86 protein-coding genes are annotated in these 104572 nt (G+C 61.3%); 39 read left to right on the top strand and 47 right to left on the bottom strand.

What is annotated here, in order from left to right; all coding sequences use genetic code 11:
- Positions 1-482 precede the first annotated feature (482 nt).
- The 6 genes from HX855_RS07895 to HX855_RS07920 all read left to right on the top strand — a co-directional run bounded on the left by HX855_RS07895 (position 483) and on the right by HX855_RS07920 (position 11057).
- Complete coding sequence (locus HX855_RS07895) at positions 483-1934, top strand: sodium:alanine symporter family protein (protein ID WP_177090080.1); 1452 nt, start codon at positions 483-485, stop codon at positions 1932-1934.
- A gap of 86 nt (positions 1935-2020) precedes the next feature.
- Positions 2021-2998 (top strand): asparaginase, encoded by a 978-nt coding sequence (locus tag HX855_RS07900; RefSeq protein ID WP_177090081.1) that lies wholly within the window; start codon positions 2021-2023, stop codon positions 2996-2998.
- A gap of 50 nt (positions 2999-3048) precedes the next feature.
- The gene (locus HX855_RS07905) at positions 3049-4041 is read left to right on the top strand and encodes an AraC family transcriptional regulator (RefSeq protein ID WP_177090082.1); all 993 of its coding nucleotides are present in this window, start codon (positions 3049-3051) and stop codon (positions 4039-4041) included.
- A 133-nt stretch (positions 4042-4174) separates the two neighbouring features.
- On the top strand, positions 4175-5209 hold the full coding sequence (locus tag HX855_RS07910; protein WP_177090083.1) for a histone deacetylase family protein: 1035 nt from the start codon (positions 4175-4177) through the stop codon (positions 5207-5209).
- Complete coding sequence (locus HX855_RS07915; RefSeq protein WP_177090084.1) at positions 5206-6297, top strand: polyamine ABC transporter substrate-binding protein; 1092 nt, start codon at positions 5206-5208, stop codon at positions 6295-6297. The genes HX855_RS07910 and HX855_RS07915 overlap by 4 nt, the downstream gene beginning before the upstream one ends.
- A gap of 125 nt (positions 6298-6422) precedes the next feature.
- On the top strand, positions 6423-11057 hold the full coding sequence (locus tag HX855_RS07920; RefSeq protein WP_177090085.1) for a dermonecrotic toxin domain-containing protein: 4635 nt from the start codon (positions 6423-6425) through the stop codon (positions 11055-11057).
- 6 nt (positions 11058-11063) lie between these two features.
- On the opposite strand, the gene HX855_RS07925 is transcribed toward HX855_RS07920, so the two are convergent.
- On the bottom strand, positions 11064-12611 hold the full coding sequence (locus tag HX855_RS07925) for a PLP-dependent aminotransferase family protein (protein WP_177090086.1): 1548 nt from the start codon (positions 12609-12611) through the stop codon (positions 11064-11066).
- 103 nt (positions 12612-12714) lie between these two features.
- Here HX855_RS07925 and HX855_RS07930 point away from each other — a divergent pair, with 103 nt between their 5' ends.
- The 5 genes from HX855_RS07930 (at position 12715) to HX855_RS07950 (ending at position 19261) form a co-directional block, all read left to right on the top strand.
- Positions 12715-13350: an FMN-binding negative transcriptional regulator gene (locus HX855_RS07930; RefSeq protein WP_177090087.1), complete on the top strand. Its 636-nt coding sequence runs from the start codon at positions 12715-12717 to the stop codon at positions 13348-13350.
- Positions 13347-13793 carry a GNAT family N-acetyltransferase gene (locus HX855_RS07935; protein ID WP_177090088.1) on the top strand — a complete coding sequence of 149 codons (447 nt, stop codon included), beginning with the start codon at positions 13347-13349 and terminating at the stop codon, positions 13791-13793. The genes HX855_RS07930 and HX855_RS07935 overlap by 4 nt, the downstream gene beginning before the upstream one ends.
- A 10-nt stretch (positions 13794-13803) precedes the next feature.
- The gene (locus tag HX855_RS07940; protein ID WP_177090089.1) at positions 13804-14475 is read left to right on the top strand and encodes a GNAT family N-acetyltransferase; all 672 of its coding nucleotides are present in this window, start codon (positions 13804-13806) and stop codon (positions 14473-14475) included.
- Between the two features lie 398 nt (positions 14476-14873).
- Positions 14874-17846, top strand: coding sequence for an autotransporter domain-containing protein (locus HX855_RS07945; protein ID WP_177090090.1), 2973 nt, complete (start codon positions 14874-14876; stop codon positions 17844-17846).
- 110 nt (positions 17847-17956) lie between these two features.
- Positions 17957-19261 (top strand): autotransporter domain-containing protein, encoded by a 1305-nt coding sequence (locus HX855_RS07950; RefSeq protein ID WP_177090091.1) that lies wholly within the window; start codon positions 17957-17959, stop codon positions 19259-19261.
- Positions 19262-19331: 70 nt separating this feature from the next.
- On the opposite strand, the gene oadA is transcribed toward HX855_RS07950, so the two are convergent.
- Positions 19332-21140: a sodium-extruding oxaloacetate decarboxylase subunit alpha gene (gene oadA, locus HX855_RS07955; RefSeq protein WP_177090092.1), complete on the bottom strand. Its 1809-nt coding sequence runs from the start codon at positions 21138-21140 to the stop codon at positions 19332-19334.
- 11 nt (positions 21141-21151) lie between these two features.
- Positions 21152-22567: an acetyl-CoA carboxylase biotin carboxylase subunit gene (locus tag HX855_RS07960; protein ID WP_003213442.1), complete on the bottom strand. Its 1416-nt coding sequence runs from the start codon at positions 22565-22567 to the stop codon at positions 21152-21154.
- Positions 22568-22763: 196 nt separating this feature from the next.
- Between HX855_RS07960 and HX855_RS07965 the strand changes: the two genes are divergently transcribed.
- Positions 22764-23738 carry a LysR family transcriptional regulator gene (locus HX855_RS07965; RefSeq protein WP_177090093.1) on the top strand — a complete coding sequence of 325 codons (975 nt, stop codon included), beginning with the start codon at positions 22764-22766 and terminating at the stop codon, positions 23736-23738.
- Here HX855_RS07965 and HX855_RS33210 read toward each other — a convergent pair.
- The 3 genes from HX855_RS33210 to HX855_RS07975 all read right to left on the bottom strand — a co-directional run bounded on the left by HX855_RS33210 (position 23668) and on the right by HX855_RS07975 (position 27994).
- Positions 23668-23865, bottom strand: coding sequence for a PA3496 family putative envelope integrity protein (locus HX855_RS33210; protein WP_076013218.1), 198 nt, complete (start codon positions 23863-23865; stop codon positions 23668-23670). The two genes, HX855_RS07965 and HX855_RS33210, sit on opposite strands and share 71 nt — an antisense overlap.
- A gap of 226 nt (positions 23866-24091) precedes the next feature.
- Complete coding sequence (gene hexR / locus HX855_RS07970; protein ID WP_010168370.1) at positions 24092-24958, bottom strand: transcriptional regulator HexR; 867 nt, start codon at positions 24956-24958, stop codon at positions 24092-24094.
- A gap of 162 nt (positions 24959-25120) precedes the next feature.
- Positions 25121-27994, bottom strand: coding sequence for a GGDEF domain-containing phosphodiesterase (locus HX855_RS07975; protein ID WP_177090094.1), 2874 nt, complete (start codon positions 27992-27994; stop codon positions 25121-25123).
- A 269-nt stretch (positions 27995-28263) separates the two neighbouring features.
- Between HX855_RS07975 and uvrD the strand changes: the two genes are divergently transcribed.
- The 3 genes from uvrD (at position 28264) to HX855_RS07990 (ending at position 32055) form a co-directional block, all read left to right on the top strand.
- Positions 28264-30447 (top strand): DNA helicase II, encoded by a 2184-nt coding sequence (gene uvrD / locus HX855_RS07980; protein WP_177090095.1) that lies wholly within the window; start codon positions 28264-28266, stop codon positions 30445-30447.
- Positions 30448-30638: 191 nt separating this feature from the next.
- Positions 30639-31511, top strand: coding sequence for a Tim44 domain-containing protein (locus HX855_RS07985; protein WP_177090096.1), 873 nt, complete (start codon positions 30639-30641; stop codon positions 31509-31511).
- 136 nt (positions 31512-31647) lie between these two features.
- Complete coding sequence (locus HX855_RS07990) at positions 31648-32055, top strand: SMI1/KNR4 family protein (RefSeq protein ID WP_177090097.1); 408 nt, start codon at positions 31648-31650, stop codon at positions 32053-32055.
- 110 nt (positions 32056-32165) lie between these two features.
- On the opposite strand, the gene HX855_RS07995 is transcribed toward HX855_RS07990, so the two are convergent.
- On the bottom strand, positions 32166-33923 hold the full coding sequence (locus HX855_RS07995; protein ID WP_177090098.1) for a cation:proton antiporter: 1758 nt from the start codon (positions 33921-33923) through the stop codon (positions 32166-32168).
- 295 nt (positions 33924-34218) lie between these two features.
- Between HX855_RS07995 and HX855_RS08000 the strand changes: the two genes are divergently transcribed.
- The gene (locus HX855_RS08000; RefSeq protein ID WP_003213461.1) at positions 34219-34704 is read left to right on the top strand and encodes an acyl-CoA thioesterase; all 486 of its coding nucleotides are present in this window, start codon (positions 34219-34221) and stop codon (positions 34702-34704) included.
- Positions 34705-34965: 261 nt separating this feature from the next.
- Here the strand turns inward: HX855_RS08000 and pdxY are convergent, their stop codons facing one another.
- On the bottom strand, positions 34966-35838 hold the full coding sequence (pdxY, locus tag HX855_RS08005; RefSeq protein ID WP_063033787.1) for a pyridoxal kinase PdxY: 873 nt from the start codon (positions 35836-35838) through the stop codon (positions 34966-34968).
- A gap of 117 nt (positions 35839-35955) precedes the next feature.
- On the opposite strand from pdxY, the gene HX855_RS08010 reads away from it, so the two are divergent.
- A complete protein-coding gene (locus HX855_RS08010; protein ID WP_177090099.1) occupies positions 35956-36354 on the top strand; it encodes a DUF3301 domain-containing protein in 399 nt (132 codons plus the stop codon).
- On the opposite strand, the gene HX855_RS08015 is transcribed toward HX855_RS08010, so the two are convergent.
- The 4 genes from HX855_RS08015 to dksA are packed head-to-tail and all read right to left on the bottom strand — an operon-like array spanning position 36348 to position 39637.
- The gene (locus tag HX855_RS08015) at positions 36348-37310 is read right to left on the bottom strand and encodes a GTP-binding protein (RefSeq protein WP_177090100.1); all 963 of its coding nucleotides are present in this window, start codon (positions 37308-37310) and stop codon (positions 36348-36350) included. The two genes, HX855_RS08010 and HX855_RS08015, sit on opposite strands and share 7 nt — an antisense overlap.
- Before the next feature lie 45 nt (positions 37311-37355).
- Positions 37356-38000 (bottom strand): DUF1826 domain-containing protein, encoded by a 645-nt coding sequence (locus tag HX855_RS08020; RefSeq protein WP_177090101.1) that lies wholly within the window; start codon positions 37998-38000, stop codon positions 37356-37358.
- Positions 38000-39205: a zinc metallochaperone GTPase ZigA gene (zigA, locus tag HX855_RS08025; protein ID WP_177090102.1), complete on the bottom strand. Its 1206-nt coding sequence runs from the start codon at positions 39203-39205 to the stop codon at positions 38000-38002. Before zigA ends, HX855_RS08020 begins: the two co-directional genes overlap by 1 nt.
- 27 nt (positions 39206-39232) lie before the next feature.
- The gene (gene dksA, locus HX855_RS08030; RefSeq protein ID WP_063033783.1) at positions 39233-39637 is read right to left on the bottom strand and encodes an RNA polymerase-binding protein DksA; all 405 of its coding nucleotides are present in this window, start codon (positions 39635-39637) and stop codon (positions 39233-39235) included.
- Positions 39638-39764: 127 nt separating this feature from the next.
- On the opposite strand from dksA, the gene HX855_RS08035 reads away from it, so the two are divergent.
- Positions 39765-40133, top strand: coding sequence for a glutamine synthetase (locus HX855_RS08035; protein ID WP_177090103.1), 369 nt, complete (start codon positions 39765-39767; stop codon positions 40131-40133).
- Here HX855_RS08035 and HX855_RS08040 read toward each other — a convergent pair.
- Complete coding sequence (locus tag HX855_RS08040; RefSeq protein ID WP_177090104.1) at positions 40130-41356, bottom strand: N-acetylmuramoyl-L-alanine amidase; 1227 nt, start codon at positions 41354-41356, stop codon at positions 40130-40132. The two genes, HX855_RS08035 and HX855_RS08040, sit on opposite strands and share 4 nt — an antisense overlap.
- Positions 41357-41484: 128 nt before the next feature.
- On the opposite strand from HX855_RS08040, the gene folE2 reads away from it, so the two are divergent.
- Genes folE2 through HX855_RS08075 form a run of 7 tightly spaced genes read left to right on the top strand, consistent with a single transcriptional unit; the run spans position 41485 to position 47127 of the window.
- Positions 41485-42381, top strand: a complete 897-nt coding sequence (gene folE2 / locus HX855_RS08045; RefSeq protein ID WP_177090105.1) for a GTP cyclohydrolase FolE2 — start codon at positions 41485-41487, stop codon at positions 42379-42381.
- Positions 42378-43046 carry a metal ABC transporter ATP-binding protein gene (locus tag HX855_RS08050; RefSeq protein ID WP_177090106.1) on the top strand — a complete coding sequence of 223 codons (669 nt, stop codon included), beginning with the start codon at positions 42378-42380 and terminating at the stop codon, positions 43044-43046. The genes folE2 and HX855_RS08050 overlap by 4 nt, the downstream gene beginning before the upstream one ends.
- Positions 43046-43912, top strand: coding sequence for a metal ABC transporter permease (locus tag HX855_RS08055; RefSeq protein ID WP_177090107.1), 867 nt, complete (start codon positions 43046-43048; stop codon positions 43910-43912). The genes HX855_RS08050 and HX855_RS08055 overlap by 1 nt, the downstream gene beginning before the upstream one ends.
- A gap of 11 nt (positions 43913-43923) precedes the next feature.
- On the top strand, positions 43924-44808 hold the full coding sequence (locus HX855_RS08060) for a metal ABC transporter substrate-binding protein (protein WP_177090108.1): 885 nt from the start codon (positions 43924-43926) through the stop codon (positions 44806-44808).
- Positions 44805-45230 (top strand): phosphoribosyl-AMP cyclohydrolase, encoded by a 426-nt coding sequence (hisI, locus tag HX855_RS08065; protein ID WP_177090109.1) that lies wholly within the window; start codon positions 44805-44807, stop codon positions 45228-45230. Before HX855_RS08060 ends, hisI begins: the two co-directional genes overlap by 4 nt.
- A complete protein-coding gene (locus HX855_RS08070) occupies positions 45227-45787 on the top strand; it encodes a carbonate dehydratase (RefSeq protein ID WP_010168409.1) in 561 nt (186 codons plus the stop codon). Before hisI ends, HX855_RS08070 begins: the two co-directional genes overlap by 4 nt.
- Before the next feature lie 2 nt (positions 45788-45789).
- Positions 45790-47127 carry a dihydroorotase gene (locus HX855_RS08075; protein ID WP_177090110.1) on the top strand — a complete coding sequence of 446 codons (1338 nt, stop codon included), beginning with the start codon at positions 45790-45792 and terminating at the stop codon, positions 47125-47127.
- 133 nt (positions 47128-47260) lie between these two features.
- On the opposite strand, the gene HX855_RS08080 is transcribed toward HX855_RS08075, so the two are convergent.
- Positions 47261-47782: a DUF3617 domain-containing protein gene (locus tag HX855_RS08080; protein ID WP_010168411.1), complete on the bottom strand. Its 522-nt coding sequence runs from the start codon at positions 47780-47782 to the stop codon at positions 47261-47263.
- 130 nt (positions 47783-47912) lie between these two features.
- Between HX855_RS08080 and cls the strand changes: the two genes are divergently transcribed.
- Positions 47913-49352 (top strand): cardiolipin synthase, encoded by a 1440-nt coding sequence (cls, locus tag HX855_RS08085; protein WP_177090111.1) that lies wholly within the window; start codon positions 47913-47915, stop codon positions 49350-49352.
- A gap of 129 nt (positions 49353-49481) precedes the next feature.
- On the opposite strand, the gene cfaB is transcribed toward cls, so the two are convergent.
- From cfaB to hflK (HX855_RS08125), 8 genes are all read right to left on the bottom strand, one after another.
- Positions 49482-50666 carry a C17 cyclopropane fatty acid synthase CfaB gene (gene cfaB / locus HX855_RS08090; protein ID WP_177090112.1) on the bottom strand — a complete coding sequence of 395 codons (1185 nt, stop codon included), beginning with the start codon at positions 50664-50666 and terminating at the stop codon, positions 49482-49484.
- An 87-nt stretch (positions 50667-50753) separates the two neighbouring features.
- Positions 50754-51542: a DNA-binding domain-containing protein gene (locus HX855_RS08095; RefSeq protein WP_177090113.1), complete on the bottom strand. Its 789-nt coding sequence runs from the start codon at positions 51540-51542 to the stop codon at positions 50754-50756.
- Positions 51533-52378, bottom strand: a complete 846-nt coding sequence (locus HX855_RS08100) for a DUF692 domain-containing protein (protein WP_177090114.1) — start codon at positions 52376-52378, stop codon at positions 51533-51535. Before HX855_RS08100 ends, HX855_RS08095 begins: the two co-directional genes overlap by 10 nt.
- Before the next feature lie 65 nt (positions 52379-52443).
- Positions 52444-52698: a hypothetical protein gene (locus HX855_RS08105; RefSeq protein WP_177090115.1), complete on the bottom strand. Its 255-nt coding sequence runs from the start codon at positions 52696-52698 to the stop codon at positions 52444-52446.
- A gap of 117 nt (positions 52699-52815) precedes the next feature.
- On the bottom strand, positions 52816-54711 hold the full coding sequence (locus HX855_RS08110; protein WP_177090116.1) for a cation-translocating P-type ATPase: 1896 nt from the start codon (positions 54709-54711) through the stop codon (positions 52816-52818).
- Positions 54708-55742 carry a protease modulator HflK gene (hflK, locus tag HX855_RS08115; RefSeq protein WP_177090117.1) on the bottom strand — a complete coding sequence of 345 codons (1035 nt, stop codon included), beginning with the start codon at positions 55740-55742 and terminating at the stop codon, positions 54708-54710. Before hflK (HX855_RS08115) ends, HX855_RS08110 begins: the two co-directional genes overlap by 4 nt.
- Positions 55739-56737: a protease modulator HflC gene (hflC, locus tag HX855_RS08120; RefSeq protein ID WP_177090142.1), complete on the bottom strand. Its 999-nt coding sequence runs from the start codon at positions 56735-56737 to the stop codon at positions 55739-55741. Before hflC ends, hflK (HX855_RS08115) begins: the two co-directional genes overlap by 4 nt.
- Positions 56738-56746: 9 nt before the next feature.
- Complete coding sequence (gene hflK, locus HX855_RS08125) at positions 56747-58678, bottom strand: protease modulator HflK (protein WP_177090118.1); 1932 nt, start codon at positions 58676-58678, stop codon at positions 56747-56749.
- A gap of 184 nt (positions 58679-58862) precedes the next feature.
- Here hflK (HX855_RS08125) and HX855_RS08130 point away from each other — a divergent pair, with 184 nt between their 5' ends.
- Genes HX855_RS08130 through HX855_RS08155 form a run of 6 tightly spaced genes read left to right on the top strand, consistent with a single transcriptional unit; the run spans position 58863 to position 64550 of the window.
- On the top strand, positions 58863-59486 hold the full coding sequence (locus HX855_RS08130) for a CDP-alcohol phosphatidyltransferase family protein (RefSeq protein WP_177090119.1): 624 nt from the start codon (positions 58863-58865) through the stop codon (positions 59484-59486).
- Positions 59487-59496: 10 nt separating this feature from the next.
- Positions 59497-61251 carry a bifunctional alpha/beta hydrolase/class I SAM-dependent methyltransferase gene (locus HX855_RS08135; RefSeq protein ID WP_177090120.1) on the top strand — a complete coding sequence of 585 codons (1755 nt, stop codon included), beginning with the start codon at positions 59497-59499 and terminating at the stop codon, positions 61249-61251.
- A 3-nt stretch (positions 61252-61254) separates the two neighbouring features.
- Entirely contained in the window at positions 61255-62553 is a 1299-nt protein-coding gene (locus tag HX855_RS08140) for a phosphatase PAP2/dual specificity phosphatase family protein (protein WP_177090121.1), read from the top strand.
- On the top strand, positions 62543-62986 hold the full coding sequence (locus HX855_RS08145; protein WP_177090122.1) for a hypothetical protein: 444 nt from the start codon (positions 62543-62545) through the stop codon (positions 62984-62986). Before HX855_RS08140 ends, HX855_RS08145 begins: the two co-directional genes overlap by 11 nt.
- 9 nt (positions 62987-62995) lie before the next feature.
- Positions 62996-63616, top strand: a complete 621-nt coding sequence (locus HX855_RS08150; protein ID WP_177090123.1) for a 1-acyl-sn-glycerol-3-phosphate acyltransferase — start codon at positions 62996-62998, stop codon at positions 63614-63616.
- A gap of 1 nt (position 63617) precedes the next feature.
- Positions 63618-64550 carry a phosphatidate cytidylyltransferase gene (locus HX855_RS08155; RefSeq protein ID WP_063033761.1) on the top strand — a complete coding sequence of 311 codons (933 nt, stop codon included), beginning with the start codon at positions 63618-63620 and terminating at the stop codon, positions 64548-64550.
- Positions 64551-64746: 196 nt separating this feature from the next.
- Here HX855_RS08155 and HX855_RS08160 read toward each other — a convergent pair whose 3' ends face one another.
- A complete protein-coding gene (locus HX855_RS08160) occupies positions 64747-65220 on the bottom strand; it encodes an Lrp/AsnC family transcriptional regulator (protein ID WP_177090143.1) in 474 nt (157 codons plus the stop codon).
- Positions 65221-65365: 145 nt separating this feature from the next.
- Here HX855_RS08160 and HX855_RS08165 point away from each other — a divergent pair, with 145 nt between their 5' ends.
- From HX855_RS08165 to pbpC, 3 genes are all read left to right on the top strand, one after another.
- Entirely contained in the window at positions 65366-65995 is a 630-nt protein-coding gene (locus HX855_RS08165) for a LysE family translocator (protein ID WP_177090124.1), read from the top strand.
- A 79-nt stretch (positions 65996-66074) separates the two neighbouring features.
- On the top strand, positions 66075-71918 hold the full coding sequence (locus HX855_RS08170) for an alpha-2-macroglobulin (protein ID WP_177090125.1): 5844 nt from the start codon (positions 66075-66077) through the stop codon (positions 71916-71918).
- The gene (gene pbpC / locus HX855_RS08175) at positions 71899-74196 is read left to right on the top strand and encodes a penicillin-binding protein 1C (protein WP_177090126.1); all 2298 of its coding nucleotides are present in this window, start codon (positions 71899-71901) and stop codon (positions 74194-74196) included. Before HX855_RS08170 ends, pbpC begins: the two co-directional genes overlap by 20 nt.
- Here pbpC and HX855_RS08180 read toward each other — a convergent pair whose 3' ends face one another.
- From HX855_RS08180 to rpmH, 24 genes are all read right to left on the bottom strand, one after another.
- A complete protein-coding gene (locus HX855_RS08180; RefSeq protein WP_177090127.1) occupies positions 74197-75363 on the bottom strand; it encodes a hypothetical protein in 1167 nt (388 codons plus the stop codon).
- Positions 75360-75941: a LemA family protein gene (locus tag HX855_RS08185; protein ID WP_010168443.1), complete on the bottom strand. Its 582-nt coding sequence runs from the start codon at positions 75939-75941 to the stop codon at positions 75360-75362. The genes HX855_RS08180 and HX855_RS08185 overlap by 4 nt, the downstream gene beginning before the upstream one ends.
- Before the next feature lie 40 nt (positions 75942-75981).
- A complete protein-coding gene (locus HX855_RS08190; RefSeq protein ID WP_177090128.1) occupies positions 75982-77253 on the bottom strand; it encodes a class I adenylate-forming enzyme family protein in 1272 nt (423 codons plus the stop codon).
- A gap of 153 nt (positions 77254-77406) precedes the next feature.
- Positions 77407-79239 carry a glutamine--fructose-6-phosphate transaminase (isomerizing) gene (glmS, locus tag HX855_RS08195; RefSeq protein WP_177090129.1) on the bottom strand — a complete coding sequence of 611 codons (1833 nt, stop codon included), beginning with the start codon at positions 79237-79239 and terminating at the stop codon, positions 77407-77409.
- 10 nt (positions 79240-79249) lie between these two features.
- Positions 79250-80017, bottom strand: coding sequence for a DeoR/GlpR family DNA-binding transcription regulator (locus tag HX855_RS08200; RefSeq protein WP_003213539.1), 768 nt, complete (start codon positions 80015-80017; stop codon positions 79250-79252).
- Positions 80018-80245: 228 nt separating this feature from the next.
- Positions 80246-81613 carry a bifunctional UDP-N-acetylglucosamine diphosphorylase/glucosamine-1-phosphate N-acetyltransferase GlmU gene (glmU, locus tag HX855_RS08205; RefSeq protein ID WP_177090130.1) on the bottom strand — a complete coding sequence of 456 codons (1368 nt, stop codon included), beginning with the start codon at positions 81611-81613 and terminating at the stop codon, positions 80246-80248.
- A 115-nt stretch (positions 81614-81728) separates the two neighbouring features.
- Positions 81729-82154, bottom strand: coding sequence for a F0F1 ATP synthase subunit epsilon (locus HX855_RS08210; protein WP_133100649.1), 426 nt, complete (start codon positions 82152-82154; stop codon positions 81729-81731).
- A 44-nt stretch (positions 82155-82198) separates the two neighbouring features.
- Complete coding sequence (atpD, locus tag HX855_RS08215; RefSeq protein WP_003213545.1) at positions 82199-83578, bottom strand: F0F1 ATP synthase subunit beta; 1380 nt, start codon at positions 83576-83578, stop codon at positions 82199-82201.
- A 27-nt stretch (positions 83579-83605) separates the two neighbouring features.
- Positions 83606-84466, bottom strand: a complete 861-nt coding sequence (atpG, locus tag HX855_RS08220) for a F0F1 ATP synthase subunit gamma (RefSeq protein ID WP_177090131.1) — start codon at positions 84464-84466, stop codon at positions 83606-83608.
- 50 nt (positions 84467-84516) lie between these two features.
- A complete protein-coding gene (atpA, locus tag HX855_RS08225) occupies positions 84517-86061 on the bottom strand; it encodes a F0F1 ATP synthase subunit alpha (RefSeq protein ID WP_003213549.1) in 1545 nt (514 codons plus the stop codon).
- A 21-nt stretch (positions 86062-86082) separates the two neighbouring features.
- Positions 86083-86619, bottom strand: coding sequence for a F0F1 ATP synthase subunit delta (locus tag HX855_RS08230; RefSeq protein ID WP_003213551.1), 537 nt, complete (start codon positions 86617-86619; stop codon positions 86083-86085).
- A 12-nt stretch (positions 86620-86631) separates the two neighbouring features.
- Positions 86632-87102, bottom strand: a complete 471-nt coding sequence (locus tag HX855_RS08235) for a F0F1 ATP synthase subunit B (RefSeq protein ID WP_008439543.1) — start codon at positions 87100-87102, stop codon at positions 86632-86634.
- A 56-nt stretch (positions 87103-87158) separates the two neighbouring features.
- Positions 87159-87416, bottom strand: coding sequence for a F0F1 ATP synthase subunit C (gene atpE, locus HX855_RS08240; RefSeq protein ID WP_002555987.1), 258 nt, complete (start codon positions 87414-87416; stop codon positions 87159-87161).
- A 133-nt stretch (positions 87417-87549) separates the two neighbouring features.
- Positions 87550-88419, bottom strand: a complete 870-nt coding sequence (atpB, locus tag HX855_RS08245) for a F0F1 ATP synthase subunit A (protein WP_088421951.1) — start codon at positions 88417-88419, stop codon at positions 87550-87552.
- 16 nt (positions 88420-88435) lie between these two features.
- The gene (locus tag HX855_RS08250) at positions 88436-88843 is read right to left on the bottom strand and encodes a F0F1 ATP synthase subunit I (RefSeq protein ID WP_088421950.1); all 408 of its coding nucleotides are present in this window, start codon (positions 88841-88843) and stop codon (positions 88436-88438) included.
- A 148-nt stretch (positions 88844-88991) separates the two neighbouring features.
- Entirely contained in the window at positions 88992-89864 is an 873-nt protein-coding gene (locus HX855_RS08255; RefSeq protein WP_177090132.1) for a ParB/RepB/Spo0J family partition protein, read from the bottom strand.
- A 9-nt stretch (positions 89865-89873) separates the two neighbouring features.
- A complete protein-coding gene (locus HX855_RS08260; protein ID WP_003213559.1) occupies positions 89874-90671 on the bottom strand; it encodes a ParA family protein in 798 nt (265 codons plus the stop codon).
- Positions 90672-90689: 18 nt separating this feature from the next.
- Positions 90690-91334 carry a 16S rRNA (guanine(527)-N(7))-methyltransferase RsmG gene (gene rsmG / locus HX855_RS08265; RefSeq protein ID WP_177090133.1) on the bottom strand — a complete coding sequence of 215 codons (645 nt, stop codon included), beginning with the start codon at positions 91332-91334 and terminating at the stop codon, positions 90690-90692.
- A complete protein-coding gene (gene mnmG / locus HX855_RS08270; RefSeq protein WP_177090134.1) occupies positions 91331-93223 on the bottom strand; it encodes a tRNA uridine-5-carboxymethylaminomethyl(34) synthesis enzyme MnmG in 1893 nt (630 codons plus the stop codon). Before mnmG ends, rsmG begins: the two co-directional genes overlap by 4 nt.
- Positions 93224-93776: 553 nt before the next feature.
- Positions 93777-95147: a tRNA uridine-5-carboxymethylaminomethyl(34) synthesis GTPase MnmE gene (mnmE, locus tag HX855_RS08275; RefSeq protein WP_177090135.1), complete on the bottom strand. Its 1371-nt coding sequence runs from the start codon at positions 95145-95147 to the stop codon at positions 93777-93779.
- An 80-nt stretch (positions 95148-95227) separates the two neighbouring features.
- Positions 95228-96910: a membrane protein insertase YidC gene (gene yidC / locus HX855_RS08280; RefSeq protein ID WP_177090136.1), complete on the bottom strand. Its 1683-nt coding sequence runs from the start codon at positions 96908-96910 to the stop codon at positions 95228-95230.
- Between the two features lie 2 nt (positions 96911-96912).
- Complete coding sequence (yidD, locus tag HX855_RS08285; RefSeq protein ID WP_003213574.1) at positions 96913-97158, bottom strand: membrane protein insertion efficiency factor YidD; 246 nt, start codon at positions 97156-97158, stop codon at positions 96913-96915.
- Positions 97151-97555, bottom strand: coding sequence for a ribonuclease P protein component (rnpA, locus tag HX855_RS08290; RefSeq protein ID WP_309139823.1), 405 nt, complete (start codon positions 97553-97555; stop codon positions 97151-97153). Before rnpA ends, yidD begins: the two co-directional genes overlap by 8 nt.
- Positions 97556-97571: 16 nt before the next feature.
- Entirely contained in the window at positions 97572-97706 is a 135-nt protein-coding gene (rpmH, locus tag HX855_RS08295; protein WP_003213577.1) for a 50S ribosomal protein L34, read from the bottom strand.
- A 585-nt stretch (positions 97707-98291) separates the two neighbouring features.
- On the opposite strand from rpmH, the gene dnaA reads away from it, so the two are divergent.
- From dnaA to gyrB, 4 genes are read left to right on the top strand one after another with little or no spacing between them, the layout of a single operon-like run.
- Complete coding sequence (gene dnaA / locus HX855_RS08300) at positions 98292-99812, top strand: chromosomal replication initiator protein DnaA (RefSeq protein ID WP_177090138.1); 1521 nt, start codon at positions 98292-98294, stop codon at positions 99810-99812.
- A 39-nt stretch (positions 99813-99851) separates the two neighbouring features.
- Positions 99852-100955 (top strand): DNA polymerase III subunit beta, encoded by a 1104-nt coding sequence (gene dnaN / locus HX855_RS08305; protein WP_177090139.1) that lies wholly within the window; start codon positions 99852-99854, stop codon positions 100953-100955.
- A 20-nt stretch (positions 100956-100975) separates the two neighbouring features.
- Complete coding sequence (gene recF, locus HX855_RS08310) at positions 100976-102079, top strand: DNA replication/repair protein RecF (RefSeq protein ID WP_177090140.1); 1104 nt, start codon at positions 100976-100978, stop codon at positions 102077-102079.
- 4 nt (positions 102080-102083) lie between these two features.
- A complete protein-coding gene (gene gyrB, locus HX855_RS08315) occupies positions 102084-104507 on the top strand; it encodes a DNA topoisomerase (ATP-hydrolyzing) subunit B (RefSeq protein WP_177090141.1) in 2424 nt (807 codons plus the stop codon).
- The last annotated feature ends 65 nt before the right edge of the window (positions 104508-104572 follow it).

The following is a 104572-nucleotide window of genomic DNA, read 5'->3' on the forward strand; positions in this document are numbered from 1 at the left end:
AACGCCGGTTTGTTAGATGTGTTTGCTCGCACGAACATCATCAATCAAATCGGCGTTCTTGTTTCTGAGTTTCCCGGGATTCCGTGAAGAACCTTTTTTTTGCCTGAAACACGCTCGACCGAACACCGCAAAACCCTGTGGGAGCCGGGCTTGCCCGCGATGAGGCCGGGTCAGTTGGCAGCACTGTCGCCTGACACACCGCCATCGCGGGCAAGCCCGGCTCCCACAGTAAACGGGTGCAACCAGAAAGATTTTGGTGAAACCTTTAATCAGCCCAAGCAGACGGATCACGTTCGCCTAGGTATAGTGCCGCCCCTCTTCGCGTCAGCGGTCGTCGGTAACGAGACCCTGGGAAGCGCGAAACCGCATGAATAACAACACCCGCAAAAGGATTGGGGCGAAGCGTCGTGCACTGCCTGGTGCTGAGCGATGCGTCGGACCGTCCTGCGTTTGCCATTAGAAAAATCAGCGAGGAACACTCCATGCTAGAAGTCATCAACGACTTCCTCTCAGGGAAAGTATTGATCGTGCTCATTGTCGGGCTCGGTGGTTACTTCACGATCCGCTCGCGTTTCGTTCAGTTGCGTCACTTTTTCCACATGTTTTCGGTGTTTCGCGACAGCCTGAAAAGCAGCACCGGCCAACTCAGCTCGTTCCAGGCGCTGATGCTCAGCCTCGCCGGGCGCGTGGGCGCCGGCAACATCGCAGGCGTCGGCATTGCCGTGACCCTGGGTGGCCCGGGCGCCGTGTTCTGGATGTGGGTCACCGCACTGGTGGGCATGTCGTCGAGCTTTATCGAGTGCTCCCTCGGCCAGCTGTACAAGCGCACCGACGCGGAAGGCACCTACCGTGGCGGCCCGGCCTATTACATCCAGCACGGCCTGCAAAAACGCTGGCTGGGCATGGTGGTAGCGTTCCTGCTGCTGGTGACCTTCGGTTTTGCCTTCAACGGCCTGCAAGCCCACGCCGTGACGCACTCGCTGAACAACGCCTTTGGCCTGGACACCACCTACACCGGCCTGGCCCTGGCCGTGCTGCTGGGCCTGGTGTTCATCGGCGGGATCAAGCGGATCGCCTCGATCGCCGACCTGCTGGTGCCGGTCAAGACCCTGGTCTACATCGCCGTGACCCTGTACGTGATCGTGCTGCAATTCGACCACGTGCCAGCCATGCTCGCGACCATCGTCAAGAGCGCTTTCGGCCTCGACCAGGCCTTTGGTGGCCTGGTGGGCAGCGCGATCATCATGGGCGTGAAACGCGGCGTATTCGCCAACGAAGCCGGTCTGGGCAGCGCGCCTAACGTGGCGGCCGTGGCATCGGTGGAACACCCGATCGCCCAAGGCGTGGTTCAGGCGTTCAGCGTGTTCCTCGACACCTTCGTGATCTGCACCTGCACCGCGTTGCTGATCCTGCTCTCCGGTTTCTACACCCCAGGCTTCGAAGGCGACGGCATTGCCCTGACCCAGAACTCCCTGGCCGCCGTAGTCGGTGACTGGGGCCGGATGTTCATCTCGGTAGCCCTGGCGTTGTTCGTGTTCACCTCGATCATGTACAACTACTACCTCGGCGAGAGCAACCTGCGCTTCCTGGTGGGTGACAACCGCAAGGTGTTGATGGGCTACCGCGCCGTGGTGCTGGTGCTGATTTTCTGGGGTTCCATCGAGAACCTGAGCACTGTGTTTGCCTTCGCCGACATCACCATGACCCTGCTGGCGTTCGTCAACCTGTTCGCCCTGGCGTTCCTGTTCAAGATCGCCATGCGCATCCTGAACGACTACGACAACCAGCGCGCTGCGGGCATCAAGACCCCGGTGTTCGATTCCAGCCAGTTCCCGGACCTGGACCTGGACCGCAAGGCCTGGCCGGCCATTCCGGTAAAGCCGGAACCTGCCGCTCAAGCCTCGGCTGATCTGAACGCTCAAGCGCAACGCTAAGCGTCGCAAGCCTAGATAGATGACACGCCGCCCGGCCTTGGGCATGCTCTGGGCCCGGCGGCGTTTTTCGTTCAGGAGATTCTTCGATGTCCCAAGCAAATAACATCATGGTGCTCTACACCGGTGGCACCATCGGCATGCAGGCCAGCGCCAACGGCCTGGCGCCCGCTTCGGGTTTTGAAACCCGCATGAGCGAAGCCCTCGCCCAACTGGACGTGCCAGCCTGGCGCTTCCAGGAGATGTCCCCGCTGATCGACAGCGCCAACATGACGCCCGCCTACTGGCAGCGCTTGCGTGTGGCGGTGGTCGAAGCGGTGGATGCGGGCTGCGACGCCGTGCTGATCCTGCACGGCACCGATACCTTGGCCTACAGCACGGCCGCCATGAGTTTCCAACTGCTGGGCCTGCCCGCCCCGGTGCTGTTTACCGGCTCGATGCTGCCCGCCGGCGTGCCCGACAGCGATGCCTGGGAAAACGTCAGCGGCGCGCTGCTGGCCCTGGGCGAAGGCTTGGCGCCTGGTGTGCAGTTGTACTTCCACGGCGTGCTGATGGCCCCGACCCGTTGCGCGAAAATCCGCAGTTTTGGTCGCCATCCGTTTGCCGCGTTGCAGCGTAACGGCGGCGTTGCCCAGGCCGAGTTGGTTCCGGCGGCACTGCATTACCGCCAAGCCAAGGCGCTGGCCAATGTGGGCGTGCTGCCACTGGTGCCGGGCATCGCCGCCGCGCAAGTGGACGCATTGATCGACAGCGGCATCCAGGCACTGGTGCTGGAATGCTTCGGCAGCGGCACCGGCCCCAGCGACAATCCCGCGTTCCTCGCCAGCCTCAAGCGCGCGCAGGACAACGGCGTGGTCGTCGTCGCCATTACCCAATGCCATGAAGGCGGTGTAGAGCTGGATGTCTACGAGGCCGGCAGCCGCCTGCGCGCTGTGGGCGTGTTGTCGGGCGGCGGGATGACCCGTGAAGCCGTGTTCGGCAAGCTCAACGCCTTGATCGGCGCCGGGCTGGACACCGCCGAAATCCGCCGTCTGGTGGAACTCGACCTGTGTGGCGAACTGAGCTGACCGGCATATAACTTGCTCCTCTTCCAGCCATCCCCTGGCTGGAAGCCCCCATGCTGCACTCCCACCTCACCACCCTCAACGCGGTCTCCCTGGTACTTGGCACCTTCAAGGACCAGGGTCTGCCCAGCGACACCCTGCTCGCCGGCAGCGGCATCTGCGCGGCGGACTTGAGCCGTGCCGACACGCGCATCACCACCAACCAAGAGATGCGCGTGTGCGCGAATGCCGTGGCATTGCAGCGTGATATCGGCCTGGAACTGGGCCGGCGCATGCACGTTTCGTCCTACGGCATGCTCGGCTATGCCCTGCTCACCTGTGCCACCTTCGGTGACGCTTTACGCCTGGCACTGCGTTATCCGGCGCTGTTGGGAACACTTTTCGAACTGAGTCTGGTGGAGGACGGCGAGCGCGTCTGGTTCAGCGCCGGCGATTACCGGGAGAACCCGGCACTGGAAACCTTCAACGTCGAGTTCTGCCTGGTCTCATTGAAAGTCATCTGTGACGACCTGCTCGGTCATCCGCTGCCACTGCTCGGTGCGCGCTTTGAATACGATGCGCCGGATTATCAGGCGCGCTATCGCGAGCGCTTCGACTGCCCGTTGCAGTTCCAGGCCACCGCCCATGCCTTTGCGTTCGACAGGCATTGGCTGGATCGGCCGTTACCCCTGGCCGACGCCGTCACCCACCAGGCCATGGCCGAACGGTGCCGCAAGCAGAACCTGGAATTCACCGGGCGCCAGGCCTGGCTGGGGCGGATTCGCCAGTTGCTCGCCAGCCAGTTGCAGGCGGCGCCGGGCCTTGAGGGGTTGGCGCAACAAATGAACTGCTCGGCCCGCACGTTGCGCCGGCATTTGCACGACCAGGGGTGCAGCTATCAGGAGTTGCTCGACGAGCTACGCTTCGAGCGGGCCAAGCAGTTGCTGGGCGAGGACGAACTGCCGATCTACCGGATCGCCGAAGCACTGGGGTTCAGCGAAACCGCGAGTTTCCGCCATGCGTTTGTACGCTGGAGCGGCGTGGCGCCGAGCCAATTTCGCGCATGACGCCCCATTGAGGGGCGAATTTCGGTCATACACATTGGCCGTATTTATCCCCTTTTGGCCGCTCCTGCCGTTCTCATAAACCCCGCCCGCCGCAAGACTGCATGCACCGATACAGCCTGCGGAGAACAACAATATGCTGACGATCTACTCGGACGATCACCATCTGCACCACGGCCGCTGCGAGCTGATGGACGGGCAACTGATGCCCTGCTTTGAAATGCCCTCCCGCGCCGACCATGTGCTGCAACGGGTCAAGGACCGCGCGCTGGGCCCGGTGCACGCGCCCGAGGATTTCGGCCTGGCGCCGCTGCAACGCATCCACAGCGCGGCCTACCTGGACTTCTTCAAGGGCGCCTGGCAACGCTGGACAGCATTCAACCAGGACGGCGACTTGCTGCCCTACACCTGGCCCGCCCGCACCTTGCGCAAGGTGATCCCCACCAGCCTGCACGGCCAACTCGGCTATTACAGCTTTGACGGCGGCGCGCCGATCACCGCAGGCACCTGGCAAGCCGCCTACAGCGCCGCCCAGGTGGCACTGACCGCCCAACAAGCGATCCAGCACGGCGCCCGCAGTGCGTTCGCCCTGTGCCGCCCACCCGGCCATCACGCCGCCAGCGACTTGATGGGGGGCTATTGCTACCTCAACAACGCCGCCATCGCCGCCCAGGCGTTTCTCGACCAGGGCCACAAAAAGGTCGCCATTCTTGACGTGGACTATCACCACGGCAACGGCACCCAATCGATTTTCTATGAACGCAGCGACGTGCTGTTCACCTCGATCCACGGCCACCCGGAAGCGGAGTTTCCGTTCTTCCTCGGCTATGCCGATGAGCTGGGCGAAGGCGCGGGCGAGGGGTTCAACTTCAACTACCCGCTGCCCGCAGGCTCGGGCTGGGACACCTGGAGCGCGGCGCTGGACCAGGCTTGCGCGCAAGTCCAGCAATACGGCGCCGACGTCATTGTCGTCTCGCTGGGCGTGGACACGTTCAAACACGACCCGATTTCCCAGTTCAAGCTCGACAGCCCGGACTACCTGGCCATGGGCGCACGCATTGCGCAGCTGGGAAAACCGACGCTGTTTGTGATGGAAGGCGGCTACGCGGTGGAAGAAATCGGCATTAACGCCGTCAATGTTCTTGAAGGTTTTGAGGGGTCAGCACCATGAAAATGCTCAAGCATCTTGTCCTCTGCGCGGCGGCCTTGAGCGGCGCCGTACAGGCCGAAGAAACCACCCTGCGGGTCTACAACTGGTTCGACTACATCACCCCCAAGGCCCTGGAAGACTTCAAGGCCCAGAACCCCAAGGTCAAACTGATCTACGACATCTTCGACACCAACGAGGCCCTCGAAGCCAAGCTGCTTACCGGCAACTCCGGCTATGACGTGGTGGTGCCGTCCAACGTATTCCTGGCCAAGCAGATCGAGGCGTCGGTGTTCCAGCCCCTGGACCGCAGCAAGCTGCCGAACTGGAACCACCTTGATCCCAAGCTGATGAAGCTGATCGAAGCCAACGACCCCGGCAACAAATTCGCCGTGCCCTACATGTACGGCACCATCCTCATCGGCTTCAACCCGGACAAGGTCAAGGCCGCCCTCGGTGCGAACGCGCCGGTGGACAGCTGGGACCTGATCTTCAAGGAAGAGAACATCAGCAAGCTCAAGCAATGCGGCGTGGCCCTGCTGGATTCGCCGTCGGAGATTCTGCCGCTGGCCCTGCAACACCTGGGGCTGGACCCCAACAGCAGCAACCCGGCGGACTATGTGAAAGCCGAAGCGTTGCTGATGAAGATCCGCCCCTACATCACCTACTTCCACTCGTCCAAGTACATGGCAGACATCGCCAACGGTGACATCTGCGTGGCCGTCGGTTACTCCGGCAGCTTCTCCCAGGCCGCCAACCGCGCCAAAGAAGCGAAGAACGGTGTGACCGTGGACATGCGCCTGCCCAAGGAAGGCGCCCCCATCTGGTTCGACATGCTCGCGATTCCCAAGGGCGCCAAAGACCCTGAAGACGCCTACACCTTCATCAATTACCTGCTGCAACCGGGTGTGATCGCGCCGATCAGCGACTTTGTCGGTTACCCCAACCCCAACAAGGACGCCACCAACCTGGTGGACCCGGCGATCCGCAACAACCCCAACCTGTACCCCACCGAAGCGGCCATGGCCACGCTCTACACCTTGAAACCCCTGGGCCGCGATGCCGAACGCGCCCGCACCCGGGCCTGGACCAAGATCAAGTCCGGAACCTGATGCACGGGTGGCGAGGGCGCCCGTTCCCTCGCCACCCGTTGAACAGTTAACTACCACCACGCCCCCGGCGGGGCTCGTTACTTTCTGGCAAACCGATCGTTTTAGTGCCAGCAAGGAACGCCCCCATGCCCCAACCCTCCACCGAGCAAGAATCCGTCAATGGCAATGAGCTGCTCACCCAACTGACCACCGGCCCGTCCATTCGCGAGGTGGCCGCGAAGATCTTGCGGCCGGCGCTAAAGGAGCTGTACCCGGAACTGGAGATCGACCCGGACCTGGCCATTGTGGTCTCGCCGTTCTGGCTGATCCTCAACGACCACGTAGTACCCGGCCTGCCTCGTCACGAATCCCTCACCGGCGCGCTCGCGCGGCGGGCCTTTTCCGACCAGCCCCTGGTCTACCTCGATGGCGAGCATTACCTGACCGACCGTGCCACCGTCGGCCCGGACCTCCATATGCCGGTGCGTATCGATGCCATCGCCCGGCTGATCAATGAATGTGCGCCACTGATGTTCGTGGCGTATCAGGAACAGCAACTGGCGTTCTGGAACCAGACCGACAGCCCCCGCGGAACCCGTTGGCAAGCCTTCGCCAATGCCTTGCGCAGCGCCTGGGATATCCACGAATCCGTGGGCTGGGACGCAGACGAACGCGCCATGGCGAAGAACGTGTTTCTGTACCCGGATGCTGCGGTGCGCCTGCCCAATGACAAATACCGCACCCGTGCCTGCCTGATGGACATCGATGTCGACAAAGGCACCCATACCCAGCACCTCAGCCTTGCCTCACTCGCCATCCTGATCGGGACCCACGACCAGCACACGATGATCCTCACGTACTCCATCGCCAACGGGTACCAAAAGTTCGACAGCCAGGACGACCTCAGCCAGGCGCTGATTCTGGCGACCACCCACCTCGAAGATAAAGCGCTGAAGTGGCGGCTCTATGAACCGCAGGGCGATTTTTTCGAGTACCAGGCCTGCGCGCTGATCGGCCTGCAACTCGATGCTATTGGCAGAATCACCTCGGGCACCCCGCCCCGGCAGGCCGATGACGACCTCTCCCGGCGCGGGGAACTGGAGTTCGGGCAATTGTCGTCGGACGATCGGGACAAGCTGGAAAAGATCAGCGACGCCATACCCGAGTGGCTGAAAAGCGCCAGCTCCTCCGACCTGTCCCGCTACAGCCGCGGCATGTTCGACATCGCCACCCTCAACAGCCGCACCCACAATAAAACCTATCAGGATGATATTCCGCTGATTGGCGATTACGCCCTGAAGGCCATCGCCGACGCCATGGCCAAGACCCTGACGCCTGCCCAGAAAACCGACCTGGGCCTGGTGGCAAATGGCAGTCAACTCAGCCAGCAATTGATGCTCAAACTCAAGCACGTGCAAATCACCGTGACCAGCCAGGTGGTCTGGGGGTTGTTCACCGTCCCCGGCCTGACCAGCACCGTCACCTTCAGCCTCGAAGAACTGGCGCTGCAAAACCTGATTGCCCTGCCGCTGGGCAACAAGGTCGCGCAGTACCAGGATGGCCGCAGCCTGCCGAGCTGGATGAACGTGACGTACCTGCAAGACCTGATCACCCAAGTGAACATCGGCGATCAATACCCCAGGCTGGTGAAGGCCACCCTGCTCGATAACCCCGTGCAGTCGCTGCTGCGGCAAACCCTCTACACCGATCAGTTGCGCCTGCAGTTGCCATTGCTGGCCCTGCAATACAAGATTCGCAACCAGCACGGCGTGGATGAGCAAGGCTACCGTTATGTCTGCGCGGCCATGGCACGCGACCCCAACCAGCGCCGCGTGAACGGCTACACCGTGGTCATCCGGCCCCTGGCGTTTATCCCCACCCGCCGCACAAGCCAGGCCGCCGACCCGGTCAGCAATATGTTCGTCATCGGCCCGCAGCATCCGGCCAACGGGCCCTGCCTCCTGTATCGCCCCCAATCCCCGACCCAACTGATGCAGTTTGCTTCACCGAACAACCTGATTTACGCCATCAAACAATCCAGCGAACTGCGCAGCTCGGTGTTGGCCTGGCTGCCCGACAGCGTGCGGTCTGACTACGCCCAGTTTGTCTTTCCCGGCCCCTTCCTCGCCTCGCCCGGCACCCTGTCCACCCTGTTGGTACAACCGTGGCTGGCGCTGACCATGACGGGACCGGTCATCCTCGGCAGCCAGACGGTGCAGGACGACGAGTTGGCGACACTGTTCACCGCCAACGCGAAGGCGCTGGTGGAGCTTGCCGACAAACAATCGGTGTCCAACGCTGAGGCCCGCTGGGAAAGCTTCAAGCGGGCCGGCTGGATGATCTTCAATGCAGCCTTGCCCTTTCTGGGCAAAACCGTCGGCACGGCGGCCTGGGTCGGCCAACTGATCAACGACGTGCAGGAAGCCATCGACGCCAGCGAAAGTGGCGACAGCACCGCCAAATGGTCCGCCCTGACCGACATTTTCCTCAACTTGGGCATGGCCCTGGCGCTGCACCTGGCCAGCCGGCAGACCCCGCTCGTACGGGCGGAAAAACCCACCCCGGAAATACCCACCCCGACCCAGGCGCCGGCCCCACTGCCCGTCATCCAGCAGCCCGACATCCAGACACCCGAGCTGCCCGGTGGCCACGAACCGCCGCTGCACACCCTGGGCGCCTTGACCCGCCAGCCCCCAAGCCTGAAAAAGACCCTCGACAGCTTCAGCGTCACGCGCCCCGAAACCCTGGGCGCGCAGCAAACCCTGCCGGGCCCGCACCAGCACCTCTACCCCCTCAATGATCAATGGTATGCCCCGGTGGGCGAACGCTGGTTCAAGGTGCAGGTGGACGAAAACGATACCGTGCTGATCGTCGACGCCACCCAGCCCGAGCGCTTGGGCCCGGTGCTGGTCAACAACCGCGCCGGCCAATGGTTTGTCGATACACGCCTGCGCCTGCGCGGTGCCGGGTTCAGGAGCCGGATGAAGAAAGGCCAGCGGCTCAAGCCCGTCACGATTGCCGGCCTGCGGGAACAACTGGAGGCCTTCGACCGTCAGGAAGCGCAGCAAAGCGCCGCCCTTGAGACGGCCCGCAGCGTCAGCCGGGCCGCATCGCCCGGCACGTCCGACAGCGCACTGACGACCTTTATCGCCACCCTGGATAAACGGCGGGCGGAGTACGAAGCGCCCATCGCCCAACTGAAGTCATTGAACCTGCTCGACGTCGTGCCGGACTATGCGCCCCGCATGCTCGCCTACCTGGAGAAGCAGTTACTCATTGCACAGGCCGGCATCAACGAACAAGTGACGGACTTTCAAAAAGACCTCGCTGCCAGCGGCCAGCACATGGGCAGTGACCCCCAGGAGGTCTTCACCCGTCGGCGCATCGCCGATAAAACCCTGAACATGATCACCCAGCTGGAGTACGTTCATTCACGTTTCAAATACCTCAGGGAACTGGGCTTTGAGGGCGCCAAACTGGAACTCAGCACCCGGCAGAACCTGCCGCCGTTTGACCTGGATGACTTGAAAGGCTTTCGTATTTCGCTGGCTCGCTCCCTGTGCCTGGAGGAGAACAGCACGGCGGACATGACCGAAGCGCAAAACAGCATCAATGGGATTGTTCAGGCCGCCCAACTCACCGTCCAGAGTGCCCGTGAGCTGGTGGAAAGGCGGACTGAGCCCGACCTGGACGCGCACATCGAGGCGCTGGACAACGTCGTCGACCAATTTACCGTGATCAACCAGAACCTGCTGGACCTGCCGGACGAGTACCCCGGGCTGATCGTGAGCGCAGCGGTAGAAGACCTGCGCAAGCAGATTGACGAATACGCCCAACGGGCCATGCGCGCCCTGAACACTGCACTGCGGGAACGTAAAACCCTGGAGGCCAGGGCCGAGGCCGAAGCGTCCTCGAGCGTATCCGCCGGGCCCCCGAAGAAGATCATCAAGACCCGCTTCCAGGGTGTGGTGGTGGGCACGCCTCGCGCGGAGGATCCCACCCTGGTGGACGTCAAGGCCCCCCTCACCCACGAGATCATTGCCACCTTTCACAAAAAACCCTCAGGCAACTGGGTCGAGCACACAGGCTCCACCCCGCCCGTCAGCCGCCCGGCCACCGTGAGCCTGGCCAACAGCCTGACAAAAGCCCAGGCATTGCTCGACGAAGTGGATGGCTTTATCAAGCGCACCACGGCAAAGGCCGACCAGCCCCAACGGCTGCCGGTGGAGATCGAGGAGAAATTCGAGCGCCGGGCGCAATTGCTCGAACAGGCCGGACGTGTGGTCGAACACGCCGCCAACGCCACCAACGAAACCGACAATACCGCTTCCCAGGCGGTCATCCGGCAACTCGATGAAGCGGTAAAGAGGCTCTACCGCGAAGGTCGGCGCGTCAGGCTGGACATGCTCAAGAAACGCCCGCCCAAGGCCGCCTATGTGGAACTGCTGTGTGCCGAGGGCGAAGTGACGATTCACCCGGTAGGCGCTCGCCGCCGGCTCAAAGGCCCCAAGAAAGATTTCATGCAGGAATACGAAGTGCGCGACCAGAAAGCCACGCGGGCGCTGTGGTACGCGCACTTTCACTACGAAACCCTGAACGCGCCCGACGAAGCGTACGTCACCGCCCACCTGAAGACCCCGGAGCAACGTCGGCTGGGAGGCGCCTTTGAAGAGTTTGACGGCATGTCCGAACCGTTACGCAGGGCCATCTATCGCGCCAAGATCGGTCCGCAGCTGGCCCGCACGCTGTTCTTGAGCAAGACGCTCGCGCCCGCCACCTGAGCCGGGTTATTGCCAGGCCTGGCGCAACCGCGCCAGCGCCTGGCTGATCTGCACCTCGGGCACACCAGCAAAACCCAACACCAGGCCGGCACGTTGATCCACCGGGGTGGTGGAATCGGGCAGCCAATAGTTGCTCAACCCATTGATTTCCACCCCCACCGCAGCGGCCTTGGCAATCAATGCCTGCTCCCGTTCCAGCCCTTGCACCGGCACCGTCAAATGCAGCCCGGCCGTCACCGCCGGCACACTGCCCACACCGTCGACACCCGGCGGCCATTCAGCCAGTAACGCATTGCGCCGACTCAAGGCCGCACGTCGCATACGCCGCACATGGCGCTGGAAATGCCCGGCAGCCATGAACTCGGCCATCACCGCCTGTGTGCTGACTTCAGAATGGCGCACATCCACCGCCCGGCGCCGGGCGAACGCCTGCACCAGCGTCGTCGGCAGCACCAGGTAGCCCAGGCGCAACGCCGGAAACGCCACCTTGCCGAACGTGCCGACGTAGAGCACTCGCCCGCTGCGGTCCAGGGCCGCCAGGGGCGCCAAGGGGGCGCCGCTGTAGCGGTATTCGCCGTCGTAGTCGTCCTCGATGATCCAGCCGCCGGTGCGCTCGGCCCAGGCCAGCAATTCCAGGCGCCGGGCCAGGCTCATCACCACGCCCATCGGGTACTGGTGCGAGGGCGTGACATAGGCCAGGCGACAACCGTTGATGGCGTTCAGCGCCGAGCAATCAATGCCTTCGCTGTCCACCGCCACCCCGTGGAGTGTTGCGCCGGCAATCGCGAACGCGTGGCCTGCCGCGCGGTAGCCCGGATTTTCCACCGCCACCCCATCCCCTGGCGTCACCAGCAGCTGTGCACAAAGGCTGATTGCCTGTTGCGCGCCACTGGTGATCACTATTTGTTCAGCCGTGCACTGCATGCCCCGGGAACTGCGCAAATAGGCGGCGATCAGCCCCCGCAAGCGCTCATCCCCTGCCGGGTCGCCATAACACAGTTGCTGCAGGTCCGGTTTGCGCCAGAAAGCCGCGTTCAGCTTGGCCCAGACATCAAAGGGAAACAGGTCGAACGCCGGAATACCCACGCGAAAAGCCCGTGGAGGGCCGGTCGGCGGCAGCGACAAATGGTTGTTTTCTATCCGCCCAAGGGCCGTGCTGTGGATAACTCGGCTGACCGCGTCCACCGGCAAATCCGTCCAATTTGTGGATAACCCTGGGGATAAGCCTGTTGATAACCCTGTGGACACTTTTGTGGATAGTTTTTTGCTGCTGATCCGGGCCTGTGGCAACTGCGCCACATAAGTCCCATCGCCCACCCGTCCTTCGATAAAGCCCTCGGCGTACAGTTGGTCATAGGCGCGAACCACGCTGTTACGGGAAATCGCCAGCGCCGCCGCCAGGTCGCGGCTGGCCGGTAGCCGCGTACCACTGACCAACCGCCCGTCCAGCACCCGTTGGCGCAAGGCCTGGTACAGCTGGCGCGTCAGGCCCTGGCGGCGGTCCAACTCGATGCCGGCAGGGTTGAACGACAACGGCGGCTCTAACGGGGGCATGGCATACGCTCCGAAAATTGGACCCATGAAATAGACCATTGATGGCTCTTACAACGAACCAATAGCCTGCCTAGGATGCAAGCATTCGCCAAGGAAAATATTCATGTACACACCTCGCGCCTTTGCCCTCGACGATTTGCCCGAAATCCAGCAACTGATCCAGCACACCCGCCTGGCGCAGCTGATCACCTTTGGCGAGCAAGGCCTGCAAGCCAGCCACTTGCCGCTGCTGCTCAACCCCGATGAAGGGCCCAACGGCACGCTGTACGGGCACATGGCCAAAGCCAACCGCCAGTGGCAAGACCTGCAAAACGGCAGCGAGGCCCTGGTGATTTTCGCCGGCGCCGAGGCCTACATCAGCCCGGCGTTTTACCCGGCCAAGGCCGAGCACGGCAAAGTCGTGCCCACCTGGAACTACATCGCGGTACATGCCTACGGCACCGCCGAGGTATTCACCGATGCCGAGCGCCTGCTCAGCCTGGTCAGCGCCCTGACGGACCGCCACGAATCCCCGCGCGCCCAGCCATGGAAAGTCAGCGACGCACCGGCCGACTACATTGACGGCATGCTCAAGGCCATTGTCGGCTTTGCCCTGCCGATCCAGCGCCTGGAAGGCAAACGCAAGCTCAGCCAGAACCGCAGCGCGGCCGACATCGCCGGGGTTCGTGACGGGCTGGCGGCCAGCACCGACGTACGCGACCAGACCCTCGCCCGCTTTATTCCCAAGGAGCAATCATGAGCCCGATCGAAATCCGCCAGGTCAGCGCCGCCGACCACGCCGCGTGGCTACCCCTGTGGCAGGCCTACCTGCGTTTCTACAACACCGAGTTGCCGGACGCCGTCAGCCAGAACACCTGGCAGCGCTTGATCGACGCCCGCGAGCCCACCCATTCGGCCCTCGCCTGGCAAGACGGCAAGGCCGTGGGCATGGTCAACTTCATCTACCATCGTTCCAACTGGAGCATTGAGAACTCCTGCTACTTGCAGGACCTGCTGGTCGACCCGTCCCAACGTGGCACAGGCGTGGGCCGCAAACTGATCGAATTCGTCTACACCACAGCCAAGGCTGACGGCTGCTGCAAGGTTCACTGGCTGACCCACGAGACCAACGCCACCGCCATCCAGCTGTACGAACGCATCGCCGAACGCCCCGGCTTTATCCAGTTTCGCAAAGGTCTTTAAGGAGAGCAGCATGTCGACATCATTGGCCGATTGGAAAGGCGTTCCGGCGCCCACCGTCACCGTTATCGAAGGGCGCTTTATCCGCCTGGAAAAACTCGACCCGGCCCGCCATGGCGACGGCCTGTTCCAGGCCCTGCAAGGCCCCGGTGCCGATCCGAAGCTGTGGGACTACTTGCCCTACGGCCCGTTCCCCGAGCGCGCCGCCTTCGATATCTGGCTGAACAACCACGCGACCCACCGCGACCCGTACTTCTTCAGCGTGATCGACAAGGCCAGCGGCGACGTGCAGGGCATCCTCAGCCTGATGTCCATCGTGCCCGAGCAAGGTCGCATCGAAATCGGCCACGTGACCTTCGGCGCACCGATGCAACGCACCCCGAAAAGCACCGAGGCGGTGTACCTGCTGGCCAAGCATTCGTTTGAGCTGGGTAATCGCCGGCTGGAGTGGAAGTGCAACAACGCCAACGCCCGCTCGAAAAACGCGGCAGAACGGCTGGGCTTCAGTTTTGAAGGCGTGTTTCGCCAGCACACCGTGGTGAAAGGAAAGAACCGCGATACGGCGTGGTATTCGATCCTGGATGGAGAGTGGCCAGCGATTGGAGCGGGGTTTGAACGGTGGTTGTCGGATGAAAACCAGGCGGGTTCGGGCCAACTGAAAACGCTCGCTGAGTGCCGTATCTGAATTACCCTGCCACCACACCACTCAATGTGGGAGCGGGCTTGCTCGCGAAGGCGTCGTGTCAGTCGGCACAGGTGCTAACAGATATACCGCCTTCGCGAGCAAGCCCGCTCCCACATTGGATCTTCAGCGTACTCAGATCTTGTGTTCAGCCCACCCTGCCCACCTTCCATCCCAACGCCGGCAAGGCGTCACAACCCTCCTGCAACAACAGGTGCACCGCCGACGCAAAAAGTGTTGCAGGTCCGCGCCCTCCCACCGCTCGGTACTCTTCAAACATGAAGTCTTGACCCTGAAGCTGCAACAAGCTGCCAATTTCCCACTGTCACCTCCCCGCCATCATTCTGTAAAAAACCTCCGCTATACAGGTCGACTCTTTTCTAAAAACAAGGACGTCAGCCATGCCTCCGTCGCCCCAGCGCATCGCACTCACCCTCGGCCTGCTGATGGGCAGTGGCCTTGCTGAAGCCGTGCCTGCTCCACCCAAAACCCTGCAGATCGACACCCCGACCACCACCGGGCAAACCCTGGGCGGCAGCGACTCGCTGACGATCTCGGCGCCGGGCAGCATCACGACGTCCAAAGTCGCCGTGACGCTGAAAGACGGCACCAGCGGCAATGGCGTGGTGATCGACAACGCCGGCAACATCACCTCCACCGGCGGGCGGGCCATCGACAGCAGCGGTGACCTCACGGGCACACGCAACTACAGCCTCTACAACCGCGCCGGCGGGGTGATCCAGGGCGCCAACGACGCGGTGCGCATCGACAGCAACTTCGCCAGCGGCAGCCTGTTGATCGACAACAGCGGCACCATTCGCTCCACCACCGGCCAAGGCCTGGACCTGGATGCGATCCGCAGCCCCAACGTCACGACGACTATCATCAACCGCCTGGACGGGTTGATTCGTGGCGATGCCAGCGACGGCATGAAGACCGGCGCCAACGCCAGCATCACCAACTACGGTGAGATTTCCACCGGTGATACCCACTCGCGCGATGACAAGTTCGACGGTGTGGACATCGACTCCGCCACCGGCGTGACAGTGACCAACTACGGCTTGATTTCCGGTGGGCGCCACGGCATCACCACCGACCTGGGCGCCACGCTGACCAACTACGGCACGGTGATCGGTCGCAACGGCTCGGGCTTTGGTTCCGACGGCGACGGCACGGTGATCAACTACGGCACGATCACCGGTGCCTTCTCCGGGCTGCAACCCGATGGCGACGGTGACGGCGTGGACATCGACAAGATCGCCCACGTCGAAAACTACGGGATCATCCAGGGCGTGGGCGCCGGCGGCGTCGACAAGAACGGCTTTGCCAACGGCAGCGAAGGCATCGCCCTCGGCGGTGGCTACGTATTCAACGGGGTGGGCGCGCGGGTGAGCGGCGCCAATAACGCGATCCTGGTGGATGACGGCAGCGACGGCCCGGGACTGGCGGCAACCACACTGATCAACCACGGCACCATCGAGGGCCTGAATGGCTTTGGTGTGAAGTTCGTCGGTGAGTTTGCCGACACGGTGGTCAACGCTGGCTTGATCAGCGGCAGCAACGGCCTGGCCCTGGACTTGGGCGGCGGCGATGACTCACTGACCTTGCTGGCCGGCAGCCGTTTTATCGGTGTGGTAGACGGCGGCACCGGCTACGACCGCCTGACCATGGACGACGCTGCCGGCGGCAGTTTTGGCGACAGCCGCAACTTCGAATGGCTGGACGTCAAGCAAGGCACCTGGACCCTGACCGGCAGCGGCGACTTCAGCGATGGCGGCGAGATTTTCAGCGGCGCCAAGCTGATCAACCAGGGCGGGATCGCCGGCAACCTGACCGTCGATGAAGGCGGTATTTATGCCGGGGGCGGCAGCGTCGGCAGCCTGTTGGTCAAAGGCACGCTGCAAACCAACACCGCGCTCGGTACCGCCAGCATCAGCCGCGACCTGACCATGACCAGCGGCTCGACCCTGGCCTATGGCGTCAATGCGGACGGCAGCAGCGCACCGGTGCAGATCGGCGGCACCGCCTACCTGAACGGCGCCACCCCGGCGGTCAACCCCGGCACCGGCACTTACCCGTGGCAGAGCCACTACACCGTGCTGCAAGCCGGCAGTATCAATGGCACGTTCGGCAAGGTCACCAGCGACTATGCCTTCCTCACCCCGACCCTGGATTACAGCCCCACTCAGGTCGGCCTGACCTATACCCGCAACGACGTGGCCTTCAATCAGTTCGCCAACACCGGCAACGGCACCAGCGCCGCCAACGCCCTGGCAAGCCTGGGCAAGAACAACACGCTGTATAACGCCCTGCTCAACACCACCAACAGCAGCGCCGGTGCCGCCATCGAGCAACTGGCGGGCAGCAGCACCGCCAACCTCACCAGCGCCACCCTCGGCGCCAGCGCCCAGGTCGGCAACAGCATGCTCAGCGCGATGCATCAACTGGGCGGCGGTGCCGGGTTGCTGGTGGGCCTTGATCAAAAAGACACACCGGTATTGGCCGCCACGGGCGTGCCGGCTGACGCGCGCAACCTCAACGACCCCAATGCCCGCGGCCGCCTGTGGCTGCAAGGCATCGGCAGCTACGGCAAGCTTGACGGCGACCACGGCAGCAACGGCCTGACCCAACGCACCAAAGGCAGCGTGCTGGGTGCCGACTGGGCACTGGATTCGGACTGGCGCGTAGGCGTGCTGGGCGGCTACTCGAAGACCGACCTGGACACCACGGGCGTCGACGGCAACGTCGACAGCTGGCACGCCGGCGTCTACGCCATGCGCCAGAGCGGCCCGCTGGCCTTGCGCCTGGGCGCCGCCTACAGCGGGCACCAAGGCGAGAGCAAACGCACCGTGAGCTTCGACGGTTTCAACGATCGCCCCAAAGGTGACTACGACGCCAACAGCCAGCAAGCCTTCGCCGAACTGGGTTACGCCATGGGCAGCGGGCGCCTGAGTGCCGAACCCTTCGCCAACCTCGGTTACCAGCGCTACCACCGCGACAGCTACACCGAAAAAGGGGGCGCCGCCGCCCTGCATGTCGACGGGCAAACCCAGGATAACTTCAGCAGCACCTTCGGCCTGCGCCTGGCCCACCTGAGCCAGCTGGACAATGGCATCAGCCTCACGCCACGGGTCAGCGCCGGCTGGAAACACACCTACGGCGATGTCGACAGCAACACCCGCCAGGCCTTCCTGATGGGCGGCACCGCGTTCAATGTCGAGGGCAGCGCCCTGGACCGCGACAGCCTGTTGCTGGAAGCCGGGCTGGATGTAGGCCTGTCGGCCCGCCACACCCTGGGTGTGGGGTACACCGGCGAAATAGGCAGTAACAGCCGCAATCACGGGCTGATCGGGCAATGGCAGATGAGTTTTTAATCGTCGCCCACTAGAGACTTCTCCCGCATGCGAAGGGTCGGTAGCCCGACATTTATCCGCCCTTCACCTCGCTAAATTCCCGGCCTCATTTATCAAGAAGCCGGGTTTATATGCCGTTCATCAAGAAACAACTCGCCCTCGCCATCACCCTCACGATGGGCGTCGCCAACCTTCAATACGCCCAGGCACGGGGAGACATCGAGCCAGACAGTGAGTGGATTACCCAGGCACCCAGCCACAAGCCCCCCGCTCCGGCCAAGCCAAGCGAGGACTTTTACTTCGCCGACCACGCCACCACCCGCAATGGCCTGCGCGTTGCCCACGTGCTGGATAACGCCGTGGATACGCTGCTGGCATCGGGCGAACTGAACGAGTGGCAAGCGTACCAACTTGAAAACTATGGCCGTGAGTTGGGCAACCTGCCGCCAGGTCGCGTGGGTGCCGTCCTTGAGCAACTGGCGGGCAGCCAGAACGCCAACCTGGCCGCCGCCACCCAAAACAGCATGAACGCCCTGAACGCCAGCCTGCTTTCCGCCATGCGCCAACCGGGTGAAGACCGCGATGCCGCAGACAATGGCCGCATCTGGTTCCAGGGCCTGGGTAACGCAGGCACGCTGGATGGGCAGTACACCGGCGCCGGTTTGCAGCAACGCACCCAAGGCCTGGTACTGGGCAGCGACTGGGCGGTGGATCACGCCTGGCGGGTTGGCGTGATGGGCGCCAAGTCCACCAGCGCGCTGCACGCCAACCGCTTCAAGGGCGAACTGGACAGCTGGCACCTCGGCGGGTACGCCGTGCGCCTGGACGGGCCCGTGGCGCTGCGCCTGGGTGCGACCTACAGCAACCATGCCGGGAAAAACAAGCGCACCGTGGACTTTGACGTAGCGGATTACCGCGAGCAGTCCACCGGCAAATACAACGCCCAGAGCCAAAACGCCTTCGCCGAGGCGGGCTATCAGATGAACGCGGGCAACGTCAGTGTCGAACCGTTTGGCGGCGTGGGTTATCAGCGTTACCACCGCGACCGCTACAAGGAAAAAGGCGGCCTCACCGCACTGAACGTCGGCGCCCAGACCCAGGAAAACCTCAGCAGCACCTTCGGTTTGCGCCTGGCCAGCGCCTACACCCTGGACAACCGGATGGCCCTCAAACCGCACCTGAGCACAGGCTGGAAGCATCTCTACGGTGATGTGGGCAGCACCGTGCGCCAATCATCCGCCTGGGTAAAACGGCCGGGGTTCAACAGTGACTTCACGATTGAAGGCACGTCCCTGGACCGTGACAGCCTGGCCTTGCGCACCGGGCTGGACCTTGAGCTGTCGCCCCAGCACACCGTGGGCCTGGCCTATGCCCTGGAGGCGGGCAGCCACAGCCGCAGCCAGGGGCTGACCGGCCAATGGACCCTGGCGTTCTGATGATTGCAGGCGAAAAAAAAGGGGGCACATGCCCCCCCGAGGTTTAAGCGGTAGTGTCGAAGGCTGTTGATCAGCCTTCGATTTCAATCAGGATTTCACCCGGGTTGACCCGGTCGCCCTTGGCCACGTGAACGACGGTGACCTTACCGGCGATAGCCGCCTGCACTTCGGTCTCCATCTTCATCGCTTCAGTGATCAACACGGCCTGGCCGGCTTTCACCACGTCGCCTTCCTTGACCAGCACGTCGACGATGTTGCCCGGCATCGCCGTGCTCACATGGCCAGGCTCGGTGGCGTGCTTGCGCTTGCTGCCACCGCTGCTGACGAACTCGTTGAGCGGTTCGAACACCACTTCTTCGGGCATGCCGTCGATGGACAGGTAGAAGTGGCGCTTGCCTTCGGCCTTGACGCCCACACCGGTGATATCCACGCGGTAGCTCTCGCCGTGCACGTCGATCACGAACTCGGTCGGCACGCCTTCACCACCGGCACGGGCCACGCCGCCGGCTTCAGGAATCGGCAACAGCACTTCAGGGCTCAGGGTGCCGGCGTCACGCTCCTCAAGGAACTTGCGCCCGATGTCCGGGAACATCGCGTAAGTCAGCACGTCTTCTTCAGACTTGGCCAACGCGCCGATTTCCCCGCGCAGCTTGGTCATTTCCGGCTTCAGCAAGTCGGCTGGGCGAACGTCGATCACCTCTTCGCTGCCGATGGCCTGGCGGCGAAGTTTTTCATTCACGGTGCCCGGCGCCTTGCCGTAGCCGCCTTGCAGGTACAGCTTCACTTCGTTGGTGATGGTCTTGTAGCGCTCGCCGGCCAGCACGTTGAAGAACGCCTGGGTGCCGACGATCTGCGAAGTCGGAGTCACCAGCGGCGGGAAGCCGAGGTCTTCACGCACCCGCGGGATCTCCGCCAGCACTTCGCTCATGCGGTTCAGCGCGCCCTGCTCTTTCAGCTGGTTGGCCAGGTTGGAAATCATCCCGCCCGGTACCTGGTTGACTTGCACGCGGGTATCGACGGCGGTGAATTCGCTTTCGAACTGGTGGTACTTCTTGCGCACGGCGTAGAAGTACAGGCCGATTTCCTGCAGCAGTTCCAGGCTGAGGCCGGTGTCGAATTCGCTGCCTTTAAGGGCGGCGACCATCGACTCGGTGCCCGGGTGGCTGGTGCCCCAGGCGAAACTGGAGATGGCGGTGTCGATATGGTCGGCACCGTTTTCGATGGCCTTGAGTTGGCACATCGACGCCAGGCCGGCCGTGTCGTGAGAGTGAATGAAGATCGGCAGGCTCTGCTCGGCCTTCAGGGCCTTGACCAGTTCGCCGGTGGCGTACGGGGTCAGCAGGCCGGCCATGTCCTTGATCGCCACCGAGTCGCAACCCATGGCTTCCATTTGCTTGGCCTGGGCCACGAACGCCTCGATGGTGTGCACCGGGCTGGTGGTGTAGGCGATGGTGCCCTGGGCGTGTTTGCCGGCAGCTTTCACCGCTTCGATGGCCACCCGCAGGTTACGCACGTCGTTCATGGCGTCGAAGATGCGGAACACGTCGATGCCGTTGACGGCGGCCTTGGCGACGAAGGCTTTGACCACGTCGTCGCTGTAGTGGCGGTAGCCCAGTAGGTTCTGGCCGCGCAGGAGCATTTGCAGGCGTGTGTTAGGCAGTGCCGCACGCAATTTGCGCAGGCGCTCCCACGGGTCTTCTTTCAGGAAGCGTACGCAGGCGTCGAAGGTCGCGCCGCCCCAGACTTCCAGGGACCAGTAGCCGACTTTGTCGAGCTTGTCGCAGATCGGCAGCATGTCGTCGGTGCGCATGCGGGTCGCCAGCAACGATTGGTGGGCGTCGCGCAGGATGGTGTCGGTTACGAAGATCTTCTTGCTCATTCTTATATTCCTCACAGGCCTGCGTGGGCGGCGATGGCGGCGGCGATGGCCAGGGCCAGCTCTTCGGGTTTGCGCTTGATCGAGTAGTTGGTCAGCTCAGGGTGGCTTTCCACGAAACTGGTGTTGAACTGGCCGCTGCGGAATTCCGGGTTGCGCAGGATTTCCTGGTAATAGGCGGCGGTGGTCTTCACGCCTTGCAGGCGCATGTCGTCCAGGGCCCGCAGGCCGCGGTCCATGGCTTCTTCCCAGGTCAACGCCCACACCACCAGCTTCAGGCACATCGAGTCGTAGAACGGCGGGATGGTGTAGCCGGTGTAGATCGCCGTGTCGGTCCGCACGCCGGGACCGCCGGGTGCGTAGTAACGGGTGATCTTGCCGAAGCTTGGGAGGAAGTTGTTCTTCGGGTCTTCGGCGTTGATGCGGAACTGCAACGCGAAACCCCGGTGCTGAATGTCTTCCTGCTTGACCGACAGCGGCAGGCCCGACGCGATGCGGATCTGCTCACGCACAATGTCGATGCCGGTGATTTCTTCGGTGATGGTGTGTTCCACCTGCACCCGGGTGTTCATCTCCATGAAGTACACCTCGCCTTCGGCGAGCAGGAACTCCACGGTGCCGGCGTTCTCGTAGCCCACCGCCTTGGCCGCGCGCACCGACAGGTCGCCGATGTAGGCGCGCTGTTCCGGGGTCAGTTGGGGGCTGGGGGCGATTTCGATCAGCTTCTGGTTACGACGCTGGATCGAGCAATCGCGCTCAAACAGATGCACCACATTGCCGAAGCTGTCACCGAGGATCTGCGCCTCGATGTGCTTGGGATTGACGATGCATTTTTCCAGGAACACTTCCGCCGAACCGAAGGCCTTGGTGGCCTCGGAAATCACACGGGGGAAGGCTTGTTCGAGTTCTTCACGGCTGTTGCAGCGACGAATGCCACGACCGCCACCGCCGGAGGTGGCCTTGAGCATCACCGGGTAACCGATACGGTCGCCTTCGGTCAGGGCTTCGGCGATATCAGCCACGTTGCCTTCGGTGCCCGGGGTCACCGGCACGCCGGCCTTGATCATGCTGCGGCGGGCTTCGGTCTTGTCGCCCATGCGGCGAATCACTTCTGCCGACGGGCCGATGAATTTGATCCCGCGTTCGGCGCAGATGTCTGCCAGCTCGGCGTTTTCCGAGAGGAAGCCGTAGCCGGGGTGCAGCGCGTCGCAACCGGTTTCCACCGCCAGGTTCACCAGCTTGCGCGGGTTCAGGTAACCGGCCAGGGGCTCGGCACCGATGCTGTGGGCTTCATCTGCGCGCTTTACATGCAAGGCATGGCGATCGGCATCGGAATAGACCGCGACCGAACGAATGCCCATCTCGGCGCAGGCACGCACGATACGTACGGCAATCTCACCACGGTTGGCGATCAGGATCTTTTTTATCACTTGGAAATTCCCTTGAGCCGATTGCTACCTACTTCGACCCGCTGGATCCGGGTCGGCGCGTGACCAAATGTTTCAAGCCAGTCGCGAGACACACACTATGCCCCTGCAGGGATTAACAAAAATCAATAATAATTGGGTTGTGTATAAGCAAAGACTTATAGTCCTCGCATCAGCGATCGGCGGGAGTACTTGAATAATGCGTAAGTCATTGATGCGTATGACATTGCGTCAATTGCAAATTTTCAATGAAGTCTGTGATTTGCGTTCCTACAGCCGTGCAGCCGAGGAAATGTCTCTCACGCAACCGGCCGTCAGCCTACAAATCAAGCAGCTGGAAGAGCTGCTCGGCCAGCCGCTGTTCGATTACGTCGGCAAAAAGCTCTATATGACTGAAGCGGCTGAAGCCTTGCAACGGGCGAGCCGGGACATTTTCGGGCGCCTGGAAAACCTCGATATGCAGCTCTCCGACATGCAAGGCTCGCTGCAAGGCCAGTTGAAGCTGGCGGTGGAATCCAGCGCCAAGTACTTCGTGCCGCACCTGTTTGCGGCGTTCAAGCGCCAGCACCCAGAGGTCAACTTGCACTTGACGGTGGTCAACCGCGCCCAGGTGATTCGCCGGCTGTCGGACAACCGCGACGACCTGGTGATCATGTCCATGGTGCCCCAGGACATGGGCCTGGAATTCCTGCCGTTTTTGAACAACCCGATCGTCGCCGTGGCGCCTCACGATCATCCGCTGAACCACCAGGGGCCGCTGCGCCTGCAGGACCTGGAGCCTTACACGCTGCTGTTGCGCGAACCGGGGTCCGGGACGCGGATGGCGTGCGAGGAGTACTTCAAGGAGAAGCGCGTGCACTTCACCCAGACGGTGGAAGTGGCCTCGGCGGAGGCACAGCGAGAGTGCGTGTGCGCCGGGTTGGGCGTGGCGCTGCTGACGCGCCACGCGGTCAACCTGGAACTGGCCACCGGCGGGCTCAAGGAGCTGCCGGTGGAAGAACTGCCGCTGTACCGCAGCTGGTGCCTGGTGCAGGCCAAGGCCAAGCGCCTGTCACCGGTGGCCCATGCGTTCCTGGGCTTTATCCGCAGCGAGCGGCTACAGATCAGCGCGCTGGCTGAGCGCTTCGCTGGGCAGCCGCGGGTGCCTGCCAGTGGAGTTCCGGGTAATCACTGATGCTCTGTTGCAATTGACGCTGGTCGCAGCGGTCTTCAATTGCGCGACGGAAGGCCATGCGGCGCTGGTCTTCCTGTTGGCGGCGGGTCTTGACGGTGCTGTTGCTTTCTTCGTATTGCCGAGCCATTTCGAGTCTCCCAATGCGAGTACGGGGAGTTCAGGATGGGCGTGGGCGATGACGGTTTGGCGGCGCGGGGATGACAGGACGATGAATCTTTCTGAGGCTCAAACACGATCAACTGTGGGAGCTGGCTTGCCTGCGATAACGGTGCATCAGCCAATGAAGATGGCAACTGACAGATCGCTATCGCAGGCAAGCCAGCTCCCACATTTTGACCGAGTATGCCCTTGAGTCAGTCGTCGAGGGCTTTGACGGACTTGGGTGACAACCGCAGGCTGCGCAAGCTGCGCTTCACGCTCTTGAGATGGTTGACCAGGCTCGGCCCGCGCGCCATGGCCACGCCCATGGCCAGCACGTCGATCACCACCAGGTGGGCGATACGCGAGGTCAGCGGCGTGTAGATTTCGGTGTCTTCGTGCACGTCGATCGCCAGGTTGACGGTCGACAGCTCCGCCAAGGGCGTCTGGCTCGGGCACAGGGTAATCAGGGTGGCGCCGCTTTCACGCACCAGGTTGGCGGTGATCAGCAGGTCCTTGGAGCGGCCGGACTGGGAAATACAGATCGCCACGTCGGTAGGCTTTAACGTCACCGCCGACATCGCCTGCATGTGCGGGTCGCTGTAGGCCGCCGCGGTGAGCAGCAAACGGAAGAACTTGTGCTGGGCATCCGCCGCCACTGCGCCGGACGCGCCGAAGCCGTAGAACTCCACTCGCTGGGCCTGGGACATGGCAGTCACGGCTTTTTGCAGTTCCACCGGGTCGAGCTTTTCCCGCACTTCCATCAGGGTGTGCAGGGTGGTGTCGAAGATTTTCAGGCTGTAGTCGGCGACGGAATCGTCTTCATGAATCGCAAACTGGCCAAAGCTCGCACCGGCAGCCAGGCTCTGAGCCAGCTTGAGCTTCAAGTCCTGGAACCCGGAGCAACCGATGGCGCGGCAGAAGCGCACGATGGTCGGCTCGCTGATGCCCACGCTGTGGGCCAGGTCGGCCATGGAACTGTGCATCACAGCCGCAGGGTCAAGCAGCACGTGATCGGCAACCTTGAGTTCCGATTTGCGTAACAGGTGGCGCGACTGGGCGATATGTTGCAACAGGTTCAAAGGGCTGGACTCTTGTTATTGGCAGACGCCAGGGATGTAGCAAGCTTGTAGTTATACTACAAGAATTACCGATTTGCCCGCTCGATGCATTACTTAATCACGCTGCTGCCCGCTGATTCAGCGGGCAGGCTCGATGTAGCCCCGCGTGCGGCTTGGGCTCAACTACAGAAAATTGGCATTTTTTCGTAACAAATCCGCCAGACCGTCCGCTTCCATCGGCCGGCTGATCAAATAGCCCTGCACCTCGTCACATTGCTCGGCCCGCAGGAAATCCAGCTGCTGCTGATCTTCCACGCCCTCGGCCACCACCTTGAGCGACAGCCCGTGGGCCATGGCGATGATTGCGCGGGTGATCGACGCGTCCTCGCGACCCTGGCCAAGGCCCCGGATGAAGGTCTGGTCGATCTTCACGTAGTCCACGGGAATCCGCTTGAGGTAGCTGAGGGACGAATAACCGGTACCAAAGTCATCAATCGCCAGCTTCACCCCCAGGTCGCGCAGTTGCTGGAACGTCGAGATGATGTGCTCCACGCTGTCGAGCAGCTGGCTTTCGGTCAGTTCCAGCTCCAGGTATTGCGGATCCAGCCCGGTTTCTTCCAGCACCTGGCGCACCAGGCTGACCAGCTTGCCCTGGCGCAACTGGTGCACCGACAGGTTGACCGACACACGAATCGGCTCCAGCCCCTGACGCTGCCACTCACAGGCCTGCCAGCAGGCCTGGCGCAACACAAACTCGCCCAGCGGCACGATCAAGCCGGTTTCTTCGGCCAGCCCGATAAAGTCCCCGGGCGGCACCATGCCCCACTGCGGATGCTCCCAGCGAATCAACGCCTCGGCCGCATTCAGCTTGCCGCTGGCCAGGCACAGCTTGGGTTGGTAGAACACCGTGAGCTGACGCTCATCAATCGCCTTGCGCAGCTGGTTCTCCAGCTGCAAACGCTCCAGGGTGCTGGCTTGCAGGCTGTCGGTGTAGAACTGGAAGTTGTTGCCACCCAAATGCTTGGCGTGCTGCATGGCCATGTTCGACTGGCTGACCAGCGCGGATATTTCCCGCGCATTGTCGGGCAACAGGCTGACGCCCATGGAGGCGCTGACCACCAACTCGTGCCCCTCCACCGTCACCGGCACCCGCAACTTGGCCAGCAGCCGCGTGGCCACCCGCGCCAGGCTCGACAGGTTGCCGTAGGCGTCGAACAACACGGCGAATTCATCGCCGGAAAGGCGCGCAATGGTGTCGGCTTCGGGCAAGGCGTTGATCAAGCGGCGGGCCATTTTCTGCAACAGCTGGTCGGCGACTTCATGGCCGAGGCTGTCATTGAGCAACTTGAAACGGTCCAGGTTGATATGCAGCAAGGCCAGGCTGCGGCCGCCCTGGCGTACGCGCTGATGGGCTTCGCGCAGGCGCTCGCGGAACAGCGAGCGGTTGGCCAGCCCGGTCAACTCGTCGTAGTGCGTGAGGTAGCGCATGCGCTCCTCGGATTCGCGCCGCGCCGACAGATCGGCGAAGAAGCCCACGATATGACTGACGTTTCCCCGAATATCGCGCACCACATTCAGTTGCAGCCATTGCGGGTAGAGTTCGCCGTTCTTGCGGGTTTCCACCAGCTCACCTTGCCAGGTGCCGTGGCTGAGCAAAGCCTGGCGGATGACGGGGAAGTGGCGGCGTGCATCGCGGCTGCTGGGCAGCTCGACGACGTTGCGGCCGATCATGTCGTCAATCTCGAAGCCGGTGACGCGGCTGAACGCCTGGTTGACGGCGATCAGCACGTAGTCCGGGTCCAGAATCACAATGCCTTCGCTGGCGGCCTCAAACACCGTCGACGCCAGGCGCTGCTGTTCCTCCAGGACCTTGCCGGCGCTGATATCGCGGCGAGTGCCGAGCATCCGCGTGACGCGCCCGCCGGGCGATCGCTCCACGGCACGGCCACGGTCCTGGATCCATACCCAATGGCCGTCGCCATGGCGCACCCGGTATTCCACCAGGTAATCCTCGCTGCGGCCCTTAAGGTGCTCCACCAGCGCACGCTTGAGCAGGGGCAAATCGTCCGGGTGCAGCCGTGGCTTGAGGTGGCTGAGCATCGCGGTGACGTATTCCGGCTCCAGGCCGAACAGCTCCTTGAGCTGGGTGTGGTGGACTTCGTCGGTTTGCAGGTTCCAGTCCCACAGGCCCAGTTCGCTGGCCTGCAACGCCATGGCCAGGCGCGCTTCGCTTTTGCTCAGGGCCAGGCTGGCGGCATCGAGCTCCTGGCTGCGCTGCTCAACGCGATGCTGCAGGCCGATCTGTGCCTCGCGCAGCTCTTGTTCGACCTGGCGCCGCTGCTCCACTTCACGTACCAGCTCCTGGTTCAGTTGCTCGCTGCGCTGCTGCGCTTGCTGCAAATGCTCGATCAACGCCTGGTTCTGGAAGCGTCGCAGCAACCCGCGCTGAATCAGGCGATTGACCTGCCACGCCACCAGGCTCAGGGATGCCAGCAGGATCAGGCCCAAAAAGCCCCAACCCTGCTGCTGCGGGTCGCCGCTCCAGAACAAATAGAGAATGGCCGGCACCAGGCAGGGCACGGCAAATGACAGGAACGCCGGCAGGCTGACCGCATAGGCAACGCTGGCGGACAAGGTTGCCGCCCCCAGCAGGCCGAACACCCAGGCCTGCTGCGCAAAACTGTCCACCGGCACCAGGGCGATGGCGGCGCTGGCCAATGTCAGGCCACTGACCGCCGAACCCAGCATGAACATGCGACGCCAGACCGGCTGCGCCTGGCGGCTCGGCATCGCCGAATCAAACGCCGCCACCTGAATCACCCGCAGGGCCACCAGCGCCAACAGCCACACCAGCCAAATGCTGTCCACCACATAGCGCTGCGGGCTCCAGAGCAACCAGGCGCAGACCAGTCCGTTCACCAGCATTAATAAGGTAGGCAGCAGGGAGCCCTGGTAAAGCAGGCGCGTGCGCTCGACCGCCATCTCCATGGCGTAGTGTTTGCGGATAACCTGCGCCGGTGCCACGGAGGGTCCGGCCAGGTCAATGCTAAGGGTCATAGGCAGTGTTCTTATAATGGTGAGCCCGAAACGTGCACGGAGCATACACAAGCAAACGTCCGGGCCAAACTGCTCCACGTCATTAAAATATCGCAATAATTCGCCGCAAACCTTGGTGCCAGACGGCTTGAGTGAGACAGGGCGCGGGCTGTGGCCGGTGACCGACCGGTCATCACCAGGCACTTATCAAAAACAGACCGGCGAAGTTTTCCACCGACCATCGGGCATTGGGATTTGCCCGACTCCCCCGGGCACCCTAGAATGCGCCGATGCGCGATGATCTCTCCCTTCTGCTGAACTCCCTCAACGATGCCCAACGCCAGGCCGTAGCAGCCCCCGTTGGCCGTCAGTTGGTCCTGGCCGGTGCTGGCTCCGGTAAAACCCGAGTGCTGGTGCACCGTATCGCCTGGTTGATCCAGGTCGAGAACGCCTCACCTCACTCCATCCTGTCGGTGACCTTCACCAACAAGGCCGCTGCCGAGATGCGTCATCGCATCGAGCAGTTGATGGGCATCAGCCCCGCCGGCATGTGGGTGGGCACCTTCCACGGCCTAGCACACCGCCTGCTGCGGGCCCATTGGCAGGAAGCGGGCCTCGCCCAGACCTTCCAGATTCTTGACAGCGACGACCAGCAACGCCTGGTCAAACGGGTGATCCGCGAGCTGGGCCTGGATGAACAACGCTGGCCGGTCCGTCAGGCCCAGTGGTTTATCAATGGCCAGAAAGACGAGGGCCTGCGGCCGCAACATATCCAGGCCAGCGGTGACCTGTTCCTGGCCACCATGCGCAGCATTTATGAAGCCTATGAAGCGGCCTGCCAGCGCGCCGGCGTCATCGACTTCTCCGAACTGCTGCTGCGCGCCCTCGACCTGTGGCGCGACAACCCGGGCTTGCTGGCGCACTACCAGAAGCGCTTCCGCCACATCCTGGTGGACGAGTTCCAGGACACCAACGCCGTGCAGTACGCCTGGTTGCGCCTGCTGGCCAAGGGCGGTGACAGCCTGATGGTGGTGGGCGACGACGACCAGTCGATCTACGGCTGGCGTGGCGCGAAAATCGAGAACATCTACCAGTACAGCGACGACTTCCCGGACGCCGAAACCATCCGCCTGGAGCAGAACTACCGCTCCACGGCCGGCATCCTCAAGGCCGCCAACGCCTTGATCGCCAACAACACCGGGCGCTTGGGCAAAGAGCTGTGGACCGACGGCGGCGAAGGCGAAGCGATCAACCTGTACGCCGCCTTCAACGAGCACGATGAAGCGCGCTACGTGGTGGAAACCATCGAAAGCGCCCTGAAAACCGGCCTGGCCCGCAGCGACATCGCGATTCTTTACCGCTCCAACGCCCAATCGCGGGTGCTGGAAGAAGCCTTGCTGCGCGAACGCATCCCGTACCGTATCTATGGCGGCCAGCGCTTCTTCGAACGTGCCGAAATCAAGAACGCCATGGCCTACCTGCGCTTGCTGGAAGGTCGCGGTAACGATGCCGCGCTGGAACGGGTGATCAACATCCCGGCCCGCGGCATCGGCGAGAAGACCGTCGAGGCCATTCGCGACCACGCACGTCACAGTGATGTGTCGATGTGGGAAGCCATGCGCCTGCTGATCGCCAACAAGGGCCTGACCGGCCGCGCGGCCGGTGCTCTGGGCGTGTTTGTCGAGCTGATCGAGAACCTGGCCGCCAAGTGCATGGAAATGCCCCTGCACCTGATGACTCAGACCGTGATCGAGCAGTCCGGGCTGATTGCTTACCACGAAGCGGAAAAAGGCGAGAAAGGCCAGGCCCGGGTAGAAAACCTTGAGGAACTGGTCAGCGCCGCGCGCGCGTTCGAAAACAACGAAGAAGACGAAGACCTGACGCCACTGGCGGCCTTCCTCGGCCACGCTTCGCTGGAAGCCGGCGACACCCAGGCTGACGAGCATGAAGACAGCATCCAACTGATGACCTTGCACAGTGCCAAGGGCCTGGAATTCCCGTACGTGTTCCTGGTGGGCATGGAAGAAGGCCTGTTCCCCCACAAGATGAGCCTGGAAGAACCCGGCCGCCTGGAAGAGGAACGCCGCCTGGCCTATGTGGGCATCACCCGGGCCATGCAGAACCTGGTGATGACCTACGCCGAAACCCGACGCCTGTACGGCAGCGAGACCTACAACAAGGTGTCGCGCTTCGTACGTGAGGTGCCGAAAGGGCTGATCCAGGAAGTGCGCCTCTCCAACAGCGTCAGCCGACCGTTCGGTGGCGGCCAGCAGCAGAACTCCAGCAGCATGTTTGCCGGCTCGGAAATCCCCGAGACACCGTTCAGCCTTGGCCAGCAGGTCAAGCATGCGATCTTCGGCGAGGGCGTGATCCTCAACTTCGAAGGCGCCGGTGCCCAGGCCCGGGTGCAGGTGAACTTCGCCGAAGGCAGCAAGTGGCTGATGATGGGCTACGCCAAGCTCGAAGCAATCTGAAACAACTGTAGAACATGAAGGATGTTGGCCACCCCTTGTATTTGGCAGGGGTGGGGCCAATATCTGTAACAAGTCCTACAGACGATTCGGTATTGGCCCTACGCAAAAGCCCGAAACACTATGCCGCTAGCCACTGACATCACACCTGTGCAACATGGCGCGCGTGCAATCCACAAATGGGAATTCCCTTTATGAAACGTTTTCTTAGCATCGCCATGGCGTTGTGCATCGGCCTGACGATGAGCCTCGACGCCAACGCCAAGCGCTTCGGTGGCGGCAAATCCATGGGTTCGGCGCCGAGCCACCAGACCAGCCAAATGGCCCCATCCGGCGGCGGCATGGGCGGCGCAGCTGCGACCGCCGGTGCTGCCGGTGCCGCAGGCGCTGCTGCCAAGGCGGGCGGTGCTTCGCGCTGGTTGGGCCCTCTGGCCGGTATCGCGGCCGGTGGCCTGCTCGCTTCCATGTTCATGGGCGGCGGCTTCCAGGGCATGCAGTTCTTCGACATCCTGATCATGGCGGTCATCGCCTTCCTGATCTTCCGCTTTATCGCCGCCCGTCGCCGCAAGCAACAGGAGCACATGGCTCCAGCCGGCGCGCCGATGCAGCGTGAAGTGTTCGAGCAAAAGCCAGCCCTGAACTCGATGTTTGGTGGTTCGGCCGCGCCTGCCGCCGCTCGTCCGGTGATCAATGCGCCAGCCTGGTTCAACGAAGAGCGTTTCGTCGAAGCGGCCCGCAGCCACTTCCAGTCCCTGCAGCAACACTGGGACGCCAACGAAATGGACAAGATCGCCGAGTTCGTGACTCCGCAATTGCTGGAGTTCCTCAAGCGCGAACGTGCTGACCTGGGCGACGGCTTCCAGTCGACCTACATCGAAGACCTGAAAGTGCAGCTTGAAGGCGTGGACGACCGCGCCGACAAGACCATCGCCACCCTGACCTTCAGCGGCGTGTCGAAAACCTCGCGTTTCGACCAGGGCGAAGTGTTCAGCGAAAGCTGGAACATGGAACGCCCACAGGGCGACAACCAGCCTTGGCTGGTCGCCGGTATCCGCCAGAACGGCTGATCCCTGCCCGCTTTGAGTGCGCTGTAACAAAAACCCCGGACTTGTCCGGGGTTTTCTATTTCACGGTTGCACTTATAGCGAGCTACTGTATAAAACGCCCCTATAAACCGCGCCATCTAGCAAGAGGATCCCGGCCGTGGAAGAAGTTATCGAACAATTGCGTGAAGCCAACGAACCGGTACCGGTTCCTCTGGAGCTGCCTGACGAAGACCAATTGGTGGAGATTGAAGAGGAACTCTTCATCAATATTCCATTCGTCTTCAAAGAGTTTCTGCTGACTGTCAGCGATGTGGTTTACGGCAGCCTCGAGCCGGTGACCGTGACCGATCCTGGTTCACACACCTACCTGCCGGACGTGGCCTCAACCGCTTGGGATATAGGCGTACCGCGCGAATTGATCCCGATCTGCCAGGACGGCGACGACTACTACTGCGTCGAAGAAGACGGCACTGTGGTGCTGTGGTCCGGTGAAGAAGAACTCGTCACCGAAGAAACCTGGGAATCGGTGTGGCACTGGGCGCGGGACGTCTGGCTGGAAAGCTGAGACCCCGCCCCACCTTGTAGGAGCGAGCTTACTCGCGAAAAACGTCAACGATAACGCTGTTCTCATGAGAGAACGCGGCGCTCTCAGGTTTTTCGCGAGCAAGCTCGCTCCTACAAAGTATCCTTGTGGTTATCCAGCGTCTCCAGCAAGGCGACCTGCATGCGCGTATGCACGCGGATGAACCAGCGCCAGAGCACGGCGGCCACCGCTGCCGTCACGACGGCGATCAGCACCAGCAACTTGTTGGTCGGCAGGATACTGGCCGACAAGGCTGCCAATAGCAGGAAAATCACCAGCAGCGACAGAATCGGGATCACCTCGGCGATCACCCGTCGTACCCGCTGCGTGTGGCGCCCGGCCATTTCCGGCTTCACGCTCATCTCTGCCAGCAACATCGACAGCGCCTTGAGCTTGCGATACGCCGCAATCAAAAACGGCAGCGACAGCAGCAACGCCCCGCCCCAGATCAACGCCTTCTGCCAGCTCGGATCGCTGACCCAGCCTTCCAGGTAGCTACCAATGCGTGCCGCGAAAAAACTGCCGGCAAAGAAAATCGCCACCACCAGCGCCAGGTTCACGCCCACCTGCAAAATGATCTTGCGGATCATCGACGCCAGCATCGCGCCCTCGCCCTGGGGCTGAATGCTGCGCAGCCACTCGCCATACATCCCGAATACCCGGCTCATGCGCTTGGGCATCACCGCGGCGATCTTCAGCGACAGCGGGTCTGCGCCACGAATCAGATACGGTGTGAGCAACGTGGTGATCGCTGAAACAGCCACCGCCACCGGATACAGGAAGTCGCTGGTGACCTGCAACGTCATCCCCAGCGCTGCGATGATGAATGAAAACTCGCCAATCTGTGACAGGCCCATCCCCACCCGCAGCGACGTGCGGCCATCGTTACCCGCGATAAACGCCCCCAGGCCACAGGACAACATCTTGCCCAGCACCACGGCCACGGTGATCACCGCAATCGGCCAGGCGTATTGCAGAAGGATTTGCGGGTCGATCATCAAACCAATCGCAACAAAAAAGATCGCACTGAACATGTCGCGAACTGGCTCAATCAGGCGCTCAATTTTCAGCAACTGCCGAGACTCAGCCATGATCGCCCCAATCAGGAACGCCCCCAGCACCATGCTGTATTCCAGCTTGACCACCAGCAGGCAGAAGCCGAAACACAGGCCCAGCACGGTGATCAGCAGCATCTCGTTGCTTTCGAATTTGGCCACATACTCCAGCAGGCGTGGCACCAGCAGAATCCCGATCACCAGCGCGACAATCATGAACAACGAGAGCTTGCCGACCGTGGAGAACACCTCGCCGGAGCTCACCGTGCCGCTGACGGCGATGCTCGACAGCAAGGCGATGATGCCGATACCGAGGATGTCTTCGACGATCAGCACCCCGAAAATCAGCTGGGCAAAACGCTGGTTTTTCATCTTCAGGTCGTTGAGCGCCTTGACGATGATGGTGGTCGAGGAAATCGCCAGGATCGCGCCAAGGAACAGTGAGTCCATGGTGTTCCAGTCGAACCAGCGGCCAATTTCATAGCCGATCCAGATCATCAGGATGATTTCGAGGAACGCTGCGATAAATGCGGTGGCGCCGACCTTGAACAGCTTGCGCAGGCTGAACTCCAGGCCCAGGCAGAACATCAGGAAGATCACCCCAAGCTCCGCCAGCGTCTTGATGGTGTCTTCGTCGTGGATCAGGCCAAACGGCGGGGTGTGCGGGCCGATGATGAAGCCGGCGACGATATACCCCAACACCACCGGCTGCTTGAGCCGATGAAACAGGATCGTCACCACCCCGGCCACCAGCATGATCACGGCCAGGTCCTGGATAAAACTGATGGCGTGCATGGCGAGGGGCTCCTTGAGGGGTACTGGCGCTTTTCCCATTTCCACGCATTCGCCCCGAAAGGACGTAATGAACGGAAAGAAAAGTCTGCCTTGATCGTAAGAATTGCCCTTGAGACGGGCTTTTGAAGGGTAACACCGCGACTTGCGACAGAAAGCCGGTGCAATATATGGAAACAGATCGCCCCTGGCGTGACGGCAAGCCAAGCCCCAGCGTCCCGTAATGAATGGCTCTGCAAAGATTCCAGCACCCGCAGAGGTGCCTCCCCACCCAATGCCTACAACCCGTGAGTGTGCTATGGAACCCGGAAACGCCCAGCTGTCGATGACAGTATTGATGACCCCTGACATGGCCAACTTCTCAGGCAACGTGCACGGCGGCACGCTGCTCAAGTACCTCGACGAAGTGGCCTACGCCTGCGCCAGCCGTTATGCCGGCCGCTACGTGGTGACGTTGTCGGTGGACCAGGTGATTTTTCGCGAGCCGATCCACGTCGGCGAGCTGGTGACCTTTTTGGCTTCGGTCAACTACACCGGCAACACCTCGATGGAAGTGGGGATCAAGGTAGTTACCGAGAACATCCGCGAGCGCTCGGTGCGCCATACCAACAGCTGCTTCTTCACCATGGTCGCGGTGGATGACCAGCGCAAACCGGCCGCCGTGCCGCCGCTGCAACCGCAGAACAGCGAAGACAAGCGCCGGTTTGTGCAGGCTCAACAGCGCCGGCAGATTCGCCAGGAGCTGGAGAAGCGCTATCAGGAAATCAAGGCTGACGGCCCATAGGTCCCGAGCTGGAAACCCAATCAAAATGTGGGAGCGGGCTTGCTCGCGAAGGCGGTGTATCAGACACACATTCAGTGACTGACACTGCGCTTTCGCGAGCAAGCCCGCTCCCACATGAGTCCTACGGTGTTCTTAGTAGCGTGCGCACTGGTCAACATGCGCGCGCACATCAAAGCGCTGGTCCAACTGGGCCATGCGCTCCATGTGGTGATTGACCCCCTCCATCGTGACGCCCTTTGCCTCGCTCAATCAGGCGTTTGCCTACAGCCCGATTGGCGTCGCCTCAAAGCGAACTCGCGGATGGGCAATCCGGTCCTGGGCACGCACCAACTCCAACTCATAACTGGCGCACGCCTGGGTTTCCAGCAGCACTTCGTGCACTGCTGCCGCGGTGAACTCAAAGGCCGCCACCAGGCTGTCGCCCAACAGCACCCGCGCCAGGAACAGGCCCGACGTCAGGTCGCCCACGCCCACCGGCTGGCGCGGGAACGCCAGCAGTGGCCGGCGCAGGTGCCAGCTGCCTTCGGCCGTCACCAGCAACATCTCGAAGCCGTCCGGCAGCTTGCCGGGGTAATCCAGGTGTTTGACCAACACCGCTTTCGGCCCACGGGCCAGTAACGCACGGGCCATGCCCAGGCAATCGAACAGCGACTGCGGCTTGCGCCCGGCAAAGCTGTCCAGCTCAAGTTGGTTGGGGCACAGGAAGTCGGCCATGGCGGCGGCCTCGTCCAGCAGGAAGTCGCTGACCTCCTGGGGCACGATGCAGCCTTTTTCCGGATGGCCCATCACCGGGTCGCACAAGTACAGGGCCTTGGGGTTGATTGCCTTGATCCGCGCCACGCCGGTCAGGATCGCCCGGCCCTGGGCCGCGCTGCCCAGGTAGCCCGACAGCACCGCATCACAGTTGCCCAGCTCGCCAATCGCCGCGATGCCTTCCACCAGTGCAGGAATTTGCTGCGGCGCCAGCACTTCTCCCGCCCACTGACCATACTGAGTGTGGTTGGAGAACTGCACCGTGTTGAGCGGCCACACGTTCACCCCGACCCGTTGCATGGGGAACACGGCAGCGCTGTTGCCGGCGTGGCCAAAGACCACATGAGACTGGATCGCAAGCAGATGGGGCGTACGTTTCATGCAGGGGATTTCCGTAAAGCCGTTGAAATTCTGGCTGCGCAGTATGCGACTAAACGCGGCCTGTACGACAGACCGAAGACGCAGTTAAGCTGGCCCTACTTTGTTGGAGTTCATCGAATGCTGACCCTCGGAAATATCTTCGTGCTGATGCTGCTGGCGACCGGTGCCGCCTGGCTGTGGCACAACCACGGCCTGCGCGAGCGGGCGCTGGAGCGGGTCAAGCAGCATTGCGCCAAGCTCGACATCGAGCTGCTCGATGGCGCCGTGGCGTTGAAGCGCATCGGGTTTGTGAAGGACGCCAACGGTCGGCGGCGCCTGGCGCGGATCTACAATTTCGAATTCACCGTGACCGGCGAAACGCGCCACCCGGGCACCATCACCCAATTCGGCGCCCACAGCGCGCAAATCGAGCTGGCGCCCTACCCGTTTGAGATCAAGACGCCGCTGCCCAGCGCCGAGATCATCGAGCTAAGCCAGTGGCGCCAGGAGCACGGCAGCAGCAAAACCCGTCACTGACGACAAGCGGCTAACGCATCCTGCAATTGCGCAACATCTTGCGCTTCACTGAAGATCAATTCGATACGCGAGTCCCGGCGCCATTCGCTGGGCTGCCAGGCCAGCCCAGCGTTATCCACAGCGTTGGCCGATACCCAGCCATCCAGGCTGTGGATAACCAGTTTCGCCCGCCGCCAGTCCAACGACGCCAGCCATTGTTGCAGGCGCTGACGGTCGAAATGCTGCCCAGGATGCCAGCGCCAACCGATGCTCCAGCCATCCTCCTGGCCTTGGCTCAGGCAGATCGGCGATGTCGGATCCGTCCAGATGGCCGGCATATTCGCCACGCCTTTGGGCACTTCGAAGTTATCCACAGCCGATGCGGCTTGAGCGCTCAAACCCGGTAGCTGCGCCAAGGGCAACTGCGCCTGCTGCGTCCAGTAAATCGGCCGGTCGGGCAGTTGCCCTTGAATCACCAGGCGCTGAGCGTCACTCAACGTTTCATTTTTGTTCAATACCAGCAGCCCCGCGCTGGCCAACGCTTCACGCTGGGCCGCAGGTAAAGGCTTGCCCGCCGCCAAGGCCTGGGCGTCCAGCACCAGCACACAGGGCTGAACCGCCAGCACCTGCTGCCAGGGCGCCTCCCCCAACTGCTTGAGCAATTGAGCCGGATGCCCCAGCCCGGACGGCTCGATAAACAGCCGGTCGGGTTTGGCTTTACGCAGTAAACGTCCCAGTCCCACCTGGAACGGCGCCCCATTCACGCAACACAGGCAGCCACCCGCCACTTCACCAAGGGCAATACCGTCGTCATCACGGGTCAGCAACGCGGCATCCAGGCCAATCTGCCCGAACTCATTGATCAACACCGCCCAACGCTCGTTGGCCGGGCGCTGGGCCAGCAGGTGCTTGATCAGGCTGGTCTTGCCGGCACCCAGGGGCCCGGCAATCACGTGGGTGGGAATGTTCTGCAGCATGGTGGACATCATTCAGACCGTGTAGAGAGGTTCGATCCTACCCGGTTACGCCAACCAATCCAGCGTCAGAATCAACCGTCGTTGGTCCGCCTGCAGCGGCGGCGAGCGGTGGATCAGGCCAAAGCCTTCGTTGCCGTGCCATTTTTCGCCCTTGAGCAAGGCCACCTCGCCACGGTGGATTTGCTCAATCCGCTCTTCCGGCTCCGCACTCGCCTGGCTCAGGTGCCGTCGCTCCATCACGCCTTCGCGCAACCACTGGCTGCCGATGCCGGCGTAGGTGGTGATCAGCCGCACCGGCACATGGTCCACGTGAAAACGCGGGCACATGGCCTTGTCCAGCAGCCGCAGCCGCACGCCGATGCGCTTGGCACCCAGCAAGCAGGCAAAGGCGCTGACCAGCCAGGACACGTCGGCGATAAAGCCTTCGTAACCCTCAAGGTCGCGGCAACCTGCTGCGAAGTCCTGCAGGTTTGGCTCGGCGTCTTCGCTGTTCAGTTCAACCACCAGCGACTCGGCCAATGGCTCATTGAGCGCCACCAGTAACGCGCCGAACTCGGCGATGTGCAGCGGCAATTGACGCTGCCACACCGCAAGGTTCACGCCGTCCTCAAGGATATCGGTGAGCACGGCCGGGGTTTCGCCCTGGATCTGGCGAATCACCGGGCGCAGTTTCAGGGTCGGTGCGAGCATCAGGCAGCCTCTTCGAACCAAGGGCCAAAGGGATCCGCCAACAGGCGCCAGCCTTCGACGCCCGTGGCCATTTCATCGTCGTTCAGCAAGCAGGCGTCCAGCTCGGCGGTCATCTGTGCGAAGTCGATGTTCTGCCCGATAAACACCAATTCCTGGCGGCAATCGCCGGTGCTCACTTGCCAGTTGTTCATGATCGCAGCGACGCTTTCCTCGTCCTGCGGCCACTGGGTTTTTGGCACGAAACGCCACCAGCGCCCGGCAAAACCATGGCGCATCAAGCCACCGGCTTGCGACCAGCTACCGGCGTCCTGGTGTTTACTGGCCAGCCAGAAAAAACCCTTGGAGCGCAGCAGTTTTCCATTCACCCAAGGCCGGTCGATAAAGTCGAAAAACCGCTGGGGATGGAACGGACGACGGGCGCGATAAGCAGTGGAGGCAATGCCATATTCCTCGGTTTCCGGCACATGCTCGCCACGCAATTCCTGCAACCAACCGGGCGCCTGGGAAGCGCGTTCGAAGTCGAAACGGCCGGTGTTGAGGATCTTCGCCAGCGGCACTTCGCCCATGATCATCGGGATGATTTCTGCCTGGGCATTCAGGCGTTCCAGGATCGCCATCAACTCCTGGCGCTCGCTGCTGCTGATCAGGTCGATCTTGCTGATGAGGATCACGTCGGCGAATTCGATCTGTTCGATCAGCAGATCGGTGATCGAGCGCTCGTCTTCTTCCCCCAGGGTTTCGCCCCGGGACGCCAGGCTTTCGGCCGCCTGGTAGTCGAGCAGGAAGTTCATGCCGTCGACCACGGTGACCATGGTGTCGAGCCGGGCAATGTCCGCCAGGCTCTGGCCATCTTCGTCACGGAAGGTGAAGGTTTCGGCCACCGGCAGCGGTTCGGAAATGCCGGTGGACTCGATCAACAGGTAATCAAACCGACCTTCCTTGGCGAGCTTTGCGACTTCTTCCAGCAAGTCTTCGCGCAAGGTGCAGCAGATACAGCCGTTGCTCATCTCCACTAGTTTTTCTTCGGAGCGATTGAGGGTGACGTCGCGCTGGACCTCACTGCCATCGATGTTGATTTCGCTCATGTCGTTGACGATCACCGCCACCCGCAGGTTTTCGCGGTTGCGCAGGACGTAGTTGAGCAGCGTGCTTTTACCGGCGCCGAGGAATCCGGACAGCACAGTAACGGGGAGACGATTGGGCATCAGGTGTTCCTCATCAGGGTTGGCCGGTCAAATCGCCCGTTGGTGGCGTTCGCGCAGCTCTTCACGTTCTTTGGCTTCGATACACAGGGTGGCCGTGGGGCGCAGCAACAGGCGCTTGAGGCCAATGGGCTCGCCGGTTTCACGGCACCAGCCGTATTCGCCGCGGGCCAGGTGCTCCAGAGCTTCGTCGATCTTGTCCAACAGCTTCTTTTCCCGCTCCAGCAGGCGCAGTTGCCATTGGCGCTGTTCTTCGGCGCTGCCCACATCAGCGGGATCACTGTTGGGTTCCTGTTCGCGCAGCACCATGAATTCGGCATCGATGCGCGCTTGCAGCTCATTGCGCTGGGCCAGCAACAGCTCGCGGAAGAACCCTTGCTGGGCTTCATTCATGTAGTCGGCGGACGGTTGGGCGAGGAGGTCTTGTTCGGTCATCGGAGGTGGTTCACGGGTCAGGCTGTTTTTTAATGTTATAGTATAACAATACAAATAAGCCAATCCCCCTTGCTCACAACGACGAAGGGCGCAATGCTGGCCGCCGAATAACGCCCCGAGAGCTTCTATGAAATACCTGTTGTGCGGTGTGTTGCTGATAGTGGCGAGCCAGGCCAACGCGCAAGTGCCCAGCCTGCTGGCCAACTGCACCCGCAGCGCCAACCTGTTGGCGTGCGTCGACGCGCAGGGCAATGCCTACAGTGTCGCGACGGCAGGCAACACCACGTATTTGCGGGGGCTCGAGGTGATCGGCAAGCGCTATTGGGCACAGACCAGCAGCCGCTACGGGCAGCTGACGTTCTTTACCGGCTTGGCATCCGATGGTGAGGCGTGGGTCGGCTACACGCGGCGAGTGGGCTGGACCACCCTCAACCGGTTTTCCAGTTCGGGTGGCGCCAGCGCCAAGTTCACCTGTAGCCGGATAACCGGCTGTTAGACCTGGCCGGTTTTCTGCTCCTGAACCCAGGCCATGTAGCTGTTCATTGGCGGGTTCTTCTGGAAGTAGCTTTTCAACCCTTCAAATAGACCATCTGCCACCGCCTGTTGATGGCGCGCGGTGACCAGGCGCTGCGCGTCCTGGGTGTTGGAGATAAACCCGGTTTCCACCAGGATCGACGGCACGTCCGGCGACTTGAGCACCGCAAACCCGGCCTGTTCCACGCGTTTTTGATGCAGGGTGGTGATGCTTTGCAGGCTGCCCAGCACCGAACTGCCCAGTTGCAGGCTGGAGGCGATGGTGGCGTTCATCGACATGTCGAGAATCACCCCGGCCAGCATCGGGTCCTTGTCCTTGAGGTTGAGCAAGGTGGTGGCGCCCAACAGGTCGGCGCCGTTTTCCCGCTGCGCCATGAACCGCGCAGTGGCGGACGTCGCGCCGCCTTCAGACAACGCATAGACAGAAGCGCCGGACGCCGTCAGCCGTGGCGCTGCATCGGCATGCACCGAGATAAACATGTCGGCCTTGTGCTGACGGGCAATGTCCACGCGCTTACGCAGCGGCACGAAGAAGTCATCGTTGCGCACCAGCTTCACATCGAAGCCCTTTTCACGCTTCAAACGCTTGGCCAGTAATTGAGCGATGGACAGCACCACGTCTTTTTCGCGCTGGCCCTTGGAGCCGATGGCGCCCGGGTCCTTGCCGCCATGACCAGGGTCGACCACCACGATGATGTCGCGTTTCGGATGGGCCCGATCGACCGGTGCCGCCGCCAAGGGCGCAGCCAACGCCGCCGGCGCTGCAGCCATTTGTTGAGGCGCGCGAGTGGCGCTGGTCAGGTCCAGTACCAGGCGATGACCTTGGCCATCCTGCGGCGGCAATAGAAAGCTGTTGAGCTGCATCGGCGCCTTCAAATCCAGGACGATCCGCGTATCACCCTGGCCAAAGTGCCCCGAACGAATCGAGGTGATGCCGCTGTTGGTCAGGGCCAGTTGGCTGAAATCCCCGGTCAGCTTCGCGCCGCTCAGGTCAATGATCAACCGCTCCGGCGACGTCAGGGTGAAGGTCTTGTATTGCACCGGGCCGCTGAGGTCCAGCACCAGCCGCAGCTTGTTATCCGAACGCCACAGCCGTGCATTGCGGATCTGCGCGGCAGACACGCCCAAGGGCAAGGTAAACACCGCACTGGCCAGCAGCAGGTTGAGGAGTTGACGTCTGTGCATGACTTACACCGCAAATAAAGGAGCTTCCGTACTCGACATGACTGAATAAAAGACAGAGCAGAAAAACTTTCGTCGACTCAATAGTAATAATATAACATGTCTTTTTATTTCCAACGATGGACCTGCTCATGAACGCGCTGACTCTGCCCGATATCGCCGCGCAGGCTTCACGCCAAGCCTTGCCGCTCGATTGGGTGGGCATGTGCGGCATTGCCCTGCCCATTCAAATCGACGGCCAGCGCCTTAGCGCCACGGCGGATGCCGGCGTCAGCCTGGACGACGGCGAGGCACGGGGCATTCATATGTCGCGGCTTTACCTGGCGTTGGAGATGCTTGAACAGCAGCCGCTTACGCCAGCACTGCTGCGCAGTGTATTGCAACGTTTTCTCGAGAGTCATGAAGGTTTATCCACAAATGCCTACTTGCGAATTCATGCAGACCTGCTGCTGAAACGCCCCGCGCTGGTCAGCCCATTGTCGGGTTGGAAAAGTTACCCGGTGAGCATCGAAGCCCGCCTGGAAAACCAGATGTTCCACGTGGAACTAAAAATTGACGTTACTTACTCTTCAACTTGCCCTTGCTCGGCTGCCCTCGCCAGGCAATTGATTCAGCAACAATTTCTCGAAGACTTCGGCAACACGTCGCTGCAACACGAAGACGTATTGACCTGGCTGGGCAGTGCAAACGGCATCGTCGCCACCCCCCACAGCCAACGCAGCAGCGCACTGTTGCTGGTCCGCCTTCAAGGCGATCAGCCAACGCTACCGCTGACGCAACTGATCGACGAGACCGAAGCCGCCCTCGGCACCGCCGTACAAACCGCTGTAAAGCGTGCAGACGAACAAGCCTTCGCCCTGGCCAATGGGCAGAACCTGATGTTCTGCGAAGACGCCGCCCGCCGCCTTAACCTCGCCTTGAAACGCTCGGATGCGGTCATTGCCTTCCACTTGAAAGTGATCCACGCCGAAAGCCTGCACGCGCACGATGCCGTAGCCGAAAGCCGCTGGACGAGACCTGCCGAATGATCACCTGCACCGCTTTGCGCTGGGGCGCCCCCGGCCAACCCCTGACACCCGCCATCAATTTCACCCTGGAAAAAGGCAGCCTCACCGGCATCATCGGCGCCAACGGCACGGGCAAAAGCAGCCTGCTGAAAGTCATCGCCGGCTTACAGAAGCCGCTGGCCGGGAAGGTGACCCTCGATATTCCCCGCCGTGGCGGCCTGTCGTTCCTGCCCCAGCAACAGAACCTCGACCGCCAGTTCCCCATCAACCTCGAAGAGTTGGTGGCCGCCGGCTTCTGGGGCAGTAAACACACGCCGCAACAGCGCACCGAGCGCCTGCACGCGGTACTTGAAGACTGGTGCCTCAGTGGCCTGGAACATCGGCCGTTGATGGCCTTGTCGGGCGGCGAGCTGCAACGCGCCCTGCTCGCCCGCATGAGCCTGGCCGAGTCGCCAATATTGCTGCTGGACGAACCCCACGCCGCCCTCGACGAAGACGGCCAGGCGCTGTGCTGGAAACACATCCACGCCTGGCACGACGCAGGTCGCACGGTGGTCGTGGTGTGCCATGACCTCGGCTCCGTACGCCACCACACCCAGCAAGTGGTGCAGATCAAAAGCAGCGGCTGCGTGTTCGGTTCAAGCAAAGAACTGATCCGCCCGCAGCCGCAGATGCAGGTGGCTTGATGCACTTCGCCGCCCACCTGTGGATGCCGTTTCTCGACTTCGTGTTTATGCGCCGCGCGCTTCTCGGCGGCCTGGTATTGGCATGCAGCACAGCGCCGCTGGGGGTGTTCCTGATCCTGCGCCGCATGAGCCTGATCGGTGACGCCGTGTCCCACGGCATCCTGCCTGGCGCCGCCCTGGGCTTCTGGTTCGCCGGCCTGAGTTTGCCCGCGCTGACCATCGGTGGCCTGGGCGCTGGCCTGAGCATGGCCGGCCTCGCCGCCTGGATCACCCGCCGCACCGGGCTGAAGGAAGACGCGAGCCTGGCCGCCATCTACCCAATCTCCCTGGCCAGCGGCGTGCTGATCCTCGGCCTCGCCGGCAAGCGCCTGGACCTGCTGCACCTGCTGTTTGGCTCGGCCCTGGCAGTCGACGGCCCGACCCTCACCGGCATGCTCTGGGTCTCGGGCTTCAGCCTGATCGCCATGGCCGTGATCTACAAACCGCTGCTGCTGGACACCCTCGACCCGCTGTTCCTGCAAACCGTCAGCCGTCTCGGCCCGTTGGCCCACGGCCTGTTCCTGACGCTGGTGGTGCTGAACCTGGTGATCGGCTTCCAGGCCATCGGCGCCTTGATGGTGGTCGGCCTGATGATGTTGCCGGCCATTGCTTCACGTTTCTGGAGCCGGCGCCTGCCGGTGTTGATCGCCATATCCGCGGTGCTGGGATGCCTGTCGGTGTGGCTGGGTTTGTTGCTGTCGTTCTACTACTCGCTGCCCAGCGGCCCGGCGATTGTGCTGGTGGCTGGCGGCGGGTACCTGCTGTCTGTGGTCTTCGGTCCGGTGCACGGCTTGCTGCGCCGCCCGCCTTTGCTTACATCCCAATGAGGTGTTTCCCGATGCGCGCTCTACTCGTGCTGTTCAGTGTGTTGCTGCCGCTGTCGTTCGCGACGGCCCAGGCTGCCGACAAGCTTCAGGTGGTTACCAGCTTCAGTATTCTTGACGACATGACCCACCAGGTCGGTGGCGATCATATCCACATCAGCAACATGGTCGGCCCCGACGCCGACGCTCACACCTACGAACCGACGCCAGACGACGCCAAGGCCCTGCTCAAGGCCAAGGTCATCATCAAGAACGGCCTGGGCTTCGAGCCGTGGCTGGACCGCCTGATCACCAGCACCGAGACCAAGGCAACTGTGGTCACCGCCAGTAAAGGCGTGTTGTCCCACACCATGGAAGAAGATGGCGAAACCATCCCCGACCCGCACGCCTGGCACAACCTGGCCAACACCGTTATCTACGTGAACAACATCACCAAGGCGCTGATCGCCGCCGACCCGGCCAACAAGGCGGACTACGAGCACAACAGCCAGGTGTACCTGAAAAAAATCTACCGCCTGCTGGCTGAAGCCAAAGCCAAGTTCGGCGCACTGCCGCCGGGCAACCGCCGCATCGTGACCTCCCATGACGCCTTCGGTTACCTGGGCCAGGCCTACGGTATCGAGTTCCTGTCGCCTCAAGGCCTGTCCACCGAACGTGAGCCGTCTGCCGCCGAAGTCGCCACGCTGATCACCCAGATCCGCAAGGACAAGGTCAAGGCCGTGTTCATGGAAAACATCAAGGACTCGCGCCTGCTCCAGCAGATCGCTGACGAAAGTGGCGCGCAAATCGGCGGCACCCTGTATTCCGATGCCCTGGCAGCCGAAGGCCCGGCCAGCACCTTTACCGGCCTGTTCGAATACAACCTCAACACCCTGTGCGCGGCCCTGAGCAAGCCATGACCCTGAGCATGCTCGACCTGGAAGCGGCGGCCATCGGCAGCCGCTTTCCGCTCGACCGCGTGCTCGACGCCCTGCCGTGGAACAGCGATGGCCTGATTGCCGCCATCGCCCAGCAACACGGCAGTGGCGAGGTGTTGATGCTGGCCTGGATGAACCGCCGGGCCCTCGACGAAACCCTGGCCACCGGCCAGGTCTGCTACTGGTCCCGCTCCCGCCAGCAACTGTGGCGCAAGGGCGAAACCTCCGGCCACTGGCAACAGCTGGTGGAGGCGCGCCTGGACTGCGACGGCGACGCCGTGCTGCTGATCGTCGACCAGCAAGGCCCGGCCTGCCACACGGGCCGGCCCACCTGCTTCTACAACGCCATTGAAGGCAGCCACGTACACATCATTACCGCGCCCCTCAAGGAACCTGACCCATGATCCGCAAGAACCCTTCCGGCGATCTGCCCGTGATTGCCGAATCGGCCTATGTCGACAAAACCGCGATCATCTGCGGCAAGGTCATCATCGGCGAGAACGTATTTGTCGGCCCTTACGCGGTGATCCGTGCCGACGAAGTTAACGCCAATGGCGACATGGACCCGATCACCATCGGCGCCAATTCAAATATCCAGGACGGCGTGGTCATCCACTCCAAATCCGGCGCCGCCGTGACCATCGGCGAGTTCACCTCCATCGCTCACCGTTCAATCGTCCACGGCCCGTGCACCGTCGGTAACCGGGTGTTTATCGGCTTCAACAGCGTGCTGTTCAACTGCGTGGTCGGCGACGGCTGCGTGGTGCGGCACAACTCGGTGGTCGACGGCCGCGATCTGCCCGCCGCGTTCTACGTGCCCTCCACCACCCGCATCGGCCCCAACACCGACCTGTCCCAGTTCCCGCCGGTGAGCGTCAGCGCTTCGGAGTTTTCCGAAGACGTGGCGCGCACCAACGTCGACCTGGTGCTGGGTTACAAAGCCCTGCAAAACGAGTTCTGACCATGAGCCGCCTGCTGATCCGCAACGCCCGCCTGGTGAACGAAGGCCAGGTATTCGAGGCTGACCTGCTGGTCGCCAATGGCCGCATCGAGAAGATCGCCAGCAGCATCGACAACGCCAACGCCCCGGTGGAAATCGACGCCCAAGGCCAGTGGTTGCTGCCGGGAATGATCGACGACCAGGTGCACTTCCGTGAACCTGGCGCGCCGGACAAGGGCAGCTTCTACAGCGAGTCCCGCGCGGCGGTGGCCGGCGGCATCACCAGCTTCATGGATATGCCCAACACCAGCCCGGCGACCCTGAACCTGGAAGCCCTGGCCGACAAGAAGCGCCGCGCCGCGCTGCACTCGGTGGCCAACTATGGCTTTCACTTTGGGGTGAGCAACGACAACCTCGACACCGTGGCCGCCCTGGACCCGCGAGAAGTCGCCGGCGTCAAAGTGTTCATGGGTGCCTCCACCGGCAATATGCTGGTGGATGACCCGAAGATCCTTGAGCGCCTGTTCGCCGAAGTGCCGACCATTCTCCTGGCCCACTGCGAGCACACGCCCAGCATTCACGCCAACGAGCAACGCATGCGCGAGCGCTTCGGCGAGCACATCCCGGCGGTAGCTCACCCGCTGATTCGCGATGCGCAGGCCTGTTATCGCTCGTCGTCTTTGGCGGTGGAACTGGCCAAGCGGCATGGCACGCGCCTGCATGTGTTGCACATCACCAGCGCGCAGGAGTTGGTGCTGTTCGAAGACAAACCCCTGGCGGAAAAACGCATCACGGCGGAAGTCTGCCTGCATCATCTATTGTTCGATGACCGCGACTACGCGCGCCTCGGCCACCAGATCAAATGCAACCCGGCGATCAAGACACGCGCCGACCGCAACGCCCTGCGCCTGGCATTGTTAAGTGACCGTCTGGATGTCATTGGCAGTGATCATGCGCCGCACACCTGGGCGCAAAAACAACTGGCGTATCGCGAAGCACCGTCGGGCTTGCCGCTGGTGCAACACGCCTTGCCGGCGCTGCTGGAATTGGTGGCCGACGGCGTGTTGCCGCTGACTACCCTGGTGGCGAAAACCAGCCATCGCGTCGCGGACCTGTTTGCGATCCCCGACCGAGGTTATCTACGGGAAGGTTATTGGGCCGACCTGGTGCTGATCCAGCCCGAACCCCAGGGCAAGCCTGTCAGCAGCCAACCGATCCTGGCCCGCTGCGGCTGGACGCCCTTTGCCGAGCACAGCTTCAGGCACAGCGTCAGCACCACCCTGGTTTCCGGCCATCTGGCTTGGCATGACGGGCGTGTGCACGACAGTTGCCAGGGGTTGCCGCTGCATTTTCAGCGCTGACAAGGATTGGGGCCGGCAACCCAACCCACTGTGGGAGCTGGCTTGCCTGCGATGCGGGCGACTCGGTTTCTCAGTAAACCCGGGGTGATGCAATCGCAGGCAAGCCAGCTCCCACACTTTGGTGCGGTTGTTCTTAAGCGCGGGGTTTGACCGTACCGCAATTGCTGCCCAGCCATTGCGCGTGGGTGTCCAGGCTGCCCTTCTGCTGAACGCCGGTGGCGTTGAAGGTGCCGTTAACCGTGGTGGTGAATTCCTGCTGGCTCTGGAATGTCGCCACGCCGGTACCCTGGGCTTTCGGGCAACTGAAGCGGAACTTCCACTGGTTGCCGGTCTTGTCCGTCACCTCCTGTTTGCAGCCCGACTGCGGGTCGGTCAGCGGGATGGAGTCGGACGCCACCTGGGCTTGTGTCAGGCACACCTGCACGCCTTTGCCGGCCATGGTGATGCCTTGTTTCTCAAGCATCGCCCGTTGTTCCGGGGTCATCTGTTGCTTGAGCTGACCGAGGATCAGCGACAAGTCCGGCAGGTCCTGGTTATCGACCTTCATGTTGCTGGTGGTCAATTCCCACAAACCCGGCGCCAGCATCTGCGCTTGCGCCGCCACGGGCAGCGTTAAACCAACAACCATGGCCAAACCAAGCAGACGAGCATTCATCGGGTAACTCCTGGGCAATTGTCGGCGTTAGACGCCGCAAAAGCGCCAGTGTTGCACAGCAAATAAAATAGCGACATTCGTGGCCGAACATGGTCTGTTAGGCACTTGTTTGTCAGGAGTACCGTTGTCCATGGATTTCTTTGGCCCGCACCTGCTCGCCTATTTCATTGCCACCCTGCATTTTCTGGGCACCCTCGCCGCCATCCATGCGGTATTGACCGTCAGGACCGCCCAAGGCTCGATTGCCTGGGCCTTGTCGCTGATGTTCATCCCGTACCTGACGCTGATTCCCTACCTGATCTTTGGCCGCAGCACCTTCGACGCCTACATTCAGGCGCGGCGCCAGGCCAACCAGGAAATGCACAAGGCGATCACCGAGCTGAACTGGCGCCCCTGGGTCGAAGAGGCACTGGCCGCGCGCAACTCCCAGGCCTACGCCTCCCTGCGGGCGATGCCCAAGCTGGGGCGCATGCCGTGCCTGGCGAACAATCAGGTGCGCTTGCTGATCAATGGCGAGGCTACCTTCAGCGCGATTTTTGAAGCGATCCGCTCGGCGAAGACCGCCGTGCTGTTCCAGTTTTTCATCATTCATGACGACGAACTCGGCCGCCAACTGCACGCCCTGCTGAAGGAAAAGGCCGCCGAAGGCGTGTCGATTTTCGTGCTGTATGACCGTATCGGCAGCCATGCCCTGCCCCATCGTTACGTGCAGTCGCTGCGGGACGCCGGGGTGCAGGTCAAGGCCTTCGCCACCCGCAGTGGCTGGCTCAACCGCTTCCAGGTCAACTTCCGCAACCACCGCAAGATCGTGGTGGTGGATGGCATTACCGGGTTTGTCGGCGGGCATAACGTCGGCGATGAATACCTGGGCAAGAAACCGCCCCTGGCGCCGTGGCGTGATACCCATGTGCAGGTCAGCGGCCCGGTGGTGGCGTGCTTGCAGGAATCGTTTGCCGAGGACTGGTTCTGGGCCGCGCGTGAGCTGCCGCCGCTGCTGCTGCCGGATACTTACCCGGATGACGGCGTGCTCTGCCAATTGCTCGCCAGCGGGCCGGCGGATCCGTATGAAACCTGCTCGCTATTCTTTGTCGAGGCGATTCACGCGGCGACCGAGCGGGTGTGGATCACCAGCCCGTATTTCATTCCCGATGAGGCGGTATTTTCTGCGCTGAGGCTGGCGGTGCTGCGGGGGGTGGACGTGCGCCTGCTGCTGCCGTCGCGGCCCGACCACCGCATCGTCTATGCGGCCTCCAGCCTGTATGCGATCGAAGCGGTGCGCGCCGGGGTGCGGGTCTTCCGCTATACGCCGGGGTTCCTGCATCAGAAAGTGGTGTTGGTGGACAGTGAAATCAGCGCCATCGGCAGTGCGAACCTGGATAACCGATCATTCCGGCTGAATTTCGAAGTGATGTTGCTGACGGTGGATGACACCTTCGCCAGCCAGGTGGAGCAGATGTTGCTGGATGACTTCGCCCTGGCCCATGAAATCAGCCAGGAAGAAAACCGCCAGACCCACCGCCTGCAACAGCTGGGCATGCGGGTCGCGCGGCTTATTTCCCCCATCCTGTAAGGCTTGCACCGAACCATATGTGGGAGCGGGCTTGCTCGCGAAAGCGTTGTATCAGTCACTGAATGTGTTTCTGATACAACGCCTTCGCGAGCAAGCCCGCTCCCACATTTAGATCACCGGTGCCATTGCTTACTGGTACAGGTCATCCCGCGTCCACGGCAGCTCATGACTCCCATCGGCATGGGGCTTCACCGCCAGAATCTGATGCAGGTTGATCCAGCCCCGGGCAAACGCGTAGGCGCAGCCGGCCAGGTACAGCCGCCAGATGCGCAAGGCTTGCTCCGGCACCATCTTGCCTGCCGCTTCCAGGTTGTCTTCCAGGCGCTCGCTCCAGTGATCCAGGGTGCGTGCGTAATGCAGGCGCAGGCTTTCGACGTCGACCACCTCCAGCCCGACTTCGCTGACCTCGGCGGTCATCATCGCCAGGTGCGGCAGCTCGCCATTGGGAAACACATAGCGCTCGATAAAGTCCCCGGCGCCACGGCCCACGGGCCGGCCATCGGTGTGCTTGGCGGTAATCCCATGGTTCATCACCAGGCCACCCTCACGCACCGCGCCGTACAAAATCTTGCAGTACTCCGCCAGGTTGGCGTGGCCGACGTGTTCAAACATGCCCACGCTCACCACCTTGTCGAACCGCCCGTCCTGAGGCAGGTCGCGGTAGTCCAGCAGCCTCAGCTCAACCTGGTCTTCCAGGCCTTCGGCTTTTACCCGCTCCTGGGCCAGTTCCAGCTGTTCCTTGCTCAGGGTGATGCCGAACACCTTGACCCCGAATTCCCGCGCCGCATACCGCGCCAGCCCGCCCCAACCACAGCCCACATCCAGCAGATACTCTCCCGGCTGCAGCCGCAATTTGCGGCACAGGTGGCGGAATTTGTCTTGCTGGGCTTGGTCGAGGGATTCGCTGCCGGTCTCGAAATACCCGCAGGAATAGGCCATGTCACGGTCCAGCCAGAGCTGGTAGAACGCGTTGGACAGGTCGTAATGGTAGGAAATAGCGGCGGCGTCGGTGGCCTTGTCGTGGATCGAGCGCACCGGACGGCTGTCCCCTTCGTCATCAACCAAGGCATGACTCAACTCGTCAACGACCCTGATCACTTCGGAAATGGAGCCTTCCAGCTCGAGTTTGCCCTCGACAAAGGCTTCGCCCAATGAATCGAGGGTCGGATGGCTGAGCGTTGAAACCATCATGGGGTCCTTGACCACAATGGTGACGCTGGGATCCGGGCCCAGGTTAAATTCATGGCCGTCCCAGAGTCGAAGACGCAGCGGTAGCTTGAGATTCTGTAAGGCCGGTGGAAGTTGCGCGAGCATGAGTAGTCCCCCCTTGTTTCAGACGTCTGAAATGAGGGTAGACCATCCACAGAAAAATTAGCAGGCTATCGAATCAATAGCCCTTTTCTATGGTGCCCGCCGCTGGAGCAAACCGTCCTGGATCCACTGTTTCAGCCAGGTAACCGCTTGCAATGGCGCGCCCTCTTGGTAAGTGACTGCCAACTCGGCGCACAGTTCGGAAAAGCTCCAGCCGGTGCTGACCATCCCCGACAGGGCCCACGCTTCTGCGGCCTCCAGGCTGCGGTACTGGCACAGGTTCTGATGACGCCAGGTCAGGCAGATATGCGCCTGGGCCAACGGCTCGCTGCCGGGAAAATCCCCTTCGTTTTTACTGGAACGCCAAATGGCCACGGTGTTGAACCGGCAAAGGATCTGCTGAACGCAAGGCACCAGTTCCACCCGCAAATCCGGCCAGTCTTCAGGCGGCAACTGCGCCATGTCCTGCAAGGTCAAGGGTTCACCCGGGGCCGCATCAAAGGCCAACGTGAATGCCCACTCCAGGCGTGCCAATTCCTCCAGGGGCGCACTCTGTTCGGCAATCAGGTGTTCAAGGATAAACCCGGGGAAACGTTCCCCCAGCCAACGCAAACTGTAATGGGCCGAGGGATAACGGCGCACGTAGGCCTCGCTCAACAGGGCAAACTCATCATCCCCCAACCAATACCGGACGGCACCGAAGTCACCGCGCAACACTTCCTGTAACCGCGCGACATAGGCGTTGTGGTAAATCGCCAGGCCCGTCTCGACGTCGAGCGTCGGCCCGCCCAGCAACGTCGCCGCAAAGCCACTGTTGGCCGCAGCGCTCTCGGATAACAAATGCTCTTCAAAGGCCAGCTGCCAATCGGTCAGGCGCATAAAGGTCTCCTGCCCAACGCCGTCGCGCCCAGTTCACGGGCCTTGCTCAATTCGGCCAGCAGTTCTTCGAACGGCGGGAAATGGTCATCGCGCTCCAGCAACGTCGACACCGGCCCCAATAGCTCCAGGGTCTGCTGATACAGCGCCCACACCGGATCGCACACCGGGTGGTCATGGGTGTCGACCACGTAGTCGCCGTAATCCATATGCCCGGCCAGGTGCAATTGGCGGATGCTCTGGGGCGGGAGGTTACGGATAAAGGTCCAGGCATCGAACCCATGGTTACGCGAGCTGACGTACACATTGTTGACGTCCAGCAACAGCTGGCAGCCGGTGAGGTGAGCCAAGGCGTTGAGGAATTCCCACTCGGTGAATTCATCGCCCTTGGAGCGCACATAACTGGAGACGTTTTCCAGCACCAGCGGGCGCTGCAACACGTCCTGCACTTGGCGCACGCGGCCGGCTACGTGATAAAGGCTTTCTTCGGTGTAAGGCAGGGGAAGCAGATCATGCAGCTGGTGTGCGCTGCCGCGGCTCCAGCACAGATGATCGGAAATCCACGCCGGCTCGATACGCTCGGCCAATTGTTTGATTTGCTTCAGGTAATCACTATCGAGGGCATGGGGCCCGCCGATGGACAGGGACACACCATGCATCACCAGGGGATAGCGCTCGGCTATCGCATCCAGGTAGTACAAGGCCTTGCCACCCTGGACCAGATAATTCTCGGAGATCACTTCGAACCAATCCACGGCCGGCGATTGTTCAAGGATCTGCTGGTAGTACTCGCTGCGTAAACCCAGGCCGTAACCCAGACTCGGAAGGGAAGCGGACATAAAACACTCCAGGGGAAAGTGTCCGCAGCGGCGGGGGGCCCGCTGCGGTTGCACTCTTTTGCCGGTTACTCGCCGACTTTGCCACCAAGCTTGGCGCAAGCAGCTGCACTTGGCTCAGCCTTGAAGCCCATACCTTTGCAGGAGCCCTGGCCTTTGCAAGCGTTGTTCGCGGTCTTGCAATCATTCTGGCCTTTGCAAGCGTTGATGCCGTAGCAGTGCACAGCGGTATCAGCGGCTTGAGCCTGGGTGACAACACCGGCAAACATGGTAGCAGCGGCGAGAGCGAGGGCGGCACCAGCAGCAGCGGATTTAATGTTCATTGTTATCTTCCTCATGATCGGTAGGGGAGCCGGTCTGAACGGATTGTTCAGTCTCGACATAGCAGTAGAGTGAGGTCCCCCCGTGCCGTTACAGCCCCACCGAAAATATTTTCAAATTTATTCATCCAGCTTTAAAAGCGGTTCCTGAAAGCGCAGCAAACGCCCGGCATTGCCCAGTACCAGCAGGGTGCTCAGGTTGTGCAACACCGCCGCAATCATCGCCCCGGCCGCGCCCAACCAGCCGAATGCCGCGAACACCACGATGGCCAGCGTCCAGCCCAGACCGATGATCACGTTGACCTGCAACGTGTGCCGGCACTGGCGACTCAAGCGCACGCACGTGCCCAGGCGCCGCAGGTCGCTGCCAATCAGCACCACGTCCGCCGAGGCCAGGGCGATGTCTGCCCCGCCCGCACCCATCGCCACACCGACCACGCCGGCCTTGAGCGCCAGGGAATCGTTGATCCCGTCGCCCACCACCATCGGCCGGAAGCCGCTGCCGATTTCCCCCAGTACGCGGTTGAGTTTGTCTTCCGGCAAGGCCTGGGCCTCGACGTCGCTGATGCCCACTTCCAGCGCCAGGCTGTCGGCCACGCTTTGGCGGTCGCCGGTCAGCAGCAATTGGCGACCCAGGCCCAGTTCACGCAGCTCCTTCATCGCCTGGCGCGCTTCAGGCTTGACGCTGTCCGCCAGCAACATCCACGCAAGAAACTGCCCGTTCAGTGCCAGCCCGGCTATCGGGCCGTCGTGAGAGGGGACCGCCGTGGTGGCGATGCCCAGTTGCTCAAACAATTCCGGACGGCCCAGCGCCGCTTCGCCCTGCCCCGTCTGCGCCACCACGCCGAGGCCTTGGCGCTCGCGAATATCCGACAGCACCAGCATTTGCTCTTGCGTGGCCAACCCCGCCAACGCCCGGCTGACCGGATGGCTGCTGGCCGAGCCGAGACTGGCCGCCAGGTTGAGCAGCACTTGCCGATCAGGCTCCGTGGTGTCGATGGACTGCAAACGCAGGGTGCCAAACGTCAGGGTGCCGGTCTTGTCGACCACCAGGGACGTCAAGTCCGCCAGCTCTTCGAGAAACGCCGAGCTGCGAATCAGAATGCCATGACGCGCCGCCACCGCAATCCCCGCAATCGCCGTGGCCGGTGCCGACAACACCAACGCACACGGGCACGCCGCCACCAGCACCGCAAGCATCGCCTGGGCGTCATTGGTGACGAACCAGGTCACGGCCGCCAACAACAACACCAGCACCATGTAACTGCCGGCATAACGCTCCAGCAACCGGGTGATTGGCGGCTTGGAGCGTTCGGCGCTCTGCATCAGGGCGATGACTTTGCCCAGGGTCGACTCGTTGCCGGTGCGGGTCACTTCAAGGCGCAGCAAGCCGTCGAGGTTGATGGCGCCACCAAACACCTGCACGCCCACACTCGCTTCCAACGGCACCGACTCGCCGGTGATCGGCGCGGTGTCGAGGCTGGCCTGGCCCGACAGCACCACACCGTCGGCGGGCACCCGGTCACCGGCGCGCACTTCGACGATATCGCCGGTCTTCAGGATGCCGTTGTCCACTTCCAAAATGGTCCCGTCAGCCTGCACCAGCCGCGCGTGGCTGCGGGTCAGTTTGCCCAGGGCATGAATCGCTTCCTGGGAACCGATGACGCTGCGTTCTTCCAACACGTGGCCGAAGATCATGATGATCGGCAGCAGCGCGGCGGTCAGCAGGTCACCGGTGGCCCAGGCGCCCAGCATGGCCAGGGCGATCAGTTGGTCGGTGATGCCATGCAGGCTCGGATAACGCAGGCTGTACCAGGCCGAGCGCATCACGGGCACGGCCACCAGCAACGAGGCGACGCCCAGCAGCAGTTGGCTGACGCCCGTCTGGTCCGGCGCCAGCCAGCGCCATACCAGGCCGAGGCTGAGCAGGCCCAGGGCGAGCATCGCCAGGGTCAGTTGCCGGGCGGCGCTGCGTTGTTCGGCCGATGAAAGCATCGGGGCGGCGTGGGCAGTCATTGTTCGGCTCCCTGAATGATCAGGCGGGAATCGTCTTTAGGGTCCACCGTGGTGACGGAACCGGCTTGGCCGAGAATCTTCGGCAGGCGTTCGCGGTACAGGCGCAGCAACAGGCCAGGGTCTTTGACCTGGGCCAGGCTGGCGACGGTAGCGGTTTGCGCCTGGGCGCTGGCCAGGCGTTCGCTGGCCTGGGCGTGGGCCACCTGCACCGCGCGGTCGGCTTCCTGATTCGCCGTTTGGGTAAGTTTTTCGGCGTCGGTGCGGGCGTTGGCCACCGCCTTGTCGGCTTGCTGGCTGGCGGTCAGCACTGCGTTGAAGGCGTTGACCGCCGGGCCCGGCAGGCTCGATTGCACATCGACCCGGGTGACTTCGATGCCCAGGCCAAGGCCGGTGGACGCCAGGTCAGCCAGGCGTTGATTGATGCCGCGCACCAAGTCACCGCGCAGCCGTTCGCGGCGTTCGGCGGCCTGGTTGTCGGCGCCGATCAGCTCGGGGCGCGCCACCAGAATGGTGTCCAGATCCCGCGCGGCAGTCAGCACCACGGCGCTGCGGGTGACCAGCCGATCCAGCGCCGGCAACACGTGGTCGCCCTGCAATACAAACGCGTAGGGTTCAGTGACCTTATAGAAGACCCGCACATCCAGCTGCACCACGCCGGCATCACCGGTCAGCAGGTAGCCGGAGCCGGCCAGGGCATCGCTCAGGGGCGTGGCAAAACTGGCCACGCGATCGGCTTGGGTGGCGGCATCGGAACGCAGCAGGTTTTCCACCCGGCGCTCGATCACGCGGTCTGCCGCGGGCAACAGCACCACTTGTTCAAACGGACGTGGCCAGGCCAGCAGCAGCCCGGCATTCTGAATCCGGTCCAGGGCGCCAAAGTGCAACACCACGGCGCGGTTCTGCGGGTCGATCTGCCGCACGTTGGAAAACGCCCACGCCAACGCGGCCAATACCGTCACCGCATACAGCGCGAGGAACGTCAGCCGTCCAGCCTGGATCCATGGGCTGTCGAGGCTTTCCCGCTCACTCATGGCTGAATATCCTTCGGCCCATCCACCAGTGCACGGAATGGCGCGGCGTCGGTACGCAGGATGATCTTCGTGCCCGGCGTGACCACCGTGCCGAGGGTGTCGAGGGAGCGCAGCAGGTTATACAGCTGCGGATTGCCGGCGTAGGCACGCCCGTAAATCTGCGCAGCTTCCACCCGGGATTGGGCTTCGATATCGGCGGCTTTCACCGTGGCGTCGGCCTGGACGATTCGCGCATCACGCTCGGCGGCAGAACGAATCTGCGCCGCTTCACGCTTGCCTACGGCGGTGCGTTCGGTGGCGATGGTCTCGCGCTCGGCGCGCATGCGGTCGACGGTGGCGGCCAGGGTCACCGAGGGCAAGGTCAGCCGTTCAACGCCCACCTGCACCACGCGCACGCCATAGGTGGTGAGCAATTGTTGATCAATCTGCTGGCGCAGTTGCGCTTCAAAATCGGCAATGCGCACCTGGCTGGCGTCGGTGTTCACCAGGTTGGCCAGGTCGAAGCTGGCGGCGGTGGTTTCCAGCGCCGAGCCCACAAAGGTGCGAATCTGCCGCGCCGCTTCATCCGGCTGGTTCTGCACCGCACGCATAAAGCGCTGCACGTTGTCGGGGTCGCCCTGCACCTGCCAGGCCACATACGCCTGCACAATGATCCGCAGGCCATCGCGGGTGCCCACATCCTGCAAACCGCTGGACGTGGTGCGCAGACGCAGGTCCACCGGAATCGCCGCCTCGAACGGCGCCGGCCAGCGCCAGCCCAGGCCCGGTTCCAGCAACACCCGCGACGGGTTGCCGAAGCGGGTAATCACCGTGGCTTCACCGGAGCGAACTTGCACCAGGCTGGCAGCGGCGACGGCGAACAGCACCAGCAACACCGCCCAGCCCATGCGCCGCCACGGGAACGGGCCGGCTTCGTGTTCATCACCGTGGTGGTGATGATGGTGGCCGTGGTGGTGACCATGGCCTGCGTGATCGTGAGAATGAGCGCTCAACAGATGAACTCCTTATTGAACGGCTTTACGCGGCACCGCAGGGTCGGCCGGTAAGGTAAAGGAACGCAGATCGATGGTCGGTGCGCCACTGGCGCCCAGGCGATGATCAAGAATGAGTAATTTGGCGTGGGCCAGGCCCTGGCTCAGTTGGCTCAGGTACTGCTCCAGCACGAAGGCCTGGCCCGCTTGCTGGTAGGCCTTCTGTTCGGCGCTGAAGCGCAGGTCTGCCGCCTGGGCGCCAGCGTGGACCTCATGGGCCGTGGCCTGGGCCTGGTCGCGGGCGGTGCTGGCGAGCAGCAACGCCTGGTTGGTCTGTTCACTGGCGGCGCCACGTTCCCGGGAGATCAGCGCCTGGGCGCCAATCTGCGCGGCTTGCACCGCGTGGTAGGCATTGGCCGCACCGGCTGGCGGGTGAATCGCTTCCACCACCGTGGCGAGGATTTCCACGCCGCTGTCGAGTGTCTTCAGGTCCGCTTGCACCGCGCGGCCAATTTCATCGGCGAGGCTGTTGCGTTCCTCACCCAGCAATTCGTCGAGGGTGCGCGAGGCAAATTCATGCACCAGGATGCGGCTGGCGGTGCTGCGGATCAGCGTGGGCACGTCGGCGCTGTTATAGGTGGCGGCGAGCGCGGCCTGATCGGTCAGGCCGATGCGGTACACAAAGCGCACATCCATATTGACGATCTGGAAGCTCTGCTTGTCGCCGCTGCTGCTGGCGATCACCTGGGCTTTGTCATTCACATGGGTGGCGTCCCACAGGCGGTTGGCAATCAACGGCGCCGGGCCTTCAGCGGGCGCGACGTCGGTGTTTGCCGTTTCGCCGACACTGGTGGCCAGCTCATGAACCACGCCGTTTTCCACGTTCAGCACGCGGCCCAACGGCCAGGGCAAACCGGCATGCAGGCCGGGCCCGAAGACCTCCACCGGCTTGCCAAAGCGTTCATAAATCCCACGGCTTTGCAGGGCAACTTCATGCACACCCGTCAGCAACCAGCCGACGGCCAGCACCACCACCAGCACCGGCAGGAATGCCCGGCGCATGTAGGTAAAGGCCCAGATCTGCCGCAGGTCGATGCCGAAGCGGTTGTGCAGTTCGTGTTGCAAGGCGAGCAACGGTTGCGGCGGCCAGCGCAGCATCCCGGCGATAAAACTTTGCGCCATCAGGCGCGGTTCAAGGCGCGCCTGGCGCGGACTGAACAGCGACAGCAGGCCGCGTAACAGAAACTCCAGCGCCACCAAGGCCGGCAACAGGCCGATCAACACCGCCAGGCGCAACGGCCACACGGATTCTTCACCGGCAAACAGCAGGCAAATCGCACTGATCACCAGGCAGATAATCGCCACCCGGCTCAGTTGCGCCAGTTGCGCGGCTTCCGGCCACTGCGCGGTGCTTTCCTGAGCCATGCGCCGTTCAAACACCAGCAAGCCGAAGGCCAGCGCCAGGGCAATGGCCGCGCCCACACTGGCGGCTTGGCCTACCGCAGCGGCGGGCAAGGTCAGGCTCCAGAACTCCAGGACGCTGAAGAATGCCAGCAACGACCAGCCGCACAGCCAGAACACCGGCGCGCCGATTTGCGCCAGCAAGCCGCTACCGACGCGGCCGAACAGGCGGTTGAGCCAGCCGGGGTCTTCTTCCGGCAGAGGCGGCTCAATCAACGTCGCCGTCGGCTCCTCCAGCGCCATGGCCCGCCAATCCGCGACCCACCATGCCGATTGCACACCGGCCACCAGCACCAGCAACGCCGAGGCACAGTTGATCAGCACCACCGGCCAGATCGACAGCGGAGCGAACAGCGCCACGAACAACGCCAGCATCCAGCCGCCGACCGCCAGCACCGTCAGGCCAATGCCGGCCTGCCTCAACCGGCGGGCATGAAACAACCCTTGCTGAAAACGCGGCAACCCTTCGATGGCCACGTCATCAGCGTCTAGATCCACTCGCATCCCCAAACGCCCACCCAGAAACAATTGGTTACCCTATAACGCGGGGCGTGAAATTTTTGTTTGGATTCACGGGGATAGTGACGAAACCCCCATAAACCGGAGCCATCACTGGTTTCAGCCGTGATAAATCGGCACACTCCCCACAGTTTTTCGCGGGCTTACGGACAAGGAAGCGTCACTCCCCATGATTTCGATCTATCAGCTTAAACCGCGTTTTCAGAACCTGCTGCGCCCGCTGGTGCAGCGCCTCTATGACAACGGCACCACCGCCAACCAGATCACCGTGTTGGCCGGGGTGGTTTCCCTGCTGGTGGGGTTGCTGATCGCCGGCTTCGCCCAACACCTGTGGCTGTTTGCGCTGATCCCGCTGTGGATGATCCTGCGCATGGCCCTCAACGCCATCGACGGCATGCTCGCCCGTGAATTCGGCCAGCAGTCGCGACTCGGTGCCTACCTCAATGAACTGTGTGACGTGATCGCCGACAGCGCGCTGATCCTGCCGTTTGCGCTGATCCCCGAGGTCAGCCTGGCGCCGGTGCTGCTGGTGACACTGCTGGCGGTGTTCAGCGAATACGCGGGCGTGCTGGGGCCGATGGTCGGCGCTTCCCGGCGCTACGACGGGCCCATGGGCAAGAGCGACCGTGCGTTTGTGCTCGGCGTGCTGGCCACCGGTGTGGCGCTGGGCTGGCTCGGTGCCGGTTGGGTCGAGGCGGTGATGTGGCTGGTCGCGGCCTTGCTGGCCTACACGATGGTCAACCGCGTGCGCCAAGGCTTGAAAGAAGAAACGAACACCTCCCCTTCTGCATAAGGATTTTGCGATGCGTGAACAGCAAGAGCACACCTTCAGCACCCATGACGGGGTGGAGCTTTTCTACCGTCACTGGCCCGCCACCACCCCCGCAGGCTTTGCGCCACGCAAGGCGATCGTGCTGTTCCATCGCGGCCACGAGCATTCCGGGCGCATCGCCCACCTGGTGGACGAGCTGAACCTGCAGGAATTCGACTTCTTCGCCTGGGACGCCCGTGGCCACGGCCAGTCTCCCGGCGAGCGCGGCGACAGCCCCAGCTTCGCCACCAGTGCGCGGGACGTGCAGACCTTCGTTGACCATATCGGCGCCACCTACAGCATCGAGGAAGAGAACCTTGCGGTGATCGCCCAGAGCGTCGGCGCGGTGATCGCGGCGACCTGGGTTCACGACTACGCGCCGAAGATTCGCTCGCTGGTGCTCGCCTCCCCCGCCTTCAAGGTCAAGCTCTACGTGCCGTTCGCCCGGCCGGGCCTGGGGTTGATGCGCAAGTTTCGTGGCAACTTTTTCGTCAACAGCTACGTCAAGGCCAAGTTCCTGAGCCATGACCCGGAGCGCGTGGCGTCCTACGACACTGATCCGCTGATCACCAAAGCCATCTCGGTGAATGTGCTGCTGGGCCTGTACGAAGCCGCCGACCGGGTGGTAGCCGATGCCCAGGCGATCCAGGTGCCCACCCAACTGTTGATCTCCGGCTCGGACTTTGTGGTGCACCGCAAACCCCAGCAGCAGTTTTTCGACCGCCTCGGCAGCCTGAAGAAAGAGCTGCACATCCTGCCCGGTTTCTTCCACGACACCCTCGGTGAACGTGACCGCGCCGTGGCCTTGAGCAGCGCCCGGCGCTTTATCCTGCAGAACTTCGAGCACCCGCTGGACCGCGCCTCGCTATTGGATGCCGATAAGATCGGCCTGACCTGCGCCGAATCCGAATCCCTGGCCGCGCCGTTGCCGCGCAACTCCCTGCGCGATCTGTACTGGCGCATGACCCGCGCCAGCATGGGCCTGGGCAGCAAACTGTCGGATGGAGTGAAGCTCGGTTTCGACACCGGCTTCGACTCCGGCAGCACCCTGGACTACGTGTACCGCAACACACCCACCGGCAAAGGCGGGCTGGGGCGGATGATCGACACCAACTATCTCAACTCCATCGGCTGGCGTGGCATTCGTCAACGCAAATTGAACGTGGAAGAGCTGCTGCGCCTGGCAATGGCCAAGTTGCGGGAGGAGGCTCGCGAGGTGCGTATCGTCGACATCGCCGCCGGGCATGGTCGGTACATTCTGGAAGCCTTGCAGGGCGTTTCGCCGCTGCCGGAGTCGATCCTGTTGCGGGACTACAGCGACATCAATGTGCGCGACGGTGGCGCGCTGATTCGTGAGAAAGGCCTGGGGGATATCGCCCAGTTCGTCAAAGGCGATGCGTTCGACCGGGCGGACCTGGCGGCGCTGGAACCCAAGCCGACGTTGGCGGTGGTGTCCGGGCTGTATGAACTGTTCGCGGACAACGGGATGGTCGGCGGCTCGCTCGCCGGCTTGGCTGAAGCGGTGGAGCCCGGTGGCTACCTGGTGTACACCGGCCAGCCGTGGCACCCGCAACTGGAGCTGATCGCCCGCGCCCTCACCAGCCACCGCCAAGGCCAGGCCTGGGTGATGCGCCGGCGCAGCCAGGCAGAAATGGACCAACTGGTGGAAGCTGCCGGTTTCCGCAAGATCACCCAACGCGTGGATGAATGGGGGATTTTCAGCGTGTCCCTGGCGCAGCGGGTCTGACCGATGCGTGAACCGGGCCTGTTAAAACCGGCAGTGCTGTGGCTGCTGCTGTTGGCGCCGCTGTTTTTCAGCACCTACGGCTTTGCCACGTGGGTCACCAGCCAGCGCAGTGACGTGGGTACGATGGTGTTCGGCTGGGAAACCCATATCCCGTTCTGGGCCTGGACCATCGTGCCCTACTGGTCGATCGACCTGCTCTACGGTTTCTCCCTGCTGCTGCCCAGTACGCGCCATGAGCTGAAACAGCATGCCCTGCGCCTGCTGACGGCCCAGGTGATTGCCGTCACGTGCTTCCTGATCTGGCCATTGCGCTTCACCTTCGAACGCCCGGAGCTGGATGGCGTATTCGGCTGGCTGTTTGCGGTACTCGCCGGGTTCGACAAACCGTTCAATCAGGCGCCGTCACTGCACATCGCCCTGCTGGTGGTGCTGTGGATAATGTACCAGCGGCATAGCCGGGGCCTGTGGCGCTGGCTGGTGCATGGCTGGTTCGCGTTGATCGGCCTTTCGGTGCTGACCACTTATCAACATCACTTTATCGACTTACCCACAGGGGCCCTCGCCGGCTGGCTGTGCGTGTGGCTGTGGCCGCTGGAACATCCAAGCCCGTTGCTGAATGCCCAACTGACCCGGGACCGGCAGCGTTGGCGCGTGGGGTTGCGCTATGGCTTCGGGTCGTTGGTGTGTTTGATCCTGGCGTTCAGCCTCGGTGGCGGCTGGTTGTGGCTGCTTTGGCCGGCGGTTTCCCTTGGATTGATGAAGGCGAACTATCTGGTGCTGGGCGTTTCGGGCTTTCAGAAGCGTGCTGACGGGCGCCTCACTCCGGCGGCGCGCTGGTTGTTTGCGCCTTATCTGGCAGCAGCCTGGATCAATTCCCGCCTGTGGACGCGTCAACATCCGCAGCCCGATCAGGTTGTGGATAACGTTTGGCTGGGGCGGATTCCCACCGGCAGCGAGCTTGATGCATTCAAGGCCGTGGTCGATCTGTGCGCCGAATTGCCGATTAATCCACAGGGCCGCGCCTATTACAGCCTGCCCGTGCTCGACCTCACGGCGCCCACTGCCGCGCAATGCCTGGAAGCCGCCCAGGCCATTGAACGGCTACGCTCAGCCGGGCCGCTGCTGGTGTGCTGCGCCCTCGGTTACTCCCGCAGCGCCACCGCCGTGGCCGCCTGGCTGCTCCACACCGAGCGCGCGGCCAATGTCGACGAGGCGGTGGCTATTATTCGTACAGCACGCCCGCGTGTGGTCCTGCATCCCGCTCACCGTGAAGCCCTGGAGGGTTTAACCCATGCCCGCTGACATGGAATTACAGGTCGTCGCCAGCCTGCTGCGCCGGGGTCGTTCCCTGGATCAGTTATCCACAGGCCTGACCTTGCTCGGCGTGCTGTTCGGCCTCGCACAACTGCTGATGGCCAGCATCACGCCAATCTGCCTGATCCTCAGCCTGTGGATGATTGTTCTCGGGCTGCTGCAAAAATATTGGGCGTTGCGGGTGGCCTTCGACGCCGACCTGTTCGCCCTGCTGGCTCGGGACACCGACCGTACACCCGACTTAGACCAGGCCATGCAAACCCTCGGCCTGCAATCCGCCAAACGCGCGGGCCGGCCCTGGACCGAACGCCGTCGCGGCGCCCTGAAACTGTTGCGCAAGCAAGCCTACCTGCTGGCGGCGCAAGTGCTGCTGACCGTGGCCGTCATCCTGGCCAGCCCCTGGCTGCCCTTCGCCGGATAAGGAATCCTCATGTTCGAACCCGTGGTCGCCACCCTGATTACCTCCATGGCCCGCACCGTCACCGGCGCCCGCAGCCTGTGGCTTGGCTGTGCGCCCGTGCCGGTGCAACGCATCTATTACGCCAACCACAGCAGCCACGGTGATTTCGTGCTGCTGTGGGCCTCGTTGCCACAGAACCTGCGCAAATTCACCCGACCGGTGGCCGGCAGCGACTACTGGAACACAAGCGCCCTGCGCCGCTACATCATCAACCGGGTATTTAACGGCGTGTTGATCGACCGGGAGCGCAAGGACCCTGTGGATAACCCCTTGGCACCAATGCTCCAGGCCCTGGAAAACGGCGACTCGCTGATCATCTTCCCCGAGGGCACCCGCAACCTGGAAGACGGCCTGCTGCCCTTCAAAAGCGGGCTGTATCACCTGGCCAAGAGTTATCCACAAGCGGAATTGATCCCGGTGTGGATCGCCAACCTCAACCGGGTCATGCCCAAGGGCCGCGTGCTGCCGCTGCCATTGCTGTGCACCACCAGCTTCGGCGCACCGCTGCAACTGGAGGACGGCGAAGACAAGGCACTGTTCCTCGCCCGCAGCCGCGACGCCTTGCTCGCCCTCGCCCCGGAGCATTCCTGACATGGATAGCCAAACCCTGATGTTGTTCGGCGGGATCGGCGCGATCCTGGTGCTCGCCTCGCTGATTGGCCTGATCCTCAAGCTGCGCACCCGTGGCACGCCCAACGCGGTGATCGACAACCTCAACGCCCGCATCAACGCCTGGTGGGTGATGGTGGTGGTGATTGGCGTGGCCTTCTGGCTCGGCACCGGCGCGGTGATCCTGCTGTTCTATGCCGTGTCGTTCTATGCCCTGCGGGAATTCCTCACCCTCACGCCCACCCGGCGCAGCGATTACCCGGCACTGGTGGCGGCGTTCTACCTGGCGTTGCCGCTGCAATACCTGCTGATCTACTTCGACTGGTACGGGCTGTTCTCGATCTTTATCCCGGTGTACGTGTTCCTGCTGCTGCCGATCCTTGCGTCCTTGGGCGGCGACAGCACGCACTTTCTGGAACGGGCGTCGAAAGTGCAATGGGGGCTGATGATTGCCGTGTTCTGCGTGTCCTTCGTGCCAGCACTGCTGACCCTGGACATCGTCGGTTACGAAGGCCGCAACCTGCTGCTGATCGCCTACCTGGTGATCGTGGTGCAGCTGTCGGACGTGCTGCAGTACGTGTGCGGCAAGCTGTTTGGCAAACACAAAATCGCGCCCAACCTGTCGCCGTCGAAGACCGTGGAAGGGTTTGTGGGCGGGATTCTGTTGTCATCACTGATCGGCGCGGCGCTATGGTGGACCACGCCGTTCAACCCCTGGCAGTCGTTCCTGATTGCGCTGTTGATCAACCTGCTGGGGTTTGCCGGCGGGATCGTGATGTCAGCGATCAAGCGCGACCGGGGCGTGAAGGATTGGGGGCACATGATCGAAGGGCACGGCGGGATGCTGGACCGGCTGGATTCGGTGTGTTTTGCGGCGCCGATTTTCTTCCATCTCGTGCGCTACTGGTGGACCTGAGCCCCACCCCTCACCCCAAGTACACACAACCCCTGTGGCGAGGGGGCTTGTCCCCCGTTGGGCTGCGCAGCAGCCCCAAAGCTGGTGATGCCGTTCCGTCAGAAAAACACGCGGTGGCCTTATTGGGGCCGCTTCGCAGCCCAACGGGGGACAAGCCCCCTCGCCACAAAGGCCTCCTCACCACAGCAATTCATCACTAATCGGGAAGGTGCCCCAACGGCAACGCCCCCGGCGTCTTCACCGTCTGAATCGCAAAGTTGCTGCGGATATCACTCACCCCCGGCAACTTCAACAGACTCCCGGTCAGGAACCGCTCGTACCCACGCAAGTCCGGCACCACCACTTGCAGCAGGAAATCCGATTCCCCTGACACCAGAAACGCCGAAATCACCTGGGGCAGCGCCGTCACCGCCAACCGAAACGCCTCCGCCTGTTCGTCGTTATGCCTCTCGACCTTTACCCCGACAAACACCGTCAGCCCCAAACCGACTTCATCCCGATCCAGGCTGGCCTGGTAACCACGAATTACACCGGCCTCTTCCAACAGGCGCACCCGACGCAAGCAGGGTGAAGCCGACAGGCCTATCTCATCCGCCAGTTGCACATTGCTCAGGCGGCCATCCCGTTGCAGGGCTTCCAGAATCTTGCGGTCAAACGCATCCAGTTTCAGATTTGGCATAAGTGAAGTGTTTCGCCCGGGAGAAGTGGCAGATTGTGCCAAGACTAAACGCTTTTCCAGCGGACTACGCAAGCACCTGCCCCGGCCTTCCGCCCTAAAATTGCCCTACGAATCACGTACCTCAAGGGGCAGGCACATGGCAGAACTCTGGTTGTTTTTAGTCGCGCTGGCGGTGGTGTACCTGTTGCCCGGCCCGGACATGATCCTGCTGCTGCAAACCGGCGCACGCCAGGGCAAGGCCATGGCCCTGGCGACGGCAGCCGGTTTGGGGCTCGCGCGGGCCTGCCATGTGGCGCTGGCGGGGATGGGGCTGGCGACGTTGTTCAAGGTCGCGCCCTGGACCTTCGATGTGGTGCGCCTGGGCGGCGCGGCGTATCTGCTGTGGATCGGCGTGCAGTGCCTGCGCGCCAACCTGCTGCCCAACCTGAACGCCGAGGACGGTTCCGCACCGGCCCACGCCTGGCGGGGAGCCTTCCAACGCGGCCTGCTGACCAACTTGCTCAACCCCAAGGCGCTGCTGTTCTGCTCCGTGCTGCTGCCGCAATTCATTGATCCCCACGGCGCATCGGTGACCGCGCAGTTCGCAATGCTGGGGGCGATTCTGGTGGCGGTCGGCCTGGCGTTCGACAGTTGCTATGGCTTGGCCGGCGCCAGAATCGGCCGCTGGCTGGAGCGAAGCCCGTCGGCCCAACGCCTTCAGCAATGGCTGTTTGGCAGCCTTTTGATCGGTTTTGCGATACGCCTCACCTTCGTACAACACGCCTGAGCCTAACGACGTATCTGCCGTCATCTTTTGTATCAAAGACACGTGTAAGATACGCCGCACATAGCCAGGGATGCTCACCATGTTTGATTCGTTAAAAGCGACCAGCCGCCGTTTTTTCGGGGCCTTGATCTCAGTGGTGAGTGTTCTGTTCAGCGCCGTCCGATGGCTGGCCCGCAGCCTGTTCGGCCAGTGGCAACCGCCGCGCTGGCTGCAGGCCACAGGCAACGGCCTGGTGAATGTCGGCCACAAGGCCCGGGCGTATCCGCGCCAGGCGGCAGGTGGTGTCCTGGCCCTGGTGTTGCTGGTGGCCGCCGGCGTTTACGGCTGGCACTGGTATTCCCACCTGCCCCAGCCCCATACCGTGGGCTATTCGCTGCACAAACCCAACCTGACGGATTACACCCAGCCACAGCCGGTTGTGGATAACTTGCAGGTGCGTTTCGCCGAATCCGTGGCACCGCTGGCCGCCATCGGCAAGCCGGTCACCGAAGGCATCACCGTCAAGCCCGCCATCGCCGGCACCTGGCGCTGGTCGGATGACCGCAGCCTGGTGTTCACCCCGGAAAAAGACTGGCCCGTCGACGCCCACTACACCCTCGACCTGGCCAAGAAGAACCTGTTGGCCGACGGCGTACTGCTCAGCCAATACAGCAGCCAATTCTCCACCCAGCCGTTCCGCGCCACCTTGGCGCAAAACGAGCTGTATCAAGATCCGAGCAACCCGACGCAGAAACAGCTGGTCGCGACCTTCCACTTTTCCCACCCGGTCGACGAAGACAGCGTACGCAAGCGCGCCTCGGTTACCCTGGGTAAAGGTTTGGCCTACCGTGATGCGCAACTGCCCAACCGCCCGGAAATCACCTTCGACGAGCACAAGCTCAACGCCTTTGTGCGCTCCGCCGCCCTGGCCACGCCGCTGGAAAGCACCCCGGTCAGCGCCAAGCTCGATGAAGGCCTCAAGGCCCGCGACGGCGGCAATGCCAGCCCTGCGCCATTGGTGGCCGAAGTCACCGTGCCCGGTCGCTATCGCCTGACCTTTACCGGCGCCGAAGTCAGTTTTGTCGACAACGAGCGCGGCGAGCCCGGGCCGGTGCTGATGTTCAGCAGTTCCAGCGCCGTGGCCGACGAGACCATCGCCACCAAGGTGCAGGCCTGGATGCTGCCGGAAAAAGCCCAGGACGACACCCGCCCCTGGAACCTGCAAGACATCGACGACAAGCTGCTGGCCAGCAGCACCAAGGTCAAACTGACCCACGTGCCGAGCGTCGAACCGCTGAATACCCTGCACGCCTTCAAATTCAAGGCCCCGCCTGGCCGCGCCCTGTATGTGCGGGTACCGGCCAACCTGGAAGCCATCGGCGGCTACCTGGCGAAAAATCCGACAGCTTCCCTGGTGAGCATGCCGGCCTATCCGCGCACGTTGCAGTTCCTGTCCGACGGCGCCCTGCTCAGCCTCACCGGCGAAAAACGCCTGGGCTTCATGGCCCGTGGCGTACCCGGTGCCCATGTGGAAATCGCCCGCCTGCTGCCCAACCAGTTGCAACATCTGGTGGACCAGAGCAGCGGCAGCTTTGCCCGACCGAATTTTGCCAATGACTACTTTGACCGGATGGTGGAGCGTCAGAGCCTGGACATTCCGTTGTCGGCTGGCGACCCGTCCAAAACTGTCTACGACAACGTCGACCTGAGCAGCTACCTCACCGCCAACGGCGGTCGCCGGGGTATTTTCGTGCTCAAGCTGAGCCCGCAGGACGACCCGGCTGATCGCACCTTCGAGTACGAACGCAACACCACCAGCGACCTGCGTTTCATCGTGGTCACCGACCTGGGCATCATCGCCAAGCGCTCCAGCGATGGCAGCCACGACGTGTACGTACAGTCCATCGGCAACGGCTCGCCGGTGTCCGACGCCCAGGTCGACATCATCGGCCGCAACGGTCTGCCGGTGGCCAGCGGCCGTACCGACAGCGAAGGCCACGCGCACTTTGCCAAGCTGGATGAACTGCGCCGTGAGAAAACCCCGCTGATGTATGTGGTCAGTCGCGGCAACGACCAATCCTTCCTGCCGATTGCCCGTCAGTCCCAGCAGCTGGATTTGTCGCGCTTTGATGTCGGCGGCCTGGAAGAGGACGGTGCGATCAATCGTCTCAGCGCCTACCTGTTTACCGACCGTGGCCTGTACCGGCCCGGCGAGACCGCGCACCTGGGCATGATCGTGCGCAGCGGCGACTGGAAAGGCGCGCTGCAAGGCCTGCCGGTTGAGCTGCAAATCACCGATCCACGTGGCCTGGAAGTGATTCGTCAGCCGTTGAAGCTGTCAGCCAGCGGCTTTGAAACCTTTGATTTCCCGAGCAGCGAAGTGGCGCCTTCCGGCGATTACACCGCGACCCTGCAACTGATCGGCGAGAAGCAGCGACGTACTGACCTGGGCAGCGTCAGCTTCAAGGTCCGCGACTTTGAACCAGACCGCATGAAGGTCAGCCTGAGCCTGCACGACACGCCAGTGCTGGGCTGGATCCCGCCGGACCAGGTGGTGGCCAAGGTCACCGCCATGCACCTGTTCGGCGCTCCGGCGGCGGGCCGTCGTGTCACGGCCAAAATGTCCCTGAGCCCGACGCTCGCGGCCTTTGATCGCTACCCCGACTACCGCTTCCGCCTGAATGACTCGCTGGAGGAAGCCAGCTCCGAAGACCTCGCCGAAACCACCGTCGACGACAATGGCCAGGCCGTGCTGGACCTGAACCTGCAACGTTTCGCCAACAGCACCTACCGCCTGCAAGTGATGACCCAGGTGTACGAAGCCGAAGGCGGTCGCAACGTCGCCGCACAAAGCGCGTTACTGGTGTCGGCGGCGCCGTACCTGGTGGGTGTGAAGAGCCAGGACTCGCTGTCGTTTGTCGCCAAGGACGCGCCGCGCCAGGTGCAATGGCTGGCCGTGGCGCCAGACCTCACGCCAGTCGCCGTGGACGGCCTGACCAGTGAAGTAGTGGAACACCGCTACGTCTCGGTGCTGGTGAAGCAATCCAACGGCACCTACAAATACGAGTCGCGGATCAAGAACATCAGCCAGCCGGCCTCGCCGCTGGCGATGACCAAGGACGGCGCCAAGCAAACCCTGAACACCGGCACCCCGGGTGATTTCACCCTGCAACTCAAGGATGCCAACGGCAACCTGCTGAACCAGATCGACTACAGCGTCGCTGGCAAGGGCAACACCTCACGCTCCCTGGAACGCAACGCCGAACTGCAACTGCGCCTGGATAAACGCAGCTACGCCACCGGTGATGAGATCGCTATCAGCATTCGCGCGCCGTACACCGGCGCCGGGTTGATCACCATCGAGCGGGACAAGGTCTACACCCAGCAGTGGTTCAAGGCCGACAGCACCAACAGCGTGCAACATATCCGCGTTCCTGCGGGGCTTGAGGGCAATGCCTACGTCAACGTGCAGTTCGTGCGGGACATCGGCTCGTCCGAGGTCTACATGAGCCCGCTGTCCTACGGCGTGGTGCCGTTCAGCATCAACCTTGATGCGCGGCGCATGGCGCTGAAAGTCGAAGGCCCGGCGAAGGTCGAGCCGGGGCAGACCGTCGACATCAAGGTCAACGCCGACCGCCCGGGCCGAGCAGTGGTCTACGCGGTGGACGAAGGCATCCTGCAAGTGGCGCGCTACCAGACGCCGGACCCGTTGGGCTTCTTCTTCCAGAAGCGCGCACTGGAGGTCGGCACCAGTCAGATCCTTGACCTGATCCTGCCGGAATTCAGCCGCCTGCTCAGTGGGGCAGCGCCCGGTGGCGATACCGAAGGCGCCCTGGCCAACCACCTCAACCCGTTCAAGCGTAAACATCAGCCGCCTGTGGCCTGGTGGTCTGGCCTTGTCGATCTGCCGGCCGGTGAAACCGTGCTGCATTACCAGGTGCCGGACAGCTTCAACGGCAAGCTGCACCTGTTTGCGGTGGCCGTGGACAGCGACAGCGTAGGCGTCAGCGAGGCCAACACCGAGGTGCGTGGGCCGCTGGTGATCACCCCGAACGTGCCGGCTTTTGTCGCACCGGGGGATGTGTTCAGCGTTAGCGCGGGGGTGTTCAGCAACCTGGAAGCCGCAGCCGACGTAAAGTTTGAAGTACAGACCAGCGATGGCCTGCAGGTGCAAGGCGACAAGGCCAGCACCCTGGCCCTGCAACCGCGCAAGGAAGGCGTCGCCGAGTTCAAGATCAAGGTTGGGGAAACCCTCGGCTCGGCCGACTTGCGCTTCGTCGCGGTGTTGCCGGATGGCAAGCGGATCCAGGTGGCGGAAACCACGTCGATCCGGCCATTGAGCGAGCACCGGGTGGCCCTGAGCCTGGGCCGTTTCGACAGCGCCAGCAAAGAGCTGAAGCCGACCCGCGAGCTCTTCGGCCAGTTGCGCGACGTGCAACTGGGCGTCGCCGCTTCGCCGCTGGTCTGGGCCAACGGCCTCAAGCATTACCTGGATGACTACGGCTACGCCTGCACCGAGCAATTGGTGTCCAAGGCCATGCCGGCGTTGATCTGGGGCGGCAATGCGCCGGAAGCCGAGCAAGCCTTCAGCGGCGCGGTGCGCATGCTGCGTCAGCGACAGAACCAGGCCGGTGGCTTCGGTTTGTGGGCGGCCAACCCGGACGTGGCGCCGTACGCCAGCCTGTACGCCACCGACTTCCTGATCGAAGCCAAAGAGCGCGGGCTGCCGGTACCGGAAGACCTGCTGCAACGCTCCAACGCGTACCTCACCGACCTGGCCAACGGCCCGAGCGAAGGCCTGTCGGAATTGCGCAACCGCGCCTACGCCAGTTACCTGTTGAGCCGTCAGGGGATTCTGGTGAGCGGCGCCTTGAGCGATATCCGCGAGCGCTACGAAAGCTACTTCAAAGACACCTGGCAGAACGACATTGGCGCCGCGTACCTGGCCGCCAGCTACAAGTTGCTCAAGCAGGATCGTCAGGCCGATGCGGTGTTCCGCAAAGTCCCATGGCTTTCGCTTGTGGATAAGTGGACCAGCGACGGCCTGTATTACGACCCGCTGGTGCACGACGCCGAGCACCTGCATTTGCTCGCGCGGCACTTCCCGGAAATGCTCGACGACGTGCCGGCCAGCCTGCTGGATAAACTCGGCAAGCGCCTCAACGAGCAGCGCTACAACTCGCTGTCGGCGGCACTGTTGCTGCGGGCCCTGGACAACTATGGCCAGCGCGCCCAAAGCGACATGACCCTCAAGGCCACCGCGTGGCTCAGCGACAAGCAGCAACAGTTGTTGCAGATGGCCGGCCAGCCGCCACGTGCCGCGGTGCCTGCCGGTACGCGAAAACTGCAGATGGAAAAATCCGACGGCCCGGCGGCGTTCTACATGCTGAGCGAAGCCGGCTATGACAAGGGCGCCAACCTCAAGCCGATCAACAACGGCCTGGAAATCATCCACGAATACCTCGACCTCAAGGGCAACCCGGTCAGCAAGGTCGCGGTAGGCGATGAATTCCTGGTGCGCCTGCGCCTGCGGGCCACTGACCGTGATCAGGTGCAACAGGTGGCCGTGGTCGACCTGCTGCCGGGCGGCGTCGAGCCTGTGTATAACTTGCCGCCGGAGCCGGAAGCGGCCAGCAGCGAGGAAAGCGAAGGTGACGATCCGGAGTACGTTGAAACCAGCGAAGACACCGAGGAAGCCGACGCCTGGCAAGCGCCGATCGGCGAGACCGACCTGAGCAACTGGCAGCCGGACTATGTCGATGTGCGTGATGACCGAGTGGTGTTGTACGGCACCGCGCTGCGGGATGTAGGCACCTTCGTGTACCGCGTGCGCGCCACCAACGCCGGTACCTTCAATACGCCACCGGCCTACGCCGAGGGCATGTACGAAACCACCCTGCAAGGACGCGGCAAAGTAGGCCAGCTTGAAATTACCAAGCCTTAAACGCCTGACGCCGCTGCTGGCAGCGGCGCTTATCCTGGCGGGGCTGCGGTTGTGGCCCCATGCACCGCTGGAACAGGCCGCCACCTCCTCAAGGGTGGTGCTGGCCGATGACGGTTCGCTGCTGCGCATGACCCTCGCGGCTGACGGGCAATATCGCCTGTGGCTGCCGCTGGAGCGGATTTCTCCGTCACTGGTGGAGGCACTGCTGCTCAAGGAAGACCGCAATTTCTACTGGCACCCGGGGATCAATCCCCCGGCCTTGCTGCGGGCGGCCATGGCCACCTACAGCGGCGGCCAGCGCCAGGGCGGCTCGACGTTGAGCATGCAACTGGCCAGGCGCCTGTGGGATCTCAACACCCGCCAGGTGCCCGGCAAGCTGGAGCAGATGGCCCTGGCGTTGTGGCTGGAGGCGCGTTACAGCAAGCACGACATCCTGGAGGCCTACCTCAACCTGGCGCCCATGGGCGGCAATATCGAAGGGGCCGAGGCGGCCAGCCGGATTTACTTTGGCAAGTCGGCGGCGCAATTGTCGTTGTCTGAAGCGCTGGCGCTGGCCGTGATTCCCCAGCAACCCGGTCGCCGCGCGCGCTTTGGGCCGTCACTGCAAACCGCCCGGCAACGGCTGATGGATGACTGGCGGGAAACTTATCCACAGGACCCGCGCAACGACAGTTTGCTCGACCTGCCCCTGGAAGCCCGCAACCGCCAGCAGATCCCGTTTCTGGCGCCGCACCTGAGCGAACAACTGCTGGCCTCGCAAACCGGCAACGAGCTGAACAGCACCCTCAACCCGCCGCTGCAACAATTGCTGGAACGCCTGATCACCGGCTTTATCGCCGAGCGCCGCAGCAGTGGCGTGGAAAACGCCACGGCGATCCTCGTCGACAGCCGCGACCAGAGCGTAAAGGCCCTGGTGGGCTCGGCGGATTACTTATACACAGCCATCCACGGCCAGGTCAACGGCGTGCTGTCGCGGCGCTCGCCGGGCTCCACCCTCAAGCCATTCCTGTATGGGCTGGCGCTGGACCAAGGGGTGATCCACCCCATGAGCATCCTCAAGGACATGCCGAGTAACTTCGGCTACTTCCAGCCGGAAAATTTCGACGGCAGTTTTGTCGGCCCGGTGACGGCCCGCGATGCGTTGATCCGTAGCCGCAATATCCCGGCGGTGTGGCTGGCCAGCCAGGTTCGCTCGCCGTCACTGTATGGACTGCTGCAACGCGCCGGTATCAAGGGCCTGCGCGGCGAGAGCCATTACGGCTTGGCCCTGGCCTTGGGCGGCGGCGAGATGACGCCCGAAGAGCTGGCGCGGTTGTATGTGATGTTGGCCGGTGACGGGCATTTGCGTCCCCTGCGCTACTTGCAGGAGCAACCGCAAACCACCGGCGCCCAGCTGCTCACACCGCAGGCGGCGTTTATGGTGCGCGACATGCTGCGGCGTAACCCGCGCCCGGACGGGCTGCCGGGCCGTCACTGGCGCACGGCCTGGAAGACCGGCACGTCATGGGGGTTTCACGATGCCTGGAGCGCCGGCCTGGTGGGCCCCTACGTGCTGGTGGTGTGGGTAGGTAACTTCGACGGTCGTCCGAATCCTGAGTTTATCGGCGCGAAAACCGCCGCACCGCTATTTTTCCGCATCGCCGACGCCCTGCCCCTGGCGTTGCCCAACGTGGTGATCAAACCCGACAAGCCGCCCGCCGGGTTGATCCGCATCGACGTCTGCGCCGCGTCCGGCGAGTTACCCAACCGCTGGTGCCCGCGCACCCGCAAGACCTGGTACATCCCCGGCGTGTCTCCGATTCGCGTGTCCAGCCTGCACCGCCCGGTGCTGATCGACACGCGCACCGGCAAAGCGGCGTGCCCGCCGTTCGACCCGCAGTACACCCGTGAAGAAGTCTTCGAATTCTGGCCCAGCGATGTGCAGCGGCTGTTCCGCGCCGCCGGGCTGCCACGCCGTACGCCACCGAATGTGCTGAAAAGCTGCCAACCCAATCGAATGGGCGACCAAAGTGAAGCGCCGCAGATCCGTTCGCCGCTGACCCAGGTCAGCTACCACCTGCGCCTGTCCCAGCCACAGGAAAGCATTCCGCTGAACGCCAACGCGGCCAGTGATGCACTGACGCTGTACTGGTTCGCCGACCAGACCCTGATCGGCCAAGGCCCGCCGCAAACCACGTTGAACTGGCGGCCGGGTAAATCGGGGGAGTACCGGCTGCGGGTCACGGATGATCAGGGCCGCAGCGCCAGCCGGGGCTTAAAGGTGGAGTTCGTGCCCTGATCAGGCGTCTTCGTCGCCGAAACTGGCGGTACCCGAGTCTTTTGCAAAATGCTTGTACGCCGCCCCGAGCTTGCGTTGCTCAAAGATCGAGAACACCAGGGTGCCCAGCAGGATCATCATCCACACCAGAAACACCTTCATGGTATCCACCTGGGCCACCACCAGCAGCAAGGTCACCACGCCGCCAATCACCATGCCCAAGCCCATCCAGGCGCCGAGCACGCGGCCTACGGCCAGGCGCATGCCCTTGGGCAGCAACAGCCGCAGTGCGAGCAACACCACAAACATCGACAGCAAGAACCCGAACGCGGCCATGAAGGGAATCACGAAGCCGTTGTCACGGTACAGCCAGGCCAGGAATCGATAGAACGGATTCAGGGTCGCCATTTGCTGGTAGGTGGCGGGGCCTGGCAAATGCAGCTGGGCAAAATGCTCCGGGGTCATGGCCATGATGCCGACACCGATCAACCCCACCACCACCGCGTAGAAACCACCGGCGCGCCACAGCGGCGCCAGCACCCGGCGGGTTTCCACCTCCTTGGTCTCGGCCAGGCCGAACACCGCGTCACGCTGCCTGCCTTGGGCAATCACCGTCTTGCCCTCACGCTCGCAGGCGTCGCCAATCAGCATCACCTGCATATCCTGGGTGAGAAGAAGCTCGCCCTGGCGCCGGGAGCTGTTGATCAACTCATGTTCGTCAGGAGACTTCTTGCCGAACAGGTCGATGCCTTCGGCAATCACTGTCACTTCACCGGTGGCGTCCTGCAGGCGGAAGTCATTGCAGCGGGCCTCGGCAGACACCTGGCTCCAGCTCCAATCGCCGTCCTTGTCTTTGGTGCCTTCCTCAATGATCCACACGTAGCCGGCGCAGGGTTTGCCGTTGACCGGAGAGATCAGCGGCGTGTCGACGATCACCTTGCCGTTCACTTCCACCAGGCCCATGGCCAAAGAGCGTATCTGGCTGGTGGCCAGGCGCTGTTCGGTGCGATAGAAGTTGGGGCCAAAGCTGGCCAGCAGGCCGATCAGGATGCAGACGGGAAAAAACAGCGCCACCAGGATCGTCGGCGCGTAAACCATCAGGCCGATGAAGCCGGCGAGAAAGACCAGTGCCACCAGGGTTTTCCACGCCGGCTTTTTCGCGACAACGCCCGCCTGAGTGGTTTTCATGCCCCCGGCACCTCAAGCTTCACGCCCTCGTAGCGGGTTTCTTCAGCGCTGATGGCCAGCAACGGGATGCGCTGGTAGCCGAGCATTTTTGCGAAGAACAGGTCGGGAAAAATCGCGATGGCGATGTTGTAGAGGTTGACCGACTCGTTGAAGAACTCGCGGCGGTCGGCGATGCGTTCTTCCACCGCCGAGATCGCCTGCTGCAGCTCGACCATGTTGGGGCCGGAGATCAGCGTCGGATAATTCTCGGCCACCGCAATCACCGACTTGAGCGCCGTATTGAGCTGGTTGGAGGCATCGACCTTGTCGGTCAGGCTGCTGGCGTTGAGGTAGGCGGTGCGGGCGTCGCTGAGGCGGGTGAACAATGCGTTCTCATGGTTCATGGCGGTTTGCACCACGCGCATCAGGTCGGGAATCTGGTCAGCCCGTTGCTTGAGCAGCACGTCGATGTTGGCGAAGGCTTTATCCACATCGTTGCGCCGCATCACCAGGCCGTTGTAGACCCCCACCAGCCAACCGACCAGGCCGACAACAATGATCAGCACGACGATACCGGCGATCAGCAGTTCTATGTTCATGGTGAAGGCGTTCCCTGGCTAGTTATCCACAGGGCGCATTCTAGGGGTAAAGCGGAGGAATACTCCCGGAATTAGTCCACAGAAACGGCAAGAACCCGATGTCCGGTAAACAGCGCCCGACAAACCAGTAGTCACCCTTGACGTCCTGTTGCATCAGGTCGCCGGTGGCGAACCAACCGTCGCGGGTGTGGCTGATGATGTCGCCGGGGCCGGTCCAGTAGCCGAGGCTCAGGTTCGGGCCACGCAACTGCAGCTCGCCAACCGTGCCTTGAGCCACCGCCACCCCTGCCGCATCCACCAGTCGCGTGCGGCCCGGCACCCCGCGCAGGGCCCGGCGATCCTCACCGAAGACAGTGCTGCCAATGCACTCGGTCAACCCGTAGGTGTTGCCCAGCTTGAGGTTGAAGGTGCTTTCGAAAACCTCGGCAATCTGGACCGGGCACGTATCGCCACCCACCCCGCAGAGGCGCAGCGAGCTGACGTCCCGTGGCCGCGTGCGCTGCGCCTCCACCATCGGCATGCAGATGCCCGGCGGCACAAACAGGCGGGTAGCGCCGCATTGCTCGACGGCATCGAGCACGGCATCGGCGTCCAAATGGCTGATCAATACGGCCTGGCCACCGTGGACCACCGACGCCAACATCAGCAGCGTCCCCGACACCTGAGCCACCGGCGTGCTGCCGATGACACGCGCATCAGGCCCAAGCGACCAGCCCACCAAGGAGCCGATCACGTGGGACATCACACGCTGGTTGTAGGCCACCAGCTTGGGCATGCCGGTGGTGCCGGAGGTGGCGAGCAGCAGGAAGGTGGAGTCGATATCCACAGGCAGCACGGCCTCCGCACGGGAGGCATAGGCCAACAAATGGCGCCAGGAGCTGGGGCCACGGTCGCCAGCGTCGAAGGTACGGGTGTGCGTCGTCTCAAGTTGGGCGACAACGTCCTGCAATTCCGTTTCATGGACAAACAACGCGGGGCGCAGCCAACCCAGGAACTCGTTGAGCTCACGGGGCTTGAACTCGACCTTCAGCGGCACCACGATCGCGCCCGTCAGCATCGCGGCAAACATAAACACCGCGTACACCGGTGACGTTCTGACAGACAGGACAATGCGGTCCCCCGGACGAATCCCCGCACGGCGTAATCCGGTGCTCAGGCACACGACTTCGCTGGCAAGGCGGTGATAGGACCAGACGTCACCGCCGGCAATCAGGGCGATGGCGTTGGGCCGCTCGGCGGCATGGCGGAACAGCGCGTGCAGCGGTGTTTCAGAAGGCGACAGGGTTTGCGCATCAGCGAAGCAAGTCAGCATGGACGTTTTCCAGGGGCCAGGTCGGGGACTGCGCAACGGTGCGCAGGCTCCACAAGGAAACACGCGGTGCTGGCGGTTTATTCCGTGAAGATTCCTGGCCCCTGAAAAAGCAAAACCCCCGAAGAACGGGGGTTTTGATGCTACGGGTGAGGCTTACTCCACTGTCACCGATTTCGCCAGGTTGCGCGGCTGGTCAACGTCGGTGCCTTTGAGCACGGCCACGTAGTACGACAGCAGTTGCAGCGGGATGGTGTAGAGGATCGGCGACAGGGTGTCGTGGATGTGCGGCATGTTGATGACGTGGGTGCCTTCGCCATTGGTCATGCCGGCCTTCTCATCCGCGAACACGATCAGTTGGCCGCCACGGGCGCGCACTTCCTGCAGGTTGGACTTGAGCTTCTCCAGCAGTTCGTTGTTCGGCGCGACGGTCACGACGGGCATGTCGTCATCCACCAGCGCCAACGGGCCGTGCTTGAGCTCACCGGCCGGGTAGGCTTCGGCGTGGATGTAGGAGATTTCCTTGAGCTTGAGCGAACCTTCCATGGCCACCGGGTATTGCGCGCCACGGCCGAGGAACAGGGTGTGGTGTTTGTCAGCGAACAGCTCGGCGACTTTTTCCACGGTGCTGTCCATGGCCAGGGCTTCGCCCAGGCGGGCCGGCAGGCGGCGCAGTTCTTCCACCAGTTTGGCTTCGACGCCATCTTCCAGGGTGCCGCGCACCTGGCCCAGGGACAGGGTCAGCAGCAGCAGGCCGACCAACTGGGTGGTGAAGGCTTTGGTGGACGCCACGCCGATTTCGCGACCGGCCTGGGTCAGCAGGGTAAGGTCGGACTCGCGCACCAGGGAGCTGATGCCGACGTTGCAGATCGCCAGGCTACCGAGGAAACCCAGTTCCTTGGCGTTGCGCAGGGCGGCCAGGGTGTCGGCGGTTTCGCCGGACTGGGAGATGGTCACGAACAGGGTGTCGGGCTGCACCACCACCTTGCGGTAGCGGAATTCGCTGGCGACTTCGACCTGGCACGGGATGCCGGCCAGTTCTTCGAGCCAGTAACGGGCGACCATGCCGGCGTGGTAGCTGGTGCCGCAGGCGACGATTTGCACGTTGCGCACTTTGGCGAACAGCTCGGCGGCTTGCGGGCCGAAGGCTTGTACCAATACCTGGTTCTGGCTCAGGCGGCCTTCCAAGGTGCGTTGCACCACAGCCGGTTGCTCGTGGATTTCCTTGAGCATGAAGTGGCGGAACTCGCCCTTGTCGGCGGCTTCGGCACCGTCGCGGTACTGCACCGCTTCACGTTCAACAGACTGACCGTTAACGTCCCAGATCGACACGCTTTCGCGGCGGATTTCGGCAATATCGCCTTCTTCCAGGTACATGAAACGGTCGGTGACCTGGCGCAGGGCCAGTTGGTCGGAGGCGAGGAAGTTCTCGCCCAGGCCCAGGCCGATCACCAACGGGCTGCCACTGCGGGCGGCGACCAGGCGGTCGGGCTGGCTGGCGCTGATCACGGCCAGGCCGTAGGCGCCGTGCAATTCCTTGACGGTGGCCTTGAGGGCGTTGGTCAGGTCGCCAAGGTCCTTGAGCTTGTGGTTCAGCAGGTGGGCGATGACTTCGGTGTCAGTGTCCGAAGTGAAGACGTAGCCCAGGCCTTTCAGCTGTTCACGCAGCACTTCGTGGTTTTCGATAATGCCGTTGTGCACGACCGCCAGGTCACCGGAGAAGTGTGGATGAGCGTTTCGTTCGCACGGTGCACCGTGGGTGGCCCAACGGGTGTGGGCGATACCCAGGCGGCCGATCAGCGGCTCACCGGCCAGGGCTTGTTCCAGTTCGCTGACCTTGCCCGGGCGACGCATGCGCTCCAGCTTGCCGGCGTTGGTAAAGAGCGCCACACCGGCGCTGTCGTAGCCACGGTATTCCAGGCGTTTGAGGCCTTCGAGCAAAATGGCGGTGACGTTTCGTTCAGCGACTGCGCCAACAATTCCACACATGGTTTCTCTCCTAGATGACTGCCGCGCAAATCAGCGTGATGCCGCGGGCTTGAATCTGGTCGCGGGCCTCAAGCGGCAGGCGATCATCGGTAATAAGGGTATGGACGCTGCTCCAGGGCAGTTCCAGGTTGGGGATCTTGCGGCCAATCTTGTCGGACTCGACCATCACCACCACTTCGCGGGCCACCTCGGCCATGACGCGGCTCAGGCCCAGCAATTCGTTGAAGGTGGTGGTGCCGCGCTCCAGATCGATGCCATCGGCGCCGATGAAGAGCTGGTCGAAATCGTAGGAACGCAGTACTTGTTCGGCGACCTGGCCCTGGAACGAATCCGAGTGCGGGTCCCAGGTGCCGCCGGTCATCAGCAGTACCGGCTCGTGTTCCAGGTCGCTCAGGGCGCTGGCCACGTGCAGGGAGTTGGTCATCACCACCAGGCCGGGCTGGTGGCCCAACTCGGGGATCATGGCGGCGGTGGTGCTGCCGCTGTCGATGATGATGCGTGCGTGTTCACGCAAACGCCGGACGGCCGCACGGGCGATGGCGCGCTTGTAGGCCGAAATGGGCTGGGCCGGGTCGCCGACCAGCTCCTGGGGCATGGTGATCGCGCCACCGTAGCGACGCAGCAACAGGCCGTTACTTTCGAGGGCCGCCAAGTCCTTGCGGATGGTCACTTCCGAGGTTTCGAAACGTTTGGCCAGTTCATCCACACTGACTTCACCCTGCTCGGTGAGCATGGCAAGGATGTTGTGGCGACGTTGGGGTGTATTTCGTTTCGACATGGTGATGATAAGTTTCGTTTCGAAAGATAACGAAGGCAATCAAAACCTATTCGATCAAAATGGTCAAGCACGCGACTGAATTTTTTGAATCAACACAGATAAACATGTGGGAGCGGGCTTGCTCGCGAACGCGGTGTGTCAGTCAGCGCATGTATCAACTGAAAGACAGCTTTCGCGAGCAAGCCCGCTCCCACAGGGGTACTACAGTGTGTCCGAGTTGTGGATAACTCAGGTCTTCTTGATTTTGACCGGGCGCTTCCAACCGTCGATGTTGCGCTGGCGGGCACGGGCCACCGCCAGTTGGGACTTATCCACATCCTGGTTGATGGTGGAGCCTGCCGCTGTGTTTGAACCATCACCAATGGTGACGGGCGCAATCAACGAGTTGTTGGAGCCGATAAACACGTCTTCGCCAATGGTCGTCTGGTACTTGTTGGCACCGTCGTAGTTACAGGTAATAGCGCCAGCGCCGATGTTGGTGCGCGCACCAATCACGGCATCACCGAGGTAAGCCAGGTGCCCGGCTTTGGCGTCATCGCCCATTTGTGCGTTTTTCAGTTCTACAAAGTTACCCACATGGGCCCGGGCCCCCAGCACGCTGCCCGGACGCAGACGCGCAAACGGACCCGCATCACTGCCCTCACCCATCACTGCGCCGTCGATATGGCTGTTGGCCTTGATCACCACGCCTTTGCGCAGGGTGCTGTCCTTGATCACGCAGTTCGGGCCGATGACCACGTTGTCTTCAATGACCACACGGCCTTCGAGGATCACGTTGATGTCGATCAGCACGTCGCGGCCCACAGTGACATCACCCCGCACGTCGAAACGTGCCGGATCACGCAGCGTAACGCCCAACGCCATCAGGCGGCGGCCTTCACGCAGTTGATAGTGGCGCTCCAGCTCGGCCAGTTGCTTGCGGTCGTTGGCGCCCTGCACTTCCATCGGGTCGTGGGGCTGCTCGGTGGCGACCACCAAGCCATCGCTGACGGCCATCTCGATGACGTCGGTCAGGTAGTACTCGCCCTGGGCGTTGTTGTTGGACAGGCGGCTCATCCAGTCAGCCAGGCGATCGGCCGGCACGGCAAGGATCCCGGTGTTGCCTTCGGTGATGGCACGCTGGGCTTCGCTGGCATCTTTATGCTCGACGATGGCGGCGACCTTGCCGTCAGCGTTGCGCACGATGCGGCCGTAGCCGGTCGGGTCGTCCAGCTCGACGGTCAGCAGGCCCATCTGGCCTGGCACGACGTGCTTGAGCAGGCGCTGCAAGGTTTCCACTTCGATCAACGGCACGTCACCGTAGAGGATCAGTACGGTGTCGGCCTTGATGAATGGCACGGCTTGCGCGGTGGCGTGGCCGGTACCCAATTGCTTGTCCTGTAAGACGAAATTCAAGTCGTCCGCCGCCAGACGCTCACGCACCACGTCGGCTCCGTGGCCAATCACCACATGAATGCGCTGTGGATCAAGCTGCCGGGCGCTGTGGATAACATGGCCCAGCATCGAGTTGCCGGCAACCGGGTGCAGCACCTTGGGCAGGGCCGAACGCATGCGGGTACCCTGGCCTGCGGCGAGAATTACGATTTCGAGAGACATGAATGGCTACCAATCCTGGGCGGTCAGACTTCAGACCAAAGAAGTGTTTCGCAAAAAAAGAAAAAGGGTAGCCGAGGCTACCCTTTTTAATCAATCACACATGAGGCTTGACGGCTTAACCGCCAAACTTCTTGCGGATCTGCTGGACGGTGCGCAGCTGAGCTGCGGCCTCGGCCAGACGTGCAGCAGCAGAACCGTAGTCGAAATCTGCGCCTTTTTCGTTCAGGGCCTTCTCGGCAGCCTTGACGGCTTCCTGAGCGGAGGCTTCATCCAGGTCGGCAGCACGTTGCACGGTGTCGGCAAGTACCTTGACCATGTTCGGCTGAACCTCGAGGAAACCACCGGAGATGTAAAACACCTCCTTTTCCCCGCCCAGCTTGGTCAGAGTGATCGGACCAGGCTTCAAGGATGTAATCAATGGCGCGTGGCCAAAGTTAATACCCAGGTCGCCCAGTTCGCCGTGTGCAATCACACTCTCGATCTGACCGGAGAAGATTTCCCCTTCCGCGCTGACGATATCGCAATGGAATGTCATAGCCATCTGCTTGCCTCAACCTGATTAGCGCCCGTTACCGGGCGCCGGAATTACAGTTTCTTGGCTTTCTCGATCGCTTCTTCGATGCCGCCGACCATGTAGAACGCTTGTTCTGGCAGGTGGTCGTAGTCACCGTTGAGGATGCCTTTGAAGCCAGCAATGGTGTCTTTCAGGGAAACGTATTTACCCGAGGCACCGGTGAAGACTTCAGCCACGAAGAACGGCTGCGACAAGAAGCGCTGGATCTTACGAGCGCGGGATACCAACTGCTTGTCGGTTTCCGACAGCTCGTCCATACCCAGGATCGCAATGATGTCCTTCAGTTCTTTGTAACGCTGCAGAACGTACTGGACGCCGCGAGCGGTGTCGTAGTGTTCCTGGCCGATGACGTTCGGGTCCAGCTGGCGCGAAGTCGAGTCCAGTGGATCGACCGCTGGGTAGATACCCAGGGAGGCGATGTCACGGGACAGTACGACGGTGGCGTCCAAGTGGGCGAACGTGGTCGCTGGCGACGGGTCAGTCAAGTCATCCGCAGGTACGTATACCGCTTGGATCGAGGTGATCGAACCGTTTTTGGTCGAAGTGATACGCTCTTGCAGAGTACCCATCTCTTCGGCCAGGGTCGGCTGGTAACCTACTGCGGAAGGCATACGGCCCAGCAGTGCGGATACTTCAGTACCGGCCAGGGTGTAACGATAGATGTTGTCGACGAACAGCAGAACGTCGTTACCTTCGTCACGGAACTTCTCGGCCATGGTCAGGCCGGTCAGTGCTACGCGCAGACGGTTACCCGGCGGCTCGTTCATCTGACCGTAAACCAGTGCCACTTTGTCCAGAACGTTGGAATCCTTCATCTCGTGGTAGAAGTCGTTACCCTCACGAGTACGCTCACCCACACCGGCGAACACGGAATAACCGCTGTGCTCGATGGCGATGTTACGGATCAGTTCCATCATGTTTACGGTTTTGCCTACACCGGCACCACCGAACAGACCGACTTTACCGCCCTTGGCGAACGGGCAAACCAGGTCGATAACCTTGATGCCGGTTTCCAGCAGGTCGTTGCCGCCCGCTTGTTCCGCGAAGGAAGGCGCAGGACGGTGAATGCCCCAGCGCTCTTCGGTGTCGATTGGACCGGCTTCGTCGATCGGGTTACCGAGGACGTCCATGATCCGGCCCAGGGTCGCTTTACCGACCGGTACGGAGATGGCTGCGCCAGAGTCAGTGACTTCCAGACCGCGCTTCAAGCCTTCGGTGGAACCCATTGCAATGGTACGAACCACGCCGTCGCCCAGCTGCTGCTGAACTTCCAGGGTGGTGCCTGCATCGCTTTTGACTTTCAAAGCGTTGTAGATGCTCGGTACGCTGTCGCGTGGGAATTCCACGTCGATAACGGCGCCGATGATTTGAACGATACGTCCGCTACTCATAGCTGGATCCTCTGAATATTTGAACCGTTAAACCGCGGCAGCGCCGCCGACGATTTCCGAGATCTCTTGGGTGATCGCAGCCTGACGCGCCTTGTTGTAGATCAGCTGCAAATCGCTGATCAAATCACCGGCGTTGTCGGTAGCGTTCTTCATCGCGATCATCCGCGCAGCTTGTTCAGCCGCGTTGTTCTCGACCACCGCCTGGTACACCTGCGACTCCACGTAGCGCACCATCAAGCCGTCAAGCAGCTCTTTGGCGTCTGGTTCGTAGAGGTAGTCCCAGTGGTGCTTGAGTTCTTGTTCCGGGGTGGCCACCAATGGAATCAACTGCTCCACGGTAGGCTGCTGCGTCATGGTGTTGATGAACTTGTTGGATACCACGGACAGGCGGTCAATCCGGCCTTCCAGGTATGCATCCAGCATCACTTTGACGCTGCCGATCAAATCATTGATCGACGGTTCTTCACCCAGGTGGCTGATAGCTGCAACGACGTTACCGCCGAAGTTGCGGAAAAAGGCCGCACCCTTGCTACCGACCACACACAGATCGATCTCGACGCCTTTTTCGCGGTTTACCGCCATGTCCTTGACCAGGGCCTTGAACAGGTTGGTATTCAAACCACCGCACAAACCACGGTCACTGCTCACCACGACATAACCGACGCGCTTAACTTCACGGTCGAGCATGAACGGGTGGCGATATTCCGGGTTGGCGTTGGCCAGATGACCAATAACCTGGCGGATACGCTCCGCGTAGGGACGGCTAGCAGCCATGCGCATTTGTGCCTTGCGCATTTTGCTGACCGCCACTTTTTCCATGGCGCTGGTGATCTTTTGCGTGCTTTTGATGCTCGCAATCTTACTGCGAATCTCTTTTGCGCCTGCCATGTAACACCTATCAGGTTAGCAAGCGGGAGCCTCGCGGCCCCCGCTGCGGCTTACCAGGTTTGGGTGGCCTTGAACTTCTCGATACCGGCTTTGATGCCAGCGTCGATGTCGTCATTGAAGTCACCCTTCACGTTGATCTTCGCCATCAATTCGGCGTGATCGCGGTTGAAGTAAGCAATCAGCGCTTGTTCGAAGCTGCCGACCTTGGTGATTTCAACGTCGGTCAGGAACCCACGCTCAGCGGCATACAGCGACAGCGCCATGTCAGCGATCGACATTGGTGCGTATTGCTTCTGCTTCATCAGCTCGGTAACGCGCTGACCATGCTCAAGTTGCTTACGGGTCGCTTCGTCCAGGTCAGAAGCGAACTGGGCGAATGCCGCCAGTTCACGGTACTGAGCCAGAGCGGTACGGATACCACCGGAGAGCTTCTTGATGATCTTGGTCTGAGCGGCACCACCCACACGGGATACCGAAACACCGGCGTTCACTGCAGGACGGATCCCGGAGTTGAACATGGCCGATTCCAGGAAGATCTGACCGTCGGTGATGGAAATCACGTTGGTCGGAACGAACGCGGAAACGTCGCCAGCCTGGGTTTCGATGATCGGCAATGCGGTCAGGGAACCGGTTTTGCCGGTCACTGCGCCGTTGGTGAACTTCTCTACGTATTCTTCCGAAACGCGGGATGCGCGCTCCAGCAGACGGGAGTGGAGATAGAACACGTCGCCTGGGTAAGCTTCACGGCCTGGTGGACGGCGCAGCAGCAGGGAAATCTGGCGGTAAGCCACTGCTTGCTTGGACAGATCGTCATAAACGATCAGCGCGTCTTCACCGCGGTCGCGGAAGTATTCGCCCATGGTGCAACCGGAGTACGGTGCCAGGAACTGAAGTGCAGCGGATTCGGAAGCACTGGCGGCCACGACGATGGTGTTAGCCAGGGCGCCGTTTTCTTCCAGCTTGCGAACCACGTTGGCGATGGTCGATTGCTTCTGACCAATGGCTACGTAGACGCAGAAAATCCCGCTGTCTTTCTGGTTGATGATCGCGTCGATCGCCAGAGCGGTTTTACCGATCTGACGGTCACCGATGATCAGCTCACGCTGGCCACGGCCGACAGGAATCATGGCATCGACAGCCTTGTAGCCAGTCTGTACAGGCTGGTCTACCGACTTACGCCAGATCACGCCTGGAGCAACTTTCTCGACCGCATCGGTCTCGGTGTTGTTCAGCGGACCTTTGCCGTCAACTGGGTTACCCAGTGCGTCGACAACGCGACCCAGCAGTTCCTTACCCACCGGAACTTCCAGGATGCGGCCTGTGCACTTGGCGCTCATGCCTTCAGCCAGAGTCTGGTAGGAGCCCAATACAACGGCACCTACAGAGTCTTGCTCCAGGTTGAGAGCCATACCGTAGACGCCGCCCGGAAACTCGATCATCTCGCCGTACATTACGTCGGCCAGACCGTGAATCCGCACGATGCCGTCAGATACGCTGACGACAGTGCCTTCGTTACGGGCTTGGGAGGTCACATCGAGCTTGTCGATGCGGCCCTTGATAATTTCACTTATTTCGGAAGGATTGAGTTGCTGCATTGCTCTGCTGCCCCTTCAAACTCAAGATTTCAATGCTTCGGCAAGATTCGCGAGTTTGCCGCGAATCGAGCCATCGATAACCAGGTCGCCGGCGCGAATGATGACACCACCAATCAGGGTGGCATCCTCCGCAACTTGCAGGCGCACTTCCCGGTCGAGTCGTGCACTGAGAACCTTGGCGAGTTTGTCTTGCTGTTCTTGGTTCAATGCAAAAGCACTGGTCACTTCAACATCTACCGATTTCTCTTGTTCGGCCTTGTACAGGTCAAACAGAGCGGCGATCTCCGGCAAAAGCGGGAGACGGTCGTTTTCGGCAACGACGTGGATGAAGTTCTGCACTTTTACATCAAACTTGTCGCCGCACACGTCAATAAACGTGGCGGCCTTGTCTGCGCTCGTCAGTCGCGGGGCCTTGAGCACGCGCTGCATCGTGTCGTCTTGCGACACTGCTGCAGCCAGGCCGAGCATGGCTGACCAAGAGGCCAGCTGCTGGTGGGCCTGGGCGTGCTCGAAGGCTGCCTTAGCGTAAGGTCGGGCCAACGTGGTCAATTCTGCCATGATCGCCCTCGCTTAAATTTCAGCAGCCAGTTTGTTTACCAGCTCCGCGTGCGCGTTTTGATCGATTGTGGCACCCAGGATCTTCTCAGCACCGCCGACGGCCAGAGCACCCAGTTGGGCACGCAGCGCATCTTTGACACCGTTCAGTTCCTGCTCGATCTCGGCTTGAGCCTGAACCTTCACACGGTCAGCGTCGATACGGGCTTTTTCAACAGCCTCTTCAACGATCTGGTTACCGCGTTTCTTGGCTTGCTCAATGATTTCAGCTGCCTGAGCTTTCGCTTCGCGCAGTTGTTGACCCGCTTTATCTTGGGCCAACTCCAGGTCGCGAGCTGCTCGTGCGGCAGCGTCCAGTCCGTCTGCGATCTTCTTCTGACGTTCGTGCAAAGCCGCGATGACCGGAGGCCATACGAACTTCATGCAGAAAACTACAAAAATCAAGAACGCTAAGGACTGACCAATAATGGTTGCATTAATGTTCACGCCAATACCTCGCTCGTTCGTTGCACAACACACCAATCACTCGAAAAAACGAGTGATTAACCGGCGAGTTGACCAACGAAGGGGTTCGCGAAGGTGAAGAACAGAGCGATACCAACACCGATCATGGTCACGGCGTCGAGCAGGCCGGCGACGATGAACATTTTAACTTGCAGCATTGGAACCATTTCTGGCTGACGCGCTGCGCCTTCCAGGAACTTGCCGCCCAGCAGGCCGAAACCAATGGCAGTACCCAGGGCGCCCAGGCCGATCAACAGTGCAACAGCGATAGCGGTTAGACCAACTACAGTTTCCATCTTTCCTCCCGACTTTTACGTCGTATGGTTTAGGTTTTTTAGATTTTAAAGCGGTAAAACAAATCGTTTCATAGCCCTTCAGGGCTACCCTCCCGTTTCACCAGGAGGGACATCAGACTAGTCGAGACTGGTCTTAATGGTTCTCTTCGTGCGCCATCGACAGGTAAACGATGGTCAGCATCATGAAGATAAACGCCTGCAGGGTGATGATCAGGATGTGGAACACAGCCCACGCCCACTGCAGAACAATGCCCAGGCCGCTAAGCCAGAGCAGGCCGCTGCCGAACATCACAGCGATCAGAATGAACACCAGCTCGCCGGCATACATGTTGCCGAACAGTCGCAGAGCCAGGGAAATCGGCTTGGCGATCAGGGTCACGAACTCCAGCAGGAAGTTCACCGGGATCAGCAGGGCCTGAACGAAGATGTTCTTGCTGCCGAACGGGTGCAAGGTCAGCTCGCCGATGAAGCCGCCGATGCCCTTGATCTTGATGCTGTAGAAAATGATCAACGCAAACACCGACAGGGCCATGCCCAGGGTGGCGTTAGGGTCCGTGGTGGAAACCGCACGGAATGGAATGTGGTGATCGCCGGTGATCAGGATGGCCAGCTGAGGAATCCAGTCGACCGGAATCAGGTCGACGGCGTTCATCAGGAACACCCAGACGAAGATGGTCAGTGCCAACGGTGCAATCACCGCGCTACGACCATGGAAGCTGTCTTTCACGCTGCCATCGACGAATTCGACCAATACTTCAACGAAGTTCTGCAAAGCACCTGGCTGACCGGAAGTCGCCTTCTTTGCCGCCATGCGGAAAATCAGGACGAAGATCAGACCCAATGCGACAGACCAGCCCAGAGTATCCAGGTGGAATGCCCAGAAGCCCATTTCTTTGGCTTCTGCTGCGGTGTGGGCAAAGCCCCAGCCGCCATTGGGTAGCTGACCGAAGGTCAGGTTCTGCAAGTGGTGCTGGATATAGCCCGAAGCGGTTGTCTCTGCCATGGTTGCCTCAAACGCCCTAAGGTCTCGAAAGTCTTGTTCTCATCAGCAGGGGCGAGAACCAGCTGACCAATTGGGTCAACACGAAGACGCCGAATACAGCTAGCGGCGCCAATGGCTTCACACCTGCAAAGGTCAGTGCAAACAGCACTGCCGTCAAAATCAGTTTCCCCGCCTCGCCGGCATAAAAAGACCGGACGATAGCCTGGGCTGCTCGGGCGCCGGAAAACCGAAAGGCCCTGTGAGCAAAATACATATTGGGCAGCAAGGCTATCAGGCCTCCGCAGAGTCCTGAGTATCCGGCTACGACTCCATACCAATACCAGAGCGCCAAAGAGGCGATCAGTAAAATGACAAATTGAGCCACTAAAACCGGGAAAACGGCCAAGCGATGGAACGGCAACGTGTTTGGCGTGCGGGTTTCCATCACTCTTGCTCCTCAATGGTCGGCTGCCGGAAATCAATAACTTGGCATAATTTGTGCCGACAAAATGCGCGCAGAGTATAGGGGCGGTTCTGCCCCTATTCAACTGCCGGGTAGTGATTTCCGACTGCGCGCTACAGAAGCAATTGTTTCAGCGGATGTGGGCAAGGACGCCCTGAAGCTCATCCAATGAGTTATATCCGATGACCAATTGCCCTTTGCCTTTCTTGCCATGACGAATTTGCACCGCAGAGCCTAGGCGTTCGGCCAGGCGCTGCTCCAGGCGTGCAATATCCGGATCAGGTTTGGCGGTTTCGACCGGTGCAGGTTTGCCACTGAGCCACTGGCGAACCAGGGCCTCGGTCTGACGAACGGTGAGGCCTCGTGCGACAACGTGTCGCGCCCCCTCAACCTGTTGATTTTCCGGCAAACCGAGCAAAGCACGGGCGTGACCCATTTCCAGGTCGCCATGGGAAAGCATGGTTTTGATGACTTCCGGCAGCGCAATCAGGCGCAGCAGGTTGGACACGGTCACGCGGGACTTGCCCACCGCATCCGCGACTTCCTGCTGAGTCAGTTTGAATTCCTGCTGCAAACGCTGCAGCGCGATCGCTTCCTCGATCGGATTAAGGTCTTCGCGCTGGATGTTCTCGATCAACGCCATGGCGATGGCGGTTTCATCCGGCACATCGCGCACCATCGCCGGGATGGTGTCCTTGCCGGCCTGTTGGCTGGCGCGCCAGCGGCGTTCGCCGGCGATGATTTCAAAGCGGCCAGCACCAATCGGACGCACCACGATCGGCTGCATCACACCCTGGGCCTTGATCGAATTCGCCAGTTCTTCCAGCGCCTGAGGGTCCATGTCCCGGCGCGGCTGGTATTTGCCGCGCTGGATCAGGTCCAGCGGCAGGTGCTGCAGTTCACGCTCATCGGCCTGCACCGCTTGCTCTTCAAGGGTCGTGACAGTCGGACCACTCAGCAGTGCATCCAGTCCACGTCCGAGACCTCGTTTCTTGACGGCCATGGGGATTCCTTAAGTTGGCTGGGCTGCAGCGGTGCGTGAATTGCGGCGTTGACGACGAACCATCTCACCGGCCAGGGCCAGGTAGGCAATGGCACCGCGGGATGACTTGTCGTACGCCAGCGCGGGCATGCCATAGCTTGGCGCTTCGGCCAGGCGGATGTTGCGTGGAATCACAGTGTCGTAGAGCTGATCGCCGAAGTGTTCCTTGAGCTGCGCCGACACATCGTTCATCAGGCTCAGCCGCGGGTCATACATGGTCCGCAGCAAGCCTTCGATTTGCAGGTTCGGGTTGAGCAACTCGGCGATACGCTTGATGTTATCCACAAGGTCGCTCAAGCCTTCGAGCGCGAAGTACTCGCACTGCATGGGGATAATCACCCCGTCGGCTGCCACCAATGCGTTCAAGGTCAGCATCGACAGCGACGGCGGGCAGTCGATCAAAATGTAGTCGTAGTTCTCGCGGATCGGCGCCAGAGCGCTGCGCAGACGGCTTTCTTTCATCTGCATTTCCAGCAGCACCACTTCCGCCGCGGTCAAATCGCGGTTGGCCGGCAGCAGTTGATAACCGCCATGCTCGGAGAAGTGCATGGCCTGGGCCAGGTCGCACTCGCCAATCAGCAAGTCGTAGACCGAGTTTTCCAGGCCGTGTTTATCCACACCGCTACCCATGGTGGCGTTGCCCTGTGGATCGAGATCGATCAACAGCACCCGACGCTTGGTAGCGACCAGGGATGCTGCGAGGTTGATGCAGGTGGTGGTTTTGCCCACGCCACCTTTCTGGTTCGCTATCGCGAATACCTTAGCCATTCTTGCTTGTGTTCCCAATCATGCCGTGCGGCGCAGTATCAGCAGATGGCGTTGGCCTTGGCAACCGGGTACGGCCAAGGCGTGTTCGCTATCGAGGTGGAAGTCTGCCGGCAATGCTAACAGCTCGTCGCTTGGATGAACGCCCTTCATTGCCAGCCAACGGGTTTCACGGTCGCCGAGGTGGCGGGTCCAGTTGCTGAAGTTCTCCATGCTGCTGAAAGCCCGGGAAACAATTCCATTGAAAGGCTGTTCAGGCGTAAAGGCTTCGACGCGGCTGTGGATAACATGCAGGTTATCCAGCTTGAGTTCGAGTTTGACCTGGGTCAGGAAGCGGGTTTTCTTGCCGTTACTGTCCAGGCACGTCACTTGCGACTCGGGAAACAGGATCGCCAGCGGGATGCCAGGCATACCGCCACCGCTGCCGACGTCGAGCCAGCGGCCGTTTTCGATAAACGGCATCACGCTGAGACTGTCGAGCAAATGGCGGGAAACCATTTCGTCCGGATCACGCACGGCGGTGAGGTTGTAAGCCTTGTTCCATTTGATCAACAGGGCCAGATAACCCAGCAGCAACGCGTGCTGGGCTTCGGTCAGGTTGACGCCAAGCTGGCGAGCACCTGTGGATAACTCTTCGGCGTGTTGCGAGGTGACCAACGAACTCAAGCGCTTTGCTCCAACTGACGGCCCGCGCCGCGTTTTTTCAAATGAATCATCAACAGTGAAATGGCTGCCGGCGTGACGCCCGGGATACGGGACGCCTGGCCCAGGGTCTCTGGCCGAGTTATCCCCAGCTTGCCCTGAATCTCTTTCGACAGGCCGGAAATGTTCGTGTAATCGATATCCACAGGCAGCTTGGTGTCTTCACTGGCCCGCAGACGAGCGATCTCATCTTGCTGACGGTCAATGTAACCGGCGTATTTGGTCTTGATTTCAACCTGCTCAGCCACCTGTGGATCTTCTGCGCCGCCGCCGGTGACCGAGATCAGACCAGCGTAGTCGATTTCCGGACGGGACAGCAGGTTCAGCAAGTTGTATTCGTGGGTCAGCGGCGTGCCGAATTTCTCGGCAATCCCATCACCTTGCTCGGTACCCGGACGAACCCAGGTACTTTTCAGGCGTTGCTCTTCCAGTTCGATGCTTTCGCGTTTTTTGCAGAAGGCCGCCCAACGCACGTCGTCGACCAGGCCCAGCTCGCGACCTTTTTCGGTCAAGCGCAAGTCGGCGTTGTCTTCCCGCAGGATCAGGCGGTATTCGGCCCGGGACGTAAACATCCGGTACGGTTCCTGGGTGCCGAGGGTGATCAGGTCGTCGACCAACACGCCGATGTACGCCTCATCGCGACGCGGACACCAGCTGTCTTTGCCCTGTGCACGCAGTGCTGCGTTGGCCCCAGCCAGCAAACCCTGGGCGCCGGCTTCTTCGTAACCGGTGGTGCCGTTGATTTGGCCAGCGAAGAACAAACCGCCGATCACCTTGGTTTCCAGGCTGTATTTCAGGTCACGCGGGTCGAAGTAGTCGTACTCGATGGCGTAGCCAGGCCGCACGATGTGGGCGTTTTCCATACCGCGAATCGACTGAACGATCTGGATTTGCACGTCGAACGGCAGGGACGTGGAAATCCCGTTCGGGTACAGCTCGTGTGTAGTCAAACCTTCCGGCTCGATAAAGACCTGGTGGCTTTCCTTGTCGGCAAAGCGGTGGATCTTGTCTTCGATCGACGGGCAGTAGCGTGGGCCGATGCCTTCGATCACCCCGGAATACATCGGCGAACGGTCGAGGTTCGCGGCAATGATTTCGTGGGTACGGGCATTGGTATGGGTAATCCAGCAACTGACTTGCTTCGGATGTTGTTCCTTGGAGCCCATGAACGACATGACCGGGATCGGTGTGTCGCCGGCTTGCTCGGTCATCACCGAGAAATCCACCGACCGGCCATCGATACGCGGCGGTGTGCCGGTTTTCAGGCGACCGACACGCAGTGGCAGTTCACGAAGGCGCTGAGCCAGGGCGATTGACGGCGGATCACCGGCGCGACCACCGGAATAGTTCTGCATACCGATGTGGATAAGTCCGCCGAGGAAGGTTCCGGTGGTCAACACCACGGATTCTGCGAAGAAACGCAGGCCCATTTGGGTGACAACGCCGCGTACCTGGTCCTGTTCGACGATCAGATCATCAGCGGCCTGTTGAAATATCCACAGGTTCGGCTGGTTTTCCAGGGTTTCGCGGACAGCGGCCTTGTACAGGATCCGGTCGGCTTGAGCACGAGTGGCTCGTACGGCCGGGCCTTTGCGGCTGTTCAATACGCGAAATTGAATACCACCTTTGTCGGTGGCCATGGCCATCGCGCCGCCCAGGGCATCGATTTCCTTGACCAGATGGCTTTTGCCAATCCCGCCAATGGCAGGGTTGCAGCTCATGGCACCGAGGGTTTCCACGTTATGCGTCAGCAACAGGGTTTTTGCCCCCATGCGTGCTGACGCCAGTGCTGCCTCGGTACCGGCATGACCGCCGCCGATGACGATCACTTCAAAACGGGAAGGGAAATCCACCACGCACCTCGTGCCTGCTTCTGTAGGTAATTAGGAATGAGCGTTCGAGATCAGGTTTTCGAACGAGTCGGCAAGTATAGGGACTTCGCCCTTCCTAAAGAACCCTTTGCACAAAATTTAACCAGCTGTGGATGAATCACGAACAATAGAAATTAAAAGAGAGAAATTTATTAAATCTTTGTTTTTATGTTTATTTCTACTGAGGCCTATTTCTGTGGATAGATCTCTACAAGCCTTTATTTACGTTGTGTACAGAGATTCAAAAGTCTGTGGTTAGGTGCCAAGGAGGCCCTTGGATAAGTGGTCTAAGCCTGTGGATTAAACAGGTGGTTATCCACAGAGGGGTTTTTACTCAGGTTTTAGGCCCTGTTATCAACTGGGCACAGGGGCGGTTATTCACAGGGCTTAATCCACAGAAAAGCGTCAATCGAGGTAAATCCCGGGCGCAAAAAAACCGTCGCAACCTTCGCGATATTCAGAAAAGACAATTGAATGCCCTGAAACGGGCAGAACAGGCAGGCGCGAATGGCCTGCCTGGAGGACTAACGAAAGGTTATTTGCCGATGCAGAAGCTGGAAAAGATCCTTCCCAGCAGATCATCGGAGCTGAAAGCGCCGGTAATCTCACCCAATAGCTGCTGAGCCTGACGCAGATCTTCGGCCAGAAGCTCACCAGCACCTGCCAGGGTCAACTGTGCCCGACCGTGCTCCAGGGCTGCGCTGGCATGCCGCAGCGCTTCCAGGTGCCGGCGGCGGGCACTGAAGCTGCTCTCAGAGGTCTGCTCGTAGCCCATGCAGGCCTTCAGATGGTCGCGCAACAACTCCAGGCCAACCCCCGCCGATTTGGCGCTCAGGCTGATGGTGACGTGGCCATCCTCGCCGACTTCCAGGGCGATCGCTTCGCCCGTGAGATCTGCCTTGTTTCGAATCAGCGTGACCTTGGCCGGGTCTGGCCGTTGTTCAAGGAATTCCGGCCACAGTGCGAACGGATCAGCAGCCTCTGGCGCGGTGGCATCCACGACCAGCAGAACGCGATCTGCTTCGGTAATGGCCTTCAACGCGCGTTCCACACCGATCTTTTCCACCTGATCATCGGTGTCACGCAGCCCGGCCGTGTCCACCACGTGCAGTGGCATGCCGTCGATGTGGATATGTTCGCGCAAGATATCCCGCGTAGTGCCGGCAATCTCGGTAACGATGGCCGCTTCCCGTCCAGCCAGGGCATTGAGAAGGCTCGACTTGCCAGCGTTGGGCCGGCCGGCAATCACCACAGTCATTCCATCACGCAGCAAGGCACCTTGTCCGGCCTCACGCAGTACTGTGGATAACTCGTCACGGACTTTATCCAGCATTGCCAGGACATGGCCATCGGCGAGGAAGTCGATTTCTTCCTCGGGGAAATCAATCGCAGCCTCCACGTAAATGCGCAAGCTGATCAATTGCTCGGTGAGGTTATGCACTCGCAGGGAAAACGCGCCCTGCAACGAGCGCAACGCATTGCGCGCGGCTTGTGCAGAACTGGCTTCGATCAGGTCGGCAATCGCTTCGGCCTGGGCCAGGTCGAGCTTGTCGTTGAGAAACGCGCGCTCGCTGAACTCACCCGGGCGTGCCAGGCGGCAACCCAGTTGAAGGCAACGCTGCAGCAGCATATCCAGAACGATTGGCCCGCCGTGGCCCTGTAGTTCCAGAACGTCTTCGCCAGTGAATGAGTTCGGTCCCGGGAAATAAAGGGCAATACCTTCATCCAGCACCTCTTCATCTGCACCGAGAAACGGCCCGTAATGCGCGTACCGCGGCTTCAGCTCCCGACCGCTGATGGCCTGGGCTGCCATGCCGGCGAGCGGGCCGGAAATACGAACGATACCGACACCACCACGACCTTGGGCGGTGGCGACAGCGGCGATGGTTTCACGAGGAGCGCTCATGGCGGGTACCCGGGTAAAAGTGACGGAAAGCAAAACGCCCCACTAGGGGGCGTCTTGAGTGGTGTTATCCACAGAGTAAATTACGCCTCGGCTTTTTTGGTAGCCGCTTCGATTTTACGTGTGATGTACCACTGTTGGGAGATCGACAGGCAGTTGTTGACTACCCAGTACAGCACCAGACCAGCCGGGAACCACAGGAAGAAGAAGGTGAAGATGATTGGCATCATTTTCATGACCTTGGCCTGCATCGGGTCCGGAGGCGTCGGGTTCAGACGCTGCTGGATGAACATGGTCGCGCCCATGATGATCGGCAGGATAAAGAACGGGTCTTTGATCGACAGGTCAGTTATCCACAGCATGAACGGAGCCTGGCGCATTTCAACGCTTTCCAGGAGCACCCAGTACAGCGACAGGAACACCGGCATCTGCACCAGAATCGGCAAGCATCCACCCAGCGGGTTGATCTTCTCTTTCTTGTACAGCTCCATCATGGCCTGCGACATTTTCTGCCGGTCATCACCATGTTGTTCTTTCAGCGCGGCCAGCTTAGGGGCCACGGCACGCATACGCGCCATCGACTTGTAGCTGGCAGCCGACAGTGGGAAGAAGATCCCCTTGATCAGCATAGTCAGCAGGATGATCGAGAAGCCCCAGTTACCCACGATGCTGTGGATATGTTGCAGCAGCCAGAAGATCGGCTGGGCAATGAACCACAGAATGCCGTAATCCACAGTCAGTTCCAGACCTGGGGATAACTCTTTGAGCACTGCCTGGCTCTTCGGACCGGCATACAACGTAGCGCTGGCTTCAGCCTTGGCACCCGGAGCGACGGTCAACGTCGGGCCAGTAAAGCCAATGATGTAGTTGCCCTGGCTGTCTTTGCGGGTTTGAACCAGGTTCGCATCACCCTTGTTCGGGATCCATGCGGTCACGAAGTAGTGTTGCAACCAGGCAACCCAGCCACCTTGGACTGTTTCTTTCAGCGCGCCCTTGTCGATATCTTTCATCGACACTTTTTTGTACGGCTCGCTACTTGTCCACAGGGCTGCGCCCAGGTAAGTCGCGGTGCCGGTGGCGGTGCTGGAAGAAGGATCGGCGCTGTTGTCACGCTTGAGCTGGGCAAACAGGTTGCCCGTCCACGGCTTCGCGCTTTCGTTGTCGATCAGGTAAGTGACTTTCAGATCGTACAAACCGCGGGTGAAGCTGAAACGCTTGATGTAGTTGACGCCGTCGTGACTGAATTTCAGGTCGACGTTCAACTGGTTCTGGCCATCAGCCAGTTGATAAGTCTTCTGTTCGGTCGAATAAACCGGACGACCGGTAGCACGAGCATCCGGACCGTCAGTGCCGGTCAGGCCACTTTGCGCCAGATAGACACGTTCGCCGCCGTTATCGAACAGCTGGAACGGAACATCCGGATGGTCTTGGCGACGTGGATACAGCGGCAGCTTCAGCTGGGCGATATCACCACCTTGCGGATCGATAGCCAGGTCCAGTACATCCGTTTTTACGTGGATGAGGTCTTTATTGGTGACGACCGGGGTTTCTACCGGGGTGCTGGTATCGGCATTCGCGCTGGGTACATCGGCACTGGCGACAGCATTGTTACCCAGTGGCGTATCCGGAATAGCCGGCGCCGACTGATTGGTAGCAACATTCTGAGTCGGCAGGGCAGCTTGGCCATAATCCTGGTTCCACTTAAGGACCATAGAGTAAGACACGATTGCCAGGGCGACGATCAGGATCGTGCGTTTAATATCCATGATTACTCGGCCATCGAAGAAGAACGGGAGGTAGGGATAGGTGGAACCGGGTCATAACCACCGGGATTCCACGGATGACAGCGACCTAAACGACGAAAGGTCAGCCAGCCACCGCGCAGAAGGCCATGATTTTCTATGGCTTCCAACGCGTAGCAGGAACAACTGGGGTAGAAACGACAGTGGTTTGCCATCAAGGGACTAATGGCATAGCGGTAAAACTGGATCGGAACGAGGGCCAGTTTACGCATCAGTACTGTCTACCCCTACAGTTTCGGTGCTGACAACGGGTGCTGGCTTGTTGGTACGAGCCAAACGTTTCCAGAGCTTGCCGAAATGCTGAATCAATTCGGGGTTTTCTACGTCCCCCAAGCCTTTGCGCGCGACGATAACAATATCCCAACCAACCAGAGTTTCCTGGTGGAGGCGAAACGATTCGCGCATCAGACGCTTGAGGCGATTGCGCTCAACGGAGAGCTTTACGCTCTTCTTGCCGATCACCAACCCGAGACGGGGGTGATCCAGATCGTTGTTACGCGCAAGGAGCAGGAGATTTTTCCCCGGAACCTTGCCGGTGGGGGAGTCAAAGACTGCCTTGAAATGCCGGGGGGTTAGCAGACGCTTTTCCCGACTGAAGTCCTGACTCACCACCAGTACCGGATTATCAAACTGCCAGACGCGCACGACCTTTGGCGCGGCGACGCGACAGGACAGCACGGCCGTTCTTGGTGGCCATGCGAGCACGGAAGCCGTGAGTACGGGCGCGTTTGATGGTGCTTGGTTGGAAAGTACGTTTCATGGCGTGTTACCTGGTTCGTCCACAACGGGCCGGAATGGCCCCCGTTTTAAGAGACCGGCGATTCTAGAGAAAGCAAGCCTCTAGGTCAATTTCCAACCAGCTTTTCCTTTAATTAGATATCGGAAGGCATTTCGACTGAATCCGGACGGTTCGGCTTTCACGAGCAATGCCATAGATATAAAAATAAAGAAGGAAGTTATTTAAAGCTTTTCTGTAAAGCTTATAAAAGCTAGGGAGGCGATCTACTGTGGATAACTGCCTTCAGGCCTTATTCCACGTGATGTACAGAGAATGACAACACGGGGGAGAAACGGTGCTCTGCCTGTGCTGCGCTATCGGATAAGCTGTGTGTGGAATGGCTACTTATCCACAGGCCAGTTACCCACAGACTTTCGACCCCACTTGTACAACGGGCTTAGGGTCGCTTATCCACAGAGCTTATGCACAGACCATTTGTCGCCTTTTTTACAGTTAAGGCATTGATTCTTGGCGCCCTGTGAGCAACCTACATGTGGATAAGTGGACGGCTGGCCGCTACAATGGCGGCTGTTTTTGCCTCACCGGCTTTCAACTTAGGGGATATCCGTGTCAGTGGAACTTTGGCAGCAGTGCGTGGAGCTTTTGCGCGATGAGCTGCCTGCCCAGCAATTCAACACCTGGATCCGTCCGCTACAGGTCGAAGCCGAAGGCGACGAGTTGCGTGTCTACGCACCCAATCGTTTTGTTCTCGACTGGGTCAACGAGAAATACCTGAGCCGCGTTCTCGAATTGCTCGATGAACATGGCAACGGGCTTGCTCCGGTGCTCTCCTTATTAATAGGCAGCAAACGCAGTTCGGCACCCCGCGCGGCGCCGAATGCACCGTTGGCAGCCAGTGCTTCGCAGGCCCAGGCCGCCGCGGCACCTGTTAATAACTCGCCGGCACCCGCGGCCCAGACGCCTTCGAAATCCTCGTCGCAGAAAAACGCGCCTATAAATGAAGAGCCGTCCCGCGACAGCTTCGACCCTATGGCCGGCGCCAGCTCCCAACAGGCCCCGGTTCGTGCCGAACAGCGCACCGTCCAGGTAGAAGGTGCGCTCAAGCACACCAGTTATCTGAACCGCACGTTCACCTTTGAGAACTTTGTCGAAGGTAAATCCAACCAGTTGGCCCGCGCGGCCGCCTGGCAGGTCGCCGACAACCCCAAGCACGGTTACAACCCACTCTTCCTTTATGGTGGGGTTGGCTTGGGTAAAACTCACTTGATGCACGCTGTGGGTAACCATCTATTAAAGAAGAACCCGAATGCCAAGGTCGTGTACCTGCACTCGGAGCGCTTCGTGGCAGACATGGTCAAGGCGCTGCAGCTCAACGCAATCAACGAGTTCAAACGGTTCTACCGTTCCGTTGATGCGTTGCTGATCGATGACATTCAATTCTTCGCCCGCAAGGAACGTTCCCAGGAAGAGTTTTTCCACACGTTCAACGCGTTGCTTGAAGGTGGCCAACAGGTCATCTTGACCAGTGACCGTTATCCGAAGGAAATCGAAGGCCTGGAAGAGCGTCTGAAGTCGCGCTTCGGCTGGGGCCTGACCGTTGCGGTAGAGCCGCCGGAGCTGGAAACCCGCGTCGCGATCCTGATGAAGAAGGCCGACCAGGCCAAGGTTGACCTGCCTCACGACGCCGCCTTCTTTATCGCCCAGCGCATTCGTTCCAACGTGCGTGAGCTGGAAGGCGCGCTTAAGCGGGTCATCGCTCACTCGCACTTCATGGGCCGCGATATCACCATCGAGTTGATTCGCGAATCCCTGAAAGATTTGTTGGCGTTGCAGGACAAGCTGGTGAGTGTGGATAACATCCAGCGCACCGTGGCCGAGTACTACAAAATCAAGATTTCCGACCTGCTGTCCAAGCGCCGTTCGCGTTCGGTAGCACGTCCCCGTCAGGTGGCGATGGCGCTCTCCAAAGAGTTGACCAACCACAGCCTGCCGGAAATTGGTGATGTGTTTGGCGGTCGCGACCACACCACGGTCTTGCATGCGTGCCGCAAGATCAACGAACTTAAGGAATCCGACGCGGATATTCGCGAGGACTACAAGAACCTGCTGCGTACACTGACTACTTGATGAACACCAGCGCAGCTTATTAAGGCAAGGGACTAGACCATGCATTTCACCATTCAACGCGAAGCCCTGTTGAAACCCCTGCAACTGGTCGCAGGCGTCGTCGAGCGCCGACAGACCTTGCCGGTGCTTTCCAACGTATTGCTGGTTGTAGAAGGCCAGCAACTGTCCTTGACCGGTACCGACCTGGAAGTCGAACTGGTAGGTCGCGTGCAGTTGGACGAGCCCGCCGAACCGGGCGAGATCACCGTGCCGGCGCGCAAGCTGATGGATATCTGCAAAAGCCTGCCCAACGACGCGCTGATCGACATCAAGGTTGATGAGCAGAAGCTGGTGGTCAAGGCGGGTCGCAGCCGTTTCACCCTGTCGACCTTGCCAGCCAACGACTTCCCGACCGTGGAAGAAGGCCCTGGCTCGCTGACCTGCAGCCTGGAGCAAAGCCGGCTGCGCCGTTTGATCGAGCGCACCAGCTTCGCCATGGCCCAGCAGGACGTGCGTTACTACTTGAACGGCATGCTGCTGGAAGTCTCCGAAGGCATCATCCGCGCCGTCGCCACCGACGGTCACCGTCTGGCCATGTGCTCGATGAAAGCCGATATCGGTCAGCCGGATCGTCACCAGGTGATCGTGCCGCGTAAAGGTATTCTGGAACTCGCACGTCTGCTGACCGAGCCGGACGGCAATGTCAGCATCGTACTGGGCCAGCACCACATTCGTGCGACCACCGGCGAGTTCACCTTTACGTCCAAGCTGGTTGACGGCAAGTTCCCGGATTACGAGCGTGTACTGCCTAAAGGCGGCGATAAGTTGGTGATCGGTGATCGTCAGGCCCTGCGTGAAGCGTTCAGCCGTACTGCCATTCTTTCCAACGAGAAGTACCGTGGTATTCGCCTGCAATTGGCCAACGGCCAACTGAAAATCCAGGCCAATAACCCGGAGCAGGAAGAAGCGGAAGAAGAAGTGGGCGTCGACTACAACGGCGGCAACCTGGAAATCGGCTTCAACGTCAGTTACTTGCTGGATGTACTGGGCGTGATGACCACCGAACAGGTTCGCCTGATTCTGTCCGACTCCAACAGCAGCGCCCTGGTACAAGAATCCGACAACGATGACTCGGCTTACGTTGTCATGCCGATGCGCCTGTAATCATGTTCAGCAGAAGCTAGATGTCCCTCAGTCGCGTCTCGGTCACCGCGGTGCGCAATTTGCACCCGGTGACCTTCTCCCCTTCCCCCCGCATCAATATCCTCCACGGCGCCAACGGCAGTGGCAAAACCAGCGTGCTGGAAGCCATTCACTTGCTGGGGCTCGCCCGTTCCTTTCGCAGTGCCCGCTTGTTGCCAGTGATTCAGTACGAACAACTGGCCTGCACTGTATTTGGCCAAGTTGAATTGGCGGAAGGCGGTCATAGCAGCCTGGGGATATCTCGTGATCGGCAGGGAGAGTTTCAAATCCGCATCGACGGGCAAAATGCTCGCAGTGCCGCGCAACTGGCGGAAATCCTGCCGCTGCAACTGATCAACCCAGACAGCTTCCGCTTGCTGGAAGGCGCACCAAAAATCCGCAGGCAATTCCTCGATTGGGGAGTGTTCCACGTGGAACCGCGTTTCATGGCCACTTGGCAGCGCCTGCAGAAGGCCCTGCGGCAGCGGAACTCATGGCTGCGGCATGGTACACTTGACGCCGCTTCTCAAGCTGCCTGGGACCGGGAACTGTGCCTGGCCAGCGCTGAAATAGATGAATACCGCCGCGCCTATATCAAAGCCTTGAAACCAGTCTTTGAGCAGACCTTGAGCGAGTTACTTGAGCTCGAGGGTCTGACGTTGAGCTACTACCGTGGTTGGGACAGAGACCGGGAACTGAGTGCAGTGCTCGCGACGTCCTTACAGCGGGATCAACAAATTGGTCACACCCAGGCCGGACCACAACGGGCTGATTTGCGCCTTAGATTGGGCGCACACAATGCCGCGGACATCTTGTCCCGTGGCCAGCAGAAGTTGGTGGTCTGTGCTCTGCGTATCGCCCAGGGGCATCTGGTTAGCCAGGCCCGGCGCGGGCAATGTATTTATCTGGTGGATGACTTGCCGTCCGAACTGGACGAGCAGCACCGCCGCGCGTTATGCCGCTTGTTGGAAGACTTACGCTGCCAGGTGTTTATCACCTGTGTAGACCACGAATTATTGAGGGAAGGCTGGCAGACGGAAACGCCAGTCGCTTTGTTCCACGTGGAACAAGGCCGTATCACCCAGACCCACGACCATCGGGAGTGAAGGCATGAGCGAAGAAAATACGAATACGTACGACTCGACCAGCATTAAAGTGCTTAAAGGTTTGGATGCCGTACGCAAACGTCCCGGTATGTACATCGGTGATACCGATGATGGCAGCGGTCTGCACCACATGGTGTTCGAGGTGGTCGATAACTCGATCGACGAAGCTTTGGCCGGTCACTGCGACGACATCAGCATTATCATCCACCCGGACGAATCCATCACCGTGCGCGACAACGGTCGCGGCATTCCGGTCGATGTGCATAAAGAAGAAGGCGTTTCGGCGGCAGAGGTCATCATGACCGTGCTCCACGCTGGCGGTAAGTTTGACGACAACTCCTATAAAGTATCCGGCGGTTTGCACGGTGTAGGTGTTTCCGTGGTGAACGCCCTCTCAGAGCTGTTGGTGCTGACGGTACGTCGCAGTGGCAAGATCTGGGAGCAGACCTACGTTCACGGTGTTCCGCAAGAACCCATGAAAATCGTTGGCGAAAGCGAAACCACCGGTACCCAGATTCATTTCTGTCCTTCCGACGAAACCTTCAAGAACATCCACTTCAGCTGGGACATCCTGGCCAAGCGGATTCGTGAACTGTCCTTCCTCAACTCCGGTGTGGGTATCGTCCTCAAGGATGAGCGCAGCGGCAAAGAAGAGCTGTTCAAGTACGAAGGCGGCCTGCGTGCGTTCGTTGAATACCTGAACACCAACAAGACTCCGGTCAACCAGGTGTTCCACTTCAATGTTCAGCGTGACGATGGCATCGGCGTGGAAATCGCCCTGCAGTGGAACGACAGCTTCAACGAGAACCTGTTGTGCTTCACCAACAACATTCCTCAGCGCGATGGCGGTACTCACCTGGTGGGTTTCCGTTCTGCACTGACGCGTAACCTGAACACCTACATCGAAGCGGAAGGCCTGGCGAAGAAGCATAAAGTCGCCACCACCGGTGATGATGCCCGTGAAGGCCTGACCGCAATTATTTCGGTCAAGGTTCCGGATCCGAAGTTCAGCTCCCAGACCAAAGACAAGCTGGTGTCTTCCGAAGTGAAGACGGCCGTTGAACAGGAAATGGGCAAGTACTTCTCCGACTTCCTGCTGGAAAACCCGAACGAAGCCAAGCTGGTTGTCGGCAAGATGATCGACGCGGCGCGGGCCCGTGAAGCTGCGCGTAAAGCCCGTGAGATGACCCGTCGTAAAGGCGCGCTGGATATTGCCGGCCTGCCGGGCAAACTGGCTGACTGCCAGGAGAAAGACCCTGCCCTCTCCGAACTGTACCTGGTGGAAGGTGACTCTGCTGGCGGTTCCGCCAAGCAGGGTCGTAACCGTCGCACCCAGGCCATCCTGCCGTTGAAGGGTAAGATCCTCAACGTCGAGAAGGCCCGTTTCGACAAGATGATTTCTTCGCAGGAAGTCGGCACCTTGATCACCGCCCTGGGCTGTGGCATCGGGCGCGATGAGTACAACATCGACAAGCTGCGCTACCACAACATCATCATCATGACCGATGCTGACGTCGACGGTTCGCACATCCGTACCTTGCTCCTGACGTTCTTCTTCCGTCAGTTGCCGGAGCTGATCGAGCGTGGCTACATCTACATCGCACAGCCGCCGTTGTACAAAGTGAAAAAGGGCAAGCAAGAGCAATACATCAAAGACGACGACGCCATGGAAGAGTACATGACGCAGTCGGCCCTGGAAGATGCGAGCCTGCACTTGAACGACGAAGCCCCGGGCATCTCCGGTGAAGCGTTGGAGCGCCTGGTAAACGATTTCCGCATGGTGATGAAGACCCTCAAGCGTTTGTCGCGCCTGTACCCTCAGGAGCTGACTGAGCACTTCATCTACCTGCCGGCCGTCAGCCTGGAGCAGTTGGGCGATCACGCCCACATGCAGAATTGGCTGGCCCAGTACGAAGTGCGTCTGCGTACCGTTGAAAAATCCGGCCTGGTTTACAAAGCCAGCCTGCGGGAAGACCGTGAGCGTAACGTCTGGCTGCCAGAGGTCGAACTGATCTCCCACGGCCTGTCGAACTACGTCACCTTCAACCGCGACTTCTTCGGCAGTAACGACTACAAGACTGTTGTGACCCTCGGCGCGCAACTGAGCACCCTGCTGGACGACGGTGCTTACATTCAGCGTGGCGAGCGTAAGAAAGCTGTCAAAGAGTTCAAGGAAGCCCTGGACTGGTTGATGGCGGAAAGCACCAAGCGTCACACCATTCAGCGATACAAAGGTCTGGGTGAAATGAACCCGGATCAGCTGTGGGAAACCACCATGGACCCTGCTCAGCGTCGCATGCTGCGTGTAACCATCGAAGACGCCATTGGCGCGGACCAGATCTTCAACACCCTGATGGGTGATGCGGTCGAGCCTCGTCGTGACTTCATCGAGAGCAACGCCCTGGCGGTGTCCAACCTGGACTTCTGATCAGGTTGTAGCTCAAAACAAAAAGGCCAACGCTGAGCGTTGGCCTTTTTTTTGGTTCTTCACGG

This window comes from Pseudomonas sp. IPO3778 (genome assembly GCF_013386825.1).
Classification (GTDB): Bacteria; Pseudomonadota; Gammaproteobacteria; order Pseudomonadales; family Pseudomonadaceae; genus Aquipseudomonas.

Bases quoted from the DNA above. Each gene is read 5' to 3' on its own strand.
- HX855_RS07895 (WP_177090080.1), top strand. From the start codon at position 483: ATGCTAGAAGTCATCAACGACTTCCTCTCAGGGAAAGTATTGATCGTG.
- HX855_RS07900 (WP_177090081.1), top strand. From the start codon at position 2,021: ATGTCCCAAGCAAATAACATCATGGTGCTCTACACCGGTGGCACCATC.
- HX855_RS07905 (WP_177090082.1), top strand. From the start codon at position 3,049: ATGCTGCACTCCCACCTCACCACCCTCAACGCGGTCTCCCTGGTACTT.
- HX855_RS07910 (WP_177090083.1), top strand. From the start codon at position 4,175: ATGCTGACGATCTACTCGGACGATCACCATCTGCACCACGGCCGCTGC.
- HX855_RS07915 (WP_177090084.1), top strand. From the start codon at position 5,206: ATGAAAATGCTCAAGCATCTTGTCCTCTGCGCGGCGGCCTTGAGCGGC.
- HX855_RS07920 (WP_177090085.1), top strand. From the start codon at position 6,423: ATGCCCCAACCCTCCACCGAGCAAGAATCCGTCAATGGCAATGAGCTG.
- HX855_RS07925 (WP_177090086.1), bottom strand. From the start codon at position 12,611: ATGCCCCCGTTAGAGCCGCCGTTGTCGTTCAACCCTGCCGGCATCGAG.
- HX855_RS07930 (WP_177090087.1), top strand. From the start codon at position 12,715: ATGTACACACCTCGCGCCTTTGCCCTCGACGATTTGCCCGAAATCCAG.
- HX855_RS07935 (WP_177090088.1), top strand. From the start codon at position 13,347: ATGAGCCCGATCGAAATCCGCCAGGTCAGCGCCGCCGACCACGCCGCG.
- HX855_RS07940 (WP_177090089.1), top strand. From the start codon at position 13,804: ATGTCGACATCATTGGCCGATTGGAAAGGCGTTCCGGCGCCCACCGTC.
- HX855_RS07945 (WP_177090090.1), top strand. From the start codon at position 14,874: ATGCCTCCGTCGCCCCAGCGCATCGCACTCACCCTCGGCCTGCTGATG.
- HX855_RS07950 (WP_177090091.1), top strand. From the start codon at position 17,957: ATGCCGTTCATCAAGAAACAACTCGCCCTCGCCATCACCCTCACGATG.
- oadA (WP_177090092.1), bottom strand. From the start codon at position 21,140: ATGAGCAAGAAGATCTTCGTAACCGACACCATCCTGCGCGACGCCCAC.
- HX855_RS07965 (WP_177090093.1), top strand. From the start codon at position 22,764: ATGCGTAAGTCATTGATGCGTATGACATTGCGTCAATTGCAAATTTTC.
- HX855_RS33210 (WP_076013218.1), bottom strand. From the start codon at position 23,865: ATGGCTCGGCAATACGAAGAAAGCAACAGCACCGTCAAGACCCGCCGC.
- HX855_RS07975 (WP_177090094.1), bottom strand. From the start codon at position 27,994: ATGACCCTTAGCATTGACCTGGCCGGACCCTCCGTGGCACCGGCGCAG.
- uvrD (WP_177090095.1), top strand. From the start codon at position 28,264: ATGCGCGATGATCTCTCCCTTCTGCTGAACTCCCTCAACGATGCCCAA.
- HX855_RS07985 (WP_177090096.1), top strand. From the start codon at position 30,639: ATGAAACGTTTTCTTAGCATCGCCATGGCGTTGTGCATCGGCCTGACG.
- HX855_RS07995 (WP_177090098.1), bottom strand. From the start codon at position 33,923: ATGCACGCCATCAGTTTTATCCAGGACCTGGCCGTGATCATGCTGGTG.
- HX855_RS08000 (WP_003213461.1), top strand. From the start codon at position 34,219: ATGGAACCCGGAAACGCCCAGCTGTCGATGACAGTATTGATGACCCCT.
- pdxY (WP_063033787.1), bottom strand. From the start codon at position 35,838: ATGAAACGTACGCCCCATCTGCTTGCGATCCAGTCTCATGTGGTCTTT.
- HX855_RS08010 (WP_177090099.1), top strand. From the start codon at position 35,956: ATGCTGACCCTCGGAAATATCTTCGTGCTGATGCTGCTGGCGACCGGT.
- HX855_RS08015 (WP_177090100.1), bottom strand. From the start codon at position 37,310: ATGCTGCAGAACATTCCCACCCACGTGATTGCCGGGCCCCTGGGTGCC.
- HX855_RS08020 (WP_177090101.1), bottom strand. From the start codon at position 38,000: ATGCTCGCACCGACCCTGAAACTGCGCCCGGTGATTCGCCAGATCCAG.
- zigA (WP_177090102.1), bottom strand. From the start codon at position 39,205: ATGCCCAATCGTCTCCCCGTTACTGTGCTGTCCGGATTCCTCGGCGCC.
- dksA (WP_063033783.1), bottom strand. From the start codon at position 39,637: ATGACCGAACAAGACCTCCTCGCCCAACCGTCCGCCGACTACATGAAT.
- HX855_RS08035 (WP_177090103.1), top strand. From the start codon at position 39,765: ATGAAATACCTGTTGTGCGGTGTGTTGCTGATAGTGGCGAGCCAGGCC.
- HX855_RS08040 (WP_177090104.1), bottom strand. From the start codon at position 41,356: ATGCACAGACGTCAACTCCTCAACCTGCTGCTGGCCAGTGCGGTGTTT.
- folE2 (WP_177090105.1), top strand. From the start codon at position 41,485: ATGAACGCGCTGACTCTGCCCGATATCGCCGCGCAGGCTTCACGCCAA.
- HX855_RS08050 (WP_177090106.1), top strand. From the start codon at position 42,378: ATGATCACCTGCACCGCTTTGCGCTGGGGCGCCCCCGGCCAACCCCTG.
- HX855_RS08055 (WP_177090107.1), top strand. From the start codon at position 43,046: ATGCACTTCGCCGCCCACCTGTGGATGCCGTTTCTCGACTTCGTGTTT.
- HX855_RS08060 (WP_177090108.1), top strand. From the start codon at position 43,924: ATGCGCGCTCTACTCGTGCTGTTCAGTGTGTTGCTGCCGCTGTCGTTC.
- hisI (WP_177090109.1), top strand. From the start codon at position 44,805: ATGACCCTGAGCATGCTCGACCTGGAAGCGGCGGCCATCGGCAGCCGC.
- HX855_RS08070 (WP_010168409.1), top strand. From the start codon at position 45,227: ATGATCCGCAAGAACCCTTCCGGCGATCTGCCCGTGATTGCCGAATCG.
- HX855_RS08075 (WP_177090110.1), top strand. From the start codon at position 45,790: ATGAGCCGCCTGCTGATCCGCAACGCCCGCCTGGTGAACGAAGGCCAG.
- HX855_RS08080 (WP_010168411.1), bottom strand. From the start codon at position 47,782: ATGAATGCTCGTCTGCTTGGTTTGGCCATGGTTGTTGGTTTAACGCTG.
- cls (WP_177090111.1), top strand. From the start codon at position 47,913: ATGGATTTCTTTGGCCCGCACCTGCTCGCCTATTTCATTGCCACCCTG.
- cfaB (WP_177090112.1), bottom strand. From the start codon at position 50,666: ATGCTCGCGCAACTTCCACCGGCCTTACAGAATCTCAAGCTACCGCTG.
- HX855_RS08095 (WP_177090113.1), bottom strand. From the start codon at position 51,542: ATGCGCCTGACCGATTGGCAGCTGGCCTTTGAAGAGCATTTGTTATCC.
- HX855_RS08100 (WP_177090114.1), bottom strand. From the start codon at position 52,378: ATGTCCGCTTCCCTTCCGAGTCTGGGTTACGGCCTGGGTTTACGCAGC.
- HX855_RS08105 (WP_177090115.1), bottom strand. From the start codon at position 52,698: ATGAACATTAAATCCGCTGCTGCTGGTGCCGCCCTCGCTCTCGCCGCT.
- HX855_RS08110 (WP_177090116.1), bottom strand. From the start codon at position 54,711: ATGACTGCCCACGCCGCCCCGATGCTTTCATCGGCCGAACAACGCAGC.
- hflK (WP_177090117.1), bottom strand. From the start codon at position 55,742: ATGAGTGAGCGGGAAAGCCTCGACAGCCCATGGATCCAGGCTGGACGG.
- hflK (WP_177090118.1), bottom strand. From the start codon at position 58,678: ATGCGAGTGGATCTAGACGCTGATGACGTGGCCATCGAAGGGTTGCCG.
- HX855_RS08130 (WP_177090119.1), top strand. From the start codon at position 58,863: ATGATTTCGATCTATCAGCTTAAACCGCGTTTTCAGAACCTGCTGCGC.
- HX855_RS08135 (WP_177090120.1), top strand. From the start codon at position 59,497: ATGCGTGAACAGCAAGAGCACACCTTCAGCACCCATGACGGGGTGGAG.
- HX855_RS08140 (WP_177090121.1), top strand. From the start codon at position 61,255: ATGCGTGAACCGGGCCTGTTAAAACCGGCAGTGCTGTGGCTGCTGCTG.
- HX855_RS08145 (WP_177090122.1), top strand. From the start codon at position 62,543: ATGCCCGCTGACATGGAATTACAGGTCGTCGCCAGCCTGCTGCGCCGG.
- HX855_RS08150 (WP_177090123.1), top strand. From the start codon at position 62,996: ATGTTCGAACCCGTGGTCGCCACCCTGATTACCTCCATGGCCCGCACC.
- HX855_RS08155 (WP_063033761.1), top strand. From the start codon at position 63,618: ATGGATAGCCAAACCCTGATGTTGTTCGGCGGGATCGGCGCGATCCTG.
- HX855_RS08165 (WP_177090124.1), top strand. From the start codon at position 65,366: ATGGCAGAACTCTGGTTGTTTTTAGTCGCGCTGGCGGTGGTGTACCTG.
- HX855_RS08170 (WP_177090125.1), top strand. From the start codon at position 66,075: ATGTTTGATTCGTTAAAAGCGACCAGCCGCCGTTTTTTCGGGGCCTTG.
- HX855_RS08180 (WP_177090127.1), bottom strand. From the start codon at position 75,363: ATGAAAACCACTCAGGCGGGCGTTGTCGCGAAAAAGCCGGCGTGGAAA.
- HX855_RS08185 (WP_010168443.1), bottom strand. From the start codon at position 75,941: ATGAACATAGAACTGCTGATCGCCGGTATCGTCGTGCTGATCATTGTT.
- HX855_RS08190 (WP_177090128.1), bottom strand. From the start codon at position 77,253: ATGCTGACTTGCTTCGCTGATGCGCAAACCCTGTCGCCTTCTGAAACA.
- glmS (WP_177090129.1), bottom strand. From the start codon at position 79,239: ATGTGTGGAATTGTTGGCGCAGTCGCTGAACGAAACGTCACCGCCATT.
- HX855_RS08200 (WP_003213539.1), bottom strand. From the start codon at position 80,017: ATGTCGAAACGAAATACACCCCAACGTCGCCACAACATCCTTGCCATG.
- glmU (WP_177090130.1), bottom strand. From the start codon at position 81,613: ATGTCTCTCGAAATCGTAATTCTCGCCGCAGGCCAGGGTACCCGCATG.
- HX855_RS08210 (WP_133100649.1), bottom strand. From the start codon at position 82,154: ATGGCTATGACATTCCATTGCGATATCGTCAGCGCGGAAGGGGAAATC.
- atpD (WP_003213545.1), bottom strand. From the start codon at position 83,578: ATGAGTAGCGGACGTATCGTTCAAATCATCGGCGCCGTTATCGACGTG.
- atpG (WP_177090131.1), bottom strand. From the start codon at position 84,466: ATGGCAGGCGCAAAAGAGATTCGCAGTAAGATTGCGAGCATCAAAAGC.
- atpA (WP_003213549.1), bottom strand. From the start codon at position 86,061: ATGCAGCAACTCAATCCTTCCGAAATAAGTGAAATTATCAAGGGCCGC.
- HX855_RS08230 (WP_003213551.1), bottom strand. From the start codon at position 86,619: ATGGCAGAATTGACCACGTTGGCCCGACCTTACGCTAAGGCAGCCTTC.
- atpE (WP_002555987.1), bottom strand. From the start codon at position 87,416: ATGGAAACTGTAGTTGGTCTAACCGCTATCGCTGTTGCACTGTTGATC.
- atpB (WP_088421951.1), bottom strand. From the start codon at position 88,419: ATGGCAGAGACAACCGCTTCGGGCTATATCCAGCACCACTTGCAGAAC.
- HX855_RS08250 (WP_088421950.1), bottom strand. From the start codon at position 88,843: ATGGAAACCCGCACGCCAAACACGTTGCCGTTCCATCGCTTGGCCGTT.
- HX855_RS08255 (WP_177090132.1), bottom strand. From the start codon at position 89,864: ATGGCCGTCAAGAAACGAGGTCTCGGACGTGGACTGGATGCACTGCTG.
- HX855_RS08260 (WP_003213559.1), bottom strand. From the start codon at position 90,671: ATGGCTAAGGTATTCGCGATAGCGAACCAGAAAGGTGGCGTGGGCAAA.
- mnmE (WP_177090135.1), bottom strand. From the start codon at position 95,147: ATGAGCGCTCCTCGTGAAACCATCGCCGCTGTCGCCACCGCCCAAGGT.
- yidC (WP_177090136.1), bottom strand. From the start codon at position 96,910: ATGGATATTAAACGCACGATCCTGATCGTCGCCCTGGCAATCGTGTCT.
- yidD (WP_003213574.1), bottom strand. From the start codon at position 97,158: ATGCGTAAACTGGCCCTCGTTCCGATCCAGTTTTACCGCTATGCCATT.
- rpmH (WP_003213577.1), bottom strand. From the start codon at position 97,706: ATGAAACGTACTTTCCAACCAAGCACCATCAAACGCGCCCGTACTCAC.
- dnaN (WP_177090139.1), top strand. From the start codon at position 99,852: ATGCATTTCACCATTCAACGCGAAGCCCTGTTGAAACCCCTGCAACTG.
- recF (WP_177090140.1), top strand. From the start codon at position 100,976: ATGTCCCTCAGTCGCGTCTCGGTCACCGCGGTGCGCAATTTGCACCCG.
- gyrB (WP_177090141.1), top strand. From the start codon at position 102,084: ATGAGCGAAGAAAATACGAATACGTACGACTCGACCAGCATTAAAGTG.